A 107,629-nucleotide genomic window follows, 5' to 3' on the forward strand; every position below is an offset into this window, starting at 1 on the left:
GATTTCGAGCGCCTTCTTCTTGGCGCCGACGACCTTGCCCTTCTTGAAGTGGAGGGAGTACTTGTTGCCATCGCGCCAGACCGTGACGTCCATGTACTCGGAGGCGTACTGGGTCGCGCAGGAGCCCAGGCCGTTGGTGCCCAGCGAGAAGTCGTAGTCGCCGCCCTCGTTGTTGTTGTACTTGCCGCCGGCGTAGAGCTCGCAGAAGACGAGCTCCCAGTTAAAGCGCTTTTCGGACGGGTTCCAATCGAGCGGGCAGCCGCGGCCGTTGTCCTCGACCTGGATGGAGCCGTCGCGGAAGGCGGTGAGGGTGATCAGCTTGCCGTAGCCCTGGCGCGCCTCGTCGACGGCGTTGGACAGGATCTCAAAGGCGGCGTGCGCGCAGCCGTCGAGCCCGTCCGAGCCGAAGATGACGGCGGGGCGCAGGCGTACGCGCTCCTCGTCCTTGAGCTGACGGATACTGTCGTTGCCATAGTTTGCGGTGTTCTTTGCCATGCTCGCTCTCTCGGTGGTTCCCTTTTGCGTCTTTGTAGCCATATAGATGAATACCGTAGCATAGCCCAGCTCGCATGGAGTCTTGTCCAATCGAAATCCATCGAACATGTGTTTGTATATTTAATGGGTGAGAGAGTTATGTAGGCTATAATTCAAGTCGTCATGCTGTGCAACGCCGCTTTGTTTCCCTTGGAAATGCGGAATGATAGCGCGCGGGTATAATCTGGCGATAGAGTGGCTGTGGAGGTGCGTGATGTTCTACAACTATGCGGAACTCGAGGACGGGACGCAACTAGCGTTTTCCAACGTTCTCGATGGTGGCGAGGTGCAGGTTTCTATCGAGCGACCCGTTGAGCTTGGGTTTGACTCCGCTATGTGCACGCTTCCTGCATTTGAGTGGTCGGAAATCGAGGGCTTCGACGAGGCTGACATCGCGCGTCTCGACTCCTTTGTCCACAACAACGCGCAGCTGATTTTGCGACTTGCTCGGGAGGCATCGAGGGAATATGCCTAGGCTCTTCCTCTTCCAAGGTTTCGCTATCTTTTTTTGGACGGGTGAGGACGGTGAGCCCGTGCACGTTCACGTTGCGAAAGGCCGTCCCACCGTAGGGGCAACCAAGATTTGGCTGACGCGCAATGGCGGCTGTGTGCTTGCGAACAACGGCAGCAAGCTCAACAAGAAAGACCTTGCGAACGTGATGGACTTTATCCTCGCGAACTATGACGAAATTTGCGAGCGCTGGAAAGCCTACTTCCACGGGGATATCAGCTTTTATAAGTAAGCTGCCGGATATCTCCATCCCCCGTTATCGGTGCTTTTCGCGCTTTGTAGCGCCTCGGCACCGCCGATATGCGGTTGATCGTGCGGCGCCGACTTTTTCGATTATGCCTTCCTGCTGCAGCTTTGAGAGGATGCGCTCTAGCGTGCGCTGGCTCATCCTCGGGTTGGCGTCCAGGATTTCCCGCTTTGTGGCCGAGCCGATCAACCGGTCGAAGAACGCGCGAATTGCCTCTTCGTTGTCCGCGGGGGCGCCCACGAGAGGGAGCCTGTTGGCGAGCTCTCGGTAGCAGGCGTCAATGATGCCGAGCATGTAGGTGACAAAGGGAGCGTAGTCGCTCTTTCCTTCCCGCCAGCCTTGGGAGCTTACGGCAAGGGCTTCGTAGTAGGACTCTTTTGTTCGCTCGATCTCCCTCTCGATCGAGACGTACTTTCCCACGTTGTAGCCTGATCGATACATGAGCAGCAGCGTGAGCAGCCTGCTCATGCACCCGTTGCCGTCGTTGAACGGGTGAATACTCACAAAGTCGAATGCGAACACTAGGGACACCAGCAGGGGGTCGTACGTCCCGACATCCATTTGATTGCGGTATTCCTCGCAGATGGCCTCGACGGCGTCGGGCGTCATGACGGCGGGCGTGGGAACAAAGCGCGCGACGAGTTCGCCTTGCGCGGTGCGCTCAGTGATCACATTGTCCGAATCCTTCCATGTGCCCGCATGGGAATCGCCCGAATAGCGGTATAGTTCGCGGTGGAGCTGCAGGATCACGCCAGGGGTGATCGGGATGTCGTCATGGCTCTCGTGGATGAGGTCCAAAACATAGCGGTAGCCGGCGATTTCGCGTTCATCGCGGTTTCTGGGTTCGGCCTTTTCGAGTATGAGCTCGCGCAGGCGCTTGTCTGAGGTCGAGATGTTCTCGATTCTGTTTGATGCGCTCGTGCTCTGAATCTTGGCAACTTCCACCAAAGCGACGAAGCGGTCGGGGTGGGCGATGGAGAGCAGGGAGGTCTTACCTTTGTGCTCGCGGATATTCCCAAGAGCGGAGACGACCTCGGGGGTCATAAGGCTGCTGAGCGCTCGGTTGTAGTCGAATTGAGTCATAGTATCCTCGCCATCTGCGTAGTATCCTCGACAAGTATATTAAATTTGGCGAAGATACTTTAGACGTGGCGAGAATTTGGTCAGCCTATCTTGGCCTTTCTTTCGAATTCGCCGACGACGCGGGCTATTGCTCTGTGTCCGAGCATTCATGGCGCTTGAACTTGGACGGCTGATACCCCGCCCTTTCCAATGCCACCCCATGCCGCGGCGATATAATGTTGTAAACGCATTTGTATTGCATTTCGAGCGATGGGAGTGCAGATGCCTGAAAGCTACAAGGAGCTTATCAAGGGCAATCCCGACGAGACCGAGATCAGGAGCTTCCTGGTGAATGGCGATCAGGTTTCCGTGACCCTGCGCATCCCCGACACCTTGCGCGACGCGGCGAAGGAGGAGGCTGTCCTGCGAGGCATGGGCTTCTCCGCCTTCGTGCGCACCTGCATGATCGAAGAGCTTGCGAAGAAGGGGGCGCGAGCATGATCCGGGTCAAGACCCTTACCGTCCAGCTCATAGGCGCGCAGCCGGATCGTATCCGCATTTGTCGTATCGACGGTGAGTCGCTCGTGACCGTCGTCGTCCCGAGGGGGGACCTCGCCGAGGCGAAGTCGTTGCCGAACATCCCGCAGCGCGGCATCTACTACCTGCTCGATGAGGACCACGGCATCGTGAGTCGCGTCTACGCAGGGCAGACGACTCAGGGCATCGTCCGGCTCGACACGCACAAGGCAAAGAAGGAGTTCTGGAACAAGGCCGTCATGTTCCTCGACGGCGATCAGAACATTAGCAAGGACGCACTGGACGTCCTTGAGGCGAAGGCTATCGACTATGTACGTACCCACGGTTCGTACGAGACCGACAACTTGGCGACGCCCAAGCCTTACGTCGACCCGTACAAGGAAGAGGCCGTCGAGCGCCTGCACGAGAGGATCCTCTTCAGGATGGCGGCCTTGGGGTACGACCTCGACAGGGTCGACCAGGGTCCCGCGGGCGCGCCGGCGGTCTTCCATACGAGGAAGAACGGTATACGCGGGGCGGGGCGCTATGACAAGGCCACCGGGCACTTCACCGTGCTCGCTGGTTCGAAAGTGAACCTTTCGAGGCCCGTGTTGAAGAACGCAGGCGTCGCGGCCGTGCGCAGAGAAATCTTCGGCGATTCGGGCGGCATCGCAGAGCTCACCGAGGACCTCGAGTTTTCAACGCCCAGCGCCGCCGCGGTGTTCGTGCTCGGCGGCAGCCAGAACGGCTGGACCGAATGGGTAAGCGACGACGGAGAAACGCTCAACCAAGTCTATAGAAGCGAGGAAAACTAGATGAACAAGCAGCAGCTGGCCTCCAAGATATGGGAGTCCGCCAACAAGATGCGCTCCAAGATTGAGGCAAACGAGTACAAGGACTACATTCTGGGATTCATCTTCTACAAGTTCCTGTCCGAGACCGAGGTTGCCCGCCTGAAGGCGCGCGACTTCGCCGAGGAGGACCTGCCCAGCCTGGTGGAAGAAGACGAGGAGACGGTCGAGTTCGTCAAGGGCGAGTGCGGTTACTTCATCGCCTACGAGAACCTCTTCTCCACCTGGGTTGCCAAGGGCGGCGACTTCGAGATTTCGAACGTTCGCGACGCCCTCTCCGCCTTTAGTCGTAATATCGACCCCGCCCGCAAGCGTGTCTTCGACGGCATCTTCGACACGCTGCAGACCGGTCTCTCCAAGCTCGGCACCGACGCACGGAGCCAGTCCAAGGCCGCCCGCGACCTCATCTACCTTATCAAGGACATCCCGATGGACGGTCGGGCGGACTACGACGTGCTGGGCTTCATCTACGAGTACCTCATCAGCAACTTCGCCGCCAACGCTGGCAAGAAGGCCGGCGAGTTCTACACGCCGCACGAGGTTTCCATGCTCATGAGTGAGATCGTCTCATGGCACCTTGCCGGACGAGAGAACATCACCATCTACGACCCCACCAGCGGATCGGGATCGCTGCTCATCAACATCGGAAAGGCTGTGGCGCGCCGCAACGGCGATCCGGACTCCATCAAGTATTACGCGCAGGAGCTCAAGGAAAACACCTACAACCTCACGCGCATGAACCTGGTGATGCGCGGCATCCTTCCCGATAACATCGTGGCCAGAAACGGCGACACGCTCGAGGACGATTGGCCGTGGTTCGACACGGTGGAGAACAAGGACGAGACCTACGACCCGCTATTCGTTGATGCCGTGGTGTCGAACCCGCCGTATTCTCAGAATTGGGACCCGGAAGACAAGGAGCTCGATCCACGCTTCAAGTTTGGCGTGGCGCCCAAGTCCAAAGCTGACTACGCCTTTTTGCTGCACGACCTGTATCACCTGCGCCCCGACGGCATCATGTGCATCGTCTTGCCGCACGGCGTGCTGTTCCGCGGTGGCGAGGAGGGCGCCATCAGAAAAAACTTGGTGGAGAATCGTCACATCCAGGCTATCATCGGCCTTCCTGCCAACATCTTCTTCGGCACAGGCATCCCCACCATCGTCATGGTGCTGCGCAAGCAACGCGAGACGAGCGACGTTTTGGTGGTGGACGCCTCAAAGCACTTCGTGAAAGAGGGTAAGAACAACAAGCTGCGAGCAAGCGATATTAAGCGTATCGTTGACGCCGTGACAACGAACGCAACCGTCGACAAGTTCAGCCGCCTGGTGACCATCGACGAGATACGCGCCAACGATTACAACCTCAACATTCCGCGCTATGTGGACTCGAGCACGGCCGCCGAGAGCTGGGACGTGTACGCCACCATGTTCGGCGGCGTGCCGAAGGCCGAGGTCGACGCTCTCGACCGCTACTGGAGGGTGTGGCCGAGCCTGAAGGGCCAGCTGTACGGTGAGGGTAGCGGATCGTGCCTTGCTTCCATGACAGATGACGTGGCGGCAACGGTGAAGGCCAACGCCGACGTCGTTTCATTTCTGGGCGGCTATCGGGATATGCTGTCGCACTTGCCTGCAGAGCTGCGGAAAAGACTGGTAGACGGCTCGTTGCAAGTCGACGCCGTGGCCGAGGAGGACCATATCGCGGAGCTGATCCGCGACGCCCTCTCCGATGTCGCGCTCGTCGACGGGTACAATGCCTACCAGGCTCTCGACGATGCATGGACGGGCATCTCCGGCGACCTCGAGGTTATCCAGACCGAGGGTAGCGAGGCCGTACGCAAAGTCGATCCGAATATGGTGATAAAAAAGAAAGACGGAAAGGAAGCTGAAGTTCAGGACGGCTGGATTGGTCATATACTCCCGTTCGAGCTAGTGCAAAGCCACATGCTCACAGCCGATGTTGCCAAAATAAACTCGATGCAGGAGAGGCTGTCCGCCATATCCTCGTCTTGTTCTGAATTGATCGATTCCCTGGACGTTGAGCAACTCGACTCTCCAGCGATTAACGACTCGAATGATGCGTTCGTCCTCAAAGAGATCAATGCCCATCTTAACAGCGAAATGAAGTATATCTCCTCTCCAGAGATTCGTGTCCTGGAAGAATATCTGAAGCTTCTTGATCGAAAAGCGAAGAAACAAGAAAAGCTAGGCTTCATTGAAAAACACTCTGAGGTTTCCTGGCAGGAAATGGAGTCAAACAAAGACGGAACATACGGCAAAGCAAAGGTTGCATCCTATATAGGAAAGTTAAAGCTGGCAGTAGGCTTTCCTGCTGATAGCTTTGAATACGTCCTTGCGCAAGCGAAGGAACTCCTCGACGAGGAGAAGTCGCTCAAGAAAGCGAGTAAGGAAGCGAAGCTTGCCCTTGAGGAGAAGACCAAGGAGGTTGTCGAGAGCCTGACCGACGCCCAGTGCGACGAATTGCTTGCTGCGAAGTGGATTGAGCCGCTGCAGACTGATTTGCTCGAGCTGCCCAATGCCGTCGTAAGCGATTTCATCGCAAAGGTCGTCGCGCTGAACGCAAAGTACGCGACAACATATTCAGACGTATGCAACCAGATCGCTGAGGCGGAAAACGAGTTGGCGGCGATGCTGGGCCAGCTCACGGGCAACGAGCACGATATGGCGGGCATTGCTGAGCTGCGAAAACTGTTGGGGGGCGAATAGCATGGCGGAAAAGACCAATGCGCCCGAAATCCGCTTCGAGGGTTTTACTGACCCTTGGGAACAGCGTAAGTTCTCTGATTTGACCGACAGGGTTTCCATTCAGTCAAGCGATCCCGATTTGCCTCAAGTCGAATACGAGGACATCATTTCCGGCGAGGGTACGCTGAACAAAGATTTGCGCGACAAAGAAGGCGGCAAGACGGGAATTAAGTTTTACGCCGAAGATGTTCTGTACGGGAAGCTTCGTCCTTATTTGATGAATTGGCTATACCCGCAGTTCAATGGCGTAGCTGTAGGTGATTTTTGGGTCCTTAGGGTCACGGGGTGCGACAGCTCATTTTTGTATCGGCTGGTTCAAACGGACAGCTTCCAAAGGCTCGCAAATGCATCTTCGGGCTCTAAGATGCCCCGCGCAGACTGGAATCTGATTTCGCAATCGTTCTTCGCCGTGCCCGCCGATCACGCCGAGCAGAAAGCAATTGCGAAGAGCTTAGCCGAGCTTGACTCCCTCATCACCCTTCATCAGCGTAAGTACGACAAGCTGTGCACGGTGAAGAAATCGATGCTCGACAAAATGTTTCCGAAGCCCGGCGAGACCGAGCCCGAAATCCGCTTCGAGGGTTTTACTGACCCTTGGGAACAGCGTAAGTTGGGAGAATTTGGTTCGGTTGCGATGTGCAAGCGCATCTACAAAGAGCAAACCTCGGAGCAGGGCGATGTTCCGTTCTTTAAGATTGGAACTTTTGGTACGGATCCAGATGCCTTCATCTCCAATGAGCTGTTTGACTACTTCAAGCGTACCTATCCGTATCCAACCCCGGGCACGTTATTGATATCGGCTGCAGGAAGTATTGGGCGAGTTGTTGAATACCAAGGTGAAAAGGCATATTTTCAAGACTCAAACATTGTTTGGCTCGAACACGATCATAGATTGAACGATACGTTTCTCAAGCCTTTATATTCGCAAATTGAATGGGGCTTAGAAGGCAGCACGATTAAGCGACTTTACAACAAGGACTTACTGAGTGCAGAAGTCACTATTCCAGGCAGTGGAGAGCAAAAAGAAATCGGCCGATTCTTTGCCAAGCTCGACGACCTCATCGCCCTTCATCGGCGTAAGTTGAATATACTGAAGAATACGAAGAAATCGCTTTTGGATAAGATGTTCGTTTAGTTTTTTCAACACAGATATCACTCTGAGATCCCGAAACCGCCAATTCGCATTAGTCGAATTGGTGGTTTTTCCAATTTGTAATCGAGTTGCAAGACACTACTGCCCTCCTAATGCTCACGCTGATGAAGGGTGATAAGGCTGTCGAGCTTGGTAAAGTATTGGCCAAGCTGCTTCTGCTCTACCGCAGAAGGAACAGGAACGCTCAACTCCATCACCTTGTTTTTGGAGATGTTGAACCTAGAGATCCCCTGAGCCAGCAGAGTGAGATTGGAACGCACCGAACTTGATCTGAGCATATAAGCAAGGTAATGCGGGTCAAACGTTGAATCTTGCCTGTAACCAAAACAGAAGCTGTTTAGGTAAACATCTTCCTGGTCAGAGAGCCAAACAGAGGACATTCCGACTTCATCCGGCGTTTCAGATGACACAGTAAAGAACACGTCACCATACGCAACCTGGTTTTGACTCGAATCAATTTCGACTGCCTCGAGCCGCTTCGTGTCCGTCAGTGGGTTATCGAAGACATTGGTATACGGGATGAACCTTGCGTTGCCGTGGCCGAAATCCTCTTTGGTTTTGCCGGTCAAACCGCCATAGGTTGTCCCACAGTTGCCCAACTTACGCTGTTCCCAAGCGGTTATCCAAATTGGACGACTTCATCTTGGGAACAGCGTAAGTTGGGAGAACTCTGCACTATTTCTAAGGGGCATGGCTACAGCAAAGCCGACATTAGGGATGTTGACACCCCACTGATCTTGTATGGGCGCCTGTATACCCAATATGAATCACGCATTGAGGACGTGGACACTTTTGTCGTTGGGCAAGAGGGCTCGCTTCTTTCAAAGGGTAACGAAGTAATCGTTCCCGCATCCGGGGAAACGGCAGAAGATATTGCTGTTGCATCATCCGTGCGCAGGCCAGGAATCATTTTTGGTGGCGATTTGAACGTTGTCACTCCAGTACGCAAACTTGATCCAGACTACACCGCGCTTGCTATAACGTACAGCAAAGCTCATGACGATTTGGCAAAGCGGGCACAAGGAAAATCAGTCGTGCATGTTCATGGCAACGACATCGCCGAAGTTGAGGTCTCTTACCCGTCGGAAAGCGAGCAGAAGCGCATATCTACGGTCGTTCTCGGTCTCGACAACCTCATCACCCTTCATCAGCGTGAGCCACGGTTTGCTGATACAGGTTAAATTAGGGTCGAAAGGGCCCTCATGACGATGTCAATGTCCGTGTTCTCGAGCTCTTGGATGACATGCAAGTAGGTTTCTTGGGTGGTAGTCATGCTCGCGTGTCCGAGTCTTCGAGATACGCTGGCGATGGAGACGCCAGCGAACAGCAGAAGCGACGCGTGAGTATGCCTCAGCCCGTGGACAGATATGATGGGCGCCCCAACGTTTTTGCAATGGCGCGCCAAGACGCTGTTAGCCGTCGAGTTGTAGACCTTCCCCTTCGCAAATATGGGCTCAGTCGGCGGAAGGTCTTTGAGCAATCCAGAAAGTTGCATGATGAGCTGCCAGTCGAGTTGAACCTTTCTCACCGATGAGGCGTTTTTCGTTGGGACGAATCCGCCGCCGTTCTTGTAATCCCAAGTCTTGTTCACCGAGAGCGTTTGATGGGCGAAGTCGAAGTCTTCGGGAGTAAGCCCAAGGGCCTCGGAGAAGCGCAGACCCGTTTTAGCGACTATGAGAATAAGCCAATCCCAACTCGGCCCGCCTGATAAATCAAGGTCGCCGAGCATAGCATGAAGCTCAAATTGGTTGAGATACTTGATCTTTTTCGCACGCGGCTGTTTTCCTTTGATGATGGCCTTGCGCGTGGGATCGCGGGGGATGAGCCCTTCGTCAACTGCGTCAAGAATCGCCCCCTTAAGTTGATGGTGGAAGTCCATAGTTGTCTGGCGCTCGTGATGTTCTGCGTAACCATTGATGAGCTGCTGGTACGAGGTTCGGTCGAGATCTTTTATCTTGAGGTCTGGAATTAGCTTGGCGAGCCAAGACTGCGTGAGCCGGTACTTTCCCATGGTGACCTCACGGATGGCCCCTTCTTTGTAGACGCTGATCCATTGCGAGTAGTAATCGCAGAAAAGCGATTCTTCATTGATGCTGATTGGCATTTTTACCCTCTTTCGTCATGTGAGGTGGCTCACGCTGATGAAGGGTGATGAGGTCGTCGAGCTTGGACAAGCAATCCCCGATTGCCTTCTGCTCGGGCAAGCCTGGAACTGGCACCCTAAGGTCCTTAACAATGGCACCGGAGAGATTTCCTTGGCCACCTTGAAGATAGGTGGCAACAATCGCATCCTTTTCTCGACGCAGCCAGCTTGCAAGGAATCCAGAATCGAAACCAGCATAAGGGCAGATTGCAAGAATCGCCTGGTTGATGGCGCCGTTAATTCGCGAGATGCCGGCCTCGCCACTCGTAGCACCATAGAGCGCATAGAGGATACAGCCCGCATCCACCAGAGCCGCGGATGACTCCGCAAGGCCCCTTTCCGTCAAATAAAGCTCGGTCTTGTCAGCGTTAATTTCGGCGGATCTGATGAACGGAATCGAACCATTGTAGTAGTCAGGATTGTTCGCCTGCGGAGTGCCTCCAGAGTATGAGCTGGTGATATCCCCCAACTTACGCTGTTCCCAAGATGAAGCGAGGGGACGCATGGTCGCATGCGTCCCCTCGGATAGACAAACTCTCAATCTCGCCTGTTCAAAATCGCCGCTCATTCGTCTATGTCGAAGCCGCCTTCCAGGATGAACTTCTTTAACAGCGCCGCCGCACGGGTGTTCACTTTGAACAAGGGAAGCGTCTTGCCTTCCTTCTGCTCAAAGAAGGCCTTGGCGCGCACCTTGTCCACCGAGTCCTTCAAATCGTCGAAGCGCCCGAATTCGTTAATGTTCGATTCCGCCAAGTCGAGCGCAGCCATAGCGGCAAGAAGCTCGCCGTCTATGCCGAGCGCCTCGACGACTCGCTCAATCTGGGCGCTTTTCGCTTTGCGGGCATAGGACGTGATGTAATCCCTCAGCGTCTTGCCGTCTTCCAGGTCGGCGTCCCCTCGCTCGACGTCATGAAGGAACAGCTCGACGAAGCGCTGGTCATCCTGGCTCAGGGACGCGAACGATCGGTGGAGCTCCTCGCGTGCAGCGGCGAGCCCCTCGTCATCCTGTTCAAGGCATTTCAGCCACTTCTCGAAGTTCGCGTTCATGTAGTCGCTGTCTATGAGCCCCGTGTCGATTTCGGTTATATGGCCATCGAGCTCGTAGGGCGCTTCGGGTGCGTTGCCATGGCCGCCCCCTCCCGCGAACAACTCCTTGTAGCGCTGTACGAGGATGAGGTAGGTCCGCTCGTCGATGAGCGGCTGCACAAAGAAGGACTTGCCGCTCAGCTCGCCTTCTTCCGGCTCCTCCCCAAACTCATAGATGTCCTGCTCCCATGTGAAGCCCTGCACCTTCGCGGCTTCGAGGAACTCGTTGAGCTCGACGAATTCCTTGGCGAACTTGCGCCTGGCCTCTTGCGATGCAGGAAGTTTCGAGAGATCGCCAACGCCCGCGGCCTCGAACACCATGAGTATCTCCTGCAACCGTGCGTCCATCAGTGCGATGTTCTCCGGGAGCTTTTGCACGAACATGTCGAGCGGACGGTCGCCCGAGTACAGCTTCACCGCGGCCTCGATGTAGCCCTTCATAGTGTGGGGGCGCCGGTAGTAGCGAATGGTTCCGAAGGGCTTGTCAGGGCCGAAAAGGCGGTTGGTGCGGCTGAAGGCCTGGATGATGCTCTCGTAGTCGATGACCTTGTCGAGGTAGAGTGTGTTGAGCCACTTGGAGTCGAAACCCGTGAGCATCTGGTCCACCACGATGAGCAGGTCAATGCGGCTCTCGCGGTTGGCGTCGACGTTGACGTAGGGCTTCTTATGGGAAAGGCGCGCTGAGATGTCCTTCTTCATGGCAGGCCAAGTGGGAATGGTGAACTCCTGGCCATATACTTTATTGTAATCCTCGATAAGTTCGACTAGGGCGTCCTCCTTAACGGTGGAGCCGGCGGCATTGTCGATACTTGGGTCGAAAAGTGCCGTTACCTTCATCTGCGGCGCTTCTTTCTTAAAGGCGCGGTAGTAGTCGATCGCCTCGGGGATGGAGCTTGTCGCCAAGATCGCGTGGAACTTGCCGCCGTGGGAGAGCACGGGGAAGCGCCTCAGCACGTCCTCGACGATCTTGCCGTGGTGTGGCGTGTCGGGCCAGTACTGGGCGCGGGTCAGAAAGTCCTCGATGCCCTTGATGGGGTTGCCGGCGCCGTCAACCATGGGGCCCATGGGAACCCTCACCTGGTCCATGTAGTGGTAGAAGACCTTACTCTTGCGCTCGTCGGAGATGGCTTCGCCGACGCTTGAGGCCTTAGCTTGCTCGAGGGCAACGGCCTCGCGTACGTCGTGGTCATCGAAGGTTGTCACCATGTACGGGTCGAAGCCCAGCACATTGCCGTCGCGGATACCGTCGGCGATGCTGTAGCGGTGCAGGCACTCGCCGAACACCATGGCGGTGGTGGAGCCCCTCTTTTGGTTTTCGTCGAGAATCGGCGTACCTGTGAAGCCGAAGAACAGCGCGTTGGGGAAAGCCCGGCGTATGTCCTGGAGCATGTCGCCGAAGGTGGAACGGTGACACTCGTCTATGATGAACACGATTCGCTTGGCGGCTAGGCGATCGAGCTCCGCTTGGGTGATTCTGCCCTCGCCGGCCTTCACCTTGCTCATCTTCTGAATAGAAGTCACGATGAGGCGGTTCTTGGGATCGTTGCTCGCGAGTTTCGACTTCAGTATCTGTGTGTTCTCGGTTCCCTGCACGTCGTCGGCGTCGTCGGCGAATGCGCGGTACTCGGAGAGTGACTGCGTGCCCAGCTCGATGCGGTCCATGAGGAAGATCACCTTATCGGCGTCATGCGAGTCGGCTATGAGCTGGGCAGATTTGAAGCTTGTCATGGTCTTGCCGGAGCCGGTGGTATGCCATATGTAGCCGCCGGGGCGCCCCGGGGTGCTGCTCTTGGGTCTCTCGTCCCACTTGCACCTGCGTACCTTGTCGGATATGGCGGCGGCCGCGTAGTACTGATAACTGCGCATGACCTTCAAGCAGCCGTCCGAGCTGTCGGCCACGGTGTAGAAGCCGATGAGCTGGTGTGCCATGGGGATGGAGAGCAACGTGGAGGTGAAGCGTTTCCATTCATCGGTCCCGGGTTTGTCACCCGCGCAGACGGGCTCGTTGTTGAAGTCCCCCCAGTGGAAGAAAAAGTTCGGGTTGAACGTGCCCGTGCCGGGGTTGGCGAAGTAGTGCGCCTCGTCGGGAGTCATTCCTACGAAGATCTGCGTCAGGCGGAAGAGCCCCGTGAACACGCCCTCGTGGGCGTACTTCTCGATCTGGCCGGTGGCTTGGCTGACTGGGACGCCACTGCGCTTGAGCTCGATATGGATGACCGGCATGCCGTTGATGAGCAGGCACAAGTCTCCGCGACGGTCGTTTAAGATCTTGCTTTTCGCAGGATAGACCGGCTGCTGAGCTATCTGGTAGCGGCTCTGGCCGGCTGCAATCTCCTGACGATCGTAGATCTTTAGACTAACTTCCTTGCCGAGGTGTGACGCATCGTCGGGGTTGTCGCGCGTGATGGCGACGGTCTTTCCGTTGATGAACCCGTTGAGCGCGAGCGGGGTCTTGAGCGTTTCGATTTGTTCGATGACCTGCGCCATCTCGCCCTGGGTGAGCGGGCAGCCGTTCAGGCGGTCTATGTCGGCGTTGTTCTGAAACAGAATCTTCGCCCAGTTGTCTATGAGGTCCTGCTCGGTGGGATAGCGAAGTACGCCTCCCGCGTCGTCCCAGCCGTGCTGTTTCAGCACAGTGATGACGGCTTCTTCGAATGCGGCTTCTTTGTCGAAAACCATGGGAGAAACCTATCTACGAAATTGCAAAAGTTGTGCACCGAACTATTGACAATCATTATAAGACATGGGGCTGCGGACGAATTCTTGCGGCTATGCCGCCTCACGCTGTACAGGATTGTCTAAGAAATAGGCCGCAGTCCCCTCGAACGGGCATCCCCGTAGTCGACAACGACGTGGCTCTGCAGGTTCTCGACGACCAGATTTGCGAGCTGTACTCGTCCTACTACGAGCTTGACTCGCACGACCAAGCCTGCTGGTTCAACGAGGAGCAGGAAAAGGCCGACAAGTCCCTCATGCTCGAGCTTCTGGGCAAGCTCAACGCCGCATCGCGGAGTTGAACGACGGCTCCTTTGTCGTGGACGACCAGGAAACGCCGCGCGTCGAGGCCCTGTAGCCGGCAAGCTGGAGCAACCGGCGGGCAAGCCGAACGCCGCCAAGGACCGTGCGCCATCTGGTGCACGGTCCTGCTCTGGCTCTGCGATGCTCAAGGTCGAGCGGGAGGGCCATGATATCGCGGTCATCTGGGCGGCGCTCGCAGGCCGAGTTTCAACGGCGCGGGTGAACTTGCATTTCGAGCTCGGCGACGAAGACGTCGAGGAACGGCGCCTGATAGGCACCGCCGTCGCGAAGGCCCGGCTGAGTGCCGAAGCACTTGCGGCAGCGGCCGGGACGGAGCTCGCCGGCGTAAAGGAGATTCGCTATAACCGTGGCGGGGATTCCTGTTTCTGGGGCGTTGCTTGTGCCGACGGCTGCGCGACGCCGAATGGCGCGGCAAGTTCCATGCCGGATCTCCATCCCGAGCCGATCGACGTTGAATGCAGCGTTGATGTCGGCTGGTGGCTCAAGCCCTTGGCATGATCAATTGTGCAGCAGCTGCTACACAATTCGCTCGGCGCACCATCCTTCAGCAACGACGTCTAGGTTTTTTACCTCTAACCCTATTCGCATAACTCTGCGAACTGCATGAATCGCAAAATTATGCGAAGACTTGCTGCGCTCGGCATTTCGTCCTTAAAAATGTGAGGTCCAGCATTTTTAAGGACGAAAGACCGAAGTGCGTGCCGTGTCACATCGTGCCAGGCGCCTCCCGAATCGCCTATTATTGCCGGTAAGCAAACATAAGGAGACCCCCCCATGAAAGCCCTGGTACACGACGGCAACGGACATATCGCGCTCGAGGATCGCCCCGAGCCGCAGCTGCAATCCCCAACCGACGCAATTGTCCGCGTCACGCGCTCGACCATCTGCACGAGTGACCTGCACATCATTCACGGCGCCGTGCCGCGCGCCACGCCCAATACGGTGCTCGGTCACGAGTTCGTGGGCGTGGTCGAGCAGGTGGGGGAGGGCGTGCGCGCCCTCAAGCCCGGCGACCGCGTGGCCGTGAGCTGCGAGACGTTTTGCGGCGAGTGCTTCTACTGCGAGCGCGGTTGGGTCAACAACTGCGTCGAGGGCGGTTGGGAGCTCGGTTGCTGCGAGGACGGTTGCCAGGCCGAGCTCGCGCGCGTGGCGCATGCGGACCATGCGTGCGCGCCCATCCCCGCGGACGTGACCGACGAGGACGCCCTCTTCCTGGGCGACATTGTGGCCACGGGTTACTGGGGTGCGAGCATCGCCGAGATCGAGCCCGGCTCCACGGTGGCCGTGATCGGCGCCGGCCCGGTTGGTCTCACCATCATGATGTGCGCCCGCCTGCACGAGCCTGCCACCATCATCGCGATCGACATCGACCCCGTGCGCTTCGCCCTCGCCCGTGAGCGCGGCTTGGCCGATGCCGTAATCGACGCGAGCGGTATGGACCTCGCCGCCGTGGAGGCCTCGGTGCGCGAGCTCTCCCACAGTTGCGGTGCCGACAGCGTGATCGAGGCGGCCGGCAGCTCCAACACCTTCGAGATGGCCTGGCGCATCGTCCGCCCGCATGGCGTGGTGGTGCTCTCCGCCATGTACGAGGGCCCGCAGACGCTGCCGTTGCACGAGATGTACGGCAAGAACCTCGTCTTCAAGACAGGCGGCGTGGACGCGTGCAACATGGGAGAGACCATGCGTCTGGTACAGGAGGGGCGCATCGATACGAGCTGCCTCATCTCGGCCCGCTACCCGCTCAACGATATCGTGGAGGCCTATCGCGCGTTCGAGGCGCACGAGGGCGGTTGTCTCAAGCTAGTCATCACCCCGTGGGAGGATCGCTAGATGAACTACTCGCTTGCCCCCATGGAGGGGATCACGGGGCACACGTTCCGTCGCGTGCATGCTGAGTGTTTTGGCGCTCTCGACTGCTATTACACGCCGTTTTTGGCTCCGCCGCGCGTGGGCAACTCGTTTGGCGGCAAGGCGTTCAAGGAGATCGACCCCCTCAACAACGAGGGACTGAACGTCATTCCGCAGTTGCTCACCAAGAACGCGGACGAGTTCGTGTGGGCCGCAAGTGAGCTGGCCGAGCTGGGGTATCGCGAGGTCAACCTCAACCTCGGCTGCCCTTCGGGCACGGTGGTTTCCAAGGGCAAGGGCTCCGGCTTTTTGCGCAACCTCGACGAGCTCGAGGTGTTTTTGCGCGATGTGTGCGATCGCTCTCCGCTGCCCGTCTCGGTCAAGACGCGCCTGGGCCTGGAGGACGATGCCGAGTACGAGCGCATCCTCGAGCTGTATTGCAGCCTGCCGCTCGCGGAACTCATCGTGCATCCGCGTGTGCAGAAGGATCGCTACCAGGGCAAACCGCGCTGGGAGCCGTATGGCGAGACGCTCGCGCGTGCACCCTTCCCGGTGGCCTACAACGGCGACATCTTTGGTACGGAGGACATGGATGCGCTCATGGAGGCGCACCCGCGGACCCGTCACGTGATGCTCGGGCGCGGGCTGCTCGCCAATCCGGCCCTCGCGCGCATGCTCGCCGGCGGCCCGGCTGCGAGCGCGGACGAACTCAGACAGTTCCACGACAAGCTATATGCCGCTTATCTCGACGAGATCGGCGGCAATGCGGTCTTCCGCATGAAGGAGTGGTGGTTCTACGCCAAGTGCGCTTTTACCGACCCTATGGCGGTCCATCGCGCGGTGCGCAAGGCCCGCAAGGTCGAGGAGTACGAGGCGGCGGTCGAGCGCGCATTTCACGACGAGCCCCTGGCTCCTGTCGCGCGGTTCCACGGATAGGGGGCCGGCATGGAAATGACGCCCATCGCGCATATCGAGACGGACCTGCCGCAGAAATTCGGCATTCCGCGCAACAGCTTCTTGGCCCCGCATCTGCAGGGCCGCATCGTGTTCGAGCCCGAGTTCGCACTGCCGCAGGCCGTGGCGGGCTTGGAGGAGTTCAGCCATCTGTGGCTGCTCTGGGAGTTCGAAAACGGCACGCCCGGTGGAACGGCGGCCGATATCGCCGTGGATGCGGCGACTGCCAGCAAGCCCGGCACCACGGCGAAGTGGACTCCCACCGTGCGCCCGCCCCGTCTGGGCGGCTCCGAGCGTCGTGGCGTCTTTGCCACGCGCAGCCCCTTTCGGCCCAATCCCATCGGTTTGACCTGCGTGAAGCTCGACCGCATCGAAATCGTCGACGGCGCCCCCGTGATCCATGTGCTCGCCGCGGACTTGCGCGACGGCACGCCGATCTTCGACATCAAGCCCTACATCCCCTTCGCCGACAGCCATCCCGAGGCCACGGGCGGTTGGATCGACCGCGCGCCATGGCAGGAGCTCGAGGTCGATTTCCCCGCCGAGCTGCGCAAGATCGTTCCCTCGCCCAAACTCGCAGGTCTCATCGAGGTGCTGCGCCAGGACCCGCGCCGCGCCGGCAGCAAGCACGAGCCCGAGCGCGTGTATCATTTGGCCTACGCGGGGCTTGACGTGGCGTTCGCCGTCGACGGCGAGTCGCTGCACGTGGTCGACATCACGTAAGGGCTGGGAAGGAGCACCATGATCGATCTCGATCGCACGATGTTCTTCAAGGCGAGGTTTGAAATCGAGGCGCCTCAAGGCGAGGATGTCCTGTGGTCTCTCGTTCTGAGCGTACGCGACTGGTCATTGCGCAAGGCCCGCCGCGACGGATACTCCCTGCCCCAAGAAATGCGCTTTTGGAGCAAGCTCAAAAGCGGCGAGATGCTCGAATCCCCAGATGGCAGCGTCAGGCTCTACGCCGCGCTCCATCACGGCGAGTTTGCCCAGACATGGGCGTGCCAGCACGTGGAGGACCAGAGGGCGCCCGGCTGCGCCCCGCGCCGCTGGATAACCGAGGTCGGTTTTGAAGGCCATTCGGTCGACCACGGCACCGTCTCGATCATCACGATGTTCAGCGACATGCCGGGCTACATCGGTCCGCTGCAACCTGTGCCAAAGCCGAACGTGCCCAAGTTGATCGCCAGTATGCTGGAGAACGACAGGCTCGTTTGCACGATAGACGGATGCGAGTTCGGGCTCGCCCCGGTTGAATTCTTATGCTCCGATGCCCCCGGTATTCACGAGCGTCTCGCGAATCCGTATCGCGAGGTGCCCGCCATCGTGATCAGCCCCACCCGCGCTGGCGAGTGCCTGATCGATCCCGAAGTACTTGCATCACAGCTCGGCCCCAATGCGACCGTGTACTACACCGTGGATTGCGGCGCCATGGATGCGCTCAATGCGGAGTTCGAGGACGAATCACTACGATGCTACGGGGGAGCCGTTCGCGTGTACGCCCCTCATCCGCACTTTGGCATTGTGGGGGATGGTTTCAACCACCGGTTCTTTTCCGCTGCGGATATCCGCGAGCAAGGGGCGGAGCACTACATGGCCATCTTGCGCCGTGCGCTCGCCGAGGACGTGCTCGCGCGCGACACCTCGGTCCGCATCGAGGACGTCAATCGGCTCAATCGCAATGCTGGAAAGGAGCTTGCGTTCAAGCGCCGTGCCGAGCAGATTCAAGATATGGCACTCGACCAGGTCAAAGAGATGCTCGATGAGGCCGAGGGCCTCGCGCGCCTTGCCGAGGACGAGTGCGATGCCATGCGCGAGGAGCTGAGGCAAAGCAGGCAGGCGAACCATGATCTCGAGGCGCGCATTGCCTGGTTTGAGCATGCGCTCGATTCGCAAGGTGGCAGCGCGGCAGAGGATGGCGCTGCGACGGCGATCGCAGGTGCCTCCGAGCTCACCATCCCGGCCATTGCCAGGCTGTTCGTTTCGGCATTTCCCGATCGAATCGATTTCAGCGAGCGCGGATGGGCATCGTTGGAGGATTGCAGGTACGAACCCAGGGCATTTTGGAGCGCCTTGCATAGCATGTGCACGGTTTTGTACCCGCTGTATCGCGATGGCGCCGCGGATAAGATCGGTGAGTTCAACAGTCGGTCGCGGTTTAAGTTCGCACGTGGCGAAGGACCGCAGACCAGGGCAAACTCCAAGTTCATGCGTGAGCGCGAGGATGTGTACCAGGGCCGGAGGCTTTTTATCGAGCCGCATATCTGTTCGAGCGTGGGAGATCCGAACAGCCCGCAATTCATCCGGATTTACTTCAATTGGGATGAGGAGACCGAGAGGTTGGTCATCGGCGATACGAAACACCTGACGAACTGCACGACTCGAAAGCTGTAGATCGACTGATGCGGGAATGGGGGGTGCGACCAGGGAAATCTGGTCGCACCCCCATCTGTTTAAGAGCGTTTTGCTTGGTAAAGTCGGGCTGCGGGCGAGCTCGGCGGGCGGCTGCTATTCGACCTCGTAGGGCCAGCTGTTGATGCCCCCGAACTCGACGACATTGGTGTAGCCGAGGTCCACGAGTGTTTGCGAGGCCTGCTTGCTGCGATTGCCGCTGCGGCAGTATACGAGGATGAGCTGGCCCTTGTCGGGCAGTGCGTCCTCGGTGGCGGTCGTCACGGTGTCGTGTGGGATGAGGATGGCGCCGGGGATGTGGCCTTCGTCGTACTCGGCTTGCGTGCGAACGTCGAGGATGACGTAATCGTCCTCGGTATCCATGAGCTCTTTTGCGGTTTCGGCGTCAACTTGCTGGTAGGAGCTAGAGTTGCTGCTGTCATTCGTAGCATTGCTTCCGTTGCCGTTGCCGTTGCCGTTGCCGTTGCTGTCGGCGGCCGCTCCAAAGCAGCCAGTGAGCCCGGCGAGGGAGACGATGCTCGCGAAGGATGCGGCGATTAGGAATGTGCGACGGTGCATGTCGTGCCCTTCTCTTGGCTTTGTTCGATTTCAGCATATCAGGAAATGATTGTGACTTTATCACATAGAAGGGTGTGCGGGGCTATGCACGGGCTATCGAATCGTCGCAGGAAATTGCCAGCGTCTATACAGGGCAAAAAACGTATCGGCTGAAATGCGCGAATTTTGTTCGCTGGCGGCCGTTCGTTTTTCAGAGTCTGGTCAAAATACCCTGATTGTGCGCTGAGGGAGGCTGGCAAACAGCCGTGAAAGCCTAGGAGCCAGGCACATTTCCCGCCATTTCTACCTTGGGGAGGAGTCAGGGGGAGGAAATAATGGACAGATGACAATTATTCGAGAAATGTATAAGGTTTCTGGGCACATTCAGGCGTCAAGTCGGCGCACTATCAGGGTATTTTGACCACGATCGCGAAAACGCACGATGCCCGGCGCTCCAAAGAGCCCGCGGCGCCTCATCTAGAGGCAAGTAAATCCTCAACAAGATCTGCAATACGGTTCGCAATGAGCAGAGAGCCGGCTTTGCTTGGATGAATCCCGTCCGCAGCGTAGAGATTTTCTGGCTTCTCATATCGGGCGGCTACGCTCGCCATGTCGACCAGCGGCACGCAAGCTGCATCTGCCGCCTGCCGGCCCCCTACGCTCATGAGCTCGCACATCTCTTCCGCGGTCATCCCAAGTTTCTCGAGACGAGGGCATCCGACCTGATATCCCCAGGTGCCATACAGAAGCGGAGAGGCGTCGTGGCTCCTGGCCAACTTGCTCATTGCCGCAACGGAGCGCACATGTGCCGCCGGATTCGTTGCGGCGAGGTGGCTCATGTCCTGCATTATGACTAGGTCAAAGCCTCCGGATGAAAGCGCTTCCCGTACACGCTGCCCTGTCCGGGTTTTCTCATTCGAAAACTCCGCCAACCGCGCTCCGCCGCGCGTGATGGCGACGACCTCAGTATCCAAGATGGACGCGAGCGTCTGGGGCATGTTGTTGGCTGAGGTCAGGCTGTTGCCAACCATGAGTATCGAGCGCATAGAGAGTCTTCCATGTGAGGGCTGCATAAAGCCGGTGAACCCGTTTATCGTAGCAGTCGTCATCCGTGCAAACGAGCTGCCAAGAGCCGAGGCGGCTAGACTGGTGTTGCAGGGGCGCGGGCGCGCCCGATCTGCTGTGAGGGCGGAGTTCGAGAAAGGGGTCCAGATGTCGCCATTCGATCACTATATGTATGTGCTCGCCTGCGGCGACGGAAGCCTCTACACCGGGTATGCGACCGATGTTCAAGCGCGCTTGGCGGCCCATCAGTCGGGCCGCGGTGCCAAATACACCAAATCCCATGCGCCCGTTAGCCTTGTCTCTCAGGCCCGGTTTTACTCGAAAGCTCGTGCGATGAGCGCGGAGGCTCATTTCAAGCGGCTTTCCCGTGAGCAAAAAGATAAGCTCCTGGAACGGTCTAAGCTTGAGCCGCTTGAGGACGTGCTACGCCGTGAGCTTCCAGGTTTTGGCGAGGACACCGCTGCCGAATTCGTATGCAGGAGCTTGGCAAGCCACGTGGATCCCAACTACGCCGCATTCATGAGGCCGCTCGTTCCCACGGTCGATCCCCGTCGGCTTGTTGGCGTTCGCACGCCGCAGTTGCGAAAGATTGCTCGTGAGCTGTATCGACGCGACGATGCATCGGATTTTATGCGCTCACTTCCGCATGTCCTGTTTGAGGAGAACCAGGTCCACGCGTTTACCATCGGCATGGAACGGGAGTACGAGCGGGCGATTGAGTTGTATGACTTGTTTTTGCCGTATGTAGACAACTGGGCGACATGCGACCAACTGCCGGCGCGAGTGCTGGCCGAGCAGCCTGCCCGAACGCTGGAGTGCGTGCGGCGTTGGATGAGCTCGGGGCACGGCTTCACCGTGCGCTTCGGCATCGGGGCTCTCATGCGTCTGTTTTTGGACGACCTGTTCGAGCCGAGGTTTGCGGCGATGGTTGCGGCTGCGCGCATGCCAGGTTCGCCCGAGCGCCCCGAGCCAGAATCGGATGCCTACTACGTTGACATGATGCGGGCATGGTACTTCGCGGAGGCACTGGTCAGGCAGCCAATGGCGGCATGGCCGTATGTGGAACGTCGGGATGAATGCGCGCTGCTTGATGAATGGACGCGCCGCAAGGCAATCCAAAAGGCCTGCGAGAGTCGGCGCATTTCCGTTGAGGCAAAAGAGCGCTTGCGTTCGTTCCGCTAAACCATGGTCGCGGGCGGTCGTTTCGCGTTGAGATGGGCGGGCGATGGGCATAACGCGTGCCGAGTAGGCGTGGACCTCGGCTGAACGAAGATCTCCGGGGTTCATGTCATATATGCAATAGAATAAGAAACAATTGGGAGCGATTGAAAGGAACTGTCATGAAGAAGTATGCCAACAGCGCTTTGATTTACGCGATTCTCGCCATGGTGGGAGGCGTGTTCTTCCGTGAGTTCACAAAGTTCAATGGTTTCGAGGGGGCAACGACCCTCGCGTTCGTCCACACCCATTACTTTGCGTTGGGCATGATCGTCTTTCTCTTGCTTGTGCTGCTTGAGAACGCCCTGCACATCACCGATGCCAAGGTGAGCCGCGCCGTGACGGCGTATCACATCGGTCTCAACGCCACCGCAGCGATGCTCGTGGTGCGCGGTGTTCCGCAGGTGCTCGGCATTGAGCTTGCCCACGGTATGGATGCGGCGATTTCCGGTATTGCCGGTCTCGGCCATATCGTGCTCGGCGTGAGCATCGTGCTCATCTTGCTGGGCGTGAAGCGCGCCGTCTCCCGAGCGGAGGCGTAGGCCCTTGCAGGTTCGATTCGATTCAACTCGAATCGGCAAACGCCCGACACCTCGATAGTGAACTGCCTCCCATTTCTTGGGCATGAGAAATGGGAGGCAGTTCATTGTGGATACCGGGCGCGTTTAAAGCCGCAAACATTGTCTACGAGCGCGCCTGCGTGCAGCGCGCGTTCAGGTGTTACGGCTGATCCTAAATGGTGAACTCGGCGAAAGGCGCATTGTCGCTGGCGGCGGGTTCAGTCGCGGGTGTTGAGAGGAATGTGCAGCCGCCGTCCGACCCGCCTTCTCCGTTGAGCAGGTCTTTGAGGGTGACATCGGGGTTCTGGCACATGATGTCCAACAGCTCGATGAAATCGCGGATGACTTCGCGCGGCGTGAGGTGCGTGTCGGCACCCACGCGGCCGAACTCGATTTTGAGGAAGTTGACCAGATCGCCCTCGTCCAGGTTGCTTTCGTATCCGAAATATCCGGCGTGGATTTGCGCGAGCTTTTCAATGAGCACGAGCAGCTCCTCATAGGTGAGCGGCTGAAGTCTGATGATGGGGGCAAGCATGTCGCGCATCCCCTCGCGGGCGAAACGCCCCTGAGTGAGGCGGCTGCGCAGCGCCTCGTAGGAGAACACGCCGCGCCTGCGGTCCTCGATGGAGGTCGGCGTACCGCCCATGATGATGCCAAGATGCTGGGCTTTGCCCTGCAGCGTGTCGTTATACATCTGCAAGATCTTCTCGTAGTTGTATTGGCGGGTGATGGCGTTGGGGATCTTGTACAGATTGACCAGCTCGTCGATGAGGACGAGCATGCCGCAGTATCCGGCTCCGGTGAGAAAGCGCGCGAACAGCTTGACGTAGTCGTACCAGGAGTCGTCATCGATGATGGTGCTTATCCCCAGTTCCGCTCGGGCCTCCGTCTTGGTGCGGTACTCGCCGCGCAGCCATTTGACGGCGCGGCTTTTCGCCTCGTCATCGCCTTGGGCACAGGCCGTCCGGTACACGCCGAGCACACGCGTGAATTCGAAGCCGTGGACCATTTCCTCGAGGTCGGCGAGCTGCCTGCGAAGGCCAGTGCATGTCGGGCCGTTATCTGCCGCGATGCCTACCGTGGATCCGGCATTCATCGCGGGCGTGTTCGCTGCCGCCGAATCCTCCTCTGCTTGGATATTGGCGACCCATTTATCGAGAATCAGGGTAAGAGCCCCGCCTTCGGGCCTCGTTTTGGTCGAGAGATTGCGGATGAGCTCACGATAGGTTGCGAGGCCCTGGCCCTGACCACCCTGTAGGCGACGTTCGGGGGAGAGGTCGGCATCGGCGACCACGAAACCCTCGCCCATTGCATGGGTGCGGATGGTCTGCAGCAAGAAGCTTTTGCCGGCGCCGTATCGACCCACCAGAAAGCGGAAGCTTGCCCCGCCGCCGGCGATGAGGGCGAGGTCGGTGAGGAGGGCCTGGATCTCGATTTCACGGCCAACGGTGATGTAGGGAAGGCCTATGCGCGGGACCACGCCGCCCTTGAGGGAATTCAAGATCACGGCGGCGACGCGTTTGGGAACGCGCGGTGCGGCGGGCTGGTTAATCATGGTTCAGAAATCCTTCCACGTCTTCGCGATAATCTTCGATCAGCTCGGGTCCGTCTGGTCCGTATTCGATTACGGTGTCGCCAACGAGCTCGAAAAGGGCCTCGTTGATGGCATCGACAAGCATGTCTTCGGAGCCGTGCTTCTCCTTGGCGATCTTGGCGGCCCCGGCTTGGTCTTTTTCGAGCAGAGCTCTCAGGTAACCGGCCTCGGAGGGGTCGAGTCCTGCGGTTTGGTGCGTATGCCCAGCGGCGGCCGTGGCAGCGGGCGGCGAGATGGGCTCAACCGGAGAGGCGGCCGCGGCCGCCATGGGGAGCGGCTCGGGGGCTGTACGGTCTACGTATGTCGCACAGTCGCGCTCACCGTCGCGGCTATTGCCGTCCGCCGCGTCGAGCAGCGCCCCCTTTCCCTCGCGCTCCTCGTCGATCAGGAGTGATTCGCGCGTGCTTGCGGCGGCGCGACGGATGTTCGCGAGCTGCGAGAGGTCGATCTCGACGCGCACGGGTGCATGCGCCGCGCTCCAGGCGAGCCAGGCCGCAACCTCTTCCTCGATGAGCCCCTGCAGGTACTTGGGGAGCTTGCCCTGCTCCTTAAGAGGGCGGTCGAATCCGAGCCCCTCGCGTAGGATCCGGTCGGCGGCGCGCATGGCTTGGCCGAGCTTGGCGTTGCGCGAGCGATTGCCCTGATAGCGTTCGCAGGACCACGCGCCGTTGCGGCAGCGATACCGATGAATCTCGTCAAGCTCGTAATTGGCGTCAGGATGGCGCTCGGGTTCGAAGAACACCGCCGAGCCGAACATGGTGTACGCGAGCTCGAACTGCCCGCCGAACAGGCTTTCCGTAAGGCTGTATTTGCGCTGCTTGTGATAGTACTCGCTCATGCGGACAAAGACCGCACAGCACACGTGGCGCAGCGCCTCGGGCGTCGATTTGTAGAGTCGGCTTCCGGCGAGATGATACGTCGAGAGCGCATCCAGGGCATCGAACAACCGCTGCTCGGCAACAGGGTCCCCGGGCAGGGGCAGGGCGGAGAAGCCTTTTTTACGTCGCCCTCGCTGGGGGTTGCTAAGACGGGCGCACGCCAGCTCCTCGGCACGCGTCAGCGCGACGAGGGCCCGATCGAAGGAGAGCGTCTTGTATGGTTCGAGTAATTGGGGCGAAAGTCCGTGGTAGACGACGTAATCCTGCAGCCATGTGCGGGCGTAGCGGTCGATTTCGGGCGAGAAGGTGCGGTACGCCTGCCAGAAGGATTCGAGCTTCTGAAATCCGTCCATCGGGTCCGTGGCGCCGATTCCGCAGATGAGCTCGTAGAGGTATACATAGGCGAAGGAGAGGCACGACTCTTGGACGTCGCCCTGGCGCACCGCCGCGCGCCAGGTGAAATATCCGCGCAACTGACGATCGCTCATCGCGTTGTACGTGGGGAAATACGAGTTGAACGTGCCCGGGTAGGGGCAGTCATCCTCGAAATCCGCCATGAACGTGCCCTGCCGGTAGAACAGCTCCGCCTCGGAGAGCCAGCGCCCACTGCCGTTCGAGTTGGTCTCCCAGCGCGAGATGGCCTTCATTTCGCGATAGCGGTCGGGGAGGTAGTTCGCCATTTGCCGGCCGGTGGTGAGGATCGGTTCGCTCGCATACACGCGTTCGGAGAAGTGGGAGCTGCCTTGCAAGCGCTCGCTCGCCATAATGCGGTCTATGAGCTCGCGAGCAGCGGGCTTCGATCCGTTCATCGGCTTCATGGCTCACCTCCCCGGTATATCGGATGTACCCTCCAGTATACCACAGAACCAAACAGATGTTCGTATTTTAGGGGAAGGGATGGCGCTTCAGGCCCCTCTTCAGCGTTTCCCAAGCTCTCTTACAAAAGCGCAAGGCGTGCGTAAGCCAAATCGATGGTGCTGTTTTCGCAGGTAGCGGATGATGCAGTCAAGAACAAAAGGGCCGCCCGTCCGCAGGCCGATAAGGAGGCAATCGATGAACATCCGCAATCCGTACGAGTACAACCCCTATGCTCTCGATGGCGAGGCGCGCCCCCGCGGTGTGAGGGGCCTATTCGACAGGGCCTTTGGGATGGTCGGCTGCCTGGCGGCTTCTGCCGCCCTGTTCTTCGGCATGATGTACCTGCTCGGAAAAGCAGCGCGCTAATCGCGCCGCCCGCCGCCGGCTGTATTGAGCGCGTCTTCAAGTCCGCGGATCAACGGTCGGTCCCCTATAATCTATCGGCTGTTCAGCTGGCCCCGTGTCGTGCGGGGCCAGCCGCTTTTGAGGATCGATGCGAAGGGGCGTATGAATATGGGGCGCGCGAGCGGGGGAATCGGAGCGAATGACACCGGCCGAACGGGCGAAGAAGCCGACGTGACATCTCGACAGTGGATGGCGCTTGCGGGCCTGACGCTCTCTGCGTTCATGCTCAATACCTCGGAGTTCATGCCTATCGGCCTCTTGACCGATATCGCTTCGGGCTTCGGCATCACCGAGGCCGCCGCCGGCGTCATGATCACGGTGTACGCGTGGGCGGTGATGCTGCTCTCCCTGCCGCTCATGATCGCGGCGTCGCGCATCGAGTTCAAGCGCCTGCTCCTGGGCGTTCTCGCGGTGTTTGCGGTGGGTCAGGCCCTCTCGTCCGGCGCTCCCACGTTCGCGATTCTGGTGGTCGCGCGCATCGTGGTCGCCTGCGCCCACGCAATTTTCTGGTCCATCGCCTCGGTTATGGCGACGCGCCTGGTGAGCACGAGGCATGCGTCGGTTGCGCTCGGCATGATCGCGACGGGAACGTCCATCGCCATGATCTTCGGCATGCCTTTGGGGCGCGCGATCGGCCTCGCCCTGGGATGGCGCATGGCGTTCGGCGTCGTTGGGGCGGTTTCCGCGTTCGTGGCCGTCTACCTTGCCCTCATCTTGCCTAAGATGCCGGCGGGCGAGCCCTTCACCCTCGGCAAGTTGCCGGCGCTCATGCGCAATCGCCGCCTTTCGGCCATGTATGCGGTGACGGTCTTGTTCGCCACGGCCTACTACACGGGCTATAGCTACATCGAACCGTTCCTGGCGCGCGTGGGTGGGATGGAGCCCACCGCCATCACCGCGGCGCTCACGGTTTTCGGCTGCGCCGGCTTGATGGGAAGTATCCTGTTCTCCCGCGTGTACGACGGTCGTCGCAAGGCGTTTATCGCGTGCTCCGTCGCTGGCATGGTCCTGGCGTTGTTCGTGTTGCGCGCATGCGCGGCGAGCTTCGCCGCCACGAGCGCGGTTTTCGTCTTGTGGGGCTGCTGCGCCACGGCGTTCAACGTGGCCTTCCAATCGGAGGTCATCCGCGCGGTCGAGGCGGACGAGTCCGCCGTGGCCATGTCCATCTTTTCCGGGCTGTTCAACTTCGGTATCGGGGCCGGTTCCGCGGTGGGCGGGTTCGTGGTGACGAGCCTGTCGGTCGAATTGCTCGGCGTCGTGGGCGGTGCGGTGGGCGCCGTTTGCTTGCTGGTCACGGTGGGGGTCCTGTTCAAGCTCATGCGGTAGGTCGGGTACGGCGGCCTTTCCGTAGCCGCCGCACCCCTCTCGCATTTCGGGCACTTGGATGCCGATTGAGTTCTCGTGGCGTCCGTCACCGTGCACCGGAGTTGTCCGCGTGCTCGGGTATACTGCAACAAGCTAAAGTACCCGCGCGCCATCGGCCGCGGACGTGGGGCCGTATGGTCAGGATGGAGTGCGCGCATGGCAGAGCCGGTGAAGCTGTATAACGGTGGCGTTTATCTCGTGGATGGGAAGACGATCATCTCCGAGGAGAGCGTGTCCGGGGCCATGCAAGACGCCCCAAAGCTCCCCAACCCGGATGCCGCCCGCGAGGGGACCATCGCCTATGGGATCCTTGCTGGGCACAACACGAGCGGCGACATGGGTCGCCTGCGCCTGCGCTTCGATGCGCTCGCCAGCCATGACATCACCTATGTGGGCGTGATCCAAACGGCCAAGGCCTCGGGAATGACCGAGTTCCCCGTACCCTACGTGCTCACCAACTGCCACAACACCCTGTGCGCCGTGGGCGGTACCATCAACGAGGACGATCATGTCTTTGGCCTGTCCGCCGCAAAGAAGTACGGCGGCATCTTTGTCCCGCCGCACATCGCCGTCATCCACCAGTACATGCGCGAGATGCAGGCGGGCTGCGGCAAGATGATCCTCGGCACCGACTCCCACACCCGCTATGGCGCCCTGGGCACGATGGCCATCGGCGAGGGCGGCGGCGAGCTGGTCAAGCAGCTGCTGCGCGACACCTACGATGTGGCCTATCCCCGCGTGGTGGCAGTGTATCTCGAGGGTGCTCCCGCGCCCGGCGTGGGCCCGCAGGACATCGCGCTGGCAATCGTCCGCGCGGTGTTCGATTGCGGCTATGTGAAGAACGCGGTCATGGAGTTCATCGGCCCCGGCGTGGCGAGCATGCCGACCGATTACCGCAACGGCGTGGATGTCATGACCACCGAGACGACGTGCCTCACCTCCATTTGGCGCACGGACGAGGATACGCGCTCCTATCTTGCCGAGCACGGACGCGAGGCGGACTACCGCGAGCTCAATCCCGCTCCCGTCGCCTACTACGATGGGTGCGTGCGAGTCGACCTCTCCGCGGTGCGCTCCATGATCGCGTTGCCGTTCCACCCCTCGAACGCCTACACCATCGAGGAGCTCAACGCCAACCTCGAGGATATCCTGCACGAGGTCGAGCTCCGCGCCGCCGAGGTGGGCGGAGGCCGCGCGTCGCTGTCCTTGCTGGACAAGATCCGTCCGGACGGTCGCCTGCAGGTGCAGCAGGGCGTCATCGCGGGTTGCTCGGGCGGCAATTTCACCAATGTGATGCAGGCCGCTCGCGTGCTCAAGGGCAAGACCTGCGGTAATGGTGAGTTCGCGCTCTCGGTGTACCCCAGCTCTCAGCCCGTGTTCCTGGAGATGGCGAGCAATGGCGCCGCATTCGACCTCATGCAGGCCGGCGCGATCGTGCGCACGGCGTTCTGCGGTCCGTGCTTCGGCGCGGGCGACACGCCGGCCAACAACGGCCTGTCGATTCGCCATACCACCCGCAACTTCCCCAACCGCGAGGGCTCAAAGCCCGGAAATGGCCAGCTCACGGGTGTGGCGCTCATGGACGCACGCTCCATTGCGGCAACCGCGGCTGCGGGCGGCGTGCTAACCGCCGCGATCGATCTGCCCGAGGATGTCTGGGATGAGCGCGTGTCGTACCATTTCGACGCAAGCGCTTACGAGCACCGCGTATACCAGGGGTTCGGCGCCGCTGAGGGCGAGCGCGACCTGGTGTACGGCCCCAATATCAAGGACTGGCCGGACATGGAGCCGCTTGCCGAGAATATCTTGCTGCGTGTCGCCTCCAAGATCATGGACGACGTGACCACCACCGATGAGCTGATTCCCTCGGGCGAGACGAGCTCGTATCGTTCCAACCCGCTGGGCCTCGCCGAGTTCACGCTGAGCCGCCGCGACCCGGAATACGTGGGTCGTGCCAAGGTCGTGGCTGAGCTTGAGGCGCAGCGCCTCGAGGGCGCCGTGCCTGCCGAGGTTGCCGGCGTGTTCGATGGCCTCGTCGCCGCCGGCGCGCCCGGTGCGGACGACCCGGCGTCCGTGGAGATCGGGTCGACCATCTATGCGGTCAAGCCGGGTGACGGCTCCGCTCGCGAGCAGGCGGCCAGCTGTCAGCGCGTGCTGGGCGGCCTGGCCAACATCACGTGCGAGTACGCTACCAAGCGCTATCGCTCCAACGTGATGAACTGGGGCATGGTTCCCTTCCAGATGAAGGGCGAGCCCACGTTCGAGGTGGGGGATTACGTGTACGTGCCGGGCATTCGCTCCGCGCTCGAGGGCGCGATGGACGCGATTCCCGCGTGGGTCGTGCGTGCAAATGGCGAGATCGAGCAGATCGAGCTGTTCGTCGCCGATATGACGCCCGAGGAGCGCGCCATCGTGAAGGCCGGTTGCCTCATAAATTACAATCGCGACCGCGCGAAGAATAACTGACACCTGCTTGGAGTTGCTTGTCGTGGGTATAAACGCCACGTGAACAGGGCATGCCCGCCTCACGACGAGGCGGGCATTTTTTGCACGAAAGGCTCCATGCATGTCGCAGATCGAAATCGACCGCAATCCCAAGGGTCAGAAAATCCCGGGCAAAGTCGCCTTTGTGGCCACATTGCTTTTGCCCATCCTCGGCGCGGCGTGCCTTGTCATGCCCGAGCCCGTGGCCGAGCACCTTCCGCACCTCCTCGGCGGCGTCATGCTGTTCGTCGGCACGGCGGATATCGTGACGGACATCTTGGAACGCAACTCGAATCCCGGCAAGATCACCGTGGGTACGGACGTGGTCATGATCGTGCTCGGTATCGTCACGTTGCTCAACACGCATGAGTCGCTCAACGTCATCGCCGTCATGTGGGGCCTGCTGGGTCTGGAGAACGCCGCGGCGGAGATCGACGAGTCCCTGAAGGCGCACGCTGCCGGTCACAAGTGGATCGCTCCGCTCGCCTCCGGAATTTTCGAGCTGGTGCTCGGCACCATGCTGCTGCTCGCGCCCATTGCCAACTTGGGTCATCATGTCCTGCTGCTCGGTCTGGAGCTCGTGGTTTATCCGTTCCACGTTGCCAGCCACGAGGAGCAGCCGAGCGCGTAGCGGCGCGGCGGCGACACGGCATCGCCCGGTCTTCACACATGGCCGCTGTGGCATCGGTACAATAGTCAGCTAACGGTTCATATGCGCCCGCCATCGCGGGCGCTTCGCATCTGCGCGCTTGCCTGGGCGCGATAAGGGAGTTCGCATGGCCGAGCAGCACGATATGTTCGACGACATCATCGAGATCAGCAAGGGCGTCGACGCCCTCAAGAACCCCTTTGGGGGCATCACGGACGCGCTGCTGGGCACCGTGGACGAGAGCAAGCCGCATTGGAATCCCGCCGATTACAAGGAGCGTCCGCGCGTCAACTGCATTCCGTGCCTGGCCTGCAAATCCGAGAAGAGCAGCTGCCATGCGTGCATGGACGTATGCCCGGTGAACGCGATCGAGATCGAGGACGGCGCGATCGACGTTCTGGACAGCTGCCGCAAGTGCGGCCTGTGCGTCGCCGCTTGCCCCACCGAGGCGTTCGTGAGCCCGCGCCTGCAGCCCAAGAAGGTCTACGACGCCGTGGCCCGCGCCGCCACCGCGCATGAGACCGCGTATGTCACCTGCACGCGCGCCCTCAAGCGCATCCCACGTGAGAACGAGGTGCTCGTGGCCTGCGTCGGCGACGTGACGCGCGAGACCTGGTTCTCCATCCTGACCGACTTCCCCAACGTGAGCGTGTATCTGCCGCTGGATATCTGCGCCAACTGCCGCAACACCTGTGGCGAGGAGATGCTCGGCGAGGCCATCGGCGAGGCCGAGGAGTGGGCCGGCCGCGGTATGGGCCTTGAGGTCGAGCCGCGCGACCTCAAGTGCAACAAGCGCCGTGAGTACGAGCGCAAGGAGTTCATGGACAAGATCGTGCGCCAGACGGGCCTCACGGTGTCCAAGCTCACGCCTGCCACGGCTGCCGTCGCCAGCGTGACGCAGCGCATCCGTGAGCACTCGAGCCGCGTGAGCGCGCTGGAGAAGACGCTGAACAGCGCCTGCGGCGTGACCACGCAGAAGCGTCGCCGCATTCTCACGCAGGGGCGCCAGCTCATGCTCTCCACCTTGCAGCAGCATCCTGAGCTTGCGGAGAACGTCCGCGTGCAGTTCCCCGAATTCGACCACGACAGGTGCACGATGTGTGGCGCGTGCGTCGAGGCGTGCCCGACCTTCGCCTGTGACCTGCTCAACGGCGGCAAGCTCGCCATCGAGCCGACGTATTGCATCGGGTGCGGCCTGTGCGCTGAGGTCTGCTCCGACCATGCCCTCAAGATGGTCGAGCGCGATGGATCCGAGCTCGTTGTTCCCGATCCGGAAGCCGAGCGTAAGGCCAAGCTCGCCGCAGAGGCCAAGGCGGAGTACGCGGAGGCCAAGGCCGAGGTCAAGCAGAAGCTCGGCCGTGCCCTCGACCAGATTGAAAAACTCGCAGACTAGGCGCCGTAGCGCCCTATGGGCCCTTACGGTCTATAATGGCAAGGTTTACGTATACGCAGCGCTTGCGGCGCTGAGCTTTGAGTAAAGGAATCCCATGGCACTTTCCATCGGAATCGTCGGTCTGCCCAACGTGGGCAAGTCCACGCTGTTCACCGCTCTCACCAAGAAGGGTGGCCTGGCCGCGAACTATCCCTTCGCCACGATCGACCCGAACGTCGGCATCGTCGACGTGCCGGACGACCGTCTGAACGCGCTCGCCAAGATCGTGAACCCCGCTCGCATCCTCCCGGCCACCGTTGAGTTCGTCGACATCGCCGGTTTGGTGAAGGGCGCCGCTTCCGAGGGCGCAGGCCTGGGCAACCAGTTCCTGGCCAACATCCGCGAGTGCGATGCCATCTGCCAGGTGGTCCGTTACTTCAAGGACCCGGATGTCATGCGCGAGGCCAATCACACGGGCGAGTTCGTCGACCCGGCGAGCGATGCCGAGACCATCATGACCGAGCTCATCCTGGCCGATATCCAGACGCTCGAAAAGCAGCTTCCCAAACTCGAGAAGGAAGCCAAGCGCGACGCCGAGCTCGCCCCCAAGCTCGCGGTGGCAAAGCGTCTGGTTGAGTGGCTGAACGAGGGCAACCGTGCCATCACGATGGAGATGACCGATGAGGAGCGCGCCGCCGCCAGGGGCCTGTTCCTGCTGACCATGAAGCCGATGCTCTACGTCGCCAACGTCGACGAGGACATGCTCACCGAGGACCTCGACGCAATCGACGGTGTGAAGCCCATTCCGATCTGCGCCAAGGTCGAGGCGGAGCTCTCCGAGCTCGATCCCGAGGAAGCCGCCGAGTTCCTGGCTGATCTGGGGCTTGAGCGCTCCGGCCTCGAGGTCCTGGCCCAGGCCGCATACAAGCTGCTCGGCCTGCAGAGCTTCTTCACCGCCGGTGAGGTCGAGGTCCGCGCTTGGACGGTTCGCCAGGGCGCCACGGCCCCGCAGGCCGCCGGCGTGATCCACACCGATTTCGAGCGTGGCTTCATCAAGGCCGAGACCATCGCGTTCGAAGACTACGTCGCCCTCGGCGGCGAGAAGGGCGCTAAGGAGGCCGGCCGCCTGCGCATGGAGGGCAAGGACTACATCATGCAGGACGGCGACGTGGTCCACTTCCGCTTCAACGTGTAGATGCTCAAGGCCGCCGGGGGAGACCTCGGCGGCCTTCGCGATGTGATTCCGAATGCCGCCACAAGGCGGCTCATCTTTGAAAGGTGCGCTATGTTCTCTTACGGTAAATCCGCCGGCATGAAGGCCCTGTTGGCCCTCATGATCGCCTTCGTCCCCGTGCTCATGGTCCTCATGGCCTTCCCCGAGCTGGGCGACCAGGTACCCATGAAGGTCAACGCCGCGGGCGAGGTTCTTCGCTACGGCAGCAAGGGCGAGCTGCTCTTTCTGCCCGTCATGGGCTTCATGATCAGCGCGGCGACCGTCGCGATGGGTCTCAAGCAGGCCCGTAAGTACGGCGACGACCTCACCATGGCAGCCATCACCTTTACCCGCGCTGGCCGCAACGCCATCGTCCAGGGCGTGGTGTTCGTCGCCGCGACGGGCATCCTGCTGTACGGAGCGCTCTCAGGGCACGGTATCGGGTTCTAGCAAAGACCGTCTTCCCAGCTATTCGCCACTGTCATATTTTGCTGTGCAAAGGCCGCCTCGGTTCGTTTCGCGTGCCGGGGCGGCCTTGTTTTTGCGTGCGCATTTTTTCTCAGGATGGCGATAAAACGCTTCAAGCTGCAGAAATCTGTCATTTGGCAGTCTATATCGTGGTGAAACCCGCTACAATTTTGACCTGATATGCGTCGCGGCCGCGTTTTATGCGCGGCCGCGCACAGTTGGGGGAAATATGGGAGGGAAGCCAATGTTTTCTCTGCACAAGACAAGGGGCGGTGTGCATCCGCCTCAGTGCAAGGACATGCGGGACTTTGCCTGCACGTCAATCACTCCGCCCGAGCGAGTGCTCATTCCGCTGAACATGCACATCGGCGCGCCGGCGAGCCCGGTGGTGAGCGAGGGCGATCATGTATATGTAGGCACGCTGATCGGCCAGGTGAACGGCCTGGGTTCGCCCATCCACGCGAGCGTCTCCGGCACGGTGACCAAGGTCGCCACCGAGCAGCTGCCCACGGGCGCCACCGCACCCGTGGTGGAGATCGTCTCCGACGGCAAGATGGAGTCCGATCCCGCGCTCAAGCCGCCGACCTATTCGAACAAGGAGGAGTTCATCGCCTGCGTGCGTGATTCCGGCATGGTCGGTCTGGGTGGCGCCTCGTTCCCCACGTGGTTCAAGATGCGCGCCCCCGAGGGCAAGAGCTTCGAGTTCCTCGTGGTCAACGCCATGGAGTGCGAGCCCTACATCACGAGCGACTACCGTCAGATGATGGAGCACTCCGAGCGCGTGATCGACGGCGTGTTCCGCACCATCGAGGCGCTCGAGATCCCCGCCGCCGTGATCGGCGTCGAGGACAACAAGCCCGAGGCCATCCTCGAGCTCAAGCGCGTGGTCAAGGAGAAGGGCCGCGAGGACCGCATCGAGGTCATGGAGATCCCGACCAAGTACCCCGCCGGTGGCGAGAAGGTGCTCATCAAGGCCACGACCGGGCGCGACGTACCCGCCGGCGGCCTGCCCATCGACGTGGGCTGCCTCGTGGTCAACGTCACCACCATCTCCCGCGTGGAGCAGTACTTCCGCTACGGCATGCCCCTCACCTGCAAGACCGTCACGGTCACCGGTGACTGCATCGCCAATCCGGGCAACTATCGCATCCCGCTCGGCATGAGCGTCCGCGACGTCATCGAGGCGACGGGCGGCATGGTCAAGGAGCCGAAGAAGATCATCATGGGCGGCCCCATGATGGGTCGCACCATCACGAACATCGACTGCCCGATCCTCAAGGCCAACAACGCCATTGTGGCCCTGCATGACGCCGCCGTCCTTCCGGACGAGACCGCCTGCATCCGCTGCGGCCGCTGCGTGCGCGCATGCCCGCTGGCCCTCGAGCCGTTCGCGCTCGATTCCGCCTCTCGCAGCCATGACGTGGTCGCGCTCGACGAGCTCGCCGTCATGAACTGCATGGAGTGCGGTTCCTGCGCCTATGTGTGCCCGGCCCATCGCCGCATCACCGCGTCCATCCGCGAGGGCAAGGCCGTCTATCGCGGCGAGGTCGCTCGCCTGACCGCCCCGTCCGATAAGAAGGAGGCGTAAATCCATGAACCTCATCAACGAGGCCTCGCCTCACTTCCACGGTAAGGGCTCCACGCAGTGGATCATGGGCATGGTGTGCCTGTCGCTTTTGCCCACGCTCGTGGCTTCCGTGTTCCTGTACGGTCTCGGCGCCCCGCTGCTCGTTCTGGTGTGCGTCGCCACGGCGCTCGTGACCGAGCATGTGTGCTGCCGCCTCATGAACCGCGAGAGCACCGCCGGCGATCTGTCCTGCGTGGTCACCGCCATGCTCTTCGCCTTCACGCTGCCGGCCGATTGCGGCTATTTCCCCGCGATCCTGGGCACCGTGTTCGCCATCGCCGTGGTGAAGATGCTCTTTGGCGGCATCGGCTGCAACTTCGCCAACCCCGCCGTCGCCGCCCGCGTGTTCATCATGCTCGCCATGCCCATTGCGCTCGGTGCCTACCCTGACATCATGGGTCGTCCGCTCGACGCCATCACCGGCGCCACCCCGCTGGCCATGAACGCCGCCGGTGACGCGCCGTACAGCTACATGGATATGATGTTCGGCCTGCACGCCGGCGCGCTCGGCGAGACCTGCATCATCACGCTGCTCGCCGGCTATGTGTTCCTGCTCGTGATGCGCGTCGTCGACGCCTGGGCCACTGTGCCGTTCATCGCCACGGTTGCCGTCATCACCGGGTTTGCCGGTCAGGACGCCATCTACCAGGTGCTCTCCGGCGGCCTCGCCCTCGGCGCCTTCTACATGGCAACCGACTACACCACCACGCCCATGACGCCGAAGGGCAAGATCATCTTCGGCATCGGCTGCGGTGTCATCACCGCGCTCGTGCGCCTGTTCGCCGCCGCCCCCGAGGGCGTGGCGTTCTCCATCCTGTTCATGAACATGTTCACCCCGCTGATCGACCGCTACACGCGTCCTCAGCCCGCTGGAGGTGTGAAGCATGCCCTCGTCTAACAAGTGCCCGATGGCCCGTCGTCGCAACGGCGCCATCTTCTCCGCCTTTGCCGTCCTTGTCGTCGCCCTGCTGTGCGCGGGCGTGACGGCCGGCGTCCACCACGGCCTCGCGGGGGCCTTCGAGCAGTCCGACCTCGCACTCGACGAGGCCAAGGGCGGCGCGCAGCGCAAGCTGCTGTTCCCGGATGCCACGTCCTTCGAGTCCCAGTCTGCCCCCGCGGTCGAGGGCCTGAACTCCGTGTACAAGGCCGATACCGGCGCGTGGGTCTTCGATGTGACCTCCGCGCAGGGTTATCACGGCGATGTCGAGCTCATGATCGGCATCAACGCCGACGGCACCGTGGCCGGTATCCAGGTCGTGGCCGAGGACGAGACCGACGGCATCGGCACCAATGCGCTCACCGAGGAGTACTTCGGCGGTTTTGCCGGGTCACCTGCCGCCGGTGAGCTCACGGTCGACGAGGCCGGCGCTGGCCAGACCCACGTCGACGCCGTCTCCGGCGCCACGTTCACCTCGCGTGCCGTGGTCGACTGCCTGAATATCGCCTTTGCCGCCTACGCCCAGATGGGAGGCAACTAATGGCTCTGAACGAGAATATCGTGCGCGAGCAGGACGCTCGCATTTCCAAGATGGTTCACACGCCCACGTTCCTGGTCGTCGCCGGTGCCCTGCCGGGGCTCTTCGCCGCGACTTCGCTCGAGAACGGCCTGATGATCGGTTTGGTTACCGCCGCTGCGATTGTGGTCATGGCCTCGATCGCGCCCCTTTTGCGCGCCTTCACCGGCACGTGGTCGCGCACCGCGGTGATGCTCATGGTGAGCGTGACCGTCGTGACTCTGCTCGGCTTCGGCGTCCGTGTCACCGATCCTGTGGTGTTCGAGGCGCTCGGCATCTACCTGCCGCTCGTTGCCGTGAACGCGATCGTCGTGGCGTGGATCGCCGGCGACGGCCTGGTGGTCGCCCCGGCAAAGACGCCGCTCATGACCGCGATCTTCGCCGCCGCCATGGTGCTCGCCACCCTGGTGTTCGTCGGCTTCATCAACGGCATGCTCACCACCGGTCAGGTCTTCGGCCTCACCATGGGCGAGCTTGCCGCCTCGCCGATCGCCGCCTTTGGCAAGCCCGCCGGCTCGCTGCTGGTGCTGGCGCTCGTGGCCGTGTTCGTCCAGTCCATCGAGCAGATGTGCGCCAAGGGTGCCGATGCCGATGCGACTTCCCTAAAGGGAGGTGAGCGCTAATGGCGTTCCTGAACGCGCTGTTTACCGCCGCTCTCGATAACAACCTGGTGTTCGCCCAGCTCATCGGCATGGTGTCTGTGATCTTGATTGCGGCTCGCCCGCAGGACTCTTGGCGCTTCGGTGTCATGATCGCCATCGCCACCGCCGTGGCGGGCGCCCTGGGTTGGCCTCTGTATACGCAGGTTCTGCAGCCTTGGGGCGTCACGTTCCTCGCGCCGCTCGCTTACGTGCTCGTGAGTTGGACCGCGATCGTGGTCACGGCCACGGTGCTCGGCTCCGGCAAGACCGCTGCCGAGCGCGAGCGCCTGCTACGCGTGTGCCCGATCGTGGCCTGCAACGCCGCCGTCTTGGCAGTGGCGCTCAGCAACGCCGCCGTGGCCGAGACCCTGACGTGGGACGCCGCCCTGGGCGCGTCCGTTGGTGCCGGCCTGGGCGTCCTGCTTGCCGTCGTGCTCTTCGCCTTCGTGCGCAGCCGTATCGACGAGCGTCTGGTTCCTGCCGCTCTGCGCGGTCTGCCCATCACGCTTGTGACCGCGTCGCTCATGGCGCTGGCGTTCACCGGTGTTGCCGGTATCGCCGGCGGCCTGTTCGCCTAAGGGGGTATGAGCCATGTTCGAATCTGTGTTCTACACCGTGGCGCCCATGGTCGTGATCGGTTTTATCGCCGTTCCCGCCGCTCTCGTGCTGTCCATCTGCGCCGGTGTGCAGAAGTACACCGAGTGGCGCGAGTACAAGGCGGCGCTTGCCGCCGAGGAGGCCGCTGAGGTTTCCGCCGCCGAGTCCGCTGCTGACGGAGTGTAGTCTCGCCGACTTGCCATCGCCCGTTGTCCTGACACTGCCGGTATCGTCTGAGTTTTAACTGGCACCTTTTGGAGGATATGAACGACCGAGTCGTTCATATCCTCCATTTTTATGCCGATTCGCTGTCTCATCCGCAGTTTATGAACGATTAGTCGTTCATAAACTGCAAAGACGCCATGGAAAGGGCGAGAGCGTGCGGATGCAAAGAGGCTTTTACATCGCGATTGTCGAACCAGTCGGTAGCAGTGGGTAGAATTGCGGCATCAGCAGGGGGCGCCGCATTGCGTTCCCGCGGGGTCGTGGCGGTTCGTTAAGAAGCTGCTTGCCTGTTTGGCCCATGTGGAATGGGGGCGAGAGATGAATATCGCATCGAAGGTCGGGTCGCGCATCCGCACCTTGCGGGAAGCGGCTGGATTGACGCAGTCCGAGCTGGCCGCCACCGCATACGTCACGCGTCAGAGCGTGGGTAATTGGGAGCGCGGGAACACGTTGCCCGATGTGCAGAGTCTGCAACTCGTTGCCAAGGCCCTCAACACCACGGTTGACGGGCTTTTGGGCGATGAGCTGCCCGACATGCTGGAAGAAACCGCCGAAGCCCGCCGTCAGTTGACACACTGCCTTGCTGCGCTGGGCGCTATTTTTGCACTCGAGCTCTTACTGGTTTTCTTGTATTCCTCTTTTTTGCGTGCACCTGGAAGCGGAGAGTTCCGTTTGGTGCTTAGCGGGATGAGGGTGGTGCTTTGCTTTGCCTCCATGCCGATCGCGAAGAGGTTCCGCAGCATCGCCTCAGGCCAAGATCTGGGAGACGCCATCAGCATCATGATGTTCGTCGAGGGCTATCCGAAAGGGAAGGAACCGCCGGCCACGTGGTTCTATCGAGTGCTCCTCACCAACCTGCCGGCGTTTTATACGTTCTATATCGTGCTACTTGCTGCCGCGTTGATTGCCGTCGCGTACGCTTAGAAATCGACGTGGGCGAAGGTAATACCAGCTCAAGGCATGTGTTAAAGGGAATAGACAAGGGTTTCCGAGGTGAATTGCAAGATCGAGGTTTAGGCGGGTGTACACTCAGCGCATAGAATCCCAACTATGATGATGGGGAGGCCGCGATGTGGCAGGAAAACGTTGTCGCACAGCAGACGCGTTCGGAAGATCCTGGCATCGATTGCGTTCAGCATGAAGGGCCGGACGTGAATTCTAGCGGGCTTACTGGTCCGCTCGCCAAGCGAATCCGAAGTCTTCGCGAGGGTGCGGGAATATCGCAAGCGCGTCTAGCCGAGCTTGTGTTCGTGTCGCGTCAGACGGTGATCAACTGGGAAAAGGGTCGCACGTTACCGGACGCTGAGAGTCTCAAGCGCCTTTCCGCTGCGCTTGGCATCACGTTGGACGCGCTTTTGGACGAACGTTCAGAGGAGTATCTGCGCCAAACCGCACGCGATCGAAGAGCAATCAAGGTCGCAATCGCGCTCAATTGCCTCTGGATGTTAGAGATACTCGTGGGCATCGTCGTCACATCGATCGCGCACAAGTTCCTTTCCCCCGATCAGGCGTATGCGATCTCCGATACTGAAAACATCGTACATTGGTCAATTATGATTGCGAGCATCGTTGCTTCGTGGAAAATGCAGGGGATCAAAATTGAGCACAACCTTGAGAGCGTCGTAGATGTCGCGGCGTTTTTGGAGGGGTATGAGCCCGGCGCGGCGTTACCACAGACGTTCGTATGGCGCTGGCTACTGCCACATTGGACATTGGTGACCACCGTGCTTTCGATCTGCGCCATTGCGTGGACCTTCGTCCTTCTGATCGCTTTGAAGCTGGCGTGATGCGGTGCCGCGCGTGGGTCCGTATGTAACAAATTGGGCGCCGTACGCGAAAATGCGCACGGCGCCTATGCAAGATGGCCCGAATTCCGTGCGGAGCTCGGTGGCTCATTGCGGGCATGCGGGTCTCTGCGGTTGGAACGGCCCCTTACGGCATGATGCTGTTGGCGCCGTCCACGATGACGCTCTGGCCGGAGAAGTAGCAGGAGTCAGGACCGGCGAGGAAGGCGATGACGGGCGCGATGTCCATTTCGGGGTCGCCGAAGCGTTTCATCGGGTTAAGGTTGACCTGCTTGGCGTACTCCTCCGGGAACTTCTCGGCCCAGGCCTTGGCAGCCGGGGACTCGGCGCCGGGCAGCACAACGTTGACGGTGATACCGTACTGGCCCCACTCCTTGGCGGCGATCTTGGTCAGACCGCGCAGGGCCTCCTTGTTGGAGCCGTAGGCGAGCTGGCCGGCGATGCCGAACATACCGGTGGCGGAGGCGAAGTTGATGATGCGACCCTCGTGCTGCTCCTTCATGTGAGGGAAGGCGGCCTGCATATAGTTGAGGGAGCCGATCACACCGGACTCCCAGGCTTTGAGCATGTTGTCGTATTCGGTGTCCTCGACGGGCTGGGAGGGGACGATGGCCTGGCCGTTGTTGACGATGACGTCGATGGAGCCGTAGGTCTCGACGGCCTTCGCTACGACCTCGAAGACGCGCTCGCGGTCGGCGGAGTCGCAGGTCATGGCAAAGCCCTCGCCGCCGAGCTGACGGATCTCGGCGATGGTGGCCTCAATGGGCTCCAGGCGACGGCCGGTGGCGATGACCTTGACGCCGCGCTTGGCCAGGCACAGGGCAATGCCCTTGCCGATGCCCTGGCCGGCACCGGTGACGACGGCGACCTTCTCGTTGAGCTGCTTCATGATGGTTCCTCTCTCCTCTGAAGCCGGCGTGCGCGGGATTGCGCAGGTGCATTTGGCAATGCGCACGCATTTGCACGGTTTGTATCCAGATGCCGATGCTTTAAGCGGGTGAACTGGAATTCACCGCTGGGCGGCGACCCGTTATTCCGTTATCGGTATGCGGAGGAGGGAAAGCATCCGCGCGCGATGGTACTCTGTAGTGGTTGAGATTTGACTATCGGGGAGGCCCACGTGACGGAGCAGCAGAGCTTGTTTGGCGATATGGCGACGGATGACGGCGCGCGGACGGATGGCGCTTCGGCGACTGCCGAGTCCCCGCAGGACGTCCGCGCTCAGGCCGCAGCGCGCGCGGCCGAGCTGCGCCACCTGCTCGATTACCACGCCTATCGCTACTACGCCCTCGATGCGCCCGAGATCACGGACGCTGCTTTCGACAAGCTGCTGGTCGAGCTTCAGCAGATCGAGGCGGCCCATCCCGAGCTCGTCACCCCCGACTCCTACACCCAGCGCGTGGGCGGCTACGTGTCCGAGCAGTTCGCGCCCATCACGCACATGGCGCGCATGTATTCCATGGACGACGCCATGAACCTCGAGGAGCTCGACGAGTGGCTCGCCCGTACGGAGGAGGCGCTCGGCGCGGGGCGCGTTGCCTACACCTGCGAGCTCAAGATCGACGGCCTCGGTGTGGCCATCACCTATCAAAACGGCGCCTTCGTACGCGCCGCCACGCGCGGCGATGGCACGACGGGCGAGGACGTTTCGCTCAACGTCCGCACCATCAAAGACGTGCCCATGCACCTTTCCGAGGCCGCGTTGGCCCACATGGGGGCTGACCGCGGAACTCCCATCGAGGTCCGCGGTGAGGTCTACATGCCCAAGGGCAGCTTCGCTCGCCTGAACGCGGAGGCCGACGTCGAGGGTCGCGAGCCCTTCGCCAACCCCCGCAACGCCGCCGCGGGCAGCCTGCGCCAGAAGGACCCCAAGGTCACCGCGACGCGCAGCCTTGCCACCTTCATCTATTCGATCGCCGACACGGCGCCCTTGCATGTGGACTCCCAGCATGCGTTCCTCGACTGGCTGCGCGAGGCGGGCTTCTCCGTCAACCCGAACGTCGCGCGCTGCACCTCGCCCGCAGAGGTTCACGCTTTTTGCGCCGATGCGCTCGCGCACCGTGGCGACTTGGATTACGACATCGACGGTGTGGTTGTGAAGGTCGATGGGTTCGACCAGCAGGCCGACCTCGGCTTCACCGCCCGCGCACCGCGCTGGGCGATCGCCTTCAAGTTCCCGCCGGAGGAGAAGACCACCGTTCTGCGTGAGATTCGCATCCAGGTGGGCCGTACCGGCGTGCTCACCCCGGTTGCCGAGTTCGATCCCGTCACGGTGGCTGGTTCCACCATCGCCCGCGCAACTCTGCACAATCTCGACGAGATTCGCCGCAAGGATGTGCGCGTAGGCGATACCATCATCGTCCACAAGGCCGGCGACGTGATCCCTGAGGTCGTTGGTCCGGTGCTGGACAAGCGCCCCGCCGACGCGGTCGAGTGGGATATGCCCGAGACTTGCCCCACCTGCGGCAGTCCCGTGGTTCATGAGGGTGACGAGGTGGCGTACCGCTGCGTGTCCCTCGATTGTCCCGCGCAGCTCAAGGAGCGCCTCGTCCACTGGGTGAGCCGTGGTTGCATGGACGTGGACGGCCTGGGTGACGAGCTCATCGACAAAATGATCGAGGCGGGTCTGCTGCGCGATGTCGCCGATTTCTACACGCTCGATGCCGATTCCATCGCTGCGCTCGACACGGGCCGAACCTACGCCAAGGACGACAAGAAGAAGGGCGTGGCCGCGGGTGACCCCATCAAGGTCGGTCACACCATCGCCGGCAAGGTGATGGACGAACTCGTCCGTTCCAAGGCGCAGCCGCTCTCGCGCGTGCTGTTCGCCCTCGGCATCCGCCATGTGGGCAAGTCCGTGGCCGAGGTGCTGGCGCAGCGCTTCCTGACCATCGACGCACTCGCCGCCGCATCCGAGGAGGATATTGCGGCGTGCGAGGGCATCGGGCCCAAGATCGCGGCGTCGGTCCGTGAGTTCCTATCCGTGCCCGAGAATCTCGAGGTCTTGCAGCGCCTGCGCGAGGCGGGTCTCGCGCTCGAGGAGAACTTGGGTGCGGCGGTGGCGCAGGCGGCCCAAGAGACCGGCGTCGATGCCGACCTGGCGGCGGGGCAGCCGCTGGACAGCCTCACCTTCGTACTCACCGGCACGCTCGTCAACCGTACGCGCGACGAGGCGGGTGCAGCCCTCAAGCTCCTCGGCGCCAAGGTCTCGGGATCCGTGTCTAAAAAGACGAGCTACCTGGTCGCAGGCCCCAAAGCGGGCTCCAAGCTCACCAAGGCCGAGAGTCTGGGCGTTCCCGTGCTCGACGAGGAGGCCCTGGAGCGGATCCTCGCCACGGGCGAGGTGCCACAGGTGTAGACCAGAGCGGTAGAATGATGCGCTGACGAATTCGATGAGAGGACGACGCGCATGATCAAGCTGTTTGCGAGCGATTTGGACGGCACCCTGCTCAACGGTCTGCATGAGGCGGACCGCACAATCCGCGGTGCGATACAGGAGGCCATTGCCCAGGGAGCTCATGTGGTGCCCGCGACAGGTCGTTCCCTCTTGCCCGCCGGCGAGCATGGGTTCACGGGCCTCAAGGTCGATGCGGTCTGCGCGAATGGCTCGATCATCCGCGGGAGGAACGGCGAGCTGCTCAAGACCTTCACGGTCGATCCGGCGTTCGTGGAGGAGCTCATCCGTTCTTTCCCGCAGATCTGCTTCGATTGCTGCACGCCCGACGGCATGTTCTCAAGTGGCAGCTTTGAGATGCACCAAGAGGGGTTCGCCCGCGACAACCTGTTCCGTCGCATCGTGATGCGCGGCATGCGTGCTCGGGGAGGAACGCACGAGGAGCAGTTCTTCGACCAATCGATCAGCTCGATCCTCTCCCATGATGTGTGCAAGATCAACTGCCGCGTGACGAGCGACGACCTCGAGCGGGAGCTCAAGGCGTTTTTGGCCGATCACGCCGACACGGTGGTCAATGCGCCGTTCGATCCCGTGATGTTCGAGATCACGGACAAGGATTGCAACAAGGGGGCCTCGATCGCGTGGCTTGGCCGCCATTACGGTATCGAAGAAGATGAGATCGCCGTGTACGGCGATGGCGGCAACGACCTGGTTATGTTGCGTCGGTTCCGTCATTCATACGCGACGGCTAACGGTAGTCCCGAGGCCAAGGCGGCGGCGAGTGCGGTCATCGGCCGCTGCGAGTTCCACGCCGTGCCCAAGCACATCCTCCAGACGCTTCGCGCCCAGCGTGGTCGCGTTGTGATCGAATAAATGAAAATGGGGCCCGTGTGAGCGGGCCCCGATGCGTATAAAGCGGTGCGACGCGTCCGTCGCGATATGGCTTAACGCGCCTTTTGCACGTAGTCGTAGACAAAGCTCGCAATGGCAGCCGAGTCGTTGATGTCGAGGAACGGCGGCAGATGGATGTCCGCCTCGGAGAAGGCGCGCCCGGCTTCCTCTGCGGCAGCGCGGGCCTGCTTGACCGCTCGGGTGCGGAAATCGCGCGCCACCACGTCGTTGCAGGCGACGGCGATCGTGTCGTCATTGATGAGCTCGAAGGAATCGCGCCCGCGCATGCGGTCGATGCCCGAGCGGGCGACCACGATGCTCGGCAGGCCTGCGGCCTTGTAGCCCTCGACGATGACGGTATCCACATCGGTGTAACGCGTGAGCATGTCCAGCACGGGCACCTCTTCGGTCGTGCGGGAGTATTCGGCGTACATGTCCGGCGAGATCAGGCCCACATGGCGGCTGCCTGCCTGCGCATGGCGCCAGGAATCCTTGCCGGGCTGATCGATGTCGAAACCCTTGTGCCCGTGGTGCTTGATGGAGCCAACGCGGACGCCGCGCTGCGCGAGACGGGAAATGACCTTCTCCACCAGCGTGGTCTTGCCGGCGTTCTGGTAGCCCACAAAGGCGACGGCGGGCGCCGGCGTGCCCGTGCGCGGCCCGCCGGGAAGCGGGGAGGGGAGTTCGGCGGCGATGATCTCGGCTTCCTTTGCCTCGGCATCGACCTCGTCGGTATGGGCGCGCTCCCCGTCTCGCTCCCAGAGGCCGGAGCGCCCGCCTTCCTTCCGCAGTAGGCGGACATCGACGATCTCCATACCGCGGTCCACGGCCTTGCACATGTCGTAGATGGTGAGGCAGGCGGTCGAGGCGGCCGTGAGCGCCTCCATCTCGATGCCGGTTACGCCCGTGACTCCACAGGTGGCGAGCACGTGGAAGCCCACGCGATGGTCCTCGCGCGCCGGCGCCCAGCCGGGGGCCGCGACCGCGGAGGACGAGATGGGCTCGATCTCGACTTTCGCCTTGGTGATATTGAGCGGGTGGCACATGGGGATGAGGTCGCTCGTGCGCTTGCTCGCCATGATGCCGGCGACGCGCGCGCATGCGAGGACATCGCCCTTTTTGGCGCGGTCCTCGAGCACCATGGCCTGGGTTTCAGGGTGCATGAGGATGGTGCCCTCGGCGATCGCGATGCGTTTGGTGACCTGTTTGTCTCCCACGTCGACCATGCGCACGTCGCCGTGCTCGTCGACATGTGTGAGATCGTCGCGGTAGGCGTCGCGCTCGCCGGAGGAGGCGGGGGAGTTCGTCGTGTGCTCCGACTCGGTGGGGCCTGGCGCGCCTCCGCGCTCGCCCCCCTCGACAAGGGTGAGTTCGGAAGCCTCGCCCACAACGGCAGCGGGGTACTTCTCGTGCACGGTGCGACCGAGGGTGCGCGGGCGTTCGGGTTTATCGGGGGTGTGAGTGGTCATGGGGATCACCCTCCAATCTGCGACATGAATCGCTGGGTGCCGTCGATGTCGTCGTGCTGGCGGGGTTTGCGGGCGATGGCATTGCGGTAGATAGCGCGGACCGTGTCTTCATCGCCGGAGCGCAGGGCCTCGCGTACGGGATACTCGGCATCGGAGAACAGGCAGGGGCGAATCGTTCCGTCGGCGGTGAGGCGCAGGCGGTTGCACGACTCGCAGAAATGGTTGGACATGGCCGAGATGAACCCGACGGTGCCGGCCGCGTTGGGGAAGGCCCAGTAACGCGCGGGGCCCGCTCCAAGGGGACCGCCGTTTTGCACGGGTTCGAGTGCGCCGAGGCCCGCGGCGGCAGCTTCGGAGGAGATACGCTCGCGAAGCTCGGTGGAGGGGACCACATCGCTCGCGTCCCACAGGTCAGGGTTGAGCGCGCCGCCGGTTCCAGCCGCTCCGGCTCCGCAGTGCGGGTCGAGCCCGTGGCCGCTGCTCGGGTCTTCGGCGGATGCGCTCTGACCACCGCCGATGGGCATGTACTCGATAAACCGTACATGGACCGGGCGGTCGACGGACAGGCGCGCGAGGTTGAGTACGTCCTGATCCATACGACGTACGACGACGGTGTTCACCTTGACCGGCGTGAAGCCGTATTCGAGCGCGGCATCGATACCGGCGAGCGCCTGTTCGACGCGGCCGAGGCGCGTGATTTGGGAAAACCGTGCGGGGTCGAGCGTGTCGAGCGAGATGTTGACGCGATCCAAGCCTGCTGCGCGCAGGTCGGCCGCCATGCGCGGCAGCAGGGCACCGTTGGTGGTGAGGGAGATGTCCTCGATCCCGGAAATCGAGCGGATTTCCTCGATGAGCGGCACGATGCGATGAGAGACGAGCGGTTCGCCGCCGGTGAGGCGGACACGCGTGATGCCCTCCTGCGCCACGATGCGCACAAAGCGGGCGATCTCCTCGGCGGTGAGCAGCTCGCCGTGGGCGCGCGCGGGCACGCCCTTCTCGGGCATGCAGTACACGCAGCGGAAGTTGCATTTATCCGTCACGGAGATGCGCAGGTAGTTGATGCCGCGGCCAAAGCCGTCGTGTAGTTCGCGGGCCATGCGCGCCTTTCGGGTGGTCGTATGGGGTGTCAGGCTAAGTATGAACCTATGGTACCCGAACCGCGCTTCGACGGGGCAATTGGGCAATTGGGGACAGGTGCAAATTGCGCAGTTTGCATCGGTTTCCAATTGAGCGGTCGCGAATGTGCCTGGTATATCGCTTTGATACACTAGTGCACTAAAGTGCAAGAGGAGGGGGAGCATGAAGAAGGGCTCGATCGAACGGAGGCGTCGCGGCTTGTTTTTCGCCACACCGCAGCTGACGCATCAGATACGCCGGTTCATCGCGGCCCGCTTTTTCCTGTATCTCGGCGCCATGTGCAGCTATTTCATCGGGGTGATGGGCACCCTGACCTTCTCCATGGGTGCAGGTGTGGGCGATAACGCCATTGCCGTGGGGCTGCTCAATTTGTGCATCGTGATCGGCCAAATCCGAGGTGGAGCTCTCCTCGATAGAATCGGGCCTCGCGTGTTCTTCCGATTGACGTCATTCGGCTTGATTTTGAGCGGCCTGTTGTATCAGGTGGTGGGGACGAGCATCGCGGGCGTGTTTCTCGGCGCGGCGGTCTTCGGGATGACTTGGGGAATCGCCGACACGGTGCCCCGTGCGTTCCCGGCGTATTTCACTGCTGACCTCGACGAGCTCAAACGAATCAACGCGCTCGTGACGTTGACGGGCAACCTCGCGATCGTCATTGGTCCTATCGCTGGTGGCGCAATCGCGCTCGTTGCACCCACGCAGGCGGTGTTCCTCTTCATGGTCGTGTGCGCCGCCATCTCCCTCATTCCCGGATGGGGCATCGAGGCCCTGCGAGAACCTGAGGTCGCGGCGGGCAGTGCGGATGAGGGCTCCGATGCTCCGAGCGGTTCGGTCTCCGCGGGTTTCTCGGCGATTTTCGGCAGCAAGGTTCTCACCTTGCTGTTTTGGGCGACCATGCTCTCGTTCATGGGGTACGGCGCGTTCGACCCGCTCGAGTCCCTGTTCTACCGGGATGTGCTCAAGGTGGGCGCCTCTTGGATGGGCTGGCTTTCCGCGTTGTCGGGCGTGGGCGGGCTGTTGGGCGCAGCGATCGCCGGCGTGTTGCCCCCTCGCTTCGTCAACGTGCGCGCCCTACTCGTTGTGCTGTTTGTCACGGGGGCCGGAAGCCTGCTGTATGTCGCGACTCCGTATGTGCTCGTGGCGTGTGCGGGGCAGTTCATCCTCGGTGTTGCATTTTCAGCGTTCGGCCCCATTAAGGACACGCTGGTCCAGATTCACACGCCGCTCGACCGTATTGGGCGCGTGAACGCCGCCATGGGCGCGGGCAACAACCTTGCGGGGGCCATCCCGCTGCTCTGTGCACCCGCTCTTGCCCATGTCTTGGGCGTGCAGGGAACCCTTGTTGCCGCCGGGGTGCTGGTGGTCATCGTGCCGCTCGCGATTCTCATTATGCGGGGCAGGGAGATCGGCGATCTCGTCGACGAGGAGCGCGCTCGAGAGGCCGGTTGCTTTGCCGATGAGGGCCGCGCCGGGGGAGTTTGCGGCTTTGGCGACGACGGCCTCGCTGGGGGGCAGTCGAAGGGCCTCTAACGGGAATGTCGCTCGGCCGCAATTGGTGCCTGTCCCCAAATGTGCCGCGACGACCGAGCGGATGCAACATGGGGAAAACTGGTATTAAAAAATGTAAATTTGTGGAGAAGGCGTGCATGGCTTCGATGTCGTCATGGACCCGTCTTGCCGTGTCGAAAAACCTCGGATAGGCTGGTAATACACGCTATTCACTTGGGAGACGTGATATTTATGCCGCGCGAGACCACGCAGCGCCACACTGATCTGGAAATCTCGAATATCGACGAGGGGTCGGGTGAGCCTGACTGTATGGGCTCGGCTGAACCGGATGTTCCGGGCGAGCCGTGCGCCTCGGCTGAGCCGTGCGCTTCAGATAGAACGGCAGTCTCGGACGAACCCGCCAAGTTCCTCATCGCGGGCTTGCGACCCCTCGACTTCGTCAAGCGCATAGCCATCATCCTCATCGGTTCGGCCATCTTCACGTTCGGCGTCCACAACATCCATAACGTCACGGGCATCACCGAAGGCGGCATCATCGGCTTGGTGCTGTTCGGTAACCACTGGTTCGGCATTCCGCCGTCGATCGTGTCGCCGGCGCTTGACTGCCTGTCCTACGCCGTGGCGCTCAAGGTCCTGGGCGGTGGCTTTTTGGGCTGGTCCGCCGTGGCGACCGTCGCGGTCGCGGGCTTTTACCGCTTGTGGGAGAGCCTGCCCTACATGTTGCCCGACCTTACGAATGATCCGCTGCTCGCTGCCGTGCTCGGTGCGCTGTTCGTGGGCGTGGGCGTGGGCCTGGTGATTCGCCAGGGCGCCTCGGCCGGCGGTGACGACGCGCTGGCGCTTTCGATCTCCAAGATCACCGGGTGGCGCGTGGGCCGCTGCTACCTGTTCACCGACCTCTCGGTGCTCGCGCTCTCCCTCACCTATATTCCGGTGGTGAAGATCGCCTTCTCGCTCATCACGGTGACGATCTCCTCTGCGGTGATCGATGTGGTGAAGGACGCCTCGTGGGATCATGTCGAGCAATTCACCGAATGGTTGCGAGAGAGGCGTCGCGCACGGGCGTAGTGCGCCAGCTTGCCCGTCTCGAAAGAACGTGTATCGTACGGGGCACTCCATGCAAGTGGAGTGCCCCGTTTGTCTATAATGGAGCGATTGCACGGAAGAACCGAAAGGAGCGCACATGGCGGTACTGACACAAGACGACGTGCGCGCGATCGCCGATTACGCGACCATCGCGCTCGATGAGACCGAGCTCGCCGCGATGACGTCGTACTTGAACGACGCCGTGGCCATGCTCGAGCCCATACTGGATTATGCGGCCGAGGATGTCGAGCCGACGTTTCACCCGGACGGCGGCATTGCGAATGTGATGCGGCCCGATCAAGCCGATGGGGGCCGTGCCCTCGGCATCGATGAGGCTCTGTCCAACGCTGCCTCTGCGCGTGACGGCCAGTTCCGCGTGCCCTCGATCATGGGTGATGGGGGTGAGCGCTAATGGCGACTTTCATCGATTCCCTCACCGCCGCGGATATCGCCGCGGGTGTGCGAGCGGGAGAGTTCAGCGCCGTCGAGGTGACCCGCGCGGCGTTGTCCGCCATCGATGCGCGCGAGTCGGAGGTCCAGGCATTTCTCCAGGTCACGCCTGAGGTGGCTCTTGGCGCCGCCGCTCGTGTGGACGCGCTCCGCGCCGCCGGCGAGCCCCTGCCGCCGCTGGCCGGCGTACCCCTCGCCATCAAGGACAACATGAACATGTTGGGCACGCGTACCACCTGCGCCTCCCGTATGCTGGAGAACTACGAGTCGCCCTATACCGCTACGTGCGTCCAGCGCATGCTCGACGCGGGCTGCGTGCCGCTCGGTAAGGCCAATATGGACGAGTTCGCGTTCGGTTCCTCCACGGAGAGCTCGGCGTTTCACCGTACGAACAATCCATGGGACCTCGAGCGCGTTCCCGGCGGCTCCTCCGGAGGTTCGGCAGCGGCGGTCGCCTCGGGCATGGCAACACTTTCCCTGGGATCGGATACCGGCGGTTCGATTCGCCAGCCTGCGGCGCTTTGCGGCGTGGTTGGTGTGAAGCCCACATACGGAACCGTGTCGCGTTACGGTGTGGTGGCGTTCGGATCTTCGCTTGACCAGGTCGGTCCGTTCGGTCGTACGACCGCCGACGTCGCGCTCTCCCTGGATGCGCTCGTGTCCGGCGGACGCGATGCATACGACGGCACGAGCCGCGATGTCGAGGCCTCCTTTGCCGCGCATCTCGAGGATGGAGTCGCGGGTAGGCGCGTGGGCATTGTCCCGGCGTTCATGGAGGCCGCGGGTCTTGCGCCCGAGGTGAAGCGCGCCGTGGAGCGCGCCGCCTGCTCACTCGCCGATCAGGGCGCCGAGCTCGTCGAGGTCGATCTGCCGCACCTCGATGCGGCGATCGCCGCCTACTACGTGATCGGGCCCGCCGAGGCGTTTTCCAATCTCGCTCGCTTCGACGGTGTTCGCTACGGATATCAGGAGCCCGGCTGCGCGAATCTGGCCGAGCAGAGCGCCAAGAGCCGTGCGCACGGCTTTGGCGCCGAGGCCAAGCGCCGTCAGCTGCTCGGCGCCTACCTGCTGTCCTCGGGCGTGTACGACAAGTATTACTTCGCCGCGCAGAAGGCCCGTACGCTCATCACCGACGACTACGCTCGCGCGTTTGAGCAAGCCGACGCGATTCTCATGCCGGCGAGCCCGACGGCCGCCTTCAAGTTCGGGGAGCTGTCCGATCCCACGCAGATGTATCTGTCCGACCTGTTCACCATCTCGATCAACATCGCCGGCAACGGTGGTGTCACGGTGCCGATGGGTTTGGGCGAAGATTCGGGTATGCCCGTTGCGGCCCAGCTGGTCGGCAAGCCGTTCGACGACGTGCGCCTGTTGTCCTTTGCTCGCGCGGTCGAGCGCGCCGCGACGGAGGCGGGCGCCGCTTCGGTCCTGCCCGTTGCCCCCGCGTTTGCCGAGAAGGGAGGTGAGCTCGCATGAAGGAGCTCAGCGAAGTCCTGAAGGACTGGGAGGCCGTTATCGGTCTGGAGATCCACACCGAACTCACGACGCTCGAGACCAAGATGTTCTGCGGTTGCAAGCTCAGCCATGACGACGCGCCGAATACGCACGTGTGCCCCGTATGCCTCGGCATGCCCGGCGCGCTGCCCGTGCCCAACCGCCGTGCCATCGAAAGCATCGTGAAGGCGGGTCTCGCCACGAACTGCGAGATCCAAAAGCACTCGATGTTCTATCGCAAGCATTACTTCTATCCCGATATGGCCAAGAACTTCCAGACCACTCAGGGTCCCGTGGCGTTTTGCATGCACGGCCGTCTGGACCTGGAAGTCTCCGGCCGCGGTGCCGCTGAGCGCCCTGAGTGCGCGTTCGGCGAGAACGAGGCGAAGAGCCTGGCGAGCGCGAGTGCGAACGCCGTGGGTCTGTCGCGCCAGATGGCCGATGGTCTGCCCGAGGGCGTGGAGGTTTCCGCCGCGGCGCTTGGGGGCATGGGCTCCTACGATACAGCCGGCCTGGCTGTGCCGGAGCGGCGTGCGGATGGTTCCTACAGCGTGCCCATCCGTATCCTGCGCATCCATATGGAGGAGGATGCTGCCAAGATGGTGCACGTGGGTGGTGCCGAGGGCCGCATCGGCGGCGCCGCGGAGAGCCTCGTGGACTATAACCGCTGCGGCACCCCGCTCATCGAGCTGGTCACCGAGCCCGATTTGCGCACGCCCGAAGAGGCGCGCCTGTTCATGGAGAAGCTGCGCCGCATCTTCCTGACCATCGGTATTTCCGACTGCTCGATGGAGAAGGGCTCCATGCGCTGCGACGGCAATGTGAGCCTGCGCCGTCGCGGGGAGACGGGCTTGGGAACAAAAACGGAGCTCAAGAACCTCAACAGCTTCAAGGCCCTGCACGACGGCTTGGCTTATGAGATCTGCCGTCAGGCGGAGGTGCTGGAAAGCGGTGGGACAATTTACCAGGAGACGCGCCATTGGGAGCCTTCCCGCAAACGCACCGTGGTGATGCGCGTGAAGGAGACCGCGGACGATTACCGTCTGTTCCCCGACCCCGACCTGGAACCGTTCGACTTGTTCGACGAGTTTATCGAGCATTGCCGTGGGGAGCTGCCCGAGCTGCCGGATGCCAAGCGCGACCGCATTGAGCGAGAGTTTGGCGTCAAGCGCGCCGACGCCGAGCAGCTGGCCGGCGACCCCGTGACGGCCGCGTTCTTCGAGGAAGCTGCCGCTGGCCTTTCCGGCAAGGCGGCCCAGACGGTTGCGAACCTCGTGGTGAACGAGCTGGCTGCATATCTCAAGGCTTCCGGAGTGGCGCTGGGGGAGAGCGGTATCGCGCCGGCGCAGGTGGCCTCGCTTGCCAAGTTGCTCGCTTCCGATGCGATTTCGAGCAACCAGGCGCACGAGGTGTTCGAGGCCATGGCGGCAAGCGGTGACGACCCCGAGAAGATCGTGGATGAGCGTGGCATGCGCCAGGTGAGCGATGCCGGTGCGTTGCAGCCCATCGTGGACGAGGTGCTCGCAGCATGTGCCGATCAGGCTCAGCAGTATCGCGACGGCAATCAGAAGGTCATCGGGTTTTTGGTGGGCCAATGTATGAAGGCGAGCCGAGGCAAGGGCAACCCCAAGCTCTTCAATGAGCTGCTGCGCGCGAGCCTGAGCTAACGTCGCGCCACAGGTCGCGCTGCCTTGCCGCCCGAGTCACAGGTCGCGCTGCGTAGCGCGCCACCCGCCGGTCCTCAAATCTTCGGAGCGCTTTTCGAAATTCGGTGCACTTTTCGACTATTTTTCCTGACGGAAATGGTCGAGAGGTGCACCGAGTTTTGTCGCGGTGCACGGAGTTTTGATTGTCCCATGTGAAGCGAAACGAGAAATCGCAGACGGCGTGCCGCTGCCTCGACGTTTGCTGCGATGAATGCAGATAACAAAGGGCGAACCGTCAATCATGGTTAACAGTTCGCCCAATTCTCTTATGGTGGAGGCACGGAGAATCGAACTCCGGTCCACGAAAGTTCCCTGATTGGCATCTCCAGGCTCAGTCACTCATTTAGTCTCGGACACGTTGCGCGGAGCGACACGCTCGCGGCGTCCCAACCGGTTCAGTCTTAGCCTTGGCCATACCGATTACGTGCCAAGGAGCGTTCCCCTAAAATGACGTCGCGCCGGTGTCGGGGAAATCACCGGGTTGACGCGCCGCTATATATTAAGCAGCGAGAGCCAGCTGGGGCTCAAAAGAAGAATTCTTGTCAATTCATTTTGACAGTACCCCTGTTTTACGTGGCGAGGAGACCACGGCCTGCTTCCTCTCTCAGAACTATCGTGTCGAAACCAGTTGCCCCCTTTTGGGTGGTCGTTGGGATTCGCTCAAGTCCAGACCATTCATCAGCGCAATTCGCGCCATGCCGGTCGAGGGCGAATTCTCTTTCTGGTGCCGCAAGCGGCAACGACCTGTCAAAGTACGCGGATTGCGCCCGAGGCACAAATCCGTAGTTGAAAAGTCTACCACGGAAGGCGCTCAATCATGAAACCGCGATCTGCGCGGGTCAAATTCACGCTATATCGGGATAAAGTGTACGTTTTGGGGAAGGTTTTGAGGCCTCGAGCACTTCCGAACTAAATCGAGCGAATTATGAGCTGCGGTTATGTTGGACGAACACGTGGCAGGCCGCAGAAATAGAGGCAAAACCTTCCCCAAAACGTACACTTTGAAATCGGCGTTCCATATTTGGATGGACATTCGTTCATGTTCCGGTGCCCATGGGGTACAAGGGCTTCAGAATGAAAGGAGCTCCGATGCAGGACAAGGCGAAAAACGCTGGGAAGATCGCAATCGTTTTGGAAGGCGGTAGCTTTCGCGGTGAGTTCACCGCGGGTGTGCTCGACGTTCTCATGGAAAACGGCGTCGAGGTTGCGGCATGCTACGGCACGTCTGCCGGAGCGCTTAACGGCTTGAACTATAAGAGTCGGCAGATTGGTCGCGTTAATCGCGTCAACCTCGCATTTTGCAACGATCCTCGCTACATGGGCGCCCAGTCGCTCGTGACCACGGGCTCGATGGTCGGGTACGATTTCATCCTGAACGATGTGCAAGACCGCCTCGACCCGTTTGACAACGAGGCGTTTTTTGCCAACCCCATGGAGATGTACGCCTGCGCAACGGACATCGTATTCGGTACTGCGGCGTACCTGCCCGTTCGGGATGCGACCTTGGACATCGATGCCGTGCGTGCTTCGACCTCGCTTCCCTTGGTGACCAAGCCTGTCGAGATCGATGGGCATCTCTACCTCGACGGTGGCACTGCGGATTCGGTCCCAGTTGAGCATGTGCTCGAGAACGCGGGTTTCGATCGTGCGATCGTAGTGCTCACGCAGGATCGGTCCTACCAGAAGAGCCCGTACGGGCTGATGGGCGCTGCCCACGCCGCGTACGCCGGGTACCCCTATTTGCTCGAAGCCATGGAGAACCGTCACGAGCGGTATAACGAGCAGCGCGAGCACATCTGGGAATATGAGCGCGCCGGCCGCGCCCTCGTCCTTGCCCCGCCGGTCCCAGTCGAGGTAGCCCATGTCGAGCACGATACCGAGAAGTTGCTGAATCTCTATATCCAGGGCCGTCAGGAGGCAAAGCACCGTTTGGGCGAGATACGGGAGTTCGTCGGACGTTAGGGGCCACGGCCCGCATGAGGGCCTTTTCCTCACAACAGATCAAACCGACCGCCGCCTGTGCAGAAGTTCTGCACAGGCGGCGGAAAACGTTTGACTTGCCGCATATAGGGGTTATTATTGACAGGTTACTTTCCAGAGCCCCGTGAAACTCTGTTAAGACACGTACTGTACATGGAGGAAAAGTGATTCTTAAGTCGACTCACTACGCCAAGCAGGGTGAGGTTGCCCGCAACTGGGTCCTCATCGATGCCGAGGGCGCCACGCTGGGCCGTCTCGCTGCCCAGGTTGCCAAGATTCTGCGCGGCAAGAACAAGCCCCAGTTCACGCCCAACTCCGACTGTGGTGACTTCGTGGTTGTCATCAACGCCGATAAGGTCCAGCTTACCGGTAACAAGGCCGACCACAAGACCTACTACCGTCACTCCGGCTACAATGGCGGCCTCAAGGCGGAGTCCTTCCGCCAGGCTATGGAGAAGCACCCGGAGAAGGTCATCGAGCGCGCTGTTCGCGGCATGCTCCCCAAGACGACCCTCGGCCGCAAGCAGCTGACCAAGCTCAAGGTCTACGCTGGCACCGAGCATCCGCACGCTGCTCAGAACCCCGTTAAGATCGAGCTGGAGGGCTAAAAGATGGCTGAGAACACCGTTGTTTACTACGGCACCGGCCGTCGCAAGAATGCCGTTGCTCGTGTCCGTATCGTCCCCGGCACCGGTAAGGTGACCATCAACAAGCGTGACGCCGAGGAGTACTTTGGCCGTCATCAGCTCGTTGAGGATGCCCTCGCCCCGTTCAAGGTGACCGACACCCTCGGTTCCTTCGACGTCATCGCCCTGTGCGATGGTGGCGGCATCACCGGTCAGTCCGGCGCCCTGCGTCTGGGTATCGCCCGCGCTCTTCTCGAGGCTGGCGACTACCGCGCCGACCTCAAGCGCGCTGGTTTCCTCACCCGCGACGCCCGCGTCGTCGAGCGCAAGAAGTGCGGCCTCAAGAAGGCCCGTCGCGCGCCTCAGTTCTCCAAGCGCTAATCTGTCGCAAGACGTTTCCGCTATGGATTCGGGCCTGTCGAGTTTCTCGGCAGGCCCGTTTTTTGTACCATGGTGAGTTGCGTCATACACGTGAACCGCCCACGCGATGGGCGAGTGATATCGAAGGGATACGCTATGAAATATTTCGGCACCGATGGTTTCCGCGGAGAGGCGGGCGTCGCACTCACCGTTGAGCATGCTTACAAGATCGGCCGTTTCGTCGGCTGGTATTACGGTGCGCGCCAGGGCCGCAAGGCCCGCGTGGTTGTGGGCAAGGACACCCGCCGTTCGAGCTACATGTTCGAGTCCGGCTTGGTCTCCGGTCTGGTTGCATCCGGCGCTGATGCGTACATGCTGCACGTCATCCCCACGCCCGGCGTTGCCTACGAGACGATCGACGGGTGCTTCGACTGCGGCATCATGATCTCGGCGAGCCACAACCCGTATTCCGACAACGGTATCAAGCTCATGAACGGCGACGGTTGCAAGATGGATGAGGAGGTGCTCGAGCTCATCGAGGATTACATCGACGGTAAGAGCGAGGTTCCCTTCGCCACCGGTGACGAGATCGGCTGTACCGTCGACTACATGCAGGGCCGCAACCGCTACATCGCTCACCTCATCGCGAGCGCAAACTTCTCCCTCCAGGGTATGAAGATCGGCCTGGACTGCGCCAACGGCTCCGCGTCCTCGGTGGCCAAGCCCGTCTTCGACGCCCTCGGCGCCGATGTCCGCGTGATCAGCAATGCGCCTGACGGTTTCAATATCAACGTGGATTGCGGTTCCACCCATATCGATCGCCTGCGTCGCCATGTTGTGGAGCAGGGCTTGGATGTCGGCTTTGCCTACGATGGCGACGCCGACCGCTGCCTGGCTGTGGATGAGCGCGGCAACCTGGTCGACGGTGATCTGATCTTGTATGTGTGCGGCACCTACCTGCATAAGCACGGTCGCCTCGCCGCTGGCACCGTTGTCCCCACGGTCATGAGCAACCTCGGTCTGTTCAAGGCCTTCGATCGTGCAAATCTGAGCTACGAGACGACTGCCGTCGGCGACAAATACGTCACCGCCTGCATGCGTGAGAACGGCTACAGCCTCGGTGGCGAGCAGTCCGGTCATATCATCTTCGGCGATATCGAGACCACGGGCGACGGCATCATGACCTCCCTGCGCATCATGGAGGTCTTGCGCGCCGAGCGCGAGACGCTCTCGCAGCTGTGCGCCCCGGTGAAGATCTTCCCGCAGGTGCTCGTGAACGTGCGCAGCGAGCGCAAGGCAGAGCTCGATTCCTGCCAGCCGGTGTGGGAGGCCGTGCGAGCTGCCGAGGAAAAGCTGGGCGATCGCGGCCGCATCCTGGTCCGCACCTCCGGCACCGAGCCGCTCGTGCGCGTTATGGCCGAGGCCGAGACCCAGCAGGAAGCTCAAGACGCCGTTGATTCCATCGTCGAAGTTGTGAAGCGCGAACTGCCTTAGTCGGACCGTTTGTTCGTTCGCGTCTCTTCGCGATAGAATAATGCGTGCTGATTATTGCAGGGGGTTTGATGTTCACCAGCTTCTTCAAAACTTTGGGTGTTGGCGCCCGCACCACGACTCTCGCAGCCCCGATGGCCGGCCATGTGATTCCGCTTTCCGAGGTCGAGGACCAGATGTTTGCCAAGGGCCTGCTTGGCCAGGGTGTCGCCATGGTGCCGACGGGCGATCGCGTGGTCGCTCCGTCCGATGGCAAGATCGAGGCAATCTTCCCCACGGGTCATGCCGTCGCCGTGCATACGGTGGAAGGGCTCGACGTGCTCATTCATGTCGGCTTGGAGACGGTCAAACTCGATGGCAGGCATTTCAAGGTAAACGCCGCCGTCGGCGATATCGTGAAGCGCGGTGACGTGCTCATCGAGTTCGATCGCGAGGCCATCTCCAATGAGGGCTACGATTTGACCGTGCCGATCCTTATCTGCAATTCCGCCGAGTTCGCCAGCATCAAGGGCAATGTCGGTGAGGATGTCGAAGAGCTCGGTCAGCTCTTGGTCGCACGCTCCCGATAATCCAAATAGACGATTTCTCGCAAGGCCCCCGGTGTTTCCGGGGCCCTTGCATTTCTCAATGCAAGCGGCGAATATAAATACGTTCGGGTATATTCTCGCCCGAATCGCTGTGGACGGGCAGGGGCCTCGACACCGCGGGTCTTCGAGCTGTGCGCGCCCTCGCCCTGGACGGTGCGCTCTCACGTTGGTTGCGGCCGACGAGGCCCGCATGGACCGAGATGAACTCTCGGAGAAAAGGAGCGCTTCATGCGTATCATTCACGCCACCGACTATGAGGACATGAGCCGTAAGGCGGCGAACATCATCGCCGCGCAGGTCGTTATGGACCCCGCTTGCGTTCTCGGCCTGGCCACCGGTTCCACGCCCATTGGGACCTATCAGAACCTCATCAAGGCCTACGAGGCCGGCGACCTTGATTTCTCCCAGGTCAGCACGTACAACCTGGATGAGTACCGCGGCCTGTCGCACGACGACCCGCAGAGCTACCACTACTTCATGAAGGAGAACCTGTTCGATCACATCAACATCGACCAGGCCAACACCCATGTGCCGGATGGCTCCGACCCCGATGCCGAGGCCGCCTGCTCCGAGTACGACCGTATTGTCGAGGAGGCCGGTTACCCGGATCTGCAGCTCCTCGGTATCGGCAACAACGGCCACATCGGCTTCAATGAGCCCGACACCTGCTTCTCCAAGGGCACGCACTGCGTCGATCTTACCGAGAGCACGATCGAGGCGAACAGCCGCCTGTTCGACAACATCGAGGATGTGCCCCGTCAGGCCTATACCATGGGCATCCAGACGATCATGAACGCCTACATGGTGCTCGTCGTCGCCAACGGTGAGAAGAAGGCCCAGGCCGTGCACGACATGTGCTTCGGGCCCATTCAGCCTTCATGCCCTGCTTCCATCCTGCAGCTGCACCCCAACTGTGTGGTCATCGCCGACGAGGCCGCCCTTTCCCTGTGCAAGTAAGCGCCCGCCGACATATCGACGAGATTGCGACCTCCGTTTTTTGGGGGTCGCTTTTTTATGTAATTGCAAGCCAAGAATAGGGGTCTGAAAAATGCTCGAAACAATCTGACCAGATTTATCCGCTGACGGAATAATTATCAACACTCGCGGAACTTACATTTTTCGCAGAACAGCCGGGCATATGCTCACTGATACATCTTACCTGGTCAAATATTGGCTATGGACAGCAGGTGATCGAGAGGGGGAAGGAGAGGAGGAGAGCATATTGTGACCCGAATCCCGATTTATCTGACCCATAGCTGATGGGGCAGTAAAAATGCGAGCATTTAACGATCGATGGCGAATGACGGCCATTATCGTGGGGGCAATGCTCGCAATCAGGTGAAGGGAAGGAAGATGGCTGAGCGAGAAGAAAGGGATCGAGAGGTATATGTGGACGGATCGGCGCACGAGGGCGGCCCGGTCGTGCCCGTAGAGCGCTTGGTGCACCGCGAGCGCTTGCTTCGAGATCTGAGGACACAAGGAGAGGAAGCCGGCATCACGGTTATTGTCGCGCCGGATGGTTTTGGCAAGACGACATTACTTGTTCAGCGCGTCGCAGAAGTGCGGTCGTGCATTGAGAGAGGGTCAGCCCGCATGCTGGACCTGGAGGGCCTCGACGAGGTGCAGGCGTATGAGTCGATCAAGCGACTGTCGGAGGATCTCGATCCCCGCATGAGACCGCTTATCGCGCTCGACAACCTGACGACGCTGCAAGAACACGGCATCGAGGCGATGGTCGGCCTGCTGCGCTCCATGAGGGGCGAAGGCTTCGAAATAGTGGTGACCTGCCGACCGAGCAACAGGGCGTTTGTGGCGGCCATGGGGGATTCGTACAAGATTACGGCCCAGTCGCTGTTGGTGAAACCCCGTGAATATCCGGCGTGGGCACGCAAGCTTTCGATTGCGAGCGGGTTGGATGTGTACGGGCTGACTCAGGGGGTCCCGCGTCTTGTGGCGATGTTGGGAGATGCGACGTCAATCGACGAGATGTCGGTTGCCTTTGAAAACGCGACAGTCGAGTTGTATCGAGGCGTCGTATGCGAATTGAGGAGGAGCAGGGATTCCCTGTATCGGACCGTGTGCCTGCTCATCATGAGCGGTTTTGGCAGCATTCGAGATTTCGATCGCGCAGGCATGCGTGTGCGTAAGGACAGTTGGCTTCGCCTGGCTCGGGAGTATCCGATTTTCGGGTTCGATGCGAAGGGAGACGCGTACCGATGCATGTCAAACCGCGGAGTCCCGTTTTCTGAGCTGAAATGTGAGCTCGTGCACGCACGTCCGCTGTATGCGGTCCGCGCGGCGAAGATGATGTTGGAAGTGGGCAATATCGACGGAGCCGTTGCGTTGATGCGCATGTTCGAGCGAGAGGGGGATGCGACGGCGCTCATCGCCGAATATCCCACAGCGTGTGCGTTGAGCGGCAATGGGGCGTTTCTGACCGCGTTGGTGGAACGTATGGGCGGCGCTGCGGTTTGTTCGATTCAAGTAGGCGTTGTTCTGGCCCTGTACCTGTGCGCGCTGGAGCGCGGGGATTACCGGGCTGCCCGAATTATGGCGGCGGAGCTGCGCAGACGCTCGTCGGAGATTCTGGATGAGGTGAGCCCGAGTGCTTGGCGTGAGTCAACGGCTATGGCCGCAGTCTGGAGCGATTGCTCGGGAGTGGCGCTTCCTGACCTGAATCATGGGAAGGGGCATGATTGCGAGACGGTGGCCTCGCGGCAACTGGAGCTCCATGTCCGTGTGCAGAAGTGCATCATGGCCGGAGACGGGGCGGTGAGCATCGATGAGGGCATGGGAATCAATGAGGCTTCCCTCGGCGCGAAGGGTATCTCGATACCAGGAGTCCTCCTCGCGTGCGATCGAATTCTTCTCGACGCATTCAAAGGCGATGTGGGAGATGCTCGCGCGCTCGATAGCCACCTGCAGGAAGTGGCCCGGTTGTTGACGGGGCGGCATCTCGACCCAATTGCGTCATATGTCCGCGTGGTTGGCTCGACCTGTCGTCTGATGGCAGGTTTGCCCGTGGTGGACGAGCGCGCGTTCGTTGACGGGGGCACGGCTTCCGTTCGATGCTCCGATTTCGCCATGCAGCTGTATTGCCTGGTCGGTGAGGGGTGGCAAGATCTGGCGGTCGGGCAGATCGTGAGTGCTCAGTTCCGCGCCCAACAGGTGAAGAAGCTCGCGTCCCCCGATCAAGGCTTTGTCCTGGCCTGGGCGAGCTTCTTGGAGTGCGCCGCACATTTGCTCAATTCCTCGCATGTCGTGCTTAACGAGGAGGCTGACGAGCTCGATGCGGGGGAGGGCGAGTGCACGGTCGTGGATGCTTGGACCGTCGCAATGCTGCTCTCGGCGACTTCTCGACTTCCCGAGCTATCGGCATGGTGCTCCCTGCGTCGTCCGCTTCTGCTTGATGAGGGGATTCGCGCGCGGGCACGTCAGCTCATCAGGGCGGTCGGGGAGCGTGCGATGCCCTTGGCGCGTATGCTGCCCGAGGGTTTCAGTGAGGCCGCGCCGGAAGGGAAGCGCTCAGATGCGGGGGCGCCGGCTCTGTTCGACGTGGCGTCGGTCGAATCGGGCCAACGGCTGGGCCGGGTAACGATCAGCTTGTTTGGTGGATTTCAGGCGATGCGCAACGGGCATACGCTCACCGATGCGCTATGGCGAAGGAAGAAGGCGTGCGTGATCGCAGCACGTCTCGCGCTTGCTGGGGGCAATTTCGTGGGTCGCCAGGTGATCATGGAAGAGATGTGGCCGGATAAGGACTACAAGCATGCGCGGGAGTCTATGTATTCCTCGCTGAGCTCGCTTCGCGCTGCGTTTGGGCAGCATGCGGATGGGCCGCAATATGTTCTTACTCAGGGCGAGGGGGTTGCGTTGAACATGGAATACGTTGTGTCGGATACCGCGTGTTTCGATGCGCTCGCTCGCGACGTGCTTCTGAGGAGGACGGGAACCTCATCGCGTGAGATTATCGAGACATGTCTGAAGATCGAAGAGATATACAAAGGTCCCCTATATGTCCCGGAGAGTGGTAACACATCGTATTACCTGCGAGTTCGTCGCGTCTATCAGATGAAGTTCGCGGATTGCATGGTGCGCGGAATCGAGGCCGCCCTTGAGATGGACGATCTGCCGTCGGCATCCTGGCTCGTGGAGGCGGCGCTGCGACAGGCACCCTTGCGCGAGGACGTCATCAGGTGCGCCATGAGGATTTACGACAAGACGGGAAGGCGCAGGGAGATCGTGGAGCTTTACAACAGACATCTGCATCTGCTCGAGCAGGAGCTTGGATCGATACCTGAGGAAGAGACGAGGATGACCTATGAGTCGATCATCGGTCGATCGGGGATGCAGACCATGCTTTGATTGCGATGAGAAAAAGGAGGCGCACCCGATGGTGCGCCTCCTGGTGAGTGAGAGATGACGAGGGCGGGGCGTTTGTGCGGCCCGCCGCCGGCAGTGTCTTAACCGAGCTTGATGTGCTCGATGTCCTTACGGCTGCTCGCACGATACAGGGAGAAACGGTGGCCGATAACCTGGACGACCTCGGCACCCACAAGCTCGGCGAGCTGGTCGGCCGCCTCACGACAGGAGAGCAGGCTGCCGTCCTGGACGGAGCACTTGATGAGCTCGTGGGCGTCGAGCGCTTCCTCGGCCTGCTTGGCGATGGCGTCGGTCACGTCGGCTTTGCCGATATGGACGACGGGGTTGAGGTGGTGCGCGAGGGCGCGGAGCTGGCGGACCTGCTTGCCGGTGAGAGCCATGTATTCGCTCGCTTTCTGCGGAGGTAATGATTTCAGCAGGTAAACGATAGCGCAGTGGAGGCACGTCGGCAAGCGCGCACGGTACTGGGGAGATACGCCTCCATGAGGCTCTCACGCCGGTGACCGGGGAGGGGGCAAGGACCGCATGAAGGCTCATGTCACTTCTTATGTTTCGTGAGGTATGGGGGCGGCATGGTGGGTTCGGGAACGCTAGAATGGTTGAACACGTGCAAGCATGATATTCGCCAAAGGAGCCGCCATGTCCATCACGCCCCAGGAGATAGCCGAGACGCGCGGTATGGTCTCAGAGCACAATTTGGACATCCGCACGATCACCATGGGCATCTCGCTCATGGGCTGTGCGGATGATAACTTGGAGCGCATGTGCACGAAGGTGTACGACCATGTGACGCGCACTGCCGAGCACCTTGTCGAGACTGCAGAGGGGCTTGAGCGCGAATACGGTATTCCGATCGTCAACAAGCGCGTGGCGGTTACCCCGGTTGCCCAGATCGCATCCGCCTGTTCTGACGAGGACCTCGTCCCGCTTGCTAATGCTCTCGATCGAGCCGCGGAGACGCTTGGCATCGATTACCTCGGCGGATACTCGGCGCTGGTGCACAAGGGCATCGGCGATGCGGATCGTCGTCTCATGAAGTGCATTCCGCGCGCCCTCGCCGAGACGAGCCGCGTGTGCTCGAGCGTCAATGTGGCGACGCTGCGTGCTGGCATCAATATGGATGCGGTCTTCATGGCCGCCCAGACCATCATCGACGCGGCTAAGCTCACCGCCGACCGCGAGTGCGTGGGCGCTTCCAAATTCGTCTGCTTTGCGAACATGGTCGAGGACTCGCCGTTCATGGCGGGCGCCGTGCACGGATCCGGTGAGGCCGACGCCGTGATCAACGTCGGCGTTTCGGGACCGGGCGTTATGGCCGCCGCGCTTGAGGAACTGCCGGCCGATGCCGATATGATGCAGGTCGCGGAGCGTATCAAGCAGACCGCCTTCAAGATCACCCGTGCTGGTGAACTCATGAGCCGCGAGGCCTCGCGTCGCCTGGGTGTCGAGAAGGGCATCGTCGATCTGTCACTCGCCCCCACGCCCGCTGTGGGAGATTCCGTGGCCCGCATTCTCGAGATCATCGGCGTGGGCCAGTGTGGCGGCCCCGGTACGACCGCTGCCCTCGCCCTGCTGAACGACTGCGTGAAGAAGGGCGGCGTCATGGCGAGCTCCAGCGTGGGCGGCCTGTCCGGCGCCTTCATCCCGGTGTCCGAGGACGCCGGCATGATCGAGGCCGCCGAGGCCGGTGCCCTTTCCCTCGAAAAGCTCGAGGCGATGACGTGCGTCTGCTCGGTGGGCCTCGACATGATCGCGGTTCCCGGCGACACGGACGTGGAGACCATCGCCGGCATCATCGCCGACGAGATGGCCATCGGTGTCATCAATAACAAGACCACCGCCGTGCGTATCATTCCGGCGATCGGCAAGGGCGTCGGTGAGTCCGTCGATTACGGCGGACTGTTCGGCCGTGCGCCTGTCATGCCGGTGAACAGCCATGCCGGCACGGTGTTCGCGCACCGCGGCGGTCGTTTCCCCGCCCCCATGAACTCTTTGAAGAACTAGCGCTTTCACCGTCACGTGGTCGCGTCCGGCAATCGGCGCGACCTGCGGGTGGACCCCAGGACCCGGCGCCTCGACCGCGCCTTGTATGCGAAAGGATGCACATGGCCGACCTTACCGAACGCTTCGGCACGATGGTTTTCTCCGAAGACGTCATGAAGAAGTGGCTCCCCAAGGACGTGTACAAAAAACTCGCCGCCACCATCGAAGGCGGTGAGCCGCTTGATTTGGACGTGGCGAACGCCGTGGCCCACGCCATGAAGGAGTGGGCCATCTCCAAGGGCGCCACCCACTACGCCCACTGGTTCCAGCCGCTCTCGGGCATCACGAGCGAGAAGCACGACAGCTTCCTCGAGCCCAACCACGACGGCACCGCCATTACCAAGTTTTCCGGCAAAGCCCTGGTCAAGGGTGAGTCCGACGCGTCGAGCTTCCCCAACGGCGGCCTGCGCGCCACGTTCGAGGCCCGCGGCTACACCGCATGGGACGCCACGAGCCCGGCGTTCATCAAGGACGACGTCCTGTGCATCCCCACCGCGTTTTGCTCCTACACGGGCGAGGCGCTCGACAAGAAGACCCCGCTGCTGCGCTCGATGACGGCGCTGGACGAGCAGGCCAAGCGTGTGCTCGCCCTCTTCGGCAAGCATCCGAAGCGCGTGGTGCCTTATGTGGGTGACGAGCAGGAGTATTTCCTCATCAAGAAGGACGCATATCGGAAGCGTCGCGACCTGGTCATTTGCGGCAGGACGTTGTTCGGCGCCGCCCCCGCCAAGGGCCAGGAGCTCGAGGAGCATTATTTTGGCGCGATTCGTCCCACCGTCTCGGCCTACATGAAGGACCTCGACGACGAGCTGTGGTCATTGGGCATTCCGTCCAAGACCAAGCACAACGAGGTCGCGCCCTGCCAGCATGAGCTCGCGCCCGTGTACTCCGAGCTCAACGCCTCGGTGGATAACAACCTGCTCATGATGGAGAAGATGAAGCTCATCGCAAGCCGCCACGATCTGGTGTGCCTGCTGCACGAGAAGCCGTTCGAGGGCATCAACGGAAGCGGCAAGCACAACAACTGGTCGCTCGGCACCGCCGACGAGAACCTGCTCGAGCCCGGCGACACGCCGCTGGAGAACTTGCAGTTCATCGTCTTCCTCACCGCCGTGATCGAGGCCGTGGACAAGTACCAGGACCTCCTGCGCGCCAGCGTCGCCAGCTGCGGCAACGACCACCGGCTCGGCGCCAACGAGGCGCCGCCGGCGATCATGTCCATCTTCCTGGGCGACCAGCTCACCGAGGTCGTCGAGATGATCATGGACGGCGAGGCGAGCGTCCACGCCACCACCGACACGCTCACCTTCGGCACGGTCATCCTGCCCAACCTTGAGCAGGACAACACCGACCGTAACCGTACGAGCCCCTTCGCCTTCACGAACAACAAGTTCGAGTTCCGCGCCGTGGGATCGGAGGCCAACGTCTCCGATGCGAACACTGTGCTCGATACGGCGGTTGCCGAATCTCTGCGCGATTTCGCCGATGCGCTCGAGGGCACGCCCGCCGATGGGTTCCAGGAGGCCGCGCTGGCCTACTGCGCCGAGCACCTGCGCGCGCATCGCCGCATCCTGTTCTCGGGCGACGGCTATTCCGAGGCATGGGAGCAGGAGGCCGAGCGCCGCGGTCTGTGCAACTACCGCACAACCGCCGACGCGCTGCCCTCGTTCGTCGCCGAGAAGAACATCAAGCTCTTCAGTGAGATGGGCGTGCTCACCGAGGCCGAGGCTGTCTGCCGCTACGAGGTGAAGCTCGAGAAGTACAACAAGCTCATGAACATCGAGGCGACCACCATGGTCCGCGAGGCCCGTCGTACGTACCGCCCGGTCATCACCGCGTATGCCACCAAGGTCGCCAAGGGTCTCGAGACCATTCGCGCTGCGGGGGCCGAGGCCGCCATGGCTTATGAGCAGGCGACGCTGAACGACCTGTGCGATGGTATCACCGCCATCAATGAGTCCATTGCCCGCCTCGATGAGGTTCACGCCAAAGCCGAGGCTATTGCCGATGGTCAGTTGCAGGCAAATTGCTATGCGCACGAGGTCGCTCCCGTCATGGCCGACCTGCGCGCCGCGGTGGACGCCATGGAGGAGATTGTGGCGGCTGATTATTGGCCGGTCCCGACCTACGATGACATCTTGTTCTACGTCTAAGGTCTCTGCTATACTCTAGCGCGCTGTCCCCATCGTCTAGCGGCCTAGGACGCCACCCTTTCAAGGTGGATATCACGGGTTCGAATCCCGTTGGGGGCACCATTGCTGTGTCCGGACCCGCTCGGCTTCGTGCCGGGCGGGTTCTTTTCATAGGAGGGGTCCCGGGATGGAAGCGAAACGCGTTGCCCGTGCAGGCGTTATGACGGCGTTGCTGGCGGTGTCTGCTCAGGTGATGTTGCCGCTCGGTCCCGTGCCCTTTACGCTGCAGACGTTGGTGCTCGCCATGGTGCCGGCCGTGCTCGACCCGGCGACCTCGGTGTTCACGGTGCTGGCCTATGTCGTGCTTGGTGCGGTGGGCCTGCCTGTTTTCGCGGGCTTCAACGGCGGCATCGGCGCGCTCGCCGGTCCGACGGGCGGGTTTTTGTGGGGCTTTGTCCTGGGCTGCGCGCTGGCGGGTGCGTTGGCAAAAATGCTTGATGGCAGGATCGGGGCGTATCCGCGTGCGCTCGTGTGCGCGGCTGCGCTTGTGCTCGTTTCATATGTGTGCGGAACCGTCCAGCTCATGGCGCTCATGAATCTCGACCTTGCGGGAGCGCTCGCCATCGCGGTGATCCCCTTTGTGGTTCCCGACGCGGTTAAGGTCGCAGTCGGAGCGCGCTTGGGCTGCACTGTGGCGCGCGTGGTGAAATAAGAGCGCCCATCACGCGATTGATATGAACGAAATCGGCCCCCATGGTTGCATGGGGGCCGATTTCGTTCATATCGAGGCATCGCGCGGGCGGTGGTGCCGAGCGTCTCTTAGGGCAGCAGCTTCATCGCGGCCGCGCGGGCCGAGAGCTCGCAATCGTCATTGAGCGGGGACAGCGGCAACAGGGCTTCCACCTGTGCGTCGTCGGTGGAGCGGCGGCGTTCGAGCGCTCGCTCGATGAGCCAGTCGGCGAGGTCGGGGTTCTTGGAGAGCGCGGGACCGTGCAGGTAGGTACCGATCAGGTTGCGATGCAGGCAGCCTTCGAGCCCGTCCTTGCCGTTGTTGCCCGTACCGGGAACCGTCGAGACGCCCAGCGTGTGCTCGCACTCGTCGAGGAACGTGCGGCCGCCGTGGTTTTCAAAGCCGACGAACGGGTCGCTCGAAAGCTCGGTTTTGACCGCGACGTTGCCGGTCAGGCGCCCGTCGCCGCGGACGGTGTCGGCTGCGATGATGCCCAGGCCCTCGATCTTGTCATCACCCATGTAGTAGGAGCGGCCGAGGAGTTGGTAGCTACCGCAGATGGCGAGCATGACGCCGTCGTCCTCGACGTAGGCGCTGAGCTCGTCGCGCCGCGAACGCAGCTCATGGGCGACGGCGAGCTGGTCGCGGTCGGCGCCGCCGCCAATCAAGATGATGTCGGCGGTTGCGAGGTCGAGCTCATCGCCCATGTGAACGTTGTCGATTTTGGCGGGGATGCCGCGCCATGCGCAGCGCCGTTCGACGACCATGGCATTGCCGCCATCGCCATACAGGTTCAGGGCATCTGGGTAGAGGTGGACGATGCGAAGCGGTCGGTCGAGGACGGCGGGTGCGGGAAGCTCATCGCCTGTGGCAACCGCTGCCTGCTCGCCGTGCGCGGTCTGGTCGACCTGGGGCGCCGTGACGCCCGTATCTTCCGAGCTCAGGCGTTTGAGATCGGCTACAACAGGCGGGAACGCCGTGTAGTTGGCGACAGCGAAGAGAACATCTCCGGCGGGCTCGTCGGTGACGGATGCGAGTGCCTGTTCGACGCGTTCCACAATCTGAGCGTCAATGCCGGCGTATTTGAGGCGGACCTGCAGGTCGTTGGCGCGCGAGCCGCCCACAAAGGCGCGAATCCCCGGAGTTTCGGCGAGACACTCGAAGTCGACGTCCCAAATCCAGGAGACATCGCGACCGTCGGCTTCGGCATCGTTCAGGAAAAAGGCCATGAGACGGCCGTTCGAGGCTTTGATCTGCTGAATTTGGCGGTCGAAGCCGACCGGGTTCTTGGCGAGATCGCTTGCCACCGTGCGGCCCATGGCCCGCCAGCGCGTCATGCGCCCGCCCGTGGGGACGTAGGCATCGAGTACGTCCTGGAAGCGCGAGGGGTCGGCGCCCAGGGCGCAGGCAGCGGTGCAGGCGGCCATGATGTTGTACACCATGTACAAGCCGTTGTAGGCGGTGGTAAGGGCGAGCTCACGGGCGGGGTCCGCCGTGTTGCCCGGCAGATGCAGGCAGAACGAGTAGCCGTCTCCGGAGAGGGTGACGTCGTGCGTCCACGCCTCGAGTTCGGGGCGCTCCCAGCCGCATGCGGGGCATCGGTAGGCGCCGAGCTGGCCATACTGCAGGTATTCGTATTCGAGCGCCGCATTGCACTTGGCACAAAAGCGCGACTCGGCCATACGTGATGTCTCAGTTCCCGTGGCTCCCTGGATGCCGAACGCCACGCGTGGGTTGGGCACGCGGTCGGCGATGGCGGTGCACAGGGGATCGTCGGCGTTGAAGATGAGGATGGTCTCGGGCGAGGAGGCCAGGGCGCTGGCGATCGCGTCTTGCGTGTGGTCGATCTCGCCGTAGCGGTCAAGCTGGTCGCGGAACAGGTTGAGCAGTACGAAGTGCGTGGGCTTGAGGCGCGGGAGCACGCGGACCGTGTAGAGCTCGTCGCATTCGAACACGCCTACGCGCACGGTGCCCGCAGTGCGACGGCGCTCGGAGCTGGCCTCGAGCAGCGCGCCGGTGATGCCGGTCTCCATGTTGTTTCCCGCGCGGTTGCACACGCAGGTGAGGCCGCTTGCGGCAACGGTGTCGGCGATGAGGTTGGTCGTGGTGGTCTTTCCGTTGGTGCCGGTGACGACGACGCTCGCGTCGAGCAGGTCGGCGAGGTGGGCGATGAGCTCCGGATCGATCGCCAGGCCGATTTTGCCGGGCAGGGCGCCGCCGCTGCGGTGCAGGACGGAGCGGAGGCCCCAGCGGGCGATGCCGGCGGCCGTGGTGGCGATGTTGGAGGTGATGCTCATGGGAGCTCCTGTCGTGATGGTGCCTATTGCTGGTTGGCGGCGGCGTAGCGTGCGCGGCTGCGCTGCTCGGGCGTCATGCGGCTGCGCGGGGAGTAGATGACGTTGGTGCGGCAGTATTCGACGCACAGGTCGCATCCGGCGCAAGCATCGCGGTCGATGCGGAAGATCGGCGGCGTGAATGCAATGGCGGGGCAGCCGGTGATTTGCTGACAGCGATGGCAGCTCGTGCATGCGTACTGATCGATCTCGACGGGCTCGGCCTGGAACTCGCCGCGCTGCAGCTGGGCACAGGGGGAGGCGAACACGACGGCATGGACGCCGGGCCGCGCAAGGGCCCCATGGAGCACGTCCGAGCTCTTCTGGCTGTCAAAGGGGTCGACGATCGCCGCGTCGTCGCATCCGAGTTCGAGGGCGCGTGCGGCGAGCGCTTCAAGCGCGTCGACCATGAGGAATTCTGCGCTCGAGGCGAGCACGGCGAGGACGGTGACGTGTCCCTCGGCAGGCAGCGCGTGAAGCATTTCGGCGGCGTTCTCCGCCGCAAGGTCGACATCGGGGATGAAATGGATGACCGCCTCGCACGCCGGTTCCTCCGATGTCCCGCCCGTCGGCACCGCGACCTTGTAACGGTCGAGCAGCGCCTCCTCGCCGCCGGGACAGGCGGTGGCGGCGGGGTGCATGGGGCCGACGTTTGCGCAGCCGGCGTTGCCGCAGATGACTCGCCCGCGACCGCGACCCAGGGTCTCCTTGCAGGCGACGTAGGCGGCGCGGTGCGGACAGCCGGGGCAGGACACGCCGTGCAGGGTCTGGTTCTCCGTGCTCATCCTATGCCTCCTCGCCGGTGTAGGGCTCGCGGCTCAGCAGCTCGAGCTCGAAGGTGAGCGTGTGGCCGGCCATGGGGTGGTTGAAGTCGAACAGTGTGTCGGCATCGTCCGCCACGCGGATCACGCGGGCGAGTTGCTGGTAGCCCTCGTCGTTCATGAGGTAGATGAGCTGGCCCGGGATGAGGTCCTCGTAGTTGGGGATCTCGATGGTGGGCATCGTGTAGAGCAGACGCGGGTCGTGCTCGCCGTAGGCGTCCTTGGGCTCGAGGCGCACGGTCTTCTTCTCGCCCGGCTCCATGCCGAGCACGGCGATCTCGAATCCGGGCACGACCTCGTGGTTGCCCTCCACGTAGGTGAGGGGGGTGCGGCCGATGGTGGTGTCGAACACCTCACCGTCCTCAAAGGAGCCGGTGTAGTGCACCGTCACGCGGTGCTTGAGGGAGAAGTCGGTCACGGTGATCCTTTCAGGGTCGATGGTCACGAGGCAAGCCTATCATGCGCTTGCGATCTAAAAGCCATAGCGGCAGGCGAAGTCGTCGGCTGCGGCGCGCACGCCGTCGACGCCTTCCGCCCATAGGGTGAAGTCGGGCGTGTCGGCGATGATCCCGTCGGCCTCCCACACGGCCTGGTGGGCAAGATCCCACGTCTCGCGCGCGGGCGGTCGCACGGGCAGGTACGGGTCGTGGTAGGTGGGGTTCAGCAGGAAGAAGGCGCCGCCATCGCAGCGCGTGGCGAAATCCCTGAGGGCGCGGCGCGCGCTGCGGGTCTGACCGAGCTTGTAGAGCAACAACGTGCGGCCGAGGCCGAACCAGGGGAGATCTTCGACGTTCGGACCCGCCTCCTGCACGGCTTGGAAGAACGCGTCCTCGTCCTCAAGGCGTGCGAGGGCGAGCAGCAACGTGCCCGCGGCGTAATTGGGAAAGCCCTTTGCGCGCATGACGGTTCGGGCATAATTGGCAGCCGACCGGTAGCGGGCGGTGAAGATGGATCCCTGGGCGAGCGCCTCCAGGATGTGGAGCCAGCCGATCAGGTCGGGGTCGGAGGCGGTGAGCTCGCTCGCGCTCGTTCCGTCTGCCAGCGCCTCAGGTGCCCAAAGACCGTCGACGTCCGGATCGAAGCCGGGATGCGTTGAGATGATCATCTCACGTGCTTCGCGCTCGAGCTTGAGCATGTCGGAGAGACAGGCGTCGAGGGGGACTTCGGCGAGCTGGATGGAGACGAGTCGGGCGTCCAGGCAGGTAGCGTCCTCGGCGATGATGTTGGCGAGTTGCTCGCGCGCCTGGGAGAACAGCTCGCCACGGCCACGCTCGAACTCGTCGTCGGGGAGGCCCTCCATGCGCAGGAGCCCGTCGGTGAGTTCTCCGTGTACGCGGGAGTAGGACAGCAGCGCCTGCGCATGCACGTTTGCGGCGTAGCGCTCGGGTTCGGCGGCGATTTGCTCGCGCACGAGCTCGCGTGCGCCCTCCGTCAAGCCGGGGTGTTCTTGGATATAGAGTCGTTCCAGGTATGCGGGAACATAGATACGCGGGTCCATCAGCGTGTACCTCCGATTGGGCCGCCGCCCTCGGCCTGGGCGATCATGGCGCGATCTTGGTCGGTGAGTGCGGTCTGCACCAGCTCATGCTCGGCGACCCAGATGGCGAAGCTGGCGGCGTCGGGCGTGCCCATGCCTTCTTGGAGCAGGGGCGTCGCTTCAGAGAGGGCAAGTATCAGCTCGTCGTCGCTGCCGGGCTGCACGTGCACGCGCGAAAACACACCGTCGGGGAACTCGGCCTGGAGGTAGAGTGCTTGGGCGGGATGGGGGTAGGAGCGCATGAGGGCCTGGAGCAGCGCGGTGGCGCGGTCGAAGTCGAAGACGCGGTAGGCGAGGCTCATCTCGGTGATGAGGGACCATGCGTCGGGCCGATGGCCGCCGAGGCGCCCCGTGCGGGAGGGTGCACGGTCTTGGTAGGCTGCGGCGTGGCGTGAGCGAAAGCGCCTGAGCTCATCGGCCTCGACCTCGAGCTTGCCCAGTGCGAGCATACCGGTGTGCCGCGCGCCAGCCGGGTCGAGCGGATTGGCCTCGAGGGCGCGTTCGGCATAGGAGAGCGCCATGCGATAACGGCCGGCGATGAGCAGGCGCGAGGCGAGCGCGGCGAGCCAGCGCTGATGCGCGCGGCGACCGAGGTCGTGGGCGAATTCCTGCTCATAGGGGTTAGCAGCGCTTTCGATGAGCGTTTTCAGGTCATCCTCAACGGCGGGGAGGTTTTCGATGAGATAGTCGATAAGCGCATCGTCGGAGATGGAGCGCATGGTTGCGAGCATGCGCTGCGCGTCCCAATTCCGAGGGTCGAGCTCGACGGCCTCGCGCAGGTAATCCTCAGCTTGGGAGAACAGCTGCTCGGCCTCTGCCTCGGAGGGGGCGAAGGGTGCGCGGTAATCTGCGAGCTCGGTCGCCATGGCGACGAGGTGGAACGATCGGTCCCGATCGGTATGGATGAGGGTTGCCGGGTCGAGGCGGTAGGCCTCGCTGGCGCGCTCGATGAAAGCAGCGTCGCTCGCGGGGTCGGCGCCTTCGCGCTCCATGGCGGCGAGGATGAGCCGCAGGCAGTCCTCTTGGACGGGGTCGAATGCCATGTCGCTCCTAGTCGATACGGTATGAATGCGCGCCCGAGGGCGCGTCGATGCAGGTGGTTCGGCGGCGTGTCGCCGCGTGATGAGGCGGCCGCGATCGTTGCGCGGTGCGTCTCGATGACCTTTTAGTTTACCGATTGAAGGGCGGGGAGACTACCGTAGGGCGGCGGCGTCCGATTCTTCCGCAACAACTTCAACGACCAGCCCGTGGGGAAGACATACGATCTGCTCGCCGGCCTGTGAGATGGGCGCGTGCTCGACGCAGACCTGGTTGCCGCAGTTGGCGCTTTTCACCTCGACGCGACCCTCCGAGATCGAGATGACGTTCTCGCCGCCGTCGGCATCTCGCCCGCTGCCGGTGCCGTTCGTCTCGACGGTGAAGGTAGCGTCGCGTGCGAGTTCGTCGACGCGGCGGAAGCCGTCTTTGGATTGGGTGACGACGACCGGTCCGTTCGCCGACGTATTCCTACCGTTCGCGTAGTTTATGAACCACAATGCGCCCCCGCCCACAAGAGCGAGCAAAAGCGCGGCTATCAGGCATAAATCGCCGGTTTTGAGGCGGTGTTTCACGTGTTCTTCTTCCGGGTCGCGTAGTTCAGTCACCCATGGTACCAGGTCTTTTGAGTGGCTGCGTCCAAGGTGGCCCATGCGGGCGAGTGCGGTGGATCGAGGCGCGGAGCGATACAATATGCACGTCTGCGGGCACGTTGCCACCCGATGATAAAACGATACATCATCGAAGGCCGAGCAATTCGCCCGCACCCGAATACGGTCCTTACGCGGAGCCAAAAAAAGGGGTTCCGCGCGTGAATGCGGGGTGACCCGCGACTTGGGAGGTACGCAATGGGACGTTTTGCCAATCCGCGTGATCTGTACTTCGGTGAGGGTGCCCGCCATGAGGTCAAGAACCTCAAGGGCGAGCGCGCCATGATCGTGACCGGTGGCGGCTCGATGCGCCGCGGCGGTTTCCTGCAGGACGTTGAGGCCGATCTCAAGGAGGCCGGTTTCGAGGTTGAAATCTTTGAGGGCGTTGAGTCCGACCCGTCCGTCGAGACGGTTATGAAGGGCGCCAAGGCCATGGAGGCCTTCCAGCCCGATTGGATCATCGGCATCGGCGGCGGCTCGCCCATCGACGCCGCCAAGGCCATGTGGCTGTTCTACGAGTATCCCGAGGAGACCTTCGAGCAGGCCGTCGTACCCTTCTCCTTCCCGGAGCTCCGCCGCAAGGCCCACTTCTGCGCCATCGCCTCTACCTCCGGCACTGCGACCGAGGTCACCGCGTTCTCCGTCATCACCGACTACGAGAAGGGCATCAAGTACCCGCTGGCCGACTTCAACATCACGCCCGACGTTGCCATCGTCGACCCCGAGCTCACCTACACCATGCCCGCTAAGCTCTGCGCTCACACCGGCATGGACGCGCTGACCCACGCCATCGAGGCCTACGTCTCCACCGCCGGCTCCATGTACACCGACGGCAACGCGCTGCATGCCATCCGCGAGATCGTCGAGTGGCTGCCCAAGTCCTATCAGGGTGACCATGAGGCCCGCGCCCACATGCACGACGCCCAGTGCATCGCCGGCATCGCCTTCTCGAGCGGCCTGCTCGGCATTGTCCACTCCATGGCTCACAAGACCGGCGCCGCCTTCACTGGCGATCACATCATCCACGGCTGCGCCAACGCCATGTATCTCGGCAAGGTCATCCAGTTCAATGCCAAGGACGAGCGCGCCAAGAGCCGCTACGCCTTTATCGCCAAGGACGTTTTGCACCTCGCCGGTGAGACCGAAGACGAGCTCGTCGAGGCCCTGGTCCAGAAGATTCGCGACCTCAACGACGCCCTCGACATTCCGCAGGGTATCAAGAACTACGGCAAGTCCGGCGTGAAGGCCGACGAGTCGATCATCGACTACGAGGAGTTTGAGGCCAAGAAGGCCGACGTTGCCGCCAACGCCATCCTCGACGCCTGCACCGGCTCCAACCCGCGTATCCCGACGCAGGAGGAGATGGAGCAGCTGCTCGAGTGCGTCTACACGGATACTCCGGTCACGTTCTAATAACCCGGTGACGTTCTAGCCGCCCCCGGTGACGCTCTTGCCGCCCCGGTGACGCTCTGGGGCTGCATCGATTGCTCGAAGCGGCTTGTCACTCGGAAGCCCGATGGCCCTCGGTTGCCATCGGGCTTCTCTTGTATTGGGTCGCCGCGGAGCCCCGCCGGCCGTCTGTCCTCGAGGTATAACCAAAGTCACGTATCGGGGGCTTCTTTCGTGACTTTGATTGCACTTCGCTAATCTGAAGGCTCCTCGCGTCGGGGAACGCCGGCGGCGGTTAGCAGTCGTTCGAAATACGCCGTGTCGAGCACGTCTCGCATGCTGAATCTGACGATTTTGGAGCCGCTTAGGCAAAGATGGGACTCCCTGCGTCGTTCCGCTGCAAGCGCGCGTATAGCCGCATCGAGACCGTTCCGCGTGCCATCGACGCCTCCCTTGCGATATTTGCCGAGCCCGTCGAGCTCTCCGATGACCCAGCTCCCGTCTTCAAGCCGCCAACCAAAGTCTCCGCGTTTGGGGTTGTCCGGCTCCATTGGATCGAAAACCTCGACTTGCAGGTACGGGGCAACGAAGCCGAGTTTGATCATCGTCGCGCGTGCAATCGATTCCCCGCCATTCTCACTTCGCCCGTCCGCCCATGCGACGGTTTCGCGAGCCTGCCGAATGCCTCGCCGCCCCTTGCCGTCCTTTTCGATCCAGCACTCGATTTCGCGCTTGCCCGCCAATTCCCAATGGATTGCAGAGTCGGTGATTGCCAGCCCCACGCGAAAGTCGGAAGTGCAAAGACAGTCGACAAGCGTTTTCCGCAGCGAGGTGACGCGCACCCCCGTATTCGACACAATGTCTTGAGGGGCGAGTCGAAGGTGATGCCGGATGAGTGGGGACCCGCGGTGGCTCGTTCCGTTGGCGCAATAATGCACGGAGCCGAGAACGTTGTTCGGCACCTGGAGTCCATGGATCACGGCCGCCGAGTATCCGCAGAACACCCAGCTGGGATGCAGGAGCCCGAGCGTGCGGATCGTGCGGATGGTCCGCTCTCGAATAGAAGCGGTTTCGAACGTGCTACATCGTGCGTACATCCCTCTGAAGGGGGACGCTAGCTCGCCCTTTGCGAATCGGCGGCGCAGCAAGACTTCCTCTGCGTGGCCCACGGGGGTTAGCCACAGCCCCTGTGCCTCCGCCCGATCGAGGCGAACAGATAGATTGTTGGCAATCTCGCCCAGAAGCATCACCCTCTCAGTTTCATCGATTGCCTCCAGTGCCGTCGCAGGGATTGAAATCAGCCGGCGTACGTGTTCGGTCATATCAACCGTACTGCTGGATGGGGGAGGGTGAGCCTGCCCCCTTTCAAACCGAAAACTGACCGCGCAGGTGATGTGCGGTGGGGGTGCATGCACAATTCGGCGGGCGGTTGAATACGGCGGGTGGACGCGCGACGGATGCGGAGTTTTCCACAGCCGAATTGGCTGATGTCCACAGGCGCTGATGTGCCTCCCGTGCTTTGACAATCTGAGAAGGTCGCCCCGATCGGATTCGCCGAGACATACTCAAAGTCACAACATGGGCATCGATTTGGTGATTTTGGTTATATCTCGCTGGGGAGAGAGGGCCGGGTGGGGGAATTCCGTTATACTCTGCTCCCGCGGGCGATTGGCGCAACGGTTAGCGCAGGTGCTTTACACGCACAAGGCTGGGGGTTCGAATCCCTCATCGCCCACCAAGGAATGTGAACGCGAGGGCCGTGTCGCCCTCGCGTTTTTGTTTAGCGTGCGTGGATTCGAGCCCCGTTTGGGGCGCGGGGCTGAGGAAACATAAACCTCGAGTTTTATCGCGGCCGTGCGGAGGAACTCGGCTTGCTCACCTCGCGCTGATCGTTTTGTTTATGATGGTGAGGACGAACCTGCATCGCGAGAAAGGCTGCTATGAGCGACTTCGACCTCTCGAACTACCCCGTCCTTCCCGCCGAGCCCACAGGCGAGCTGCGCGAACAACTCGGCCGTGTGAAGTACGTCTTCACCGACTTGGACGCCACCATGCTGGCGCCCGGCTCGTGCGCCCTCTCGGATAACGAGGGCAACCCGAGCACCGCGCTCGTCGAGGCCATCGTGGCTCTCAAGCGCGCCGGCATCGAGATCATTCCGTGCTCCGGCCGCGCTCGCGTGATGATGCACGAGGATTCGCGCATCCTGGGCTTCAACTCCTACATCGGCGAGATGGGCGGTCTGCTCATGCTCGACCTCAGGGCGAACGAGTGGGAGTACTTCACCGGGGACATGCCCTACGACCCCGATTGTGGCCTCACACCGCATCAGGTGATTGAGCAGGCGGGCGTCTGCCAGGGCATCATCGACCGCTGGCCCGGTCGCATCGAGTATCACAACGACATGGCAAACGGCATCAAATACCGCGAGGTCACGGTCGGTATGCGCGGCGAGGTGCCCGATGAGGAGGCCCAGGCGATGATCGACGTCGCCGGCCTCGGTCTGGTGTGGGGCAACAACGGCTACCTGACCCATGTCTCCAAGCCCACCACGTTGGAGCTTGGTGAGGACGGCCCCGGTCGTGCGTTCAACATCATGCCCGCCGGCCTCAACAAGGGCCGTGGCATCGAGCGCTTTTGCGAGCTTCGCGGTATCGACCGCGCCGAGACGCTCGCCATCGGCGACTCGGAGTCCGATTTCCTGGCTGCCCCGTATGTGGGAACCTTCGTGTGCGTGGAGAACGCCCTCAAGGATCCCGCCACGCCTGCGCTCATCGCTGAGAACGATAACGTCTACCTCACGCGCGGCAAGGTCGTCGAGGGCTGGGTGTATATGGCGAAGGCCCTGCTGGCGGCCCGCGCATAGGTGCGAAAGCGCATGACGGGAGGAACCATGAGAGATTGCGAGCGCCCCATCGGCGTGTTCGACTCCGGATTGGGCGGTCTCACGGTTGCGCGGTGCATCGCCACCTCGCTGCCGCATGAGTCGATTTACTACGTGGGAGATACCAAGCGGTGCCCCTATGGCGTGCGTCCCGAGGAGGAGGTGCGCTCATTCGTGCTGCAAGCGGGCAGGTGGCTCGCCGAGCACGAGGTCAAGATCATGGTGATTGCGTGCAACACCGCCACCGCGGCGGGTCTGCGCATCGCTCAGCAGGTGCTGCCTGTGCCGGTGATCGGCGTGATCGCGCCGGGCGCACGCGCCGCCATCAACTCCACGCGCACGCGCAAGGTGGGCGTGCTCGCCACACCGCTCACCGTTCGAACCGGCGCCTACACGCGTGCCATCCAGGATCTGGATGCGGGCGTGGATGTGTACGGATGTCCCGCCCCGAGTTTTGTCGAGATCGTCGAGCATGAGCTCGCCACCGGCGCCCACCTGCAGGAGCGCTGGCTGCAAAATGGGGACATCTTCGACACGCTCGAGAATCGCGTGGAGGTCGAGCGCACACTCGCGCCCATCATCAACGGCGGTGCGCAGGTGGACACCGTGGTGCTCGGCTGTACGCATTTCCCCTTGCTGGCTGGTCCGATTCGCCATGCACTCGGGCCCGATGTGCGCGTGGTGTCCTCGGCGGAGGAGACGACGCGTGAGCTCGAGGACATCTTGAGCCGCCGTGACCTGCTCGCCCCTCAGACGGCGCAGCCGGAGCACCGCTTTGCCACGACCTCGGACAACATCGCCGAGTTCGCTGCTGCGGGTAGCTTCATCTTCGGGCAGCCCCTCAAGAGCATCGAGCACATCTCACTCGACGAGCTCCGCGGTCTGTAGCGTCTCAATTGGTGCCTGTCCCCAATTGCTTGCTTTTCTCATCTCGAGGGCAGGCCCCAATCGCCCGTGGGGACCGCGGACGAGAAGTTGGACCGTCCGGCGTTCAATACCACTTTTGAAAGGAACACGTTCCATGGAACATATGATGATCGACCGCGCCAATGGTCGCGCGGCAAACCAGATGCGCACGGTCAACCTCACCCGCGACGTGATGAAGCACGCCTTGGGCTCTTGCTTGGTCGAGTTCGGCGACACCAAAGTGCTGTGCGCCGCCACCATCGAGGAGGGTGTGCCCGGTTGGCGCAAGGCGAGCCATCAGGGCTGGGTCACCGCGGAATATGCCATGTTGCCCGCTTCGACCAATCGCCGTACGCGCCGTGAGACGAACAACCGCAAGGGCCGCTCCATGGAGATCGAGCGCCTGATCGGTCGCAGCTTGCGCACCGTTGTGAACATGAAGTCTCTGGGCGAGCACACGGTCACCGTGGACTGCGATGTCATCCAGGCTGATGGCGGGACCCGTACGGCGAGTATCACCGGCGCATGGGTTGCCCTGCACGACGCACTCATGGCCTGGGTCGAGGCCGGCAAGATCGCCCGCCTGCCGTTGACGGGCCAGGTCGCCGCCGTCTCCATGGGTCTGGTGGACGGTTGCGAGCTGCTCGACCTTGACTACTCCGAGGACAGCCACGCCGAGGTGGACATGAACCTCGTTGCCACGGATGCTGGCGAGATCATCGAGATTCAGGGCACCGGTGAGCAGACGCCGTTCGACCGCGCCCGCTTGAACCGCCTGCTCGACCTTGGTGAGCTCGGCATCAAGCAGCTCATCGACCTGCAAAACGAGGTTACTGCTTTCCGCGATTAGCGGGTTTTGCCGATGTGCATTTGGGGACGGGTGCGTTTTGCACATCGGCGAGGCGGCTCGCTTGCAGCCCGCGTGGGCCGCAGCGGGTGTGCAGTTTGCACCCGTCCCCCATTACACATCGAGAGGAAGGCCCCTTATGGCACTTGAAAAGATCGACATCGAGACACTGGACCCCAAGCGCACTATCGTGGTCGCCACGGGCAACGCGCATAAGCTGACCGAGATCGAGGCGATCTTGAGCCAGGTCTTGCCCGACGTTCGGTTTGTGGCGCTCGGCCAGCTGGGAGATTTCGAAGACCCCGAGGAGAACGGCACCACGTTCGTCGAGAACGCGATCATCAAGGCCGAGGCCGCCGTCGCGGCGACGGGCCTGGCGGCCATCGCCGACGATTCCGGCCTGGTGGTGGACGCGCTCAACGGTGAGCCCGGCGTTTACTCTGCGCGCTACGCCGGCACCCATGGTGATGATGAGGCCAACAACGCCAAGCTCCTCGACAAGATGCAGGAAGTGGCAGACGCCGACCGTACGGCGCGCTTCATGAGCGTCGTGGCGCTCATCGACGCCGCAGGCTGCGTCCTTACGGGCACGGGGGCCTGCGAGGGCATGATCGCGCGCGAGGGGCGCGGGCGCTTCGGCTTTGGCTACGACCCGTTGTTCCTGCCCACCGATACGCCCGGCAAGACCATGGCCGAGCTCACGCCCGAGGAGAAGAACGCCATCAGCCATCGCTTCCATGCGCTCGAAGACCTGTCTGCTCAGCTCACGACTGTGGGCGGCGCTCAGGCGCAGGAGTGCTAACCCATGCGCGCCGTCATTCAGCGCGTTGAGCGCGCGAGCGTGACAATCGCCGGGGACGTCGTGGGTAAGATCGGCGCCGGGTATCTGATTTTGCTCGGCGTCGGTCATGCCGATACCCGGGCTGAGGCGGATAAGCTCTGGGGCAAGATCTTCGCCCTGCGCATCAACGATGACGAGGAGGGGAAGACGAACCTCTCGCTTCCCGATGTGGACGGCGAGGTTCTGGTGGTCTCTCAGTTCACGCTGTTCGCCAATTGCAGGAAGGGCCGCCGCCCCTCCTTTGTCGAGGCCGCGCCACCGGCGCAGGCCACCGAGCTATATGAGTACTTCGTCGACCTCGTCCGTGCCGACGTGGGACGTGTCCAGACGGGCCGTTTTGGTGCCGATATGCAGGTCGAGCTTGTGAACGACGGACCTTTCACCATCGTCCTCGACACCGACGAGCTATAGAGAAAAGCAGGGTTGATTTTCAGGTGGTTGTTTTTCAACGGTTTGAAAATTGATGATCTAAAACCAGACTTAGCATAAAGTCCGAGTGCTTGCATTTTATTGTTGAGATAATAGAATATGGTAAAGGAGGTGGAACGATGAACAATCAACACTCCATGTTCCTTCCCCTGATTTTCTATAGATTACTCCAGGCGCCATGCGTCCCGAATCGTCTGTGGTCTTAATTAGACGTATTGAGGCATCTGGAGGTAGTGATGAACGGTAAGATGAGTGACCATTTGTTTGATCGTCGTCATCTTATTGCGACGATTGGTCTTCTGGGTATTTCTGTTGCCACGCCGCAGTGTTCTTTTGCGGGGGATGAGTTATATACGAATATAGTTGAATGCCCCGCGTATCCTGATCTTACCCATCAGGAGTTCTTGGATTTGTGCCAGGCAAACGCAGAAGCTGAAGCCGAACGGGTGATAAGCCAAGCTTTGAAGCTGAGTGGCGAAGAACGCTCCAATCGAGGGCGTCCGACGTACGAAACCGTTTATGAGGCTCAGCGGGTGGTGAACAGCCCGTGGAAGAGGTCTGCTGGGCAGCCGCCTGGCGGAACAAAGGTGGACAATGGCGGAGGGCTCTATGTAACGACCTCGGGGTCAGGAAGTATTGATTTTAGCTACAGCTTTCCCACTCCGTATGGAGATGTGGGTTTTTCTGGACCACTGGGCGGTCAGGCAGTATCCGGAGTTCTTGTCGAGATAGATTCGAGTGGATATTACGTAGTTGAGCAGTTGAACATTCATTACGCAACGCCCTACCGCGTTTACGAAGTGAAGGACGGTGTCAGGCGTTTGTATGCGGCGCTGGTCAGCAAGTCGCTCTATCGTTCTCGTCTACGGGCGGTTCGTACCTAGCATGGTGGTGGGGAAATGGGGAGGTTGATTAATCCTAAGCTGGTGCTTTCATGCGCATGCGTTGCCTTGTGCGTAATTGCGGTGTTGCTGTCTTTGAAGCTCGGACATTCTCGTGAAGCGGCGCTACGCGGGTACGATGTCGAGGGCACTTTTGCATATTGCGACGGCGCGTCTGCTGATAACAAAGTGTCAGGGCCGTCCGCCTCGCGCATTATCTCCCTTTGGCCTAATTTGGATTACGCTGATTGCGGCATGTGGGAAGCAAGTGGCGTGACCATTGGTGGTGCCTCATCGGGCGTGTATAGAAAAACCGAAGATCCAAATGTTTATATGCTTTTCGATGAAGGCGATTTGAGAATCGGTTGCGTTCATGTCGCTTACTCATCTGGGGAAACCGCCGAAGCCTACCTATTTGAATCGGGTGGGGTTCATCGGATTACCCGGATATCTCGGAGTGCGGTGACGGTCGAGTAGAGAAGATGGGCCAACCTTATGAGGTGGGGGCTCGGTCTTTATGCCGAGTCCCCGCAGTTTATACGGGCTCCCGCTGGGCTCTCGGATCAACAGCATACGGTTGTTGATTGGGGAAACGAACATATTGATTCTGGCGATGACGATAGAAAGATGCCCGTTGTGCTGGAGGCGTTCAACCAAACAGCTTGAAAGGTTGGAAAAGCGCAAGTAGCTGCCGCATGTCCGGGAAGGCTATATTCTCACACTTACTGTAACCCTGCTATACTCCAATGTGTATGTGTATACTTGGGCGCATTCTATCGAGCGCCCGTGTGTGGAGGCCATAGCATGGAAGAGATGGAAGTCAATCACGTCGCGGAGATCCAGGAGAAGCTGTCCGGGATGGTCGGCGACCGCGTGAAGGTCAAGGCCAACATGGGCCGCACCCGCGTCATCGAGCGCTTGGGCATCATCAAGAACGTGCATCCTGCCGTCTTCATCATCGAGGTTGATGAGCGCCGCGGCCGCAAGTCCCGCCAGTCGTATCAGTACGTCGACGTTCTGACCGGCACCGTCGAGCTGTTCGACCCCGAGACCGGCGAGCATATCTTCACCCCGCTCGGCACGCAGCTCGAGGAGCACTAAATGCCGGCGCCGAACCCCGCGTTCGACCCGCTTCGCGCGGCGGGCGTCCGTGCCGAGGCTCCCCAGGGCCGCTTCATGCTCATCACCGCCCCGGCGAAGATCAACCTCTATCTGGGCGTTCACGAGCAGACGGATGAGGAGGGCTATCACGGTGTCGACACGGTCATGACGACGTTGGACATCGCCGATACTCTCGCCATCGCACCGTCCGATCGCCTCATGGTCAAGACGGTCCCGGAGGCCGATTTCCCGCAGGAGAGCAACAGCGCCTATAAGGCCGCCGTCGCGATGGGGGAGGCCTTTGGCCGCGAGCCGAATTTCGCGATCCTCATCGATAAGCACATCCCCATCCGCGCTGGCCTGGGCGGCCCGTCCACCGATGCCGCTGCAACCATCATGGGCATCTGCCGGTACTGGGGCGTCGATCCGCGCGATGAGCGCATCGACGCGGTGGCGCGCTCGATCGGCGCAGACGTTCCGTTCTTCCTCTACGGCCCGCCAGCGCACCTCGATGGCCGCGGGGATACGATGCGCGAGATGTTCCGACCTCTCACCGGCACCCCGGTCGCGCTGGTCAAGCCTATGACGGGCGGTGTCTCCACCGTCGAGGCCTATCGCCGTTTCGACGAGAGCCCACAGCCCGCGGGCGAGCTCGAGCCCATGCTCGACGCCATGCGCGCCCACGACGAGGATGCCGTTTTCTCACACGTCTCGAACAATCTCGCCCCGGTGGCGCGCGAGCTGTGCCCCGAAATCGGCGAGATTCTCGATTGGCTGCGCGAGCAGCCGGACGTCCGCGCCGTCGATGTCTGCGGATCCGGTGCCACTGTTTTTGCCGTCTGCAAAACGCAGATGGCGGCCGAAAAGATCGGCATTGCCGCTATGAAGGAGCACGGATGGTGGGCCCAAGCTGCGAAGATGGAAAAAAGTGGACCTTTTATCGCTGTGGGCTAGCATTGGAAGAAATCTTCTGATATTATAACCGAGCTGCGGGTTGTGGCTCAGCTTGGTAGAGCACCGCGTTCGGGACGCGGGGGTCGCTGGTTCAAATCCAGTCAACCCGACCATTGCATTGCAAAGGGTCGCCTTCGGGCGGCCCTTTTTGCGTTCAAACCGCTTACCGACTCTTAACCGAACGGGCCCGTTGCCCGTGTAGAATTGTCAAATGTTGTGCAGAGCCGTGATGGCGGGTTATACTCTTTCGAGCTAGCGCGCGGCGCATATCGCGCATGTCACGCCAAACGGAAAGTTTCTGGAGGAAATGGTATGTTCCCTAAAGGTTTTGAGTGGGTTGTCATCCTCATCGTCGCCCTGCTGATCTTCGGCCCCAAGAACCTGCCGAAGCTCGGCAAGTCCCTGGGCAAGACGGTCAAGAACATCCGTGAGGGCATGTCCGGTGACGGCGAGCAGCAGGCCGAGGAGGCCGAGGTCGTCGAGGAGGACGACGAGGTCGCCCAGCTCGAGGCTCAGCTTGCCGAGGCCAAGGCCAAGAAGGAAGCCGCGGCCGCCAAGGACGCCGAGTAACCCGCGTACACAAGGGTTGATCGCGGCCGGTTGACCCGCCAGGGTTCGCCGGTCGCTTTGCTGTTATTTCTGCACGCACACGCTAAGAGGGGATCGTCGCATGGACGTAAGCCAGATCGTACTGACTGCCGAGGGCCGCAAGAAGCTCGAGGAGGAGCTCGCGTATCTCGAGGGCGAGAAGAGCCGTGAGATCGTCGAGCACATCAAAGAGGCCCGTGCATTCGGCGACCTTTCCGAGAACGCCGAGTACGATGCCGCCAAGGAGGACCAGGCTCGCAATGCCGCCCGCATCGCCGAGATCCGCGCCACCCTGGCCAACGCTCAAGATGCCGTTGCCGGCTCCAGCATGATCGTCTCCATTGGCAGCGTCGTCACGCTGATCGACGGCGAGGGCGAGGCCTCCGACTTCACCATCGTCGGTACCACCGAGACCAACGTTCTCGAGCACAAGATCTCCAACGAGTCCCCGGTCGGTCGTGCCATCATCGGTCACGGTGAGGGCGAGAGCGTCGAGGTCGTGCTTGCAAACGGCAAGACGCGCGTCTACACCATCGCCAAGATCTCGCGCTAGGGTTCGTTCGAATCCTAGCGCGCAACTCCGCTCCTTGACGCCGCATGGCGCCAGGGGGCGGTTTTCGTTTGAAGCCCCTTCGCGGTACGCTTGATGAGCGATTGCCGTGCCGAAGAACAGCCGGGCCACGGTCCGGCACCACGAGAGGAGTCACCGAGATGGCCGAGAACCTCGAAGCCGCCGAGCCCGCCAACATCCTGAACGACGAGCGCGCCCGTCGCCTCGCCGACCGCGCCGCCCTGTACGCCGCCGGCAAGAATCCCTACCCGGAGCGTTCTTCCGTGACCGATCACGCCGCCAACCTGCTCGACCGTTACGAGCATCTCGCCAACGAGGAGGTCGCCCCCGAGACCGTCACCATCGGCGGTCGCGTCGTGGCCAAGCGTGGTCAGGGCAAGATCATGTTCATCGTCGTGCGCGATCCGTCCGCCGACATCCAGCTCTTCTGCCGCGTGAACGATGTGGAGGAGGAGTCCTGGGAGGTTCTGAAGGAGCTCGACCTCGGCGATATCGTCCAGGCGACCGGCCAGATGACGCGCACCAAGCGCGGCGAGCTCTCCATCGCTCCGCGTACCGCCCAGCTGCTCTCCAAGGCGGTCCGCCCGCTGCCCGAGAAGTTCCACGGCCTCTCCGATAAGGAGACTCGCTATCGCCAGCGTTACGTCGACCTCATCGTGAATGAGGACGTGCGCGAGACCTTCCGCAAGCGCTCCGCCATCGTCTCCGCCTTCCGCCGCTACATGGAGGACAACGGCTACATGGAGGTCGAGACCCCCATCCTGCAGTCCATTCAGGGCGGCGCCACGGCCAAGCCGTTCATCACGCACTTCAACGCGCTCAACCAGGAGAACTACCTGCGCATCGCTACCGAGCTGCACCTCAAGCGCCTGCTTGTGGGCGGCTATGAGCGCGTGTTCGAGATCGGCCGTATCTTCCGCAACGAGGGCATGGACCTCACCCACAACCCCGAGTTCACCACCATGGAGGCCTATCGCGCCTACTCCGATCTCGAGGGCATGAAGGAGCTCGCCGAGGGCGTCATCAAGGCCGCCGCGCGTGCCATCGGGCTGGAGGGCATGATCGACTACCAGGGTCAGGCCATCGACCTGTTCTCCCCGTGGCCGTCCCGTCCCATGACCGACGTCGTCTCCGAGGTTCTGGGCCGCACCATCACCATCGATACGCCCGTCGAGGAGCTTCGCGCCGCCTGCGACGAGCATGACATCGAGTACAAGCCTGAGTGGACCGCCGGCAAGCTCATCGCCGAGCTGTTCGACGAGCTGGGCGAGGCTATCCTCATCAACCCGACCTTCGTCGTGGATTACCCCGTCGAGGTTTCCCCGCTGGCCAAGCGTCACGAGGACGACCCGCGCCTCACGCACCGCTTCGAGCTCTTCATCGCCGCGCACGAGTACGCCAACGCGTTCTCTGAGCTCAATGACCCGGTCGATCAGGCCGAGCGCTTCGCCGCGCAGATGGAGGAGAAGGCCGGCGGCGACGACGAGGCCATGGAGTACGACGAGGACTACGTGCGCGCGCTCGAGTACGGCATGCCTCCCGCGGGTGGCATCGGCATCGGCATCGACCGCGTGGTCATGCTGCTCACCAACTCCACGTCCATCCGCGACGTCCTGCTGTTCCCGCACATGAAGCCCGAGAAGGGTTCCAAGTCCGGTGCCGCTGCTGCCAAGGCCGCCCAGATGGCCGAGGCCGCGGGTGCCGCGAGCCCGTTCCTCACGTCCATGAAGCCCACGAACGACTACTCCAAGGTGGTCGTCGAGCCGCTGTTCGAGGATTTCGTCGACTTCGACACCTTTGCCAAGAGCGACTTCCGCGCCGTGAAGGTCAAGGACTGCGTGGCCGTTCCCAAGTCCAAGAAGCTGCTGAACTTCACCCTGGACGACGGCACCGGCACCGACCGTACCATCCTTTCCGGCATTCACGACTACTACGAGCCGGAGGACCTGATCGGCAAGACGCTCATCGCCATCACCAACCTGCCTCCGCGCAAGATGATGGGTATCCCCAGCTGCGGCATGATCATCTCCGCCGTGCATGCCGAGGCCGAGGGCGACGAGACTCCCGAGCGCCTCAACGTTCTGATCGTGGATGATGCCATCCCCGCCGGCGCCAAGCTCTACTAGATCGGTTTCGCCGTTCTGACGAATAGCGGCCCTCTGTAGGTTGCCCCTATCTGGGGACGGCTCCCACACCTCAATTTAGGGACAGTCCCTAAATTGAGGCTGACGCCGGATACTTGAGGTTGGCCCTGGGTGCCGAATGGCCTCCGAACGCTGATCGAAGTCAAATGAAAGTCACGTTTCCGCCCTTGGAAACGTGACTTTTGTTATGTCTCGGTGGGGGATGGGGTCGGCTGCAGACGCCCCATGCGCAGGGTGCGGTCGGTCTAGGGCCGATTTCGCCCGTTGGACGTGAGCGAGGGGCCTCTCGTCGAGTGCGGGCTGGTTTCTTCAACTGAACTTTGGGAATATATAAGTCGCATGGCTAATGTCCGCATCAGATGCGCCAAGGAGGCACCCATGGACTACAAGATCACCGGCTATGAGCCCGCCAAGCTGTTCCATTACTTCGAGGAGATCAGCGCCATCCCGCGCGAGTCCGGCAACGAGAAGCAGATCAGCGATTACCTGGTGACGTTCGCCAAGGACCACGGCCTGTGGGTCTATCAGGATGATGTCCATAACGTGATTATCAAGAAGGCCGCCTCCGCCGGCGCCGAGGACAAGCCCGCCGTCATGCTGCAGGGCCACATCGATATGGTGTGCGACAAACTCGGCTCCGTTGAGCACGATTTCACCAAGGACGGCATCGATCTCGTGGTGACCGACGGCGTCCTTACCGCCAACGGCACCACCCTGGGCGCCGACAATGGCATCGCGGTCGCGCTCATGCTCACCGTGCTCGATGACGACTCCCTGGCCCATCCGGCCCTCGAGTGCGTCTTTACCACCGACGAGGAGTCCGGCCTCGTGGGCGCCGAGACCCTCGACAAGTCCCAGATCGACGCCCGTACCATGATCAACCTCGATTCCGAGGAGGAGGGCGTGGCCACCGTCAGCTGCGCCGGCGGCGTCGTTGTCACCTACACCCGCCCTATCACCCGCGAGCACAAGTCCGGTAGCGTCCTCGCGCTTGAGATCTCCGGCCTCCTCGGCGGTCATTCCGGTGCCGATATCCATCTCGAGCGCGGCAACGGCAACCTCATCATGGCCCGCATCGTCGAGCGCCTCATGATCGCCGGTGAGCCCGCCCTGGTGAGCTTCAACGGTGGCACCAAGGACAATGCCATCAACCGCGAGTGCAAGGCCGAACTCGTCTACGCCGATCATGCCGCCGCCGAGGCGGGCGCCGAGCTCGCCCGCGAGATCGCCGCGAAGGTCGCCGCCGAGCTCGAGACCTATGACCCCGGCTTCACCTGCGATGTCGCAATTTTCGATGACGCCGAGGTCGAGGCCATCAACGAGGACACCGCGCTCGCCTTTGTGCGCGCCATCCGCCTCGCCCCCAACGGCGTGATGCGTCGCAACCTGGCGGCCGACGGTGCCGTTGACGTCTCCTCCAACATCGGCGTTGTCGCCACGTCCGACGACGAGGCCAAGATCCTGCTGTCTCCGCGTTCCTCCATCACCTCCCTGCAGGAGGAGTTCAAGGACCGCCTGCAGACGCTCGCCGACGTGCTGGGCTTCGACGCCAAGTTCGAGTACGAGTACCCGGGCTGGAGCTACGCCGAGCACTCCCCGGTGCGCGACGTCTTCCTCAAGAGCTACCGCGAGCTGTTCGACACCGAGCTGCGCATCGAATCCATCCACGCCGGCCTTGAGTGCGGCCTGTTCGCCGAGGCCCTCGACGGCTTGGACGCCATCGCCGTCGGTCCGACCCTGAAGGATGTTCACACGCCCGATGAGTCCATGGAGCTCGCCTCCTCCGAGCGCTTCTATACCTTGCTCGTCGACGTGCTCAAGCGCCTCGCCGCCTAATGCCTCAATTGGGGACAGGTACAAATTGAGCCGTCTTCCCTAGGGATGCGAAAGGCCCGTAGCGATGAAGTTCGCTGCGGGCCTTATTGGATATGGGCACGAGCAGCGGTGCTGTCCCTTGCGTCAGCTGTCGCGTTTTGACCTCAATCGGTTATCATGGTGCGCCATTGGGTACACGTTTTTCGATAACACGCCACGAGCATAAACGAGGTAGACGCATGTTGGACCGATTCACCGATCGAGCGCGCAAGGTCATGTCGCTTGCGAAAGAGGAGGCTCGAGCGCTCAAGACCTCCAAGGTCGGCACCGAGCATTTGCTGCTCGCCCTGGCCAAGGAGCAAGAGGGCGTGGCGGCCGAGGCGCTGCGCGATCTCGAGATCACGTACGACGACATCCTCGAGCAGCTGAACGAGATCCATAAGGCCGCACCTTCGGAGCCTGAGCCCGAGGACGCTAAGCTCGCATTCACGCCGCTCGTCATCTCGGTGATGGAGAAGAGCTTCCGTCTGGCGCGCGAGAACAACCAGACCTATGTCTCCACGGAGCACCTGCTGCTCGCCATCGTGAGCGAGGGCAACGGCCTGGCTGTGGACATCCTGCGCCGCCTGGGCGTCTCGGGCGCGAGCGTCCGCGGCGCCGTGGAGAAGCTCACGGCCAAGGACCAGGGCAAGCAGCGTCCCCTGGCGGGCGCCGGCTCCGGTCGTCCGGGTGCGGGCCTGCCGTTTTTCGGCGGCGGAGCGCAGGGCCAGGCCGGTGGCAAGCCGGAGAGCGTGCTCGCGCAGTTCGGCACCAACCTCACGCAGGAGGCGCGCGAGGGCAAGCTCGATCCGGTCATCGGCCGAGAGAAGGAGATCTCCCGCATGATGGAGATCCTTTCTCGTCGTACCAAGAACAACCCGCTCATCCTGGGTGACCCCGGTGTGGGCAAGACCGCCATCGTCGAGGGGCTGGCGCAGGAGATCTCCGCCGGCAACGTCCCCGAGAACCTCATGGGCCAAAACATCTGGACGCTCGACCTGCCCGGGCTGGTGGCCGGTGCAAAGTATCGCGGCGAGTTCGAGGAGCGCCTGAAGAGTGTGATAGCGGAGGCCACCGAGGCCGACGACATCATCTTGTTCATCGATGAGATGCACACGCTGATCGGCGCGGGCTCCGCGGAGGGCTCAATCGACGCGAGCTCCATGCTCAAGCCGGTCCTCGCACGCGGCGCCTTCCAGATCATCGGTGCCACCACCGCCGAGGAGTTCCGTAAGTACCTGGCAAAGGATCCGGCGTTCGAGCGCCGCTTCCAGGCTATCGACGTGGATGAGCCGAGCGCGTCCGACACCGTGGCGATCCTTGCCAAGCTCGCTCCCAAATATGAGGAGCACCACCACGTCCGTTACACGCAGGCGGCCCTTGAGGCGGCGGCGAGTCTTTCGGCCCGCTATATCCAGGACCGCTTCCTGCCCGACAAGGCGATTGATCTCATCGACGAGGCCGGCGCCCGCGCTCGTATCGCGCGCAACAAGGCGCCCGAGCCCGTGCGCGAGGCCGAGGCCCGCGTGGTCGAGCTCAAGGCCGCCGTCGAGGAGGCGAGCGCCGCGGACGACATGAACCGCGCCGCCGAGGCCAAGGAACAGCAGCAGACCGCCGAAATCGCCCTGGGTGAGGCCCGCGCCGCCTGGAACGCCGAGCTCGACGCGAGCCCGGTCGTCATCGATGTGCCCCAGATCGCCGACATCGTCTCGGTGACCTCGGGCGTGCCCGTCTCGTCGCTCACGGAGGACGAGAGCCGTCGACTGCTCGCCTGTGAGAGCGCGCTCAAGACGCGCATCATCGGGCAGGACGAGGCGGTCGCCGCCGTCGCGAAGGCGATCCGGCGCAGCCGCAGCCCGCTCAAGGACCCCCGCCGCCCTGGCGGTTCCTTCATCTTTTTGGGCCCCACGGGCACCGGCAAGACCGAGCTCGCCAAGACGCTCGCCGAGTACCTGTTCGGCAGCAAAGATGCGCTCATCAGCTTTGACATGTCCGAGTTCGGCAGCCAGTACGAGGTCTCCAAGCTCATCGGTTCGCCCCCGGGCTACGTGGGACATGAGGAGGGCGGCCAGCTCACCAAGGCCGTGCGCCGCAACCCGTACTCGGTGGTGCTGTTCGACGAGATCGAGAAGGCGCATCCCGACATCTTCAACATCTTGCTGCAGGTGCTCGACGAGGGCCGCCTGACCGACAGCCAGGGCAAGACCGTTGATTTCCGCAACACGGTCGTCATCATGACGAGCAACGTGGGAGCCCGCGAGATCGCACAGGATTCGAGCGTGGGCTTTGGCACCACGGGCGAGGCCGGTCTTACCGCCGACGAGATCCGCGGCCGTGCGATGGGGGAGCTCAAGCGCCTGTTCCGCCCCGAGTTCATCAACCGCGTGGACGATATCGTGGTGTTCCAGAAGCTCGCTGGGGAGAGCCTCACGCACATCGCCGAGCTGCTCGTCGACGACCTGCGCCAGCGTCTGATCGCCAACGGGATGAATATCGTGGTGACCGACGCCGCACTCGAAAAGATCGTGCGCGAGGGTACCGACCTCACCAATGGCGCTCGTCCGCTGCGCCGTGCCATCCAGCGCCTCATTGAGGACCCGCTGTCCGAGGAGCTGCTGGCGGGCGAGTGGTCCGCGGGCGATACGGTCCAGTGCGACCTTGCCGACGGTGAACTCGTGTTCACCCATGTTGCCGGCGAAATCCCCGCTCCTCGCGCGACCGGTGAGCTCGGTGCGGGTTTTGACGCCTCGGCGCCGCGCCGCTCTACGAGCGCCCCGCGCACCGCAAGCACCTCCGGTGGGCTTATCCAATCGGGCGCCGGCGCGCACTGAGTCATCGGCGCGCACTGAGCCATGTGAAATTGCGAGCCTTGAGCGGCCAGTCGGATAGATTTCCGGCTGGCCGCTTTGCAGTCGGCTCGTCTGACACGGCCGTCAACCGCGTCTGTTTGACCCCTCCGCTCCGCAGGCGTGGTGGCATCGTAACTTTTCTGCAAATCTGAAGAGGGTCCTGCGATTCGTGCGACAATAAAACGAGCGAGAAACAAGGGAGGTCCGCCGTGGAACAGAAAAGCACCGACGAGCGCATGAAAGAGGCCGTTCGCCTCACCGCCCCGGGGCAACCGCTGAGGACCGCCCTCGATATGATCATCGCGGGCCACATCGGCGCGCTCATCTGCGTGGGCGATACCGAGGCCGTACTTGCCGCCGGCAACGATGGCTTTCCGCTGAACATTTCTTTCACGAGCAACCGACTTTTCGAGCTCTCCAAGATGGATGGCGCGATCGTCATCGACGGCGGGCTCAACAAGATCCTGCGCGCCAACTTCCACCTCAATCCGGATCCCTCGCTCTCCACGAGCGAGACGGGCATGCGCCATCGCACCGCGGCCCGCATGAGCGTGCTCACCGACGCCACGATTATCTCGGTGTCCGAGCGCCGTGGCGTGGTGAACGTCTATGTGGATGGCAAGTCCTATCAGATTCAGCCGGTGACCGAGATCATGAGCTCGGTGAACCAGCTCGTTTCCACGCTTCAGACCACGCGCTCCTCACTCGACCGCTCGCTCTTGCGCCTTACGGCGCTCGAGCTGGACGATTACGTCACGCTTGCCGATATCACGAGCATCTTCTCGAGCTTCGAGATCATGGAGCAGGCCAAGGTGGAGCTTCAGAACTGCATCGCCAAGCTGGGCAACCAGGGGAAGCTCGTGCAGATGCAGCTCGAGCAGCTCGCCGGCGCCGGCATGGAGACCGAATACAGCCTTATGATTCGCGACTATGCGGCCGATGCCTCCGAGGAGAATGCCGAGCGCGTGCGACAGGTGTTCTCGTCGATGTCGGCCCAGGACCTCACGAGTCCCAGCAAGGTCGCCAAGGCCCTTGGCTTTGAGGACCTCGACGAGGACTCCGTCATGTCCCCGCTTGGTCTGCGCACCCTGTCGCGCGTATCCGTCGTGCGCGACGGCGTGGCAGAGCGCATCGTGGATGAGTACGGTTCGCTGCAAGATCTTATGGACGACATCAAGAACGATCCCGACCGCTTGGGCAATTTCGGCGTCAACAACCCTGCGATTCTCGCGGATTCGCTCGCGCGGATGCACGGCAGCAAGCGCGAGGCTTAAGGCCCTCGGGTGCCGGGCTGTGCGCTTCGTTGGCCTCGCATGGGGCCGGGGCGCACGGATTTTGATCGATGAAGAGTGCGAGAGGGGCGCGGGTGCGCCTCTTTCGCGTTGAAGGGGAGGGAAGCATGGCCGAGGGCATGACGCGCGCCTGCGCGATCATCGTGGCGGGCGGTTCGGGTACGCGTTTTGGCAATCCGGGCGGAAAGCTGTTGATCGAAGTTGCCGGTAAGCCGCTCATTACCTGGACGCTCGAGGCGTTTGACGCGGCCGAACGCGTGTCGCGCATCGTCGTGGTGTGCCCGCCCGATAAGTCCGATGAGATGCGGCGCCGCGCCGTCGAACCGTTTTCGTTCTTGACGCCCATCGCGTTCGCGCCCTCCGGCGCCGAGCGGCAGGATTCAACCCGCAACGGCTTGTTTGCTGTTCCGGCCGACTGCGAGATCGCGCTCGTGCACGATGCCGCCCGCCCGCTGATCTTGCCCGAGACCATCGACGCCGCCATCGAGGCGCTCGTTGCCGGAGATGATGCGGGGCCGGATGCCCTTGTGGATGCGGGCGGCGCCGAGGCGGCTGGTAATCCCGCGGGGGAGAGCGCCTGTTCGACTGCGGGCGGTGTTCGTCGGGGGCATGCTCTTGACGGTGTGGTGTGCGGTCAGCCCGCGGTCGACACGCTCAAGGTCATCGATGAGGCCGGCTGCTTTGTGGAGACCCCGCCGCGCGCTCGGTTCTGGACAGTGCAGACTCCGCAGGTCTTTTGGACCAAGTCCCTGATCAAAGCATATGAATGGGTCGATCGCACGGGTTTCGTGGGCACCGATGACGCATCTTTGGTCGAGGGGATGGGCGGCCGCGTGCGCGGGTTCGAGGCCCCACGCGACAACCTCAAGGTTACGTTGCCCGAGGATCTGGCGCCGGTCGAGGCGGCCCTGCGCGCCCGACTTCGTGGGTGACCATGGCGATGCGTCCGGTTTTGGCGGACGGTTCCTCCGATGTGGGCCTCTTCCACGTCGCCCGGCGCCGCGCCGGAGAGTCCTTCTTGAGGTTTTTCGTATCGTATTTCGATTTCTCGAAGTAGGCCTCCGATTTTCAGAGCAAAAGCGCAGGTCGTGATTGCTCGAAAAGGAGGTCTATCCGGGGTTCCTCAAAAACGATACGAAAAACCTCATCAAGCAAGATGCGAGCGATCGTCAAGCCCGGATGTGAAGCGAAAAAGCGCCGCAGGGTATATCCTTAGCCCGTGCATTTTGTGAGATAAGGGGGCAGCATGGCATCGAATCTGCGCATTGGCCATGGATACGACGTACACCGCCTGGTGGAGGGGCGCCGCTGCATCATCGGTGGCGTGGATATCCCGCACAGCAAGGGCCTGCTCGGCCATAGCGACGCCGACGTGCTCGCGCACGCCCTAGCCGATGCCATCCTGGGCGCCTGCCGCGGTGGCGACATTGGCAAGCTCTTCCCCGACACGGACCCGGCCTACGCTGGAGCCGATTCGCTTAAGCTTCTCGCCGCGGTGATGGAGCACGCGCGCAGCTTGGGCTACGAGTTCGTCGATGCCGATTGCACTATCGCCTGTCAGGAGCCCAAGATCGGTCCACACCGCGAGGCCATGCGCGAGAATCTGGCCCGCGCCATCGGCTGCCCGGTCGAAAACATCGGCGTCAAGGCCACGACCACCGAAAAGCTCGGTTGGGAGGGCGAAGGCGAGGGCATAGGCGCCTGGTCCGTCTGCCTGCTGGAGCGATGTAGCTGAAAGAACCGCCCGCGGCGGTTCGCTATCCCTCTTTTTCTTTGGAGCGGATCTCCTTGTCCGACGAGGAGGAAGTCCGAGCTTCTGCAAGGTTGTCCGCTCGTATAGACTATGCAAGGAAGACAACGATGTGGTCGAGGCGGGGCATATCGTCCGCGCGCAGTTTCCGCATGAGCCGAAGCGTGCTGTGGACGCTTCGTGCGAGCCAGGACTGTTTGAGCACGGATGATGTGCCCCGCCCCGCCCCGGAGGAGATACCCATGAAAATCTACAACAGCGCCACTCACCAAAAAGAGGACTTCCGTCCCATCGAGGAGGGCAAGGTCCGCATGTACGTGTGCGGCCCCACCGTCTACGACAACATCCACATCGGCAACGCCCGCACCTTCATCAGCTTCGACGTGATCCGCCGCTGGCTCATCGCGAGCGGCTACGAGGTCACGTTCGCTCAGAACCTCACCGACGTGGATGACAAGATCATCAACCGCGCCAACGAGCAGGGTCGCACCGCCGAGGAGGTCGCCACCGAGTTCTCCGACAAGTTCATCGGCGTCATGCGCGCCGCCAACGTGCTCGACCCGGATGTGCGCCCCCGTGCCACCAAGGAGATCGGCGCCATGATCGGCATGATCAAGACGCTGATCGAGGGCGGTCACGCCTATGCGGCCGACAACGGCGACGTGTACTTCTCCGTGCGCAGCGACCCCTCTTACGGCGAGGTCTCCGGCCGCAACATCGATGACCTCATGGTGGGTGCCCGCATCGAGGAGAACGAGGACAAGCGCGACCCGCTGGACTTTGCCCTGTGGAAGGCCGCCAAGCCCGGCGAGCCTTCCTGGAAGAGCCCGTGGGGCGAGGGCCGTCCCGGATGGCACACCGAGTGCGCCGCCATGGTGCACCGTTATCTGGGCACGCCCATCGACATTCACGGCGGCGGCTCCGACCTTGCCTTCCCGCATCACGAGAACGAGTGCGCCCAGGCCACCTGCGCCTGGCACGAGGGTTTTGCCAACACCTGGATGCACACGGGCATGTTGCTCGTTGACGGCGAGAAGATGAGCAAGAGCCTGGGCAACTTCTTCACCTTGGCCGAGGTGCTCGAGAAGCATTCCGCCGCCGCCTTGCGCCTGCTCATGCTGCAGACCCACTACCGCAGCCCGCTCGACTTCTCCTGGGAGCGCCTCGAGGGCGCCGAGAACTCGCTCGCGCGTATCGCCGGCACCTGCCGCAACCTCAAGTGGGCGGCCGACCACGCGGAAGGGGAGCCGAACGCCGAACTCGCCGATGCACTGACCGCCGCCATGGAAAAGGCCGCCGCCGACTACGAGGCCTGCATGGATGACGACTTCAATACTGCCGGTGCCGTGGCCGCTTACTTCCAGCTTGTGACCGAGGCCAACAAGTACCTCGAGCAGGCCGCCGGCGCGGTGGACGAGGGCGCCGCGCGCGTCTGCGCCGCCGTGATCAGCGGTGCGCTCGCACAGCTGGGCGTCAAGCTCCCCGTGATCGAGGAACCACTGCCCGCCGAGCTCGCAGGTGTGGCCGCCGAGCTCGTGGGCTTTGAGGGCGATGACGTTGACGCGGCCGCCGAGGCCATCCTCTCTGCTCGTGCGGAGGCCCGCGCCGCCAAGGACTGGGGCACCGCCGACGCCATCCGCGATCGCCTGAAGGAGCTCGGCCTCGCTATCGAGGACACCGCCGCCGGCTCCCGCATCAAGCGCGCTTAGCTCCCCCGTCTCAATTAGGGGGTAGGCGCTAAATCACCTCAATTTGGGGACAGTCCCTAAATTGAGGTTGGCGTACGTTAGAAATGTCACGCCGCATCCGGAGTGCCCGGGTGCGGCGTGTGTGTTATGAGCGCGTGCGGGTGTGGGAGACGGGTGCATTTTGCGTACCGAGATGTGACAATGTCAGCGAGTGAATCGCTTTGAAAGGGGCCGAGATGGCACAGAAGAAGCGCCCGCAAAAGGGCGGCGATTATCAGGGAAAGCCGAAGCGCGGGGCCGAGGGCCGCGCGAAGGGCGCGCAGGGACGCGGGGCTAGGTCTGTGGCCCATCAGCGCATGCCTCAGGCGTCTCGGTCCCAGCAGACCGCAGCGCCTCAGCGCCGTGACGTCCATGCCGCCGAGGGCAATTACATCGAGGGGCGCCGTGCCGCGTTTGAGGCGCTGCGCACCGGCTTCCCCATCAAGCGCGCGCTGATCGCGCAGGGTGTGGAGAACGAGCCGGCTATCCGCGACTTGCTCGCCGGCCTTGGCGAGGCGGGCGTGAGCGTCAAGAGTGTGCCCCGCACCCAGCTTGACGCGATCTCGAGCCATGGCGCCCACCAGGGCATCGTCCTCGAAGTTGGCAAGTTCCCCTATGCCGACCTCTCCGACATCATCGCCGCCGCACCGGCCGATGCACCCGCGCTCGTGGTGGTGCTCGACCATGTCACCGACGCCGGCAACTTCGGTGCCATCGTGCGCTCTGCCGAGGTTGTGGGTGCAGCTGGCGTCGTGATTCCCAACAAGCGGTCGGCCGAGGTCACCGTCGCAACGTACAAGACCTCCGCAGGAGCCGTCATGCACCTGCCCATCGCACAGGTTCCCAACATCGTCCGTGCCCTCGAGGACCTCAAGTCCGCTGGCTTTTGGGTTGGCGGCGCCACCGAGCACGCGGAGGATGTGTGCTGGGATGCCCCGTTTGAGGGCCGCGTGGCGCTCGTCATGGGGTCGGAGGGCGACGGTATCTCCCGACTGGTGCTCGATACCTGTGACTTCACCACCAAGTTGCCGCAGCGCGGGGAGACCGAGAGCCTCAATGTCGCGCAGGCCGCCACGGCCCTGTGCTTCGAGTGGATGCGCCGCAACCGCGACTCACTAGCCTAGGAGCGCCCCATATCGCGGGCGTAAAATTTGCAGACACCGGAGATCTCCGAACGGAAGTAGAGGAAACGGGTCGTGACGAAGAAGAATCGACAGAAGTCAAAGGCCAAGCGTTTTGGCGAGGGTTCGGCCAAGCCGATCGTCGATGCAAGCACCTATGGTGTTGGCAACGCGTTCGCAGGTCTCGGCGCCTCGAGCACGCCCGTGCCGCCTCGCGGCGCCCGCTCGGGCAAGAAGGAGCTGCTCGTGGTCGACGGCTACAACGTCATCCACGCCACGCCGAAGTACGAGCGGCTCATGTTCGACCGTGGCGACCACCCCTATTCCAGCGATGTGTATGAGCGCGCCAGAACGGCCCTGGTCGGCGACGTGGCCGCGTTTGCGGGCCGACAGTACGAGGCGGTCGTGGTGTTCGACGCCGCGGGCAACGTGTCGCCCGATCGCCCGAACCTTCCGCAGGGCGGCGTGCGCATCGAGTTCTCACCCACGGGCGTGACAGCAGATACGGTGATCCAGGATCTGTGCACCCGTGCGCGCGAGGAGGGGAGGGCCTGCTCGGTGGTGACAAGTGACGCGATGATCCAGGCGACCGTCATGGGCCATGGCGTGACGCGCGTCTCGGCCCGCATGCTCGTGGAGGAGATCGAGGATATGAATCGCGATTTCGAGCGCGCCCGCGAGGAGAACGTGGACATCAAGTTGACGCTCGGGAGCCGATTGAGCCCCGAATCCCTCGCCAAGCTGCAATCCTTGCGCGGCCGTTAGAGCTCCGCTATCCTAAACAAGCTTTGCGCGCCTGCGGCGCCCGAAGTGCCAGCGTGGCTCAACGGTAGAGCAACGGATTTGTAATCCGTTGGTTGCGGGTTCGATTCCTGTCGCTGGCTCCATAGAATCAAGAAGCCCGGTTTCCAAGCGGAACCGGGCTTTTTTCAACAAGCGGATCAGAATCGCATTCGATTGCGGACAGGCGATTAAACGGTGCTGCATCACGCAAAAGTAGAACCTGGCGATTTGAGACTTGAAAGAGAAAAGGTCATGTCACCATATGTCGAACATAAGCAGATTAAGCCATCTACCTGCACTGCGATACGCCCGGGCACGTGTATATAAAACCTTTTGTTGACACGCTTACTCGCCACGTTCTATTATTCACTTCGCTCGAGCACAGAGCACCGCAGAAATGCAGCTTCGTGCGAGAGTTTGACAATGACTGGGGATGTGGCACAGCGGCAACTGCGGCGGACTGTAAATCCGCTCCCTCTGGGTTCATAGGTTCGAGTCCTATCATCCCCACCAGTCAGGCCTGTATAGCTCAGTCGGTAGAGCACTTCGTTGGTAACGAAGAGGTCACCAGTTCAAGTCTGGTTGCAGGCTCCATCTGGCGGTGTAGCTCAGTTGGTCAGAGCGCACGGTTCATACCCGTGTTGTCACTGGTTCGAATCCAGTCACCGCTACCAGGTAACTATGGCGGCTTCCGAGGAAACGAGGAGGCCGCTTAAGTTAAGTAGGGACTTGCTCCAAAAGGGAGCAACCTTTTCCAGAAGGAGGGCTTCATGGCCAAGGAAAAGTTTGAGCGCACTAAGCCGCATGTTAACATCGGCACCATCGGTCACGTTGACCACGGTAAGACGACCCTGACCGCCGCCATCACCAAGACTCTGTCTGAGACTGAGGGCTGCAAGGCCGACTTCACCGCCTTCGAGAACATCGACAAGGCTCCCGAGGAGCGCGAGCGCGGCATCACGATCTCCGTCTCCCACGTCGAGTACGAGACTGCCAGCCGCCACTACGCTCACGTTGACTGCCCCGGCCACGCCGACTACGTCAAGAACATGATCTCCGGTGCTGCTCAGATGGACGGCGCTATCCTGGTTATCGCCGCCACCGACGGCCCGATGGCCCAGACCCGCGAGCACATCCTGCTCGCCCGTCAGGTCGGCGTTCCTTACATCGTCGTTTTCCTGAACAAGTGCGACATGGTCGACGACGACGAGCTCATCGACCTCGTCGAGATGGAGACCCGCGACCTGCTCTCCGAGTACGAGTTCCCGGGCGACGATCTGCCGATCGTCCGCGGCTCCGCCCTCGGCGCCCTCAACGGCGAGGAGAAGTGGATGGACTCCATCCGCGAGCTCATGAATGCCGTTGACGAGTACATCCCCACGCCTGAGCGCGACAACGAGAAGCCCTTCCTCATGGCCGTCGAGGACGTCATGACCATTTCCGGTCGTGGTACCGTCGCCACCGGTCGTGTCGAGCGCGGCGAGCTCAAGCTCAACGACAACGTCGAGATCGTCGGCATCAAGGAGACCAAGTCCACGGTCTGCACCGGCATCGAGATGTTCCGTAAGTCCATGGACTTCTGCGAGGCTGGCGACAACGTCGGCCTGCTGCTCCGCGGCATCAAGCGCGAGGAGATCGAGCGCGGCCAGGTTCTGTGCAAGCCGGGTTCCGTTACCCCTCACACCAAGTTCACCGGTGAGATCTACGTCCTGACCAAGGACGAGGGTGGCCGTCACACCCCGTTCTTCGATGGTTACCGTCCTCAGTTCTACTTCCGTACCACTGACGTGACCGGTTCCGTCCGTCTGCCCGAGGGCACCGAGATGGCCATGCCTGGTGACCACATCACCATCACCGGCGAGCTCATCCACCCGATCGCCATGGAGGAGGGCCTGCGCTTCGCTATCCGCGAGGGTGGCCACACCGTGGGTTCCGGTATCGTCTCCACCATCATCGAGTAACTTCGGTTACCCGCTGATCTAGGCGTACTTGTAGGACCCGGCGCCACAATTGGTGCCGGGTCCTTTTTCTGCCAGCCTTTACGCTCGTGATTGGCTCGGCAAGGCGGCATTCCCGTATCTGCGCTGCCCTCTGATCGCATTCTCTTCCGAGTTGCGTTCAAGTTGTGAATCTCCTTTGCAGAATAGATACGGTAATACCGTTGGCATTGACATCACATGATGGTCGATGGTAATGTTAGCGACCGTGCCCGTAGGGGCGGTAAATGGAGGTTTAGATACATGCGCACTATGGTTACCCTGGCTTGCACTGATTGCAAGCGTCGTAATTACACGACCACCAAGAACAAGGCCAACATGCCTGATCGCATGGAGATCAAGAAGTACTGCCCTTGGTGCAAGAAGCACACGCTGCACAAAGAGACTCGCTAGTCTCTAAGCATACACGCCAGTAGTTCAATTGGTAGAGCAACGGTCTCCAAAACCGTCTGTTGAGGGTTCGAGTCCTTCCTGGCGTGCCAGTCTGTAATCGTAAGCCTCCTTGTGAGGCTTACGTTTTCTAAAGTCTAGGCGCAAACGCGCGGAGGTAAGCCACAATGGCCAATAACAAGAGCACCAAGAAGTCCGCTCAGAAGAAGACCGAGAAAAAGACCGGTCTGTTCGCTCGCGGCAAGGCGTATCTGGCTTCTGTGCGCTCCGAGATGAAGCGCGTCGTGTGGCCTACTAAGAACGAGCTCGTCAACTACACGGTCGCGGTGTGCGCTTCGCTCATCGTCGTCGGTGTGGCCATCGCGCTCCTCGACCTTGTCATCGGTCAGGGCCTCGTGCTCTTCGCAAGCCTGAGGGGGTAAGCAGATGTCCAAGCGTTGGTACGTCGTTCACACTTATTCCGGATACGAGAACCGCGTCAAGTCCGATCTCGAGCACCGCATCGAGACCATGGGCATGCAGGATCGTATCTTCGATATCCAGATCCCGACCGAGCATGTCACCGAGCTCAAAGAGGGTGGCAAGCGCGACGAGAAGGACGTCAAGATTTTCCCCGGCTATGTCCTCGTCCGTATGGAGATGGATGATGATGCCTGGACGTGCGTCCGCAACACCCCTGGTGTCACCGGTTTCCTCGGCGGCAGCGGCAAGCCCGCTCCGCTTTCCCGCGATGAGTACAACAAGATGATGCGCAAGACCGATAAGGGTTCTTCCGCTCCCAAGCGTGCTGTCGTGGATATTGAGGTCGGTACTTCGATTCGCGTCACCAACGGTCCGCTCGCCGACTTCGACGGCAAGGTCTCCGAGGTTATGCCCGAGCAGGGCAAGGTCAAGGTCACGCTCCTCATCTTCGGCCGCGAGACGCCGGTCGAGCTTGGGTTCGAGCAGATCGAGGTCATCGCCTAGTTTCCGTGTTTGTCCGCGTGCCGCGCTTCGAGTCCGACCGCTCATCGGAACTCGTGCTTCTAACGCGAATGCGCTGACGATATATAGCTTTTTACGTTCATTCGTTGTTAAGGAAGGTGTGACATGGCAGAGAAGAAGATTGCCACCGTCATCAAGCTTCAGATTCCGGCCGGCAAGGCCAACCCGGCTCCTCCCGTGGGCCCCGCCCTCGGTGCCGCCCAGGTCAACATCATGCAGTTCTGCCAGGCCTTCAACGCCGCCACGCAGGACAAGATGGGTGACATTATCCCGGTCGTCATCACCGTCTTCGAGGATCGTAGCTTCGATTTCGTGTGCAAGACCCCGCCTGCGGCTCACCTGATCAAGAAGGAGCTCGGTCTTAAGGGCGGCTCCGCCGTTCCTCAGCGCGACAAGGTCGGCCAGCTCACCGACGAGCAGCTCACCAAGATCGCCGAGATCAAGATGCCCGATCTCAATGCCAACGACATTGATGCCGCCAAGAAGATCGTTGCCGGCACTGCCCGTTCCATGGGCGTCACCATTGCCGAGTAACGCGCATCTCATCGCATTTCAGTAACTCTCGTGCCACAAGGGCACGTGAACGATGTGGGAGGGTTTTCCCGCTTGTACCACAGGAGGTAATGACATGGCTACCAAGCATGGCAAGAAGTTCCGTGAGGCCGCCGCTAAGGTTGACCGCGCTGCCGTTTACACGCCGCTCGAGGCCGTCAAGCTCGTGAAGGAGCTTGCTAACGCCAAGTTCGACGAGACCGTTGAGGCTCACTTCCGCCTCGGCATCGACACCCGTAAGGCCGATCAGAACATCCGTGGCTCCATCTCCCTGCCCCACGGCACCGGCAAGACCGTCCGTGTCGCCGTCTTCGCCGAGGGCGCTCAGGCCGAGCAGGCCGCTGAGGCCGGCGCCGACGTCATCGGTTCCGACGAGCTCATCGCCCAGATCCAGAAGGGCGAGATCAATTTCGACGCTGCCATCGCCACCCCGATGATGATGGCCAAGGTTGGTCGCATCGGTAAGATCCTCGGTCCCCGTGGCCTCATGCCGAACCCCAAGCTCGGCACCGTGACCATGGACGTCGCCAAGATGGTCTCCGAGCTCAAGGCTGGCCGCGTTGAGTATCGTGCCGACCGTTACGGCATCTGCCACGTTCCGCTGGGTCGCGTCTCCTTCGATGAGCAGAAGCTCGTTGAGAACTACGCTGCCCTCTACACCGAGATCCTGCGCGTCAAGCCCGCTTCCGCCAAGGGCAAGTACGTCAAGAGCATCTCCGTGTCCTCCACGATGGGCCCTGGCGTCAAGATCGACTCCGCCGTCCAGCGCAACTTCATGGAGGCCTAAGCGATATTTCGCTTAACTCATTTGACTCGGAAACCCGGTTCGCCTTGTGCGAGCCGGGTTTTTCTTTTAGCTCTTCAAGGATCGGGCTGAATACCTGGAGTGCCCTGTGCGACGTAACAGGAAGAGCAACCTTCTCTGAGTGTTTCATAAATATATATCTGAAAGAGTACATCGACACACATAGTACTCTGTGATACAGTTACCTCAACGTCAAACAATGGGGAGGTGACCGATATGGCGAGCCGTGATGCCGTGAGCGATCTCATTCGAGGCAATATCGACGCCATCATTCTCAAAACGCTGTCGAAGGGTGACAGCTATGGGTATGAGATTCTCAAATCGATTGGCACCGCGAGTTTGGGCGAGTATGAGATGAAGGAGCCTTCTCTCTACACGAGTCTCAAACGTCTCGAAGGTCAAAAGTTCGTTGAGAGCTTTTGGGGAAACGAGACGCAAGGCGCGCGTCGAAAATACTATCGGCTGACGGATGCCGGTGCTCAGGAGCTTGTCGAGGCAACTGAGCGTTGGGAGCGCGTCCGTGGAATCATTGACCGACTGTTGATCATGGATGGGAGCGAACAATGAATGAGCTTCGCATGTACGTTGAGCACCTGTTCGAAGGCAAGGTGCTTACTCCTGAGAACATCGAGCTAAAAGAAGAGATCTACGGCAATCTCGTTGCCCGCTACGAGGATTTGATCGCCAGTGGCTTGGATGAATCCGAGGCGATTGCTCAGACAAAGGAAAGCATGACGAGTATCGATGACGTCATCATCGAGAATCCGACGGACTCCTCGTCGGATGAGTGCGATGGGGACGACATAAGCGATGCTGTCGATGAATCTGGGGATTCGCATGACCCCGATCAAGTGGATCCCGTTGCGAGCACGCCCCATGATGGCCCCACGCCAATTACGGAAAATGTCGCGGTTCTTCATCAGCAACCTGAGCAATCAGCGCCACGCAAGCGCACATGGCCCGTCGTGCTGGCATGCGTTCTAATCGGTCTTCTGGTTATGGGTGTCGGCTTTGCCGGGTGCAGCCTGATGTTTGGCATCAAGGCACCCGATCAGTACGATGGCGAGCAGACCGAGCACGTGGAGAACGTTGATGCCTCCCGGGGCGAGGGTTCTTCCGAATCGGGGTCGACTGCTGCAGGCAATGCCAGCCCCACCCCTACTAAGAAGAACTCTGAGATCTTCATCGATGAGAATGGCCAGGTCTGGGTCGATGGCGAGCTCGGGGATGAGCTCGCCGAGGAGGTTGTGAATGCCGGCTATGGTGTCGTCGCGGAATATGTCGACACCGATCTCACTGACGCCGCCAAGGTGGAGACGCTTCTGCGCTCACTGCCCATGGGAGAATACGCGAGCGATGTCGATGTGACGAAGGGCGTCGATGTGCTGAGTCTCGCGTATCGCGAGCTGCCCGAGACCCTCGAGGGCGATTCGGTCGATGCCGCTCTCGCATACGATGTGACCGCTGTGTTCTGCGCCATGCCGCTCGTCAACGAGATCCAGATTACGCTGACGGAAAGCGATGGGCCGCTCGATGAGAGCTACTATGTCTTCAAGCGCGACGAGGTGCAAAGCCGCTACGGCGTGCGCCTGGATGATCTGCTGGTGAACGAGGCGGGTTGGCACCAGATAAAGGAGGATAACCTGTATCGCCGCAAGTTCATAGAGAACATGGTGGATGTTGCTGAGAAGGAATGGAAGTAGGGGAGAGGCTTCTCAGTTGAGCTGACGGAAGATGAAGATGGCGCCCGTGGATGCCGATCCACGAGCGCCATTTGTTTGAAGGGGTGTATGAGCGGGAAGTGGGGCGAACGGGCCACGATACGCGAATCGCGGCATTTCGATTGCGGTGCTCGAAACGCGGAGAGCGGATCGCGGAGGCGACTCGACTGCGAGAAGGACCTATACGAGCGCTGCGATAGCGCGCACGATGGCGTCTGCAGCGGCGGAGGTCTTCGACGTGTCCTCGACCTGCAGAATGATCTTGCCCTTGATGCCGAGCTCCGAGATCTCGGAGAACAGGACGCGCGGGCCGTCGATGACGGGGGAGACGCCCTCGCCGGCTTCGAGCGCCAGGGTGGCGAGCTGCTTGGCGAGATCGTCCATGTGCTGAGTATGGGCACAGCCATCCTCGCCAACGCGTGGTACAGCGAACGGAACAACCACGCGGTTGGCCGGCAGCAGATGCACGAGGGCGGTCTTTGAAATGATCGAGTTGGGGATGATCACCGTCTGCCCCATGGCGTCGCGGATGGTGGTGTGACGCCACGTCACGTCTTGCACGACACCGGCCTCCGCCCCGACCTCGATATTGTCGCCTGGCTTGACGATCCCCATGAAGGTCACCTGCAAGCCGCCGATGAGGTTGGACAGCGTGTCTTGGAAGCCGAGCGAGACGGCGATACCGCCGACGCCAAGAGCAGCTACGAGAGCATTGGCGTTGACGCCAAAACATGCATCCAAGATGACGCTGATGCCTGTCGCCCAGATCACGCCGCGGGCGATATTGATGATGATGCTGGAGGAGGGCAGGGGATTGCTCTCCTGGTTGAGGTAGCGCTTGAGGATGCGCGTTGCCACGCGAGCAGCGATGGCGGTTGCGAGTGCAAGGGCGAGTGCCCACAGCGAGCTTTGCACGAGCGGGATTTTGAAGATGGAGAACAGGCCTTCCACGGGAACTCCTCTGGTGCGTACAACGGGTTCGATTTGAATTCTCACACAACTGAGTGTTCCCAATCACGGGCGCTTTATGACGGGCGGCCGGGGCGTGCCGAGCCGGGCCAGAATCCGGCTCGACAAGCCCCGGCCGCCCGGATGCCATATCGGATGCGTCAGGCCTCGGTCGACGATATGCACCCACCGTGTTCCGCGCGCTCGGCCATGCGTCGCGTGAACCGCGTGAACAGCTCGTCGGACGCGGCAATCTGCGCATCGTTGTAGTGTGCCGAGGCCATGTTCTCGAGTACGAGCTCGTAATCCTTGTCGGGCCGGAGCCAGTTGCGGACGTCGAAGCAATCGTCGATCTTTTCGAGGAAGGCCAGGCCGGCTTGGATGGCGGCCTCGCGGCGCTCGGTGCTCGCGTGAGCCGGCAGCGAGTCCATGAGTCGGCTCACATGGAGGTACTCCTGCGTGAGGCCGCGCTCGGGGATGGCATGGAAGATGCGTTCGATTTCGGCGAGTTCGTCATCGGAGTACAGGTGCGCCGCGACGCCCATCGCGGTCTTGTCGTTGCCCGTGAGTGCGCAGAGCAAAAAGCCCTGTCCATGGCTCGTGCGCTCAAAGTCCTCGATCGCTTCGAGTGCGCGGGCGGCACGGGCGGGATAGTCGGGCTCGCCCTGGCCGGAGCGGATGCGCACGATGAGCTCGCGTTGTCGCTCGAGTTGAGTGATCTGCTCTTGAAGCTGTCTGTCGAGGTCGTCGAGCAGTCGATCGGACGCACCGCGGCACTCGTCGCCCTCGGCGCGCTTGGCGTCGAGGTCCTGAAGCATGGGACCGATTTGCTCGAGCGAGAAACCGAGTGAGGCCAGCTGACGGATGCGAAGGAGGCGCAAGAGGTGCGTGGGCTCGTAGTCACGATAGCCGTTCTCGCCGCGCGGCGGCTCGGGCAGCAGGCCGATGGCGTGATAGTGCCGCAGGGTGCGGACGCTCACGCCGGCCATGCGTGCAAGCTCGCTGCTTTTCATCTGAGCTCCTCTGTGGGGTCGGCTGGTTTGGGCTCATCGCGTGTTGTACCCACCGATAGTAAAAACCCAGACGTAGCGTACGAGTCAAAGCGCCCACAAATGCTCCATACCAAACATGTCTCAATTTGTGCCTGTCCCCATGTGAGACGGGGATGCGCCCCAAACTCTGGAGACGCTAGGCCGCCAAGCCAAGCGATTTCCTGTACTGCATTGGACTCATCCAGCCCAATGACTCCTTGATGCGCTCGTCGCGATAGTATCTCATGTATTGCTCC

Annotated in this window: 99 protein-coding genes, 8 tRNA genes and 1 other RNA gene (1 of these 108 only partly in view); 84 read left to right on the top strand and 24 right to left on the bottom strand. The window is 61.8% G+C overall.

The features are described from left to right. A protein-coding gene (locus tag AOBCEHNH_RS06470; RefSeq protein ID WP_152063627.1) for a DNA gyrase/topoisomerase IV subunit B crosses the window boundary here: on the bottom strand, positions 1 to 495 show its 5' portion. It extends 1,503 nt beyond the left edge of the window; 495 of the gene's 1,998 nt are visible here — the first part of the coding sequence; the start codon lies at positions 493 to 495; its stop codon lies off the left edge, out of view. Between the two features lie 253 nt (positions 496 to 748). Between AOBCEHNH_RS06470 and AOBCEHNH_RS06475 the strand changes: the two genes are divergently transcribed. Further along, positions 749 to 1,009: a hypothetical protein gene (locus AOBCEHNH_RS06475; RefSeq protein WP_152063628.1), complete on the top strand. Its 261-nt coding sequence runs from the start codon at positions 749 to 751 to the stop codon at positions 1,007 to 1,009. Then, positions 1,002 to 1,277 (top strand): DUF4160 domain-containing protein, encoded by a 276-nt coding sequence (locus AOBCEHNH_RS06480; protein WP_226803330.1) that lies wholly within the window; start codon positions 1,002 to 1,004, stop codon positions 1,275 to 1,277. Before AOBCEHNH_RS06475 ends, AOBCEHNH_RS06480 begins: the two co-directional genes overlap by 8 nt. A gap of 24 nt (positions 1,278 to 1,301) precedes the next feature. On the opposite strand, the gene AOBCEHNH_RS06485 is transcribed toward AOBCEHNH_RS06480, so the two are convergent. Then, positions 1,302 to 2,375, bottom strand: a complete 1,074-nt coding sequence (locus AOBCEHNH_RS06485) for a Fic family protein (RefSeq protein ID WP_152063630.1) — start codon at positions 2,373 to 2,375, stop codon at positions 1,302 to 1,304. A 261-nt stretch (positions 2,376 to 2,636) separates the two neighbouring features. Here AOBCEHNH_RS06485 and AOBCEHNH_RS06490 point away from each other — a divergent pair, with 261 nt between their 5' ends. From AOBCEHNH_RS06490 to AOBCEHNH_RS08060, 4 genes are read left to right on the top strand one after another with little or no spacing between them, the layout of a single operon-like run. Further along, the gene (locus AOBCEHNH_RS06490; RefSeq protein WP_226803331.1) at positions 2,637 to 2,855 is read left to right on the top strand and encodes a hypothetical protein; all 219 of its coding nucleotides are present in this window, start codon (positions 2,637 to 2,639) and stop codon (positions 2,853 to 2,855) included. Continuing rightward, on the top strand, positions 2,852 to 3,685 hold the full coding sequence (locus AOBCEHNH_RS06495) for a GIY-YIG nuclease family protein (RefSeq protein ID WP_152063632.1): 834 nt from the start codon (positions 2,852 to 2,854) through the stop codon (positions 3,683 to 3,685). The genes AOBCEHNH_RS06490 and AOBCEHNH_RS06495 overlap by 4 nt, the downstream gene beginning before the upstream one ends. Then, positions 3,686 to 6,445: a type I restriction-modification system subunit M gene (locus AOBCEHNH_RS06500; protein WP_152063633.1), complete on the top strand. Its 2,760-nt coding sequence runs from the start codon at positions 3,686 to 3,688 to the stop codon at positions 6,443 to 6,445. 1 nt (position 6,446) lies between these two features. Next, a complete protein-coding gene (locus AOBCEHNH_RS08060) occupies positions 6,447 to 7,619 on the top strand; it encodes a restriction endonuclease subunit S (RefSeq protein ID WP_226803332.1) in 1,173 nt (390 codons plus the stop codon). A 107-nt stretch (positions 7,620 to 7,726) separates the two neighbouring features. Here AOBCEHNH_RS08060 and AOBCEHNH_RS06510 read toward each other — a convergent pair whose 3' ends face one another. After that, positions 7,727 to 8,206 (bottom strand): restriction endonuclease subunit S, encoded by a 480-nt coding sequence (locus AOBCEHNH_RS06510; RefSeq protein ID WP_264297777.1) that lies wholly within the window; start codon positions 8,204 to 8,206, stop codon positions 7,727 to 7,729. Between AOBCEHNH_RS06510 and AOBCEHNH_RS06515 the strand changes: the two genes are divergently transcribed. Beyond that, positions 8,174 to 8,818 (top strand): restriction endonuclease subunit S, encoded by a 645-nt coding sequence (locus tag AOBCEHNH_RS06515; RefSeq protein ID WP_193221207.1) that lies wholly within the window; start codon positions 8,174 to 8,176, stop codon positions 8,816 to 8,818. The genes AOBCEHNH_RS06510 and AOBCEHNH_RS06515 overlap by 33 nt on opposite strands. On the opposite strand, the gene AOBCEHNH_RS06520 is transcribed toward AOBCEHNH_RS06515, so the two are convergent. The 3 genes from AOBCEHNH_RS06520 to AOBCEHNH_RS06530 are packed head-to-tail and all read right to left on the bottom strand — an operon-like array spanning position 8,815 to position 13,545. Further along, positions 8,815 to 9,741 (bottom strand): site-specific integrase, encoded by a 927-nt coding sequence (locus AOBCEHNH_RS06520; protein WP_152063636.1) that lies wholly within the window; start codon positions 9,739 to 9,741, stop codon positions 8,815 to 8,817. The genes AOBCEHNH_RS06515 and AOBCEHNH_RS06520 overlap by 4 nt on opposite strands. Beyond that, positions 9,722 to 10,285: a restriction endonuclease subunit S gene (locus AOBCEHNH_RS06525; protein WP_226803334.1), complete on the bottom strand. Its 564-nt coding sequence runs from the start codon at positions 10,283 to 10,285 to the stop codon at positions 9,722 to 9,724. Before AOBCEHNH_RS06525 ends, AOBCEHNH_RS06520 begins: the two co-directional genes overlap by 20 nt. Before the next feature lie 59 nt (positions 10,286 to 10,344). After that, complete coding sequence (locus tag AOBCEHNH_RS06530) at positions 10,345 to 13,545, bottom strand: type I restriction endonuclease subunit R, EcoR124 family (protein WP_152063638.1); 3,201 nt, start codon at positions 13,543 to 13,545, stop codon at positions 10,345 to 10,347. A gap of 173 nt (positions 13,546 to 13,718) precedes the next feature. Here AOBCEHNH_RS06530 and AOBCEHNH_RS06535 point away from each other — a divergent pair, with 173 nt between their 5' ends. From AOBCEHNH_RS06535 to AOBCEHNH_RS06560, 6 genes are all read left to right on the top strand, one after another. Further along, the gene (locus AOBCEHNH_RS06535; RefSeq protein WP_193221208.1) at positions 13,719 to 13,883 is read left to right on the top strand and encodes a hypothetical protein; all 165 of its coding nucleotides are present in this window, start codon (positions 13,719 to 13,721) and stop codon (positions 13,881 to 13,883) included. Between the two features lie 142 nt (positions 13,884 to 14,025). Continuing rightward, positions 14,026 to 14,403 (top strand): SIMPL domain-containing protein, encoded by a 378-nt coding sequence (locus AOBCEHNH_RS06540; protein WP_152063639.1) that lies wholly within the window; start codon positions 14,026 to 14,028, stop codon positions 14,401 to 14,403. A 276-nt stretch (positions 14,404 to 14,679) separates the two neighbouring features. Beyond that, on the top strand, positions 14,680 to 15,735 hold the full coding sequence (locus tag AOBCEHNH_RS06545) for an alcohol dehydrogenase (protein WP_152063640.1): 1,056 nt from the start codon (positions 14,680 to 14,682) through the stop codon (positions 15,733 to 15,735). Then, complete coding sequence (locus tag AOBCEHNH_RS06550) at positions 15,736 to 16,689, top strand: tRNA dihydrouridine synthase (protein WP_152063641.1); 954 nt, start codon at positions 15,736 to 15,738, stop codon at positions 16,687 to 16,689. It begins immediately after the preceding gene. A 9-nt stretch (positions 16,690 to 16,698) separates the two neighbouring features. Then, positions 16,699 to 17,430 (top strand): tRNA (N6-threonylcarbamoyladenosine(37)-N6)-methyltransferase TrmO, encoded by a 732-nt coding sequence (locus tag AOBCEHNH_RS06555; protein ID WP_152063642.1) that lies wholly within the window; start codon positions 16,699 to 16,701, stop codon positions 17,428 to 17,430. Between the two features lie 18 nt (positions 17,431 to 17,448). After that, positions 17,449 to 19,098, top strand: coding sequence for a hypothetical protein (locus AOBCEHNH_RS06560; RefSeq protein ID WP_152063643.1), 1,650 nt, complete (start codon positions 17,449 to 17,451; stop codon positions 19,096 to 19,098). Positions 19,099 to 19,212: 114 nt separating this feature from the next. Here the strand turns inward: AOBCEHNH_RS06560 and AOBCEHNH_RS06565 are convergent, their stop codons facing one another. Beyond that, entirely contained in the window at positions 19,213 to 19,674 is a 462-nt protein-coding gene (locus tag AOBCEHNH_RS06565) for a rhodanese-like domain-containing protein (RefSeq protein WP_152063644.1), read from the bottom strand. Positions 19,675 to 20,126: 452 nt separating this feature from the next. Further along, positions 20,127 to 20,699 carry an SGNH/GDSL hydrolase family protein gene (locus tag AOBCEHNH_RS06570; protein ID WP_226803335.1) on the bottom strand — a complete coding sequence of 191 codons (573 nt, stop codon included), beginning with the start codon at positions 20,697 to 20,699 and terminating at the stop codon, positions 20,127 to 20,129. Between the two features lie 166 nt (positions 20,700 to 20,865). Between AOBCEHNH_RS06570 and AOBCEHNH_RS06575 the strand changes: the two genes are divergently transcribed. Beyond that, complete coding sequence (locus tag AOBCEHNH_RS06575; protein WP_226803336.1) at positions 20,866 to 21,900, top strand: DNA alkylation repair protein; 1,035 nt, start codon at positions 20,866 to 20,868, stop codon at positions 21,898 to 21,900. Positions 21,901 to 22,058: 158 nt separating this feature from the next. After that, complete coding sequence (locus AOBCEHNH_RS06580) at positions 22,059 to 22,478, top strand: DUF2871 domain-containing protein (protein WP_152063646.1); 420 nt, start codon at positions 22,059 to 22,061, stop codon at positions 22,476 to 22,478. A 190-nt stretch (positions 22,479 to 22,668) separates the two neighbouring features. On the opposite strand, the gene AOBCEHNH_RS06585 is transcribed toward AOBCEHNH_RS06580, so the two are convergent. Both AOBCEHNH_RS06585 and AOBCEHNH_RS06590 read right to left on the bottom strand, forming a co-directional pair. After that, positions 22,669 to 24,051: an ATP-binding protein gene (locus tag AOBCEHNH_RS06585; RefSeq protein WP_152063647.1), complete on the bottom strand. Its 1,383-nt coding sequence runs from the start codon at positions 24,049 to 24,051 to the stop codon at positions 22,669 to 22,671. Then, positions 24,044 to 25,786, bottom strand: coding sequence for a TerB N-terminal domain-containing protein (locus AOBCEHNH_RS06590; protein WP_152063648.1), 1,743 nt, complete (start codon positions 25,784 to 25,786; stop codon positions 24,044 to 24,046). Before AOBCEHNH_RS06590 ends, AOBCEHNH_RS06585 begins: the two co-directional genes overlap by 8 nt. Before the next feature lie 235 nt (positions 25,787 to 26,021). Here AOBCEHNH_RS06590 and AOBCEHNH_RS06595 point away from each other — a divergent pair, with 235 nt between their 5' ends. The 15 genes from AOBCEHNH_RS06595 (at position 26,022) to AOBCEHNH_RS06665 (ending at position 40,173) form a co-directional block, all read left to right on the top strand. Then, the gene (locus AOBCEHNH_RS06595; protein ID WP_193221209.1) at positions 26,022 to 26,192 is read left to right on the top strand and encodes a hypothetical protein; all 171 of its coding nucleotides are present in this window, start codon (positions 26,022 to 26,024) and stop codon (positions 26,190 to 26,192) included. Positions 26,193 to 26,402: 210 nt separating this feature from the next. Then, on the top strand, positions 26,403 to 27,557 hold the full coding sequence (locus tag AOBCEHNH_RS06600; protein ID WP_226803337.1) for an MFS transporter: 1,155 nt from the start codon (positions 26,403 to 26,405) through the stop codon (positions 27,555 to 27,557). Positions 27,558 to 27,752: 195 nt separating this feature from the next. Then, positions 27,753 to 30,062, top strand: coding sequence for a hydratase (locus AOBCEHNH_RS06605; RefSeq protein ID WP_152063649.1), 2,310 nt, complete (start codon positions 27,753 to 27,755; stop codon positions 30,060 to 30,062). Between the two features lie 100 nt (positions 30,063 to 30,162). Then, positions 30,163 to 30,711, top strand: a complete 549-nt coding sequence (locus tag AOBCEHNH_RS06610; RefSeq protein WP_152063650.1) for a DUF308 domain-containing protein — start codon at positions 30,163 to 30,165, stop codon at positions 30,709 to 30,711. 145 nt (positions 30,712 to 30,856) lie between these two features. Continuing rightward, positions 30,857 to 32,122 carry a 4Fe-4S binding protein gene (locus AOBCEHNH_RS06615; RefSeq protein WP_152063651.1) on the top strand — a complete coding sequence of 422 codons (1,266 nt, stop codon included), beginning with the start codon at positions 30,857 to 30,859 and terminating at the stop codon, positions 32,120 to 32,122. 94 nt (positions 32,123 to 32,216) lie between these two features. Beyond that, the gene (ychF, locus tag AOBCEHNH_RS06620; RefSeq protein ID WP_152063652.1) at positions 32,217 to 33,296 is read left to right on the top strand and encodes a redox-regulated ATPase YchF; all 1,080 of its coding nucleotides are present in this window, start codon (positions 32,217 to 32,219) and stop codon (positions 33,294 to 33,296) included. A 90-nt stretch (positions 33,297 to 33,386) separates the two neighbouring features. Beyond that, positions 33,387 to 33,764, top strand: a complete 378-nt coding sequence (locus tag AOBCEHNH_RS06625; RefSeq protein ID WP_226803338.1) for a DUF1648 domain-containing protein — start codon at positions 33,387 to 33,389, stop codon at positions 33,762 to 33,764. Between the two features lie 262 nt (positions 33,765 to 34,026). Then, on the top strand, positions 34,027 to 35,370 hold the full coding sequence (gene rsxC / locus AOBCEHNH_RS06630) for an electron transport complex subunit RsxC (RefSeq protein ID WP_152063654.1): 1,344 nt from the start codon (positions 34,027 to 34,029) through the stop codon (positions 35,368 to 35,370). Between the two features lie 4 nt (positions 35,371 to 35,374). Then, entirely contained in the window at positions 35,375 to 36,307 is a 933-nt protein-coding gene (locus tag AOBCEHNH_RS06635) for an RnfABCDGE type electron transport complex subunit D (protein ID WP_152063655.1), read from the top strand. After that, on the top strand, positions 36,294 to 36,887 hold the full coding sequence (locus AOBCEHNH_RS06640; RefSeq protein WP_226803339.1) for an RnfABCDGE type electron transport complex subunit G: 594 nt from the start codon (positions 36,294 to 36,296) through the stop codon (positions 36,885 to 36,887). The genes AOBCEHNH_RS06635 and AOBCEHNH_RS06640 overlap by 14 nt, the downstream gene beginning before the upstream one ends. Beyond that, positions 36,887 to 37,546 (top strand): Rnf-Nqr domain containing protein, encoded by a 660-nt coding sequence (locus AOBCEHNH_RS06645; RefSeq protein WP_152063656.1) that lies wholly within the window; start codon positions 36,887 to 36,889, stop codon positions 37,544 to 37,546. Before AOBCEHNH_RS06640 ends, AOBCEHNH_RS06645 begins: the two co-directional genes overlap by 1 nt. Beyond that, a complete protein-coding gene (locus tag AOBCEHNH_RS06650) occupies positions 37,546 to 38,142 on the top strand; it encodes an Rnf-Nqr domain containing protein (RefSeq protein WP_152063657.1) in 597 nt (198 codons plus the stop codon). The genes AOBCEHNH_RS06645 and AOBCEHNH_RS06650 overlap by 1 nt, the downstream gene beginning before the upstream one ends. Before the next feature lie 13 nt (positions 38,143 to 38,155). Next, positions 38,156 to 38,347: a hypothetical protein gene (locus AOBCEHNH_RS06655; RefSeq protein WP_152063658.1), complete on the top strand. Its 192-nt coding sequence runs from the start codon at positions 38,156 to 38,158 to the stop codon at positions 38,345 to 38,347. Positions 38,348 to 38,704: 357 nt separating this feature from the next. Next, on the top strand, positions 38,705 to 39,310 hold the full coding sequence (locus AOBCEHNH_RS06660; protein WP_152063659.1) for a helix-turn-helix domain-containing protein: 606 nt from the start codon (positions 38,705 to 38,707) through the stop codon (positions 39,308 to 39,310). 146 nt (positions 39,311 to 39,456) lie between these two features. Further along, a complete protein-coding gene (locus AOBCEHNH_RS06665) occupies positions 39,457 to 40,173 on the top strand; it encodes a helix-turn-helix domain-containing protein (RefSeq protein ID WP_152063660.1) in 717 nt (238 codons plus the stop codon). A 145-nt stretch (positions 40,174 to 40,318) separates the two neighbouring features. Here AOBCEHNH_RS06665 and AOBCEHNH_RS06670 read toward each other — a convergent pair whose 3' ends face one another. Next, complete coding sequence (locus tag AOBCEHNH_RS06670) at positions 40,319 to 41,080, bottom strand: SDR family NAD(P)-dependent oxidoreductase (protein ID WP_152063661.1); 762 nt, start codon at positions 41,078 to 41,080, stop codon at positions 40,319 to 40,321. 261 nt (positions 41,081 to 41,341) lie between these two features. On the opposite strand from AOBCEHNH_RS06670, the gene ligA reads away from it, so the two are divergent. Then, the gene (gene ligA, locus AOBCEHNH_RS06675) at positions 41,342 to 43,549 is read left to right on the top strand and encodes an NAD-dependent DNA ligase LigA (RefSeq protein WP_193221213.1); all 2,208 of its coding nucleotides are present in this window, start codon (positions 41,342 to 41,344) and stop codon (positions 43,547 to 43,549) included. Positions 43,550 to 43,600: 51 nt separating this feature from the next. Beyond that, positions 43,601 to 44,458 (top strand): HAD-IIB family hydrolase, encoded by an 858-nt coding sequence (locus AOBCEHNH_RS06680; RefSeq protein WP_152063663.1) that lies wholly within the window; start codon positions 43,601 to 43,603, stop codon positions 44,456 to 44,458. Positions 44,459 to 44,529: 71 nt separating this feature from the next. Here AOBCEHNH_RS06680 and moaC read toward each other — a convergent pair whose 3' ends face one another. Both moaC and AOBCEHNH_RS06690 read right to left on the bottom strand, forming a co-directional pair. Next, a complete protein-coding gene (gene moaC / locus AOBCEHNH_RS06685) occupies positions 44,530 to 45,945 on the bottom strand; it encodes a cyclic pyranopterin monophosphate synthase MoaC (protein WP_152063664.1) in 1,416 nt (471 codons plus the stop codon). Between the two features lie 5 nt (positions 45,946 to 45,950). Next, entirely contained in the window at positions 45,951 to 47,042 is a 1,092-nt protein-coding gene (locus tag AOBCEHNH_RS06690; protein WP_152063665.1) for a GTP 3',8-cyclase MoaA, read from the bottom strand. 202 nt (positions 47,043 to 47,244) lie between these two features. Here AOBCEHNH_RS06690 and AOBCEHNH_RS06695 point away from each other — a divergent pair, with 202 nt between their 5' ends. The 5 genes from AOBCEHNH_RS06695 (at position 47,245) to gatB (ending at position 53,288) form a co-directional block, all read left to right on the top strand. Then, a complete protein-coding gene (locus tag AOBCEHNH_RS06695; protein ID WP_152063666.1) occupies positions 47,245 to 48,612 on the top strand; it encodes an MFS transporter in 1,368 nt (455 codons plus the stop codon). Between the two features lie 210 nt (positions 48,613 to 48,822). Then, on the top strand, positions 48,823 to 49,659 hold the full coding sequence (locus AOBCEHNH_RS06700) for a YitT family protein (protein WP_193221210.1): 837 nt from the start codon (positions 48,823 to 48,825) through the stop codon (positions 49,657 to 49,659). Positions 49,660 to 49,774: 115 nt separating this feature from the next. Then, positions 49,775 to 50,089, top strand: coding sequence for an Asp-tRNA(Asn)/Glu-tRNA(Gln) amidotransferase subunit GatC (locus tag AOBCEHNH_RS06705; RefSeq protein WP_118271744.1), 315 nt, complete (start codon positions 49,775 to 49,777; stop codon positions 50,087 to 50,089). Further along, a complete protein-coding gene (gatA, locus tag AOBCEHNH_RS06710) occupies positions 50,089 to 51,603 on the top strand; it encodes an Asp-tRNA(Asn)/Glu-tRNA(Gln) amidotransferase subunit GatA (protein ID WP_152063667.1) in 1,515 nt (504 codons plus the stop codon). Before AOBCEHNH_RS06705 ends, gatA begins: the two co-directional genes overlap by 1 nt. Further along, positions 51,600 to 53,288: an Asp-tRNA(Asn)/Glu-tRNA(Gln) amidotransferase subunit GatB gene (gene gatB / locus AOBCEHNH_RS06715; protein WP_152063668.1), complete on the top strand. Its 1,689-nt coding sequence runs from the start codon at positions 51,600 to 51,602 to the stop codon at positions 53,286 to 53,288. The genes gatA and gatB overlap by 4 nt, the downstream gene beginning before the upstream one ends. Before the next feature lie 308 nt (positions 53,289 to 53,596). Here the strand turns inward: gatB and ssrA are convergent. Then, positions 53,597 to 53,963: a transfer-messenger RNA gene (gene ssrA / locus AOBCEHNH_RS06720) on the bottom strand. A gap of 453 nt (positions 53,964 to 54,416) precedes the next feature. Here ssrA and AOBCEHNH_RS06725 point away from each other — a divergent pair. From AOBCEHNH_RS06725 to AOBCEHNH_RS06755, 7 genes are all read left to right on the top strand, one after another. Continuing rightward, a complete protein-coding gene (locus AOBCEHNH_RS06725) occupies positions 54,417 to 55,289 on the top strand; it encodes a patatin-like phospholipase family protein (RefSeq protein ID WP_193221211.1) in 873 nt (290 codons plus the stop codon). Positions 55,290 to 55,471: 182 nt separating this feature from the next. After that, on the top strand, positions 55,472 to 55,915 hold the full coding sequence (gene rplM, locus AOBCEHNH_RS06730; protein WP_152063670.1) for a 50S ribosomal protein L13: 444 nt from the start codon (positions 55,472 to 55,474) through the stop codon (positions 55,913 to 55,915). 3 nt (positions 55,916 to 55,918) lie between these two features. Further along, positions 55,919 to 56,314 carry a 30S ribosomal protein S9 gene (rpsI, locus tag AOBCEHNH_RS06735; protein WP_006723148.1) on the top strand — a complete coding sequence of 132 codons (396 nt, stop codon included), beginning with the start codon at positions 55,919 to 55,921 and terminating at the stop codon, positions 56,312 to 56,314. Between the two features lie 135 nt (positions 56,315 to 56,449). Then, on the top strand, positions 56,450 to 57,787 hold the full coding sequence (gene glmM / locus AOBCEHNH_RS06740; RefSeq protein ID WP_152063671.1) for a phosphoglucosamine mutase: 1,338 nt from the start codon (positions 56,450 to 56,452) through the stop codon (positions 57,785 to 57,787). 68 nt (positions 57,788 to 57,855) lie between these two features. Beyond that, positions 57,856 to 58,353 carry a PTS sugar transporter subunit IIA gene (locus AOBCEHNH_RS06745; RefSeq protein WP_152063672.1) on the top strand — a complete coding sequence of 166 codons (498 nt, stop codon included), beginning with the start codon at positions 57,856 to 57,858 and terminating at the stop codon, positions 58,351 to 58,353. Between the two features lie 246 nt (positions 58,354 to 58,599). Then, a complete protein-coding gene (gene nagB / locus AOBCEHNH_RS06750; protein WP_006723144.1) occupies positions 58,600 to 59,328 on the top strand; it encodes a glucosamine-6-phosphate deaminase in 729 nt (242 codons plus the stop codon). A 396-nt stretch (positions 59,329 to 59,724) separates the two neighbouring features. After that, complete coding sequence (locus tag AOBCEHNH_RS06755; RefSeq protein ID WP_226803340.1) at positions 59,725 to 62,736, top strand: AfsR/SARP family transcriptional regulator; 3,012 nt, start codon at positions 59,725 to 59,727, stop codon at positions 62,734 to 62,736. 98 nt (positions 62,737 to 62,834) lie between these two features. Here AOBCEHNH_RS06755 and yhbY read toward each other — a convergent pair whose 3' ends face one another. Then, entirely contained in the window at positions 62,835 to 63,134 is a 300-nt protein-coding gene (gene yhbY / locus AOBCEHNH_RS06760; protein ID WP_118102598.1) for a ribosome assembly RNA-binding protein YhbY, read from the bottom strand. Between the two features lie 259 nt (positions 63,135 to 63,393). Between yhbY and AOBCEHNH_RS06765 the strand changes: the two genes are divergently transcribed. From AOBCEHNH_RS06765 to AOBCEHNH_RS06780, 4 genes are all read left to right on the top strand, one after another. Next, the gene (locus AOBCEHNH_RS06765; protein ID WP_152063674.1) at positions 63,394 to 64,758 is read left to right on the top strand and encodes a PFL family protein; all 1,365 of its coding nucleotides are present in this window, start codon (positions 63,394 to 63,396) and stop codon (positions 64,756 to 64,758) included. Between the two features lie 101 nt (positions 64,759 to 64,859). Then, entirely contained in the window at positions 64,860 to 66,950 is a 2,091-nt protein-coding gene (locus AOBCEHNH_RS06770; protein ID WP_152063675.1) for a glutamine synthetase III family protein, read from the top strand. Between the two features lie 25 nt (positions 66,951 to 66,975). Further along, positions 66,976 to 67,052, top strand: a tRNA-Glu gene (locus AOBCEHNH_RS06775). A 64-nt stretch (positions 67,053 to 67,116) separates the two neighbouring features. Next, positions 67,117 to 67,641 carry a biotin transporter BioY gene (locus tag AOBCEHNH_RS06780; RefSeq protein WP_152063676.1) on the top strand — a complete coding sequence of 175 codons (525 nt, stop codon included), beginning with the start codon at positions 67,117 to 67,119 and terminating at the stop codon, positions 67,639 to 67,641. A 107-nt stretch (positions 67,642 to 67,748) separates the two neighbouring features. On the opposite strand, the gene AOBCEHNH_RS08065 is transcribed toward AOBCEHNH_RS06780, so the two are convergent. The 6 genes from AOBCEHNH_RS08065 to AOBCEHNH_RS06815 all read right to left on the bottom strand — a co-directional run bounded on the left by AOBCEHNH_RS08065 (position 67,749) and on the right by AOBCEHNH_RS06815 (position 73,960). Beyond that, positions 67,749 to 69,956, bottom strand: coding sequence for a MurT ligase domain-containing protein (locus tag AOBCEHNH_RS08065; protein ID WP_226803341.1), 2,208 nt, complete (start codon positions 69,954 to 69,956; stop codon positions 67,749 to 67,751). Positions 69,957 to 69,979: 23 nt separating this feature from the next. Further along, positions 69,980 to 70,777: a 4Fe-4S binding protein gene (locus AOBCEHNH_RS06795; protein ID WP_152063677.1), complete on the bottom strand. Its 798-nt coding sequence runs from the start codon at positions 70,775 to 70,777 to the stop codon at positions 69,980 to 69,982. 1 nt (position 70,778) lies between these two features. Further along, the gene (locus tag AOBCEHNH_RS06800) at positions 70,779 to 71,231 is read right to left on the bottom strand and encodes an FKBP-type peptidyl-prolyl cis-trans isomerase (RefSeq protein WP_039910345.1); all 453 of its coding nucleotides are present in this window, start codon (positions 71,229 to 71,231) and stop codon (positions 70,779 to 70,781) included. A 54-nt stretch (positions 71,232 to 71,285) separates the two neighbouring features. Then, positions 71,286 to 72,311 (bottom strand): hypothetical protein, encoded by a 1,026-nt coding sequence (locus tag AOBCEHNH_RS06805; protein WP_152063678.1) that lies wholly within the window; start codon positions 72,309 to 72,311, stop codon positions 71,286 to 71,288. Beyond that, a complete protein-coding gene (locus tag AOBCEHNH_RS06810) occupies positions 72,311 to 73,393 on the bottom strand; it encodes a hypothetical protein (protein WP_152063679.1) in 1,083 nt (360 codons plus the stop codon). Before AOBCEHNH_RS06810 ends, AOBCEHNH_RS06805 begins: the two co-directional genes overlap by 1 nt. Positions 73,394 to 73,543: 150 nt before the next feature. Continuing rightward, complete coding sequence (locus tag AOBCEHNH_RS06815) at positions 73,544 to 73,960, bottom strand: NusG domain II-containing protein (protein WP_152063680.1); 417 nt, start codon at positions 73,958 to 73,960, stop codon at positions 73,544 to 73,546. A gap of 273 nt (positions 73,961 to 74,233) precedes the next feature. Between AOBCEHNH_RS06815 and AOBCEHNH_RS06820 the strand changes: the two genes are divergently transcribed. After that, a complete protein-coding gene (locus AOBCEHNH_RS06820; protein ID WP_152063681.1) occupies positions 74,234 to 75,448 on the top strand; it encodes an iron-containing alcohol dehydrogenase in 1,215 nt (404 codons plus the stop codon). Positions 75,449 to 75,678: 230 nt separating this feature from the next. Here AOBCEHNH_RS06820 and AOBCEHNH_RS06825 read toward each other — a convergent pair whose 3' ends face one another. Then, the gene (locus tag AOBCEHNH_RS06825; RefSeq protein WP_152063682.1) at positions 75,679 to 76,746 is read right to left on the bottom strand and encodes a hypothetical protein; all 1,068 of its coding nucleotides are present in this window, start codon (positions 76,744 to 76,746) and stop codon (positions 75,679 to 75,681) included. 340 nt (positions 76,747 to 77,086) lie between these two features. On the opposite strand from AOBCEHNH_RS06825, the gene AOBCEHNH_RS06830 reads away from it, so the two are divergent. From AOBCEHNH_RS06830 to AOBCEHNH_RS07000, 35 genes are all read left to right on the top strand, one after another. Continuing rightward, a tRNA-Val gene (locus tag AOBCEHNH_RS06830) sits at positions 77,087 to 77,162 on the top strand. Between the two features lie 202 nt (positions 77,163 to 77,364). After that, a complete protein-coding gene (locus tag AOBCEHNH_RS06835; protein ID WP_118271728.1) occupies positions 77,365 to 78,288 on the top strand; it encodes an HAD family hydrolase in 924 nt (307 codons plus the stop codon). Between the two features lie 27 nt (positions 78,289 to 78,315). Further along, positions 78,316 to 79,194: a glutamate racemase gene (gene murI / locus AOBCEHNH_RS06840; protein WP_226803342.1), complete on the top strand. Its 879-nt coding sequence runs from the start codon at positions 78,316 to 78,318 to the stop codon at positions 79,192 to 79,194. A gap of 133 nt (positions 79,195 to 79,327) precedes the next feature. Beyond that, the gene (gene rph / locus AOBCEHNH_RS06845) at positions 79,328 to 80,062 is read left to right on the top strand and encodes a ribonuclease PH (protein ID WP_006723126.1); all 735 of its coding nucleotides are present in this window, start codon (positions 79,328 to 79,330) and stop codon (positions 80,060 to 80,062) included. A 136-nt stretch (positions 80,063 to 80,198) separates the two neighbouring features. Continuing rightward, complete coding sequence (gene rdgB / locus AOBCEHNH_RS06850) at positions 80,199 to 80,861, top strand: RdgB/HAM1 family non-canonical purine NTP pyrophosphatase (RefSeq protein ID WP_152063683.1); 663 nt, start codon at positions 80,199 to 80,201, stop codon at positions 80,859 to 80,861. Between the two features lie 3 nt (positions 80,862 to 80,864). Then, the gene (gene dtd, locus AOBCEHNH_RS06855; protein ID WP_006723124.1) at positions 80,865 to 81,311 is read left to right on the top strand and encodes a D-aminoacyl-tRNA deacylase; all 447 of its coding nucleotides are present in this window, start codon (positions 80,865 to 80,867) and stop codon (positions 81,309 to 81,311) included. Between the two features lie 254 nt (positions 81,312 to 81,565). Then, positions 81,566 to 82,213: a hypothetical protein gene (locus tag AOBCEHNH_RS06860; RefSeq protein WP_152063684.1), complete on the top strand. Its 648-nt coding sequence runs from the start codon at positions 81,566 to 81,568 to the stop codon at positions 82,211 to 82,213. 24 nt (positions 82,214 to 82,237) lie between these two features. Then, the gene (locus AOBCEHNH_RS06865; protein ID WP_152063685.1) at positions 82,238 to 82,687 is read left to right on the top strand and encodes a hypothetical protein; all 450 of its coding nucleotides are present in this window, start codon (positions 82,238 to 82,240) and stop codon (positions 82,685 to 82,687) included. Positions 82,688 to 83,014: 327 nt separating this feature from the next. Then, entirely contained in the window at positions 83,015 to 83,311 is a 297-nt protein-coding gene (locus AOBCEHNH_RS06870) for a Veg family protein (RefSeq protein WP_152063686.1), read from the top strand. Beyond that, positions 83,312 to 84,265, top strand: coding sequence for a 4-(cytidine 5'-diphospho)-2-C-methyl-D-erythritol kinase (gene ispE, locus AOBCEHNH_RS06875; protein WP_006723122.1), 954 nt, complete (start codon positions 83,312 to 83,314; stop codon positions 84,263 to 84,265). Between the two features lie 36 nt (positions 84,266 to 84,301). Then, positions 84,302 to 84,378: transfer RNA gene (locus AOBCEHNH_RS06880), tRNA-Pro, on the top strand. A gap of 199 nt (positions 84,379 to 84,577) precedes the next feature. After that, on the top strand, positions 84,578 to 84,835 hold the full coding sequence (gene tatA, locus AOBCEHNH_RS06885; protein ID WP_006723121.1) for a twin-arginine translocase TatA/TatE family subunit: 258 nt from the start codon (positions 84,578 to 84,580) through the stop codon (positions 84,833 to 84,835). A gap of 100 nt (positions 84,836 to 84,935) precedes the next feature. Continuing rightward, on the top strand, positions 84,936 to 85,406 hold the full coding sequence (gene greA, locus AOBCEHNH_RS06890) for a transcription elongation factor GreA (RefSeq protein WP_006723120.1): 471 nt from the start codon (positions 84,936 to 84,938) through the stop codon (positions 85,404 to 85,406). A gap of 158 nt (positions 85,407 to 85,564) precedes the next feature. Beyond that, entirely contained in the window at positions 85,565 to 87,550 is a 1,986-nt protein-coding gene (gene lysS, locus AOBCEHNH_RS06895) for a lysine--tRNA ligase (RefSeq protein ID WP_152063687.1), read from the top strand. 396 nt (positions 87,551 to 87,946) lie between these two features. Beyond that, on the top strand, positions 87,947 to 89,404 hold the full coding sequence (locus AOBCEHNH_RS06900) for an aminoacyl-histidine dipeptidase (RefSeq protein WP_152063688.1): 1,458 nt from the start codon (positions 87,947 to 87,949) through the stop codon (positions 89,402 to 89,404). Positions 89,405 to 89,622: 218 nt separating this feature from the next. Beyond that, the gene (locus AOBCEHNH_RS06905) at positions 89,623 to 92,253 is read left to right on the top strand and encodes an ATP-dependent Clp protease ATP-binding subunit (protein WP_152063689.1); all 2,631 of its coding nucleotides are present in this window, start codon (positions 89,623 to 89,625) and stop codon (positions 92,251 to 92,253) included. Between the two features lie 227 nt (positions 92,254 to 92,480). Further along, the gene (disA, locus tag AOBCEHNH_RS06910) at positions 92,481 to 93,545 is read left to right on the top strand and encodes a DNA integrity scanning diadenylate cyclase DisA (protein WP_006723116.1); all 1,065 of its coding nucleotides are present in this window, start codon (positions 92,481 to 92,483) and stop codon (positions 93,543 to 93,545) included. Positions 93,546 to 93,670: 125 nt separating this feature from the next. Continuing rightward, positions 93,671 to 94,495: an IspD/TarI family cytidylyltransferase gene (locus AOBCEHNH_RS06915; protein WP_152063690.1), complete on the top strand. Its 825-nt coding sequence runs from the start codon at positions 93,671 to 93,673 to the stop codon at positions 94,493 to 94,495. A 314-nt stretch (positions 94,496 to 94,809) separates the two neighbouring features. Then, the gene (gene ispF / locus AOBCEHNH_RS06920; RefSeq protein WP_006723113.1) at positions 94,810 to 95,298 is read left to right on the top strand and encodes a 2-C-methyl-D-erythritol 2,4-cyclodiphosphate synthase; all 489 of its coding nucleotides are present in this window, start codon (positions 94,810 to 94,812) and stop codon (positions 95,296 to 95,298) included. Between the two features lie 257 nt (positions 95,299 to 95,555). Next, on the top strand, positions 95,556 to 97,022 hold the full coding sequence (cysS, locus tag AOBCEHNH_RS06925) for a cysteine--tRNA ligase (RefSeq protein WP_152063691.1): 1,467 nt from the start codon (positions 95,556 to 95,558) through the stop codon (positions 97,020 to 97,022). 215 nt (positions 97,023 to 97,237) lie between these two features. Then, positions 97,238 to 98,164, top strand: coding sequence for a 23S rRNA (guanosine(2251)-2'-O)-methyltransferase RlmB (gene rlmB / locus AOBCEHNH_RS06930; protein ID WP_152063692.1), 927 nt, complete (start codon positions 97,238 to 97,240; stop codon positions 98,162 to 98,164). A 72-nt stretch (positions 98,165 to 98,236) separates the two neighbouring features. Further along, positions 98,237 to 98,926, top strand: a complete 690-nt coding sequence (locus AOBCEHNH_RS06935) for an NYN domain-containing protein (RefSeq protein WP_006723110.1) — start codon at positions 98,237 to 98,239, stop codon at positions 98,924 to 98,926. Between the two features lie 47 nt (positions 98,927 to 98,973). Further along, a tRNA-Thr gene (locus tag AOBCEHNH_RS06940) sits at positions 98,974 to 99,048 on the top strand. A 325-nt stretch (positions 99,049 to 99,373) separates the two neighbouring features. Next, a tRNA-Tyr gene (locus AOBCEHNH_RS06945) sits at positions 99,374 to 99,457 on the top strand. A 5-nt stretch (positions 99,458 to 99,462) separates the two neighbouring features. Further along, positions 99,463 to 99,538 (top strand) — tRNA-Thr (locus AOBCEHNH_RS06950). A 3-nt stretch (positions 99,539 to 99,541) separates the two neighbouring features. Continuing rightward, positions 99,542 to 99,618, top strand: a tRNA-Met gene (locus AOBCEHNH_RS06955). Between the two features lie 96 nt (positions 99,619 to 99,714). Continuing rightward, a complete protein-coding gene (gene tuf / locus AOBCEHNH_RS06960) occupies positions 99,715 to 100,905 on the top strand; it encodes an elongation factor Tu (RefSeq protein ID WP_006723109.1) in 1,191 nt (396 codons plus the stop codon). A gap of 279 nt (positions 100,906 to 101,184) precedes the next feature. Then, positions 101,185 to 101,334 (top strand): 50S ribosomal protein L33, encoded by a 150-nt coding sequence (gene rpmG / locus AOBCEHNH_RS06965; RefSeq protein WP_039910339.1) that lies wholly within the window; start codon positions 101,185 to 101,187, stop codon positions 101,332 to 101,334. A 13-nt stretch (positions 101,335 to 101,347) separates the two neighbouring features. Next, positions 101,348 to 101,423: transfer RNA gene (locus AOBCEHNH_RS06970), tRNA-Trp, on the top strand. Positions 101,424 to 101,498: 75 nt separating this feature from the next. Beyond that, positions 101,499 to 101,753, top strand: a complete 255-nt coding sequence (gene secE / locus AOBCEHNH_RS06975) for a preprotein translocase subunit SecE (RefSeq protein ID WP_152063693.1) — start codon at positions 101,499 to 101,501, stop codon at positions 101,751 to 101,753. A gap of 4 nt (positions 101,754 to 101,757) precedes the next feature. Beyond that, positions 101,758 to 102,297 (top strand): transcription termination/antitermination protein NusG, encoded by a 540-nt coding sequence (gene nusG, locus AOBCEHNH_RS06980; RefSeq protein ID WP_006723105.1) that lies wholly within the window; start codon positions 101,758 to 101,760, stop codon positions 102,295 to 102,297. Between the two features lie 123 nt (positions 102,298 to 102,420). Next, the gene (gene rplK, locus AOBCEHNH_RS06985; RefSeq protein ID WP_006723104.1) at positions 102,421 to 102,849 is read left to right on the top strand and encodes a 50S ribosomal protein L11; all 429 of its coding nucleotides are present in this window, start codon (positions 102,421 to 102,423) and stop codon (positions 102,847 to 102,849) included. Between the two features lie 94 nt (positions 102,850 to 102,943). Further along, complete coding sequence (gene rplA, locus AOBCEHNH_RS06990; RefSeq protein WP_006723103.1) at positions 102,944 to 103,654, top strand: 50S ribosomal protein L1; 711 nt, start codon at positions 102,944 to 102,946, stop codon at positions 103,652 to 103,654. 234 nt (positions 103,655 to 103,888) lie between these two features. Continuing rightward, a complete protein-coding gene (locus AOBCEHNH_RS06995; RefSeq protein WP_006723102.1) occupies positions 103,889 to 104,239 on the top strand; it encodes a PadR family transcriptional regulator in 351 nt (116 codons plus the stop codon). Then, on the top strand, positions 104,236 to 105,375 hold the full coding sequence (locus tag AOBCEHNH_RS07000) for a permease prefix domain 1-containing protein (protein WP_152063694.1): 1,140 nt from the start codon (positions 104,236 to 104,238) through the stop codon (positions 105,373 to 105,375). Before AOBCEHNH_RS06995 ends, AOBCEHNH_RS07000 begins: the two co-directional genes overlap by 4 nt. A gap of 198 nt (positions 105,376 to 105,573) precedes the next feature. Here AOBCEHNH_RS07000 and AOBCEHNH_RS07005 read toward each other — a convergent pair whose 3' ends face one another. Continuing rightward, on the bottom strand, positions 105,574 to 106,344 hold the full coding sequence (locus AOBCEHNH_RS07005; protein WP_152063695.1) for a mechanosensitive ion channel family protein: 771 nt from the start codon (positions 106,342 to 106,344) through the stop codon (positions 105,574 to 105,576). Between the two features lie 158 nt (positions 106,345 to 106,502). Then, positions 106,503 to 107,354, bottom strand: coding sequence for a MerR family transcriptional regulator (locus tag AOBCEHNH_RS07010; protein WP_152063696.1), 852 nt, complete (start codon positions 107,352 to 107,354; stop codon positions 106,503 to 106,505). Positions 107,355 to 107,629 lie beyond the last annotated feature (275 nt).

This window comes from Collinsella intestinalis (assembly GCF_902501455.1).
Lineage (GTDB): Bacteria > Actinomycetota > Coriobacteriia > Coriobacteriales > Coriobacteriaceae > Collinsella > Collinsella intestinalis.

Bases quoted from the DNA above. Each gene is read 5' to 3' on its own strand.
- AOBCEHNH_RS06475 (WP_152063628.1), top strand. From the start codon at position 749: ATGTTCTACAACTATGCGGAACTCGAGGACGGGACGCAACTAGCGTTT.
- AOBCEHNH_RS06480 (WP_226803330.1), top strand. From the start codon at position 1,002: ATGCCTAGGCTCTTCCTCTTCCAAGGTTTCGCTATCTTTTTTTGGACG.
- AOBCEHNH_RS06485 (WP_152063630.1), bottom strand. From the start codon at position 2,375: ATGACTCAATTCGACTACAACCGAGCGCTCAGCAGCCTTATGACCCCC.
- AOBCEHNH_RS06490 (WP_226803331.1), top strand. From the start codon at position 2,637: ATGCCTGAAAGCTACAAGGAGCTTATCAAGGGCAATCCCGACGAGACC.
- AOBCEHNH_RS06495 (WP_152063632.1), top strand. From the start codon at position 2,852: ATGATCCGGGTCAAGACCCTTACCGTCCAGCTCATAGGCGCGCAGCCG.
- AOBCEHNH_RS06500 (WP_152063633.1), top strand. From the start codon at position 3,686: ATGAACAAGCAGCAGCTGGCCTCCAAGATATGGGAGTCCGCCAACAAG.
- AOBCEHNH_RS08060 (WP_226803332.1), top strand. From the start codon at position 6,447: ATGGCGGAAAAGACCAATGCGCCCGAAATCCGCTTCGAGGGTTTTACT.
- AOBCEHNH_RS06520 (WP_152063636.1), bottom strand. From the start codon at position 9,741: ATGCCAATCAGCATCAATGAAGAATCGCTTTTCTGCGATTACTACTCG.
- AOBCEHNH_RS06525 (WP_226803334.1), bottom strand. From the start codon at position 10,285: ATGCGTCCCCTCGCTTCATCTTGGGAACAGCGTAAGTTGGGGGATATC.
- AOBCEHNH_RS06530 (WP_152063638.1), bottom strand. From the start codon at position 13,545: ATGGTTTTCGACAAAGAAGCCGCATTCGAAGAAGCCGTCATCACTGTG.
- AOBCEHNH_RS06540 (WP_152063639.1), top strand. From the start codon at position 14,026: ATGCTCAAGGTCGAGCGGGAGGGCCATGATATCGCGGTCATCTGGGCG.
- AOBCEHNH_RS06545 (WP_152063640.1), top strand. From the start codon at position 14,680: ATGAAAGCCCTGGTACACGACGGCAACGGACATATCGCGCTCGAGGAT.
- AOBCEHNH_RS06550 (WP_152063641.1), top strand. From the start codon at position 15,736: ATGAACTACTCGCTTGCCCCCATGGAGGGGATCACGGGGCACACGTTC.
- AOBCEHNH_RS06555 (WP_152063642.1), top strand. From the start codon at position 16,699: ATGGAAATGACGCCCATCGCGCATATCGAGACGGACCTGCCGCAGAAA.
- AOBCEHNH_RS06560 (WP_152063643.1), top strand. From the start codon at position 17,449: ATGATCGATCTCGATCGCACGATGTTCTTCAAGGCGAGGTTTGAAATC.
- AOBCEHNH_RS06565 (WP_152063644.1), bottom strand. From the start codon at position 19,674: ATGCACCGTCGCACATTCCTAATCGCCGCATCCTTCGCGAGCATCGTC.
- AOBCEHNH_RS06570 (WP_226803335.1), bottom strand. From the start codon at position 20,699: ATGCGCTCGATACTCATGGTTGGCAACAGCCTGACCTCAGCCAACAAC.
- AOBCEHNH_RS06575 (WP_226803336.1), top strand. From the start codon at position 20,866: ATGTCGCCATTCGATCACTATATGTATGTGCTCGCCTGCGGCGACGGA.
- AOBCEHNH_RS06580 (WP_152063646.1), top strand. From the start codon at position 22,059: ATGAAGAAGTATGCCAACAGCGCTTTGATTTACGCGATTCTCGCCATG.
- AOBCEHNH_RS06585 (WP_152063647.1), bottom strand. From the start codon at position 24,051: ATGATTAACCAGCCCGCCGCACCGCGCGTTCCCAAACGCGTCGCCGCC.
- AOBCEHNH_RS06590 (WP_152063648.1), bottom strand. From the start codon at position 25,786: ATGAAGCCGATGAACGGATCGAAGCCCGCTGCTCGCGAGCTCATAGAC.
- AOBCEHNH_RS06595 (WP_193221209.1), top strand. From the start codon at position 26,022: ATGAACATCCGCAATCCGTACGAGTACAACCCCTATGCTCTCGATGGC.
- AOBCEHNH_RS06605 (WP_152063649.1), top strand. From the start codon at position 27,753: ATGGCAGAGCCGGTGAAGCTGTATAACGGTGGCGTTTATCTCGTGGAT.
- AOBCEHNH_RS06610 (WP_152063650.1), top strand. From the start codon at position 30,163: ATGTCGCAGATCGAAATCGACCGCAATCCCAAGGGTCAGAAAATCCCG.
- AOBCEHNH_RS06615 (WP_152063651.1), top strand. From the start codon at position 30,857: ATGGCCGAGCAGCACGATATGTTCGACGACATCATCGAGATCAGCAAG.
- ychF (WP_152063652.1), top strand. From the start codon at position 32,217: ATGGCACTTTCCATCGGAATCGTCGGTCTGCCCAACGTGGGCAAGTCC.
- AOBCEHNH_RS06625 (WP_226803338.1), top strand. From the start codon at position 33,387: ATGTTCTCTTACGGTAAATCCGCCGGCATGAAGGCCCTGTTGGCCCTC.
- rsxC (WP_152063654.1), top strand. From the start codon at position 34,027: ATGTTTTCTCTGCACAAGACAAGGGGCGGTGTGCATCCGCCTCAGTGC.
- AOBCEHNH_RS06635 (WP_152063655.1), top strand. From the start codon at position 35,375: ATGAACCTCATCAACGAGGCCTCGCCTCACTTCCACGGTAAGGGCTCC.
- AOBCEHNH_RS06640 (WP_226803339.1), top strand. From the start codon at position 36,294: ATGCCCTCGTCTAACAAGTGCCCGATGGCCCGTCGTCGCAACGGCGCC.
- AOBCEHNH_RS06645 (WP_152063656.1), top strand. From the start codon at position 36,887: ATGGCTCTGAACGAGAATATCGTGCGCGAGCAGGACGCTCGCATTTCC.
- AOBCEHNH_RS06650 (WP_152063657.1), top strand. From the start codon at position 37,546: ATGGCGTTCCTGAACGCGCTGTTTACCGCCGCTCTCGATAACAACCTG.
- AOBCEHNH_RS06655 (WP_152063658.1), top strand. From the start codon at position 38,156: ATGTTCGAATCTGTGTTCTACACCGTGGCGCCCATGGTCGTGATCGGT.
- AOBCEHNH_RS06660 (WP_152063659.1), top strand. From the start codon at position 38,705: ATGAATATCGCATCGAAGGTCGGGTCGCGCATCCGCACCTTGCGGGAA.
- AOBCEHNH_RS06665 (WP_152063660.1), top strand. From the start codon at position 39,457: ATGTGGCAGGAAAACGTTGTCGCACAGCAGACGCGTTCGGAAGATCCT.
- AOBCEHNH_RS06670 (WP_152063661.1), bottom strand. From the start codon at position 41,080: ATGAAGCAGCTCAACGAGAAGGTCGCCGTCGTCACCGGTGCCGGCCAG.
- ligA (WP_193221213.1), top strand. From the start codon at position 41,342: ATGGCGACGGATGACGGCGCGCGGACGGATGGCGCTTCGGCGACTGCC.
- AOBCEHNH_RS06680 (WP_152063663.1), top strand. From the start codon at position 43,601: ATGATCAAGCTGTTTGCGAGCGATTTGGACGGCACCCTGCTCAACGGT.
- moaC (WP_152063664.1), bottom strand. From the start codon at position 45,945: ATGACCACTCACACCCCCGATAAACCCGAACGCCCGCGCACCCTCGGT.
- AOBCEHNH_RS06690 (WP_152063665.1), bottom strand. From the start codon at position 47,042: ATGGCCCGCGAACTACACGACGGCTTTGGCCGCGGCATCAACTACCTG.
- AOBCEHNH_RS06695 (WP_152063666.1), top strand. From the start codon at position 47,245: ATGAAGAAGGGCTCGATCGAACGGAGGCGTCGCGGCTTGTTTTTCGCC.
- AOBCEHNH_RS06700 (WP_193221210.1), top strand. From the start codon at position 48,823: ATGCCGCGCGAGACCACGCAGCGCCACACTGATCTGGAAATCTCGAAT.
- AOBCEHNH_RS06705 (WP_118271744.1), top strand. From the start codon at position 49,775: ATGGCGGTACTGACACAAGACGACGTGCGCGCGATCGCCGATTACGCG.
- gatA (WP_152063667.1), top strand. From the start codon at position 50,089: ATGGCGACTTTCATCGATTCCCTCACCGCCGCGGATATCGCCGCGGGT.
- gatB (WP_152063668.1), top strand. From the start codon at position 51,600: ATGAAGGAGCTCAGCGAAGTCCTGAAGGACTGGGAGGCCGTTATCGGT.
- AOBCEHNH_RS06725 (WP_193221211.1), top strand. From the start codon at position 54,417: ATGCAGGACAAGGCGAAAAACGCTGGGAAGATCGCAATCGTTTTGGAA.
- rpsI (WP_006723148.1), top strand. From the start codon at position 55,919: ATGGCTGAGAACACCGTTGTTTACTACGGCACCGGCCGTCGCAAGAAT.
- glmM (WP_152063671.1), top strand. From the start codon at position 56,450: ATGAAATATTTCGGCACCGATGGTTTCCGCGGAGAGGCGGGCGTCGCA.
- AOBCEHNH_RS06745 (WP_152063672.1), top strand. From the start codon at position 57,856: ATGTTCACCAGCTTCTTCAAAACTTTGGGTGTTGGCGCCCGCACCACG.
- nagB (WP_006723144.1), top strand. From the start codon at position 58,600: ATGCGTATCATTCACGCCACCGACTATGAGGACATGAGCCGTAAGGCG.
- AOBCEHNH_RS06755 (WP_226803340.1), top strand. From the start codon at position 59,725: ATGGCTGAGCGAGAAGAAAGGGATCGAGAGGTATATGTGGACGGATCG.
- yhbY (WP_118102598.1), bottom strand. From the start codon at position 63,134: ATGGCTCTCACCGGCAAGCAGGTCCGCCAGCTCCGCGCCCTCGCGCAC.
- AOBCEHNH_RS06765 (WP_152063674.1), top strand. From the start codon at position 63,394: ATGTCCATCACGCCCCAGGAGATAGCCGAGACGCGCGGTATGGTCTCA.
- AOBCEHNH_RS06770 (WP_152063675.1), top strand. From the start codon at position 64,860: ATGGCCGACCTTACCGAACGCTTCGGCACGATGGTTTTCTCCGAAGAC.
- AOBCEHNH_RS06780 (WP_152063676.1), top strand. From the start codon at position 67,117: ATGGAAGCGAAACGCGTTGCCCGTGCAGGCGTTATGACGGCGTTGCTG.
- AOBCEHNH_RS08065 (WP_226803341.1), bottom strand. From the start codon at position 69,956: ATGAGCATCACCTCCAACATCGCCACCACGGCCGCCGGCATCGCCCGC.
- AOBCEHNH_RS06795 (WP_152063677.1), bottom strand. From the start codon at position 70,777: ATGAGCACGGAGAACCAGACCCTGCACGGCGTGTCCTGCCCCGGCTGT.
- AOBCEHNH_RS06805 (WP_152063678.1), bottom strand. From the start codon at position 72,311: ATGGACCCGCGTATCTATGTTCCCGCATACCTGGAACGACTCTATATC.
- AOBCEHNH_RS06810 (WP_152063679.1), bottom strand. From the start codon at position 73,393: ATGGCATTCGACCCCGTCCAAGAGGACTGCCTGCGGCTCATCCTCGCC.
- AOBCEHNH_RS06820 (WP_152063681.1), top strand. From the start codon at position 74,234: ATGGGACGTTTTGCCAATCCGCGTGATCTGTACTTCGGTGAGGGTGCC.
- AOBCEHNH_RS06825 (WP_152063682.1), bottom strand. From the start codon at position 76,746: ATGACCGAACACGTACGCCGGCTGATTTCAATCCCTGCGACGGCACTG.
- AOBCEHNH_RS06835 (WP_118271728.1), top strand. From the start codon at position 77,365: ATGAGCGACTTCGACCTCTCGAACTACCCCGTCCTTCCCGCCGAGCCC.
- murI (WP_226803342.1), top strand. From the start codon at position 78,316: ATGAGAGATTGCGAGCGCCCCATCGGCGTGTTCGACTCCGGATTGGGC.
- rph (WP_006723126.1), top strand. From the start codon at position 79,328: ATGGAACATATGATGATCGACCGCGCCAATGGTCGCGCGGCAAACCAG.
- rdgB (WP_152063683.1), top strand. From the start codon at position 80,199: ATGGCACTTGAAAAGATCGACATCGAGACACTGGACCCCAAGCGCACT.
- dtd (WP_006723124.1), top strand. From the start codon at position 80,865: ATGCGCGCCGTCATTCAGCGCGTTGAGCGCGCGAGCGTGACAATCGCC.
- AOBCEHNH_RS06860 (WP_152063684.1), top strand. From the start codon at position 81,566: ATGAACGGTAAGATGAGTGACCATTTGTTTGATCGTCGTCATCTTATT.
- AOBCEHNH_RS06870 (WP_152063686.1), top strand. From the start codon at position 83,015: ATGGAAGAGATGGAAGTCAATCACGTCGCGGAGATCCAGGAGAAGCTG.
- ispE (WP_006723122.1), top strand. From the start codon at position 83,312: ATGCCGGCGCCGAACCCCGCGTTCGACCCGCTTCGCGCGGCGGGCGTC.
- tatA (WP_006723121.1), top strand. From the start codon at position 84,578: ATGTTCCCTAAAGGTTTTGAGTGGGTTGTCATCCTCATCGTCGCCCTG.
- greA (WP_006723120.1), top strand. From the start codon at position 84,936: ATGGACGTAAGCCAGATCGTACTGACTGCCGAGGGCCGCAAGAAGCTC.
- lysS (WP_152063687.1), top strand. From the start codon at position 85,565: ATGGCCGAGAACCTCGAAGCCGCCGAGCCCGCCAACATCCTGAACGAC.
- AOBCEHNH_RS06900 (WP_152063688.1), top strand. From the start codon at position 87,947: ATGGACTACAAGATCACCGGCTATGAGCCCGCCAAGCTGTTCCATTAC.
- AOBCEHNH_RS06905 (WP_152063689.1), top strand. From the start codon at position 89,623: ATGTTGGACCGATTCACCGATCGAGCGCGCAAGGTCATGTCGCTTGCG.
- AOBCEHNH_RS06915 (WP_152063690.1), top strand. From the start codon at position 93,671: ATGGCCGAGGGCATGACGCGCGCCTGCGCGATCATCGTGGCGGGCGGT.
- ispF (WP_006723113.1), top strand. From the start codon at position 94,810: ATGGCATCGAATCTGCGCATTGGCCATGGATACGACGTACACCGCCTG.
- cysS (WP_152063691.1), top strand. From the start codon at position 95,556: ATGAAAATCTACAACAGCGCCACTCACCAAAAAGAGGACTTCCGTCCC.
- rlmB (WP_152063692.1), top strand. From the start codon at position 97,238: ATGGCACAGAAGAAGCGCCCGCAAAAGGGCGGCGATTATCAGGGAAAG.
- tuf (WP_006723109.1), top strand. From the start codon at position 99,715: ATGGCCAAGGAAAAGTTTGAGCGCACTAAGCCGCATGTTAACATCGGC.
- rpmG (WP_039910339.1), top strand. From the start codon at position 101,185: ATGCGCACTATGGTTACCCTGGCTTGCACTGATTGCAAGCGTCGTAAT.
- secE (WP_152063693.1), top strand. From the start codon at position 101,499: ATGGCCAATAACAAGAGCACCAAGAAGTCCGCTCAGAAGAAGACCGAG.
- nusG (WP_006723105.1), top strand. From the start codon at position 101,758: ATGTCCAAGCGTTGGTACGTCGTTCACACTTATTCCGGATACGAGAAC.
- rplK (WP_006723104.1), top strand. From the start codon at position 102,421: ATGGCAGAGAAGAAGATTGCCACCGTCATCAAGCTTCAGATTCCGGCC.
- rplA (WP_006723103.1), top strand. From the start codon at position 102,944: ATGGCTACCAAGCATGGCAAGAAGTTCCGTGAGGCCGCCGCTAAGGTT.
- AOBCEHNH_RS06995 (WP_006723102.1), top strand. From the start codon at position 103,889: ATGGCGAGCCGTGATGCCGTGAGCGATCTCATTCGAGGCAATATCGAC.
- AOBCEHNH_RS07000 (WP_152063694.1), top strand. From the start codon at position 104,236: ATGAATGAGCTTCGCATGTACGTTGAGCACCTGTTCGAAGGCAAGGTG.
- AOBCEHNH_RS07010 (WP_152063696.1), bottom strand. From the start codon at position 107,354: ATGAAAAGCAGCGAGCTTGCACGCATGGCCGGCGTGAGCGTCCGCACC.